Genomic DNA, 114,595 nt, shown 5'->3' with positions numbered 1-114,595 from the left:
GCCGCGGCGACCACGACCAGCCGGACGCGGGCTCCGCCGGTGAGCTCACCGGCTCCTCACGTCCCTGGCGGTTCGGCGACGAGCAGCCGATCGACGTGGTCCGCACGGTGGTCAACGGCGTGCGGCGCGGCGGGGGCGGGAGAACCGGAGGAGACGGGAAGGCCGGGAAGGTGCGCCTGTCGGTCGACGACTTCGAGGTGGCCGAGACCGAACGCCGCACGGCCGCCGCGGTCTGCCTGCTGGTCGACCTGTCCTACTCGATGGCGCTGCGCGGCACGTGGGCCGCCGCCAAGCAGACGGCGCTGGCCCTTCAGGCCCTCGTCTCCTCGAAGTTCCCGCAGGACGCGGTGCAGATCATCGGCTTTTCCAACTACGCCCGAGTGCTCCGGCCCGACGAGCTGGCCGGTCTGGAGTGGGACATGGTCCAGGGGACGAACCTGCACCACGCCCTGCTGATCGCCGGACGCCACCTCGACCGGCACCCCGACTTCGAGCCGGTCGTGCTCGTGGTCACCGACGGCGAGCCCACCGCCCACCTGCGACGCAACGGCTCGGCGGCCTTCGAGTGGCCGCCCACCCAGGAGACTCTGGAGCTGACGCTCGCCGAGGTCGACAAGATGACCCGGCGGCGGGCGACACTCAACGTGTTCATGCTCGCCGACGACGAGCGGCTGAAGGAGTTCGTCGACGAAGTCGCCCGGCGCAACGGCGGCCGTGTCTTCTCACCCGGCGCCGACCGCCTGGGCGAGTACGTGGTCAGCGACTTCCTGCGTGCCCGGCGCACCCGCTGACCCGGGCGGGGCTCCGTACGACCCGGGCGGCCCCGGCCGGAGTTCCCGCATGACGCGAGGCCCCGGGCGGAGCTCCGTACGACCCGGGCGCCTCCGGGCGAGAGCCCCGTACGGCGCGCGGGGGCCTCGGGCGGCGGTGGAGCGTGCCGCGTGGCGGGACGGCCCGGATCACACGTCGGCGTAGGCGGCGTAGGCGTTGAGCGCGATGTCGAAGCCGTCGCTGTAGTGGCGGTAGGAGCGATAGCAGGGTCGCCAGGCCGTGCTGTTGCCGACCCCCGCGCGGGCGTCGGCGACCGCGGCGGGAAGCCGCTCGGGGGCGAGCAGGAGGCCACCGCCGAGGTAGCGGGCGTCGGCCAGCACCGTGGGGGTGTCGCGGTCGCCGCCGCGGAAGCGGCCCCGGCGCCAGCCGCTCTCCTCGTCCCAGACCAGCGCGTCGTCGCCGGTCAGGCGGACGGTGACGGTGCGCGGGTCGCAGGGGCCCTGCCACCAGTCTTCGACCTCATCCCCCAGCGCCTCCACGACGCGGCGGGCGTAGAGGGCGGGCTGGTGCCGCCATTCATCGGTGTACGGCTCGACATGTTTGACACCCACGACGGGCACTCCCTCGTGCCATTGTGCTTCTCCTGGTGGAACGCCCGCCCGGCACGATCACGGCATCACCGCCGCCGACCTCTCACCCGGGAACGGGCTCGTCAGCGATCCTACTCATCCCTCCACTGTGCTCAGGGCGAAATGCGAAGATCGGCGGCCCGCAGCGACCGATATCCTTCCTTGACGCAACCGTGACCTCTCCGCAACAACCTCTTCCTCCGAAGCGCCGTCTCTCTTGTAAACAAAGCACGACGTACTAAAAGGGGGAAAAAGTGAGTCCGATGGTCGCGGGAGTTCTCGTGGCGCTGATGCTCATCTGCTGCGTCGGTTACGAACTGTGCCTGGTGCCGGGCCGCGACCGGCACGACATCATCGAAGGCGACTGAGCTCCACCCCCTCTGACCTGTGACGACGCCACCCGGGAGACCGACGCGCACCCGGCCCCGGTGACCGTCCGCCCGCTCCGCGGGAATATCGACCAAAAGATCATTCAGGAAGACGCAGCGGGCCGAAAAGGCTCACGCGCGCCGTATCCGGAGGAGATCGCCGGAGACTAATGTCTGGCGCATGACAAACCTGCTGCTCTGGCTGCACATCGGTTTTTCGATCTTCGCTCTCGGCCCGGTGACCGCCGCCACGATGTCCACCCCCAGGTTCATCCGCGCCAAGGACGTCAACGTCCTCCGCTACCTGCACAAGACCACGCGCGTCTACGGCATCGCGTCCGTCGGGGTCTTCCTGTTCGGCCTGATCCTGGGCCGCGAGTTCCTGGCCAGGCCGTACCTGTCGGTCTCCATGACGCTCTTCGTGGTCGCGGCGCTGCTGCTGGTCATGGTGGCCCGCGACCAGGGCAGCGCCATCCGGGTCCTCTCCAGCGAGAGCCCGGATGACGACGCGAAGGTGCAGACCGGCCGGATCGCCGCCTTCTCCGGCGTGATCGCCCTGATCTGGATCGTCATCCTGATCCTGATGATCTGGGGCGACCCGAGCTGACCGCCCGGGACGCCGCCGGACGGCCACGCAGGGGCCGCGCGGAGGCACACCGGCCCCGGACCACCACACGGGGGCCGCGCGGAGGCAGGCCGGCCCGGAATCGGCCCGGGGTCAGCTCTGTGCCGGCCCGGCGCCGATCCGGCGGCGGCCCGGCGTCAGCCCAGTGCCCGGCTGAGGTCGGCGAGCAGGTCGTCGACCGACTCGATGCCCACCGACAGGCGGACCAGGTCGGCGGGGACCTCCAGCGGCGAACCCGCCGCCGAGGCGTGGGTCATCCGGCCCGGGTGCTCGATCAGCGACTCCACCCCGCCGAGCGACTCGCCGAGGGTGAACAGGCTGGTCCGGTTGCACACCTCGACCGCCTCGGCCTCTCCCCCGGCGACCCGGAAGGAGACCATGCCGCCGAAGCGCCTCATCTGCTTGGCGGCCACCTCGTGGCCGGGGTGCTCGGGCAGGCCCGGATAGAGGACCGAGACCACGCGCGGATGGGCCAGCAGCAGGTCCACCACCCGCTCGGCGTTGTCGCAGTGCCGTTCCATCCGGACCCCGAGCGTCTTGAGCCCGCGCAGCGTCAGCCAGGCGTCGAACGGCCCGGCCACCGCACCCATCGCGTTCTGGTGGTAGGCGAGCTCCTCGCCCAGGCCCTCGTCGCGCACCACGAGCGCGCCGCCGACCACGTCCGAGTGGCCCCCGACGTACTTGGTGGTGGAGTGCACCACCACATCGGCGCCCAGAGCCAACGGCTGCTGGAGGTACGGGGAGGCGAAGGTGTTGTCCACCACGAGCAGCGCGCCGTTGTCGTGGGCGAGCTCGGCCAGGGCGGCGATGTCGGCGACGCCGAGCAGCGGGTTGGTGGGGGTCTCCACCCAGATGATCCTCGTCTTCTGGGTGATGGCCGCCGCCACCGCCGCCATGTCGCCCAGCGGGGCCGGGTCGTAGTGCAGCCCCCAGCGCTCGTGGACCTTCGCGAACAGCCGGTAGGTGCCGCCGTACGCGTCGTTCGGGATGATGACGTGGTCGCCGGGCTTGCAGACCGTACGCAGCAGCGTGTCCTCGGCCGCCAGGCCCGACGCGAACGCCAGACCCCGGGTGCCGCTCTCGACCGCGGCCATCGCCTGCTCCAGAGCAGTCCTGGTCGGGTTGGCCGACCGGCTGTACTCATATCCGGCGCGCAGGCCGCCCACGCCGTCCTGCTTGTAGGTGGACACCGCGTAGATGGGCGGAACGACGGCCCCGGTGTGAGGGTCGGGCTCCTGACCTGCGTGGATGGCGAGCGTTTCGAATCCTTGGTTCATACGGGCAACGCTACTCGCAAAAATCGCGTCCACCGCGACGCATCCGGCCGGTGTTCCGGGCGGCGGTCCCGCAACCGCCGTGCGTCCCGGAACCTGCCCGGTGGGTCCTTTCCCCGGTAGGTCCTTACGCGGCCTGCGGCGTCCGGTCCGCGGAACGGCGCGCCTGCGGCGGCACGACCGCGCCGCCCGCGGTCCGGCTCGGCGCCGTGCCCACCGCGGCACCCGCCACGCCGCCTGCCACGTGACCCGGCGCACCGCCCGGCACCGCGGCGCTCACGGCGCCGGGCCGGGCCGGAAGCGGCGGGGCCTGGATGTGCCGGCCGCTGCCGCCTTCGGCGTCCTCGCCGTTGATCCGCGACAGCAGGACCGGGTCGGCGAGTGTCAGCGCGACGGCGACCACGAGCCCCAGGGCCAGCACTGTGATTCCGATGACGGTCATTTCCCTCTCCCCTTCGACACGTCAAGCATCGGTCACGGCCCGCCCCCTCCACCTCCGCTGAAGGGTCGGTTCGGCGCGGAGGTCTCGACCGAACGGCTGATATGACATGTCCACCGTCCGGCCTAGGCTCGGTGCCCGTGGTGGAAATGAACCGGATCGTCTACTGGATCAAGAGGCTGAGCGAGATCGCTCTGGTCGGCTGGCTCATGCTCCTGCTGCTGATCGACCTGGCGGTGGCGCTGTCCTCCGGCGGGCCGGCGGTCAGCTGGCTGGTCCCCGGCTGCGGTGTGGTGGGAGTGCTGGCCGTGCTGTGGCGCCACAGCAGGCGGACCGGCGGGTTCGTCTCCCTGCTGACGGTGTCGTTCGCGTCCACCATGGTCATCGGATTCGCGGGCGGCGACTGCATGCCGGGCCTGGCCGAGACCGGAGCCCTGCTGATCCTCACGATCGGCGTGCTGCGCACGATCGAGCCGGTCCGGCGGGCCGCGGTGTTCTCGCTCCTGGCGATGGGCGTGCTGGAGGCGTCGGCCGCGCGCGTGATCGAACCGGATCCGTCGCTGGCCGCCGGCTTCCTGCTCTTCGTCGGCTGGTCGTTCGCCGCCGGAGTCGGCGCCTACCTCCGTTTCCAACTGGAGCGCCGCAAGGAGGCCGTCAGCGCGGTGCGGCGCTCCGAGCGACTGGAGCTGGCCAGGGAACTGCACGACCTGGTCGCCCACCACATCACCGGAATCGTCGTGCAGGCCCAGGCCGCCAAGGTCGTCGCCGAGCACAAGCCGGAGGCGGTGCTGCCCGCCCTGGACGCGATCGCCGGGGCCGGGGCGGACGCGCTCACCTCGATGCGCCGCCTGGTCAGCGTGCTGCGCGCGGAGGACGAGGCCGCCCGCTCCCCCGGCAGCACGCTCATGGACATGCGCACCATGGTCGAACGCTTCTCGGCGGGCGGCCCCCAGGTCGCCTTCGACATCGGGCAGGGGATCACCGAGGAGACCCTGGCCCCGGAGGCGATGACCACCCTTCACCGGGTGCTGCAGGAGTCGCTGACGAACGTGCGCCGGCACGCCCCGGACGCCGGCTGGGTCGAGGCGGACCTCAGGCTGACCGACGGCTCCGACCTGCGCCTGTGGGCCGAGGCCGGACGCGCGCAGGCCGGGAGGCAGCCGCAGAACGGACGTGACGGGTCGGACGCCCGGCAGACCGTGCGGCTGCGCGTGCGCAACTACGGCGCCAGGACGGAAACCAAGATCTCCCGCCTCGGGGGCGGCTTCGGCCTGGTCGGCATGGCCGAGCGCGTCGAGGCGCTCGGCGGCCGTCTCGTGGCCGGCCCCACCCCCTCGGGTGCCTGGGAGGTCATGGCCGAGGTGCCCGTGTGAGCCCCGGAGCGGACCGTCAGCGGTTGGCCAGGAAGGCCAGCAGGTCCTGACGGGTGAGCAGGCCGACCGGCTTGCCGTCGTCGAGGACGACGGCGGCGTCGGCCTTCTCCAGCGCCTCGACCGCGATGGAGACCGGCTCCCCCGCGCCGAGCATCGGCAGCGGCTGCGACATGTGCTCGGCCAGCGGGTCGGTGGGCCGGACCCGGCCCCGGTAGAGGGCGTCGAGCAGGTCGCGCTCCAGGATCGAGCCGACCACCTCGGCGGCCATGACCGGCGGCTCCTCCTTCATCACCGGCAGCTGCGAGACCCCGTACTCACGCATGATCGAGATGGCCGTCTCGACCGACTCGTGCGGGTGGGTGTGCACGAACTCCGGAAGACCGGATCCCTTGCCGCGGAGCACGTCCTTGACCAGGCCCTCGTCCGTGGAGGTGGTCAGGAAGCCGTAGTCGGCCATCCACTCGTCGTTGAAGATCTTCGACAGGTAGCCCCGGCCGCCGTCCGGCAGCAGCACCACGACCACGTCGTCCGGACCGGCCTGGCCGGCCACCCGGAGCGCCGCGACCGTGGCCATCCCGCAGGAGCCGCCCACCAGCAGCCCCTCCTCGCGGGCCAGGCGCCGGGTCATGCCGAAGGAGTCCTTGTCGGAGACCGCGATGATCTGGTCGCAGATCGTCGTGTCGTAGGTGGCCGGCCAGATGTCCTCGCCCACGCCCTCCACCAGGTACGGCCTGCCGGTGCCGCCGGAGTAGACCGAGCCCTCGGGGTCGGCGCCGATGACCTTGACCCGGCCGCCGGACACCTCCTTGAGGTAGCGCCCGGCGCCGCTGATCGTGCCGCCGGTGCCGACCCCCGCCACGAAGTGGGTGATCCGCCCCTCGGTCTGCTCCCAGAGCTCCGGGCCCGTCGAGTGGTAGTGGCTGTCGGGGTTGTTGGGGTTGGAGTACTGGTCGGGCTTCCAGGCGTTCGGGGTCTCCCTGGCCAGCCGGTCGGAGACCGAGTAGTAGGAGTCGGGGTGGTCGGGCGAGACGGCCGTGGGGCAGACCACGACCTCGGCCCCGTAGGCCCGCAACACCGCGATCTTGTCCTGGGCCACCTTGTCGGGCACCACGAACAGGCACCGGTAACCGCGCTGCTGGGCCACGATCGCCAGGCCGACACCCGTGTTGCCCGAGGTGGGCTCCACGATCGTCCCCCCGGGACGCAGCTCCCCGGACCGCTCGGCGGCCTCGATCATCCGCACCGCGATGCGGTCCTTGACCGAGCCACCGGGGTTGAAGTATTCCACCTTTGCGAGCACCTGGGCCGGCAGGCCCTCCGTCACGGTCTTCAACCGGACGAGAGGGGTGTTGCCCATCAGCTCGACGAGCGAGTCGTATACGCGCACCGGGATGATCACCTCGAAATACCGAAGCTTTGTCAGCTTGTTGTGTTGATCGCCGTGATCCCATGGGGGTGGCGGGGACTCGGCTGGCTTTCAAGGCAACGCTACCGCCCCTTACGGAGGGAGCAACGCCACGTGAGCGGGACACCCGGGGCGGCCCGCACCGCCCGGCGCATCGCGGCCGCCGCGGCGATGGGCGGAGGAGGGCTCACCGCCCTTGGCGCTGCGGCCTACGGCCTGCTGCTGGCCGAGGCGTTGGTGGCCCGCCGCATCGTGGGCCGGCCGCACGGCACCGACGGACCGCCCTCGGACGGGGTCTACGGCGCCTTCGGAGGTGAGCCGATCCGGATGGTCATGCTCGGCGACTCGACGTCCGTCGGCCTGGGCACCACCGATCCGGGTGAGACGCCCGGCGTGCTGATCGCCTGCGGCCTCGCGGTGATCGCCGAGCGGCCGGTGCGGCTGACCGTGGCCGGGAGGTCCGGGGCGACCTCCGCCGACCTGGGCGACCAGGTGGACGAGGCGCTCAGGGCACGGCCGGAGGTCGCGGTCGTCTTCGTCGGCGCCAACGACATCACCTCCCAGACGCCGCCCGCGCAGGCCGTACGGCACTTACAGAAGGCCGTGCGCAGGCTGCGGGAGGCGGGGGCGGAGGTGATCGTCGGCACCTGCCCGGACCTGGGCACGGTCCGGCCGATCGCACAGCCGCTGCGCTGGGTGACGCGGCGCTGGAGCCGGCAGCTCGCCGCCGCCCAGACGGTCGCCGTGGTCGAGGCCGGCGGGCGGACGGTGGCCTTCGCGGACCTGCTGGGCCCGGAGTTCGACACGAACCCGGCCGAGATGTTCAGTCTTGATCGTTACCACCCATCTGCTCAAGGTTATCTACAGGTTGCTTACGCGGTGCTACCTTCTGTGTGCAACGCGTTGGGACTGTGGCCCGAGCCGCGGGTCCGGCGCAGCGAGTCGATCTACCTCGCGGCGGTCAAGGCCGCGGAGGAGCCCGGCGCCGAGGTCTCCGCGACCCGCGTCGCCGGCCGAGCGACCGGCACCTACGGACGATGGGTGACCCTGCTCCGCCGACGGCCCGGGGCGCGGCCCGACGACGCCTGAACGCGGTCACCCTCCGCGGCGAAGCCGTCACGCCTCGCCCCCATTGGAGTGAATGCCCGTGATCCGGCCCATCGCGAACCCGGCCCTGGTGCTCGCCGGAGCTGTGGCCCTGGCCGGCTGCTCCGGCAGCGAAGCGGCCGCCCCGGACCATCCCACCTGGCACAACGCCGGGGTGAACGCGGTCAGCCGCACCGACGCCGCCGGCGGCGTCGCCACCGCCACCTCCCTGAGACCGGACGGCACGCTGGAGACGGTCGCCCTCGACCTCGCCACCGGCCGGCGGCTGTGGGCTCATCCGGCGACCATGGCGGGCCGCCTGCCGGGAATGGGCGTGCCCGCCCCGGCGATCGTCGAGACCGCCCCGGGACGGTCCGTCGCCGTGGCGGTCGACCCCGTCCGGCAGGGTCGCTGGAAGGCCGCGCTCGTCGGCCGCGACGCCAGGACCGGCGAGCGCCGGTGGAGCCGCCCGGTTCACTCCACCTTCGGCCCGCAACGGTGCGGAAGGCTCGTGTGCGTCTCCGAGCACACCGCCCTCGCCGGCGCCCGCCTCGTCGTGCTCGACCCGGCCACCGGCCGGACCAGGTGGAAGCTCCCCGGCATCGCCGAGGTCGAGTGGTCCGACGACTCCCGCGCGGTGTTCCTCCGGCTGGCCCGCCATCCCGTCCTGGAGGCACGCGACCTGAGGACCGGCAAGGTCGCCTGGCAGCTCCCCGTCGAGCAGGCGCTCGGCTCCGGGGTCGACCTGTCGGGCGGCTGGTCGTTCGGCGCGGCGGCGGGCGACCTGGTCGGCTACGTCGCCCCCTACACCGATCCGAAGAGCGGCAAGGTCTCCGCCTTCGGGTTGTTCTCCGTGAAGCTCGCCGACGGCACGGTCAACTGGATGCGTCCGTCGGTGGTGCGCGTCTACCCAAGCGGCAGCCCGGGGTTCGCACCGGTGGTCCGCCCGGTCGACCAGCAGGGCCAGTACGGCGGGTTCGCCCGGCTGGACGCCGCAAGCGGCCGGGTCCTCGGGCAGATCCCGGCCACGCAGGTCCCGGAGCCGGGCTGGTGGCTGGCCTTCCCGCCGCGGATGGAGAAGATCGGCTTCCTCCGGCACGGCAAACCGGGCCACGCCTTCGACCTGGCCACCGGCCGCGGTGCCGAGGTGAAGACCGAACGCGGCTGGTCCTTCTGCGTCACCGACCCCAAGCCGCTCCCCCTCAAGGGGCAGAGCCCGGGTTTCTACTCGGTGGCCGCGTTGTGCGAGTTCCGGCTGTCCGACGGCGGCCGGGTGGCGGGCTCGCCCGCGCCGCCCGCCTGGTTCACCGGCAGCCACGACGGTTGGCGGATGTGGCGTGACGAGAAGGGCGGCCTGCACGGCGTCAAGGACGGCGCCGGCACCCTGCCGGGCATGTACGGCTGAGTTCGGCGCACCCCCTTGTGCGTCCCGTACAAAGTTCTGTTTCACCGGCCCCCGGTCGTGGATTCCGGCATACCGCGCGGTACGCTCCGCAGGAGGACTGAAAACGAACCCAGGAGAGCCACATGCCCGAGGCAGTCATCGTCGCGACCGCGCGCTCGCCCATCGGACGCGCCTTCAAGGGGTCCCTCAAGGACATCCGTCCCGACGACCTGACCGTACAGATCATCCAGGCCGCGTTGGCCAAGGTCCCCCAGCTCGACCCGGCCACCATCGACGACCTGATGCTGGGCTGCGGCCTGCCGGGCGGCGAACAGGGCTTCAACATCGGCCGGGTGGTGACCACCCTGCTCGGCCTGGACGGCGTGCCGGGCACCACCGTGACCCGTTACTGCGCCTCCTCCCTCCAGACCACCCGGATGGCGCTGCACGCGATCAAGGCGGGCGAGGGCGACGTGTTCGTGTCGGCGGGTGTGGAGTGCGTCTCCCGCTTCGTCAAGGGCAACTCCGACTCGCTGCCCGAGACGCAGAACCCGCTCTTCGCCGACGCGTGCACCCGCTCGGCCAAGGCGGCCGAGGGCGGCGGCGGGGTCTGGCGCGACCCCCGCGAGGACAACCGGCTGCCCGACGTCTACATCGCCATGGGCCAGACGGCGGAGAACGTGGCCGGGCTGAAGGGCGTCTCCCGTCAGGAGCAGGACGAGTTCGGCGTCCGCTCGCAGAACCTGGCGGAGAAGGCCATCGCCAACGGCTTCTGGGAGAAGGACATCACCCCGGTGACCCTGCCGGACGGCACCGTCGTCACCAAGGACGACGGCCCGCGCGCCGGCACCACCTACGAGGCGGTCTCCCAGCTCAAGCCGGCCTTCCGCCCTGACGGGACCGTCACCGCGGGCAACTGCTGCCCGCTGAACGACGGCGCCGCGGCGGTGGTCGTGATGAGCGACACCAGGGCCGCCGAGCTCGGCATCACCCCGCTGGCCCGGATCGTCTCCACCGGCGTGACCGGCCTGTCCCCCGAGATCATGGGCCTGGGCCCCGTCGAGGCGTCCAGGCAGGCACTGGCCAGGGCGGGCATGTCCATCGGCGACGTCGACCTCGTCGAGATCAACGAGGCGTTCGCCGCCCAGGTCATCCCGTCCTACCGGGAGCTCGGCATCGACCTCGACCGGCTCAACGTCAACGGCGGCGCCATCGCGCTGGGCCACCCCTTCGGCATGACCGGCGCCCGCATCACCTCCACGCTGATCAACAGCCTGGCCTTCCACGACAAGTCGATCGGTCTGGAGACCATGTGCGTCGGCGGCGGGCAGGGCATGGCCATGGTCCTGGAGCGCCTCAGCTGAGCTTCCCCCGGCCGGCGGTCAGCCGTGGACGTCGGGACCGGCACGGGTGATCTCGATCCTCACGATCACCCGCCGGTCCCGTTCCATGGCGGCCCGGTAGTCGTCCCAGTCGGGATGCTCGCCGGAGATGTCGCGGTAGTAGTCGACCAGGGGCTCCATCGCCTCGGGCAGCGAGACGACCTCCGCGACGCCCTCGATCTGGACCCACGGCCCGAAGAAGGCGTCGGTCGTCACGCAGAGCGTCACCTTCGGGTCCCGGCGCAGGTTGCGAACCTTCACCGCGGTCTCCCGGGTGCTGACGACCGCCTTCCCCGAGGCGTCCACCCCCACGGTGACGGGTGAGAGCTGCGGACGCCCGTCGGCGTGCCGGGTCAGCATGACCGCCCGATGGTTGTCACGGAGGAAAGCCCTCGCCTGGTCAAGATCCATGCTTCCATCATGCCCACGCACGACGAAGCCCGCACCACCGGAGCGGCGCGGGCTTGTGACTGGACGGCTTACAGGTGACGGGTACGACGGTGCCGCTCGTGCTCGTGCACGATCGCGGCGGCGTAGCCGTGGGACAGCCCGTGCTCGTCGGCGAGCCAGTTGGCGCGCTCTTCACAACGAAGGAAAGCCGGGCCGTTGTCGATGGCTTGGAACCACTCTGGGAGTGCGCGTCCCGTGATGTCCGGGACTCTGGCGATCAGCTTGTTCTGCGTCTCCAGCGAGTGGTTCAACGACATGAGCACCTCCACGGATAGGCTCCTTTGCTCGACAGTGCATCACGAATGCGCAGATAGCAAGCCCTCGGGAGCTCTCTTCCGGCGCGGTTCGCCGACAGCCTGTCGCCTTGTGTTCACCGGCGTGCCCGCTCTCGGACATGAGAAACCCCGCCCGGACAGGCTCCGGGCGGGGTTCGTCGTATGTCCTAGTCGTTGCTTGTGAAGTAGCTCAGGAAGCGCAGGATCTCCAGGTAGATCCAGACCAGGGTGACGGTCAGGCCGAAGGCCATCAGCCACGAGTACTTCTCCGGAGCACCGGCCCGGACCCCGCGCTCGACCTCGTCGAAGTCGAGGAGCAGGAAGAAGCACCCGACCAGGATGGCGGCGACGCTGAAGACGTAGGCCAGCGGGCCACCCGAGCGGATGCCGATGCCGTCCTCGATGAAGAAGCCGGCGAGCAGGTTGACCAGCGCCAGGCCCATCAGGGCCAGGGCCGCGGCCACGACGAACTTGGTGAACTTCGGCGTGACCCGGACGATGCGCAGGGCGTACACCGTCAGCATCGCGCCGAAGGCCAGCGCGGTGCCGACCACCGCCTGGAAGACGATGCCGTTGTACAGATCGTTGTACACGTGGCTGATCACACCGACGGCCACACCGTAGGCGACCGAGTAGCCGAGGATCAGCACCGGGTTGGTGCTCTGCTTGAACGAGACGATCAGGCCCAGCACCAGGCCGACGAGCACACCGGCGATCATCGCGGCCATGCCCAGGTTGAGCACCCAGGCCACCGCTGCGGACACGACCAGCGTGCCCAGGGTGATGAAGCCGCGCACGACCACGTCGTCGATCGTCATCGTCCGCTGCGCGGGCGGCGCGTAGGACGGCGCGTCGTACATGCCCTGAAGATCACTGGGCGTCGGAGCCGGCCCCCAGGCCTGGTGGCCCTTGGCTTGCCGGCTGAATACGGGGTTCTTACTCTCCATCGCTGCCTCCACGCTGCGACCTATGCGATCAGCGTATTCGATAGGTTGTCACACGGCCGTATCGTGCTGATATCTAAGTTGTCCAAGCGGTCGCACGGCTACCGCCGCTGTCGTCAACGAACGGCCCGCACATCTGGTTCCCGGTTTCCGTGCCCTGTGCGCCGACCTCCCGGCGGAGCGGCACCGGGACGTCCGGCCCTCGCCTGAGCGGCACCGGGACCGGTCATGGACACCGTCACGGCGACATCGGCGACCACGGTGGCGGACACCGTCACGGCGACGCCGGCGATCACAGTGACGGTGATCACAGCGACGGCGGCGGATGGGGCAGGCCGGTCAAGGAGAGCATCCGCCGCCCGCCGGAAAACGCCGCCAAGGCGGGGGACCTGTCCGTATTCGTCCCACTCCTCATGGTTACTGTTTTATACCAGGCACTCCCACAATCGACACCGTGCCGAAACCCGGCTGTTCCCATATTTCCACTGGTCACAGGCCGGGCCGTTAAATAGGCAATCCTGTGCCCCCGGAGGGACTCGAACCCTCACTCGAACCCTTTTAAGGGGTTTGCCTCTGCCATTGGGCTACGGGGGCGCCGCAATCATACGTAACGAATCACTCATACGTAACTGTTCAAGCCCTCCATCCCATGACTCTCTTCGCCAATCCGCGGACCGTCCGCACTCCGGCGACCCGGTCAAGGAATAGCACACCACCGAGATGGTCAAGTTGACGCCGGAGACGGCGGGCCCCCGAAAGCGTGGGCTCGGGTGGTGAGAGGATCACCGGTGCCGGAGCGTTCACCGTGGACGGCACCGGGAACGCCGTCCCGGAAACCATCCGGAACGCGACATGTGAGCCGACGGCGCATCATCTGCGGCGTCCGGCGATCACCCCGGCCCCCGCGACGTCGGCGGCGCCCGCGAGCGGATTCCGGCGGAAGACGGGGACGGGGCGGAAAGCGACCGTGACGCCCCCTCCGGCGTGCGGACGGACCGGGGCGGGAAAAGGTACCGGCGAAGAACCGCCGCCGGTCCACGCCGCCTACGGGGCCGCCGAACGCGCGCCACGGCGGCGGGCGAACCGGTCACGGAGGCGGGCGAACCGGTCACGGAGGCGGCCACGCGCGGCCCCGGGTTCGCGCGCACGTCCCGGGGAGGCCGGGTGCGCCTCGGCGACCGCGCCGGCCGGCTCGCCACCGGCACCGTCAGCGCGGGTGGAAACCGCCACGGCCCCGCCCCCGGTGGACCGGGAACGGGGCCGTGGACACGGGGATCGGCGGCGGGGCCGGACGAGACTCCGGCCACCGCTCACCCCGAGACCGGGGACTCAGGTCGTCGCCGCGGCCTTGAACTCCGCCCGCGGCGCTTCGATCTCCCCGAGCGAGACGGTCTCCCGCTTGAAGAAAAGCGCCAGCGTCCAGTCCGCCATCACGCGAACCTTGCGATTCAACGTAGGCACCCGCGACAAATGGTAGGTGCGGTGCATGAACCACGCGGGAATTCCCCGCAGCTTGATCCCGTAGACGTTGGCCACCCCCTTGTGGAGGCCCAGTCCCGCCACCGACCCGACATACTTGTGGCGGTAGTCGACCAGCTCCTTACCGTGAAGCCGGCGGGTGATGTTGTCGGCGAGCACCTTCGCCTGCCGGACGGCGTGCTGGGCGTTGGGTGCGCAGTACTGGCCCGGGTTGGTCACGTCGGGCACCCCGGCCACGTCGCCGGCCGAGAAGGCGTCCTCGACCCCGGCCACGGTGAGACGGGTCGTCGTCTTGATCCGGCCGCGCTCGTCCAAGGGCAGGTCACCCGCGTTGACGACCTGGCTGGCCTTGACGCCGGCGGTCCACACGATGGTGGCCGACTCGAACTCCTCACCGTCGGAGAGCTTGACCAGGCCGCCCTCGCAGGACTCCAGCCGGGTGTTCATCTTGACCTCGATGCCGCGCTCGCGCAGCTGCTCGGCGGTCCACTTGCCCATCTCGGGGCCGACCTCGGGGAGGATGCGGTCGGTGGCTTCGACGAGGACCCAGCGCAAGTCCTCACGCTTGACGTTGTGGTAGTAGCGGACGGCGTCGGTCGCCATGTCCTCCAGCTCGGCCAGCGCCTCGATGCCCGCGAAGCCACCACCGACCACCACGAAGGTCAGGGCTCGCCTGCGCAGGGCCTCGTCCTCGTCGCTCTCGGCGCGGTCGAGCAGTCCCAGCACCCGGTTGCGCAGCGCGATCGCCTCACCGACCGTCTTGAAGCCGATGGCGGCGTCGGCCAGCCCGGGGATGGGGAGGGTACGCGAGACCGAACCCGCGGCCATGACCACGATGTCGTACTCGATCTCGTGCGGGGTGCCCACGTTGGGTGCGAAGTCGAGGGTCTTGGCGGCGTGGTTCACCTTGGTGACCTTGCCGTTGAGGATGGTCGCCTTCTTCAGGACCCGGCGGAGCGGGACCACCACGTGCCGGGGCGACAGGTTGCCCGCCGCGGCCTCGGGGAGGAAGGGCTGGTAGGTCATGTGGGATTCGGGGGTCAGGACGGTGATTCGCACGGTTCCGTCACGCAGCTCCTTACGGAGCGTGTGCTGGAGGCGCAGCACGGTGTAGAGGCCGACGTAGCCTCCGCCGACGACCACGATGTGCTTGGAGTTGCGATCCACGACGACGTCATCCTTCGGTAGGTTCGAGGCTTGTGAAACCTTTCACAAGCATACGTCCGAGCCTCCGCTCACACCAGGGGGCGAACCAGCAAATCGCTCGGAACTTCCGCTACCAGCTAGAAACACCTTCGTTTACTGCGAGAATTCCTGCCGATCTTCTCTTTGTGATCGAGTTCACAAGCTCCGAAGCGCGTTTGCCCTGCTGAAGAGGGTGTCGAGCATCTCGGCCGTCACCCGACCGGTGAAGGTGTTCTGCTGGCTGGGGTGGTAACAACCGAGCAGATGCACTCTCCGCCCGTCCTGCCAGGTCAGCGGCACTTCGACGCCGTGTCCGAAGGCCGGGCGGGGCCGCGGCGGCGCACACCCGGCCTCCTGCAACGCCGGCCAGAGCGCCTGCCAGGCGAAGCCGCCCAGCGCGACCACCACGCGCAGGCTCCCCGCGACGAGCGCGATCTCCCGGGACAGCCACGGGGAGCAGGCGGCCCGCTCCGCGGGGTCGGGCTTGTTGGCGGGCGGGGCACACCTGACGGCGGCCACCATCCGCGCGCCGATGAGACGCTGGCCGTCGTCGGCCCGGACGCTGGTCTCCCGCGCGGCCAGGCCCGTGCGGTACAGGGAGGCGAACAGCCAGTCGCCGCTCCTGTCCCCGGTGAAGATGCGACCGGTCCGGTTGCCGCCGTGCGCCGCCGGAGCCAGGCCCACGATGAGGACCTCCGGCTCCTCCTCGCCCCATCCGGGGATGGGCCGCCCCCAGTAGGTCTCCGTGGCGAACGCCCGCCGCTTGACCGTCGCGACCTCCTCCCGCCACTCCACCAGCCGTGGACAGGCCCGGCAGACCGACTGCGCGGCGGTGAGCTCGGCGAGCGAGCGGCTCGCCTCCGCCAGCTCCCGCACCCCGGCGGGATCACGGGCGACGGGCGTGCCGGATGAGGCCGGGTCCCCGGGCCATCCGGATCCGGGTGGGACGCAGGTCATCGACTACCTCCAGCGTGGGGGCCCGGGTCCGGGCCGGGGAGGGAAAGCGGCACGATACCGTACGGCGACGCGGCGGGGTCCCGACGCCGGAGGGGCAGGGCGGGCGTCCGGCTCCGGGCGGCGGCGGGGACGTCCGCGAGTTGACCGTGCTGTCCGGCGCGTCCGGCTCCGGGCGGCACATCCGGCGCGTCCGGCTCCGGGCGGCACATCCGGCGCGTCCGGCTCCGGGCGGCACGTCCGGCACGTCCGGCATGTCGGACTCCGGACCGCGGCGGGGACGTCCGGCCCGGCTCCGGGCGGCGGCGGGGCCCGGTCGCCGCCGGAAAAGCCGCAGGCGGCGCCCGCCGGATGCGGACGCCGCCTGTCCTTCAGCTGTGACGACCCCGGGCGCCGGACGCCCGGGGCGGGATCCCGGTTCCTAGGCCGCCGTCTCGGTGTCGGCCGGGGCCGGCGCCGGAGCGGGCGCCGGGGTCTTGCAGGTCACCTCGGCCTTGACGGCTCCGGTGGTGGAGCCGTCGTACAGCTCGATCGCCCGCGAGGCGTTCCCGGACGCCGAGGCGGTCCAGGAGTCGCTCACGATCTGGCGCTGCGGGCCGTGGCCGGTGAAGTAGACGCTCTCCCAGCTGCCCGGGACACCGTCACGGATCCAGCGGTACTTCACCCGGGTGTCGCCGTGCGAGACGCCGATCGTGCCGGTGAAGGTCCGCGTGACCGGGCAGGTGCCCTCGTAGGCGGAGGGGGCGTCGACCGAGGCCGAGACCTTCGGCGTGGTGTCCTTGCACCAGATCTTGAAGTAGGCCCGGTTGGAGGAGTTCTCGACGGGGTCGACGATCTGCAGGGCGGCCCAGCCCCGGAAGTCGTCGCGGGGCTTGAACACGTGGACGACCTTGCGCGAGCCGTTGACGCGGACGGCGTCGCTGTCGACGACGTGGCCGTTGACGACCCACTGGTAGCGCACCCAGCGGGAGCTGGAGGCGGTGATGCGGCCGATCAGCGCAGCCTCGCAGTTGCCCTCGTCGACCCAGACCGTGGCGCCGATGCCGGGCTGGACGACCTCGTGCCCGCCGTCGTTCCCGCCGTCGTGCCCGCCGCCGTCGCAGGAGACCGCGAAGCGGCCCTTGCCGGAGGTGGCGCCGCGCGGGGCCAGGACCTGGACGGCCTGCCAACCCTTGACGTCACCCTTGAAGGTGCCCTTGTCCTTGACGGTGAAGCTCTTGACACCCTTGCCGCGGAAGGTGAAGGTCTTGACCTTGCCCTTCGACCCGTCCCCGTACAGCCAGCGGTAGGCGACCGTGGTCTTGCCCGCGACGGCCTTCACCTTGATCTTCGAGGAGAAGGTCACATTGACGGGGCAGTCACCCTTGTACTTCGAGGGGGACGCCTTGGGGGTGCCGACCGACACCGCGGGCTTCGGCTTGGCGGCGGAGGCCGCCGACCCGGTCGCCGCGGCCGCGGGCGTGGCCAGTAGCCCCGTCGCCATCGTGGCCAGCATGGCCGCGCCGGCTCCCGCCGCGGCTAGCTTTCTCGCTAGTCCGGATTTCATGAGGGGTTGCTCCGTTCGAGTGGGAGACATAAGAGCGCCCCAGGAGACGGTTGCCGCCCCGACCTCAGCCGTGCCGGGCTACGGCAAAGCCTCACTAAAGCGCCTTTACCTAACCATAGAACGCAAGCGCCGCTCAATACCGCTTAATCGGGCGATTGTCCAGATTCAGTTAACGCTTCGCGACGGACCAGGCGATACCGTCGAGAATGTCACGCTCGCTGGCGACCACCTCTCCAAATCCGTAACGCGTCATGACACGGTCCAGAATGAGAGCCCCCGCCCCGATGACGTCGGCCCTGCCGGGATGCATGACGGGAATCGCGGTTCGCTGCCCGACGGTCATTCCCAGCAGACGCTCGGTGACATCGTGCACGTCATGCGCCGCGATTCGCGCGTGGTGGATTTTCTTCGGGTCGTATTCCGGCAGGTTGAGCGCCATTCCCACCACGGTCGTGACGGAGCCGGCGAGTCCGACCAGGGTCAACGCCCGCTCCACCGGAACTTCGGCGGCGACGCGGTCCAGCGCGTCGTCGATGTCGGCGATCACCGCCTCGACCGCCTCGGCCGCCGGCGGGTCACCCGCGTCACGCAGGTGCCGCTCGGTCAGCCGGACGCACCCGATGTCGACCGACAGCGCGGCCTCGACATGCGTCGAGCCGAGCACGAACTCGGTCGAGCCGCCACCGATGTCGACCACCAGGTACGGCGGGCGGGTGCCGTCGGGGGTGGGGAGGCCGGTCTCGAACGAGAACCGGACCAGATCGTGGGTGGCGCCGACGAACGACAGCTCGGCCTCCTCGGCACCCGTGATCACCTCGGGCTCCACCCCGAAGATCTCGCGGACGCCGTCCGTGAACTCCTGCCGGTTGGCGGCGTCGCGTGTCGCGCTGGTGGCCACCACACGGACCGCGCCGGCGCCGTGGCGGTCGATGAGCTCGGCGTAGCCGCGCATCGCGGCGAACGTCCGCTCCAGCGCCTCGGGAGCCAGCCTGCCGGTCTTGTCGACCCCCTGCCCCAGGCGGACGATCTCCATCCGCCGCTCGACGTCGGTCAGCCTGTCGTGGCCGATGTCGGCGATGAGCAGGCGGACGGAATTGGTGCCACAGTCGATCGCGGCGACACGGGTCACGTGGTCTCCTTCGAGGGTTCGGCGCTCGTGGTCTGGGTGGGGTCGTCCGGCTCCCCGGCCCGGCAGCAGGGGCCCGTGGCCCACCACTCGCCGATCGCGTCGAGCGCCTCGCGGCCGAAGGGGTTGACGCCGGGCACCGCGAGCTCGTGACCGACCAGGGCGTGCAGGCACTTGACCCGGGTGGGCATGCCGCCCGCGCTCTGCATGTCACGCGGCAGCGGCTCCAGGCCCTCCTCCGCGGCGGCCTTGTCGCGGCGCGCGACGTAGTCGTCGTGGGCGGCCCGGTACGCCTCGGCCAGCTCCGGATCGTCGGCGAGCCTGGCCTGCATGTCGCGCATCATCCCCGACGTCTCCAGCCTGCCGATGGCCGATGCGGCCTTCGGGCAGGTCAGGTAGAAGGTCGTGGGGAAGGGTGACCCGTCGGACAGCCGCGGAGAGGTCTCCACGACGTCAGGCAGCCCGCACGGGCAGCGGTGCGCCACCGCGCGCAGTCCTCGCGGCGTCCGGCCGAGCTGCCGCCCCACCGCCGCCACGTCGCGATCATCCACCATTCGTGACACCCCCTGAAAGACGACATCCAGGGTATCGGCGTCACCCGGCGGCCTTGGCCGCCTTCTGCCCCGTACCGCTGTCGGCGGCCCTGACCGAGTCCCACAGCGTCGCGTACCACGGCGGTCTGACCGCGGCCTTCTTCGGGGCACCCGCGGTGCCCTTGCCCGGCGCGGGCGGCCTGCCCATGACGACGTAGCACTTCTGGCCGGGATCGCAGTAGAACAACCGCTCCCGGGCCTGGCGCTTGATGTAGCCGGGATCCTGGAGCTGCTTGTGGCGGTCGTCCAGGACCTTGATCGCCGCCTGTTCCCTGGCCTTCTCCTGCTCCAGCTGCGCGATCTGGCGGCGCTGGGCGATGTACTCCCGGATCGGATAGGCCAGGCTCATCGCGATCGCGCACACCACGACCGCGAGGACCGCGGCCCGTCCCGTCAGCTGCGGCCGTTTCGCCACGCACCCTCCCCGTCCACGTTCCGGCGGTGCCGTCTCCCGTGCCCGCTACGGCGGCCCCGACACCGGAGGACGGCGGATCGTCCGCGGACTCCGGCGGCACCCGACCGCGTTCGCCCGCGACGCGGCTTACGCCCGGAATCGGACGCAAGCCGCGAGACGAAACTACCGCCGCGAGCGTGGGAAGAGCGCGCGACCCGCGTGACGGGCCGGACGACGACCCGTGTGACGGGCCGTGTGGCGGTCCGTGTGGCGGTCCGTGTGACGGGTCACGTGACGACCCGGCCGACGGGCCACGTGACGACCCGGGTGACCCTCTAGCGCCGGAAGCGCGGGAAGGCGGCGCGTCCCGCGTAACGGGCCGCGTCGTCGAGCTCCTCCTCGATGCGGAGCAGTTGGTTGTACTTGGCCACGCGGTCGGAGCGGGCCGGAGCACCGGTCTTGATCTGGCCGCAGTTGGTGGCCACCGCGAGGTCGGCGATCGTGGTGTCCTCGGTCTCGCCGGAACGGTGGCTCATCATGCAGCGGTAGCCGCTGCGGTGCGCCAGGTCGACGGCGTCGAGGGTCTCGGTGAGGGTGCCGATCTGGTTGACCTTGACCAGCAACGCGTTGGCGGTGCCCTCGGCGATGCCGCGGCCCAGCCGCGCGGGGTTGGTCACGAACAGGTCGTCGCCGACGAGCTGGACCTTGTCGCCGAGGGCCGTGGTGATGGCCTTCCAGCCCTCCCAGTCCTCCTCGTTCAGCGGGTCCTCGATGGAGACGAGCGGGTAGTTCGCGACCAGGTCCTCGTAGAAGGCGATCAGCTCGGTGGCGGACAGGCCCTTGCCGTCGATGGTGTAGACGCCGTCGGAGTGGAACTCCGAGGCGGCCACGTCGAGCGCCAGGGCGACGTCGTCGCCGGGCACGTAACCGGCCTTCTCGATCGCGACCAGGATGAGGTCCAGCGCGTCGCGGTTGGACGGCAGGTTCGGCGCGAAGCCGCCCTCGTCGCCGAGACCCGTGGCGTAGCCCTTCTCCTTCAGCACCGACTTCAGGGCGTGGTAGACCTCGGTGCCCATCCGCACGGCCTCGCGGAACGACTCCGCCCCGATCGGGGCGATCATGAACTCCTGGATGTCGACGTTGGTGTCGGCGTGCGCGCCACCGTTCAGGATGTTCATCATCGGCACCGGGAGCACGTGCGCGTTGGGCCCGCCGACGTAGCGGAACAGCGGCAGCTCCGCGCTCTGCGCGGCGGCCCTGGCCACGGCCAGCGAGACGCCCAGGATGGCGTTGGCGCCCAGGCGCTCCTTGTTGGGCGTGCCGTCCAGGTCGATCATGACCTGGTCGATGCTGCGCTGCTCGGCGGCGTCGAACCCGATGATCTCCTCGGCGATCTCGTCGGTGACCCCGAGGACGGCCTTCTCCACGCCCTTGCCGCCGTAACGTCCGTCACCGTCGCGCAGCTCGACGGCCTCGAACTGGCCGGTGGACGCGCCGCTGGGAACCGCGGCGCGGCCCTGGCTGCCGTCGTCCAGGAGGATCTCGACCTCGACGGTCGGGTTGCCCCGGGAGTCAAGGATCTCGCGGGCGGTGACACCCTCGATGGAAGCCACGAAGCGCTCCTAAGGTCGCAGGACGGTATGCCTCAGCAGCCTATCGAGACCTACTTACCGGTACTGCGAGGGGCACCTCCCGCGGCGGCCGGCCGGGCCGGTGACCGGGCCACCGGCCCGCCGGGCGGCGTCGGCCCGCCAAACGGCCGTCAGCTCACCGGACGGCTGTCAGGCCCACCGGGCGGCCATCGTCGGCCCACGACCGTCAGGCCGTCAGGCCCGCCGGGCGGCCGTCGTCGGGCCGTCGGAAGACCGTCAGGCATCCCGGACGCGGTCGCGGTAGGCGCGGGCGACGGCGCGCAGCTCGGCCTCCGGGTCGAGGCCGGCTTCGTGCGCCTGGCGGACGAGCTCGAAGAGCCGGGCGCCGAGACCGTCGGCGGGGATGCCCTCGGGCAGGCCGGTGGACGCCCCGGCACGCTCGGCGCGGCGCAGGAGCTGGGCGGCGAGGGACAGCGCGGGCTGCCCCATCGGGACGCCGTCGACGGCGGAACCCGGGTCGCCGCCGTTCTTGGCGGCGCGCTCGGCCGCCTTGATGGTCTCCCAGTTGGCGCTGACCTCGCCCGCGTCCTCGACCTCGGTGTCGGCGAAGACGTGCGGGTGGCGGCGGACGAGCTTGGCGACGATCCCGTCCGCCACGTCGTCGACGTCGAACCCGTCGGGCCGGTCGCGGGCGACCCGCGCGTGGAAGGCGACCTGCAGCAACAGGTCGCCCAGTTCCTCGCGGAGCGCCGCGTGGTCGCCCTCCTCGATGGTCTCCAGCACCTCGTACGCCTCTTCGATGAGGTACGGGGCCAGCGACTCGTGGGTCTGCCGGGCGTCCCACGGGCAGTTGACCCGCAGCCGGTCCATCACCGCCACCAGGTCGAGCAGCCGTGCCCCGGGTAGGTCGTAGGAGCCCGGCACGACCTCGATCACCGGCGGGTCGTCGAGCGCCACCGCGGCGTGGCCGATGGAACGCATCAGCGCCTCGTCGGCCTCCAGCCACACGACGGTCGCCTCGCGGGCCTCACGGGCCAGCGCGGCGGGGTCGGGGGTGACCACCTCGACCTCGACGCCGGCCTCGGCGAGGTAGGGCAGCAGCGGATGGCCTGCGGAGCCGGTGCGGACCGGCCCCTCCTCCAGGACCTGCCAGGCGCGGCGGCTGAGCAGCCCCGGGGCGACCCGGGGCGAGGTGGTGACGACGATCAGCGGCATGGCGCCGAGGCTACTGCGGCTGCGCAGCGGCCCCGGCGGCGGGGAGCTTGCCGAACCGGTCGTTGTCCAGGAAGAGCTGCGGCTGCTGCTCGCTCCGCTGCTCGTTGAACGTGCCGTAGCGGGGGTTCCAGACGACCTTCACCGCCTGCAGGTCCTGGGCCGCCTGCACCTGGCCGCGCTGGACCGCGGCGTCGTCGGCACCGCCGCCGTACTTGGCGATGAGCTTGTTGAACATCAGGTTGGACCTGACGACCTCGCGGATCCGCGAGGGTGCGATGGCCTGCTGGACCATCCGCTGCTCGAACGCCGCCTGCCCCCCGGCGGCGGCGATCACCTGATCGACCTCCCCCTCGGTGGCCGTCATGCCCTTGCTCTCCGCGGCCTTGGCGGTCCGCTTCATGGTGACGAGCTGGAAGAGCACCGCCTGCGGGACGCTGCCGGGGAAGTTCAGCTGCGAGGCGGAGATGTTGGCCTTGGCCAGCGCCGCCTCGTACTCCTGCACGTTCCGGTCCAGCTCGCTGGAGGTGATCCGCTCCCCGGCCACGATGGCCGCGGAACCCGCCTGGTTCGGAGAGCAGGCGGTCAGCGCGACTCCCGCGGCGGCGACCGCCAGGATGACGCGCACTCGAGTCGACTTCACATGCGTTCCCTTCACGACAAACGCCGCTTACTTTACCTGCACGCCTTCGAGGAACATGGCCTCGACGAGGTCGCCGCACCACTTGAGCAGATCCAGGTCCCGCAGCGGCTGGCCGCCGAGGGGCCGGGTCTTGGGCACCGGCACCAGCAACGTACCGGCCGCCTGCTTCAGCAGCGCCTTCGGGTACAGCCGCTGGAGCCTGACCTGCTGGGAGTCCTTCAGCTCCACCGGCGCGAACCGGATGTTCTGCCCCTGGAGCGTGACGTCGCTCAGCCCTGCCTTCCGAGCCCGGATGCGGAAGCGGGCCACCTCCAGGAGGTTCTCGACCTCCTGCGGCGGACGGCCGTAGCGGTCGGCGAGCTCGTCGCGCACCGCGCCGATGTCGGAGTCGGAGCCGATCGCGGCGATCCGCTTGTACGCCTCCAGGCGCAACCGCTCGGAGGTGACGTAGTCGTGCGGGATGTGCGCGTTGATCGGCAGCTCGACTCTGACCTCGGGCCGCTCCTCCTCCTGCTGGTCGCCCGAGAGCCTGGCCTTCTGCTCCTGCACGGCCTCGGCCATCATGCGCACGTACAGGTCGAAGCCGACACCCGCGATGAAGCCCGACTGCTCGGCGCCGAGGATGTTGCCCGCGCCGCGGATCTCCAGGTCCTTCATCGCCACGTACATGCCCGCACCCATCTCGGTGTGCTGGGAGATGGTGGCCAGACGCTCGTGGGCGGTCTCGGTGAGCGGCTTCTCCGGCGGGTAGAGGAAGTAGGCGTAGCCGCGCTCCCGGCCCCGGCCGACCCGCCCGCGCAGCTGGTGCAGCTGGGACAGGCCGTAGTTGTCGGCCCGGTCGACGATCAGGGTGTTGGCGTTGGGGACGTCCAGGCCCGACTCGACGATCGTGGTGGAGACGAGCACGTCGTACTCACGTTCCCAGAAGCCCACCATGATCTTCTCCAGCTGGTGCTCCTGCATCTGGCCGTGCGCGACGGCAACCCTGGCCTCGGGGACGAGCCCGCGGAGCGTCGCGGCGACCTTGTTGATGCTGGCGACCCGGTTGTGGACGAAGAAGACCTGCCCGTCACGCATCAGCTCGCGGCGGATCGCGGCGCCGATCTGCTTCTCGTCGTACGGGCCGACGAAGGTGAGGATCGGGTGCCGCTCCTCCGGCGGGGTCAGGATCGTCGACATCTCTCGGATGCCGGTGAGGCCCATCTCCAGGGTGCGCGGGATGGGGGTGGCGGACATGGCCAGCACGTCGACCTGCGTCCGCAGGTGCTTCATGGCCTCCTTGTGCTCGACGCCGAACCGCTGCTCCTCGTCGATGATGATCAGGCCCAGGTCCTTGAACCTGATCTCGGGCGAGAACAGCCGGTGCGTGCCGATCACCACGTCGACCGAGCCCTCGCGCAGCCCCTCCACGGTCGCCTTGACCTCGGCGTCGGTCTGGAAGCGCGACAACGGCCTGACGTTCAGCGGGAACCCGGAGAAACGCTCGGCGAAGGTCGACAGGTGCTGCTGGACCAGCAAGGTGGTCGGCACCAGGACGGCGACCTGCTTGCCGTCCTGCACGGCTTTGAAGGCCGCCCGCACCGCGATCTCGGTCTTGCCGTAGCCGACGTCGCCGCAGATCAGCCGGTCCATCGGGACCGGGCGCTCCATGTCGCGCTTGACCTCGTCGATGGCCTCCAGCTGGTCGGCCGTCTCGGCGTACGGGAAGGCGTCCTCCATCTCCCGCTGCCAGGGGGAGTCGGGCGCGAACGCGTGCCCGGGGGAGGCCATGCGCGCGGAGTAGAGGCGGATGAGCTCGCCGGCGATCTCCTTGACGGCCTTGCGCGCCTTGCTCTTGGCCTTGGCCCAGTCGGCGCCGCCCATCCGGTTCAGCGTGGGCGCCTCGCCGCCGACGTAACGGGTGACCTCGTCGAGCTGGTCGGTGGGCACGTAGAGCCGGTCGCCCTTGGCGTACTCGATGACCAGGTACTCGCGGGTGGCGCCTTGGACGGTCCGCTGGACCATCTCGACGTAGCGGCCCACGCCGTGCTGCTCGTGCACCACGTGGTCGCCGACCTTGAGCTGGAGCGGGTCGACCATGTTGCGGCGCCGGGACGGCAGGCGCCGCATGTCCTTGGTGGACGCCTTCTGGCCGACCAGGTCGAGGTGGGTCAGGACGGCCAGGGTGGGGGTGACGAAGCCGTGCTCGATCAGGCCGGTGGTGACGTGGACGACCTTCGGGTCGGGCACGCGGTCCAGGCCCGGCTCCAGCCGCGCCGGCAGGTCGACGCCCCTGAGCAGCTCGACCATGCGCTCGGCGGGCCCGTGGCCCTCGCTGAGCAGGACGACGACCTTGTCCTCGTCGAGCCAGCCCTTGATGTCGGACAGTGCCCGCTGGGTGTCACCGCGGTACGCCTCCGCCTCACGTGCCCCCAGGACGATCGGGCCGCCGGGTCCGCCGTCCGCGTCTCCGCCGTCACCCGCGGCGCCCGGAAGGCCCACGCCCGCGACCCCGCCGGGGCCGTCGCCCGCGGCATCCGGAAGGCCCGCGTCCGGATCCGCGCCGGAGGCGCCCGCGGCGAACGGCGCGATCGACCACCAGGGCCGGCCGAGCTCGCGCGCGTGGTCGCGGACCTCCTCCAGGGTCCGGAACGCCGCCGCCCCCAGGTCGATCGGCGCCTCCCCGCCGGACGCCGCGTTGATCCAGGACGCCTCGAGGAACTCCTGGCTGGTCCGCACCAGCTCGTCGGCTCGCCCGCGGATGCGCTCCGGGTCGCACACGAAGACCGCCGAGCGCTCCGGCAGGTGGTCGATCAGCAGGTCCATCTCCCCGGCGAGCACCGGGGCGAACGCCTCCATGCCCTCCACCGGGATGCCGTCGGCCAGCTGCTGGAGGATCTCCGCCAGCGACGGATGGCGCTCGGCCAGCTCACTCGCCCTGCGCCTGACGTCGTCGGTCAGCAGCAGTTCCCGGCAGGGGGCGGCGAACAGGCCGCCCTCGGCCACCTCCAGCGAGCGCTGGTCGGCGACCTTGAACCAGCGGATCTCCTCCACGGTGTCGCCCCAGAACTCCAGCCGCAGCGGGTGCTCCTCGGTGGGCGGGAAGACGTCGAGCAGGCCGCCCCTGACCGCGACCTCGCCGCGCTTCTCCACCATGTCGACCCGGTGGTAGCCGTTCTCCACAAGGCTGTGGACGACCCCGTCGAGGTCGGCGTCGTCCCCGGCGCGCAGCCGCACCGGCCGCAGGTCGCCCAGACCCCGCACGATCGGCTGGAGCAACGCCCTGATCGGCGCGACGATCACATTCAGCGGGCCCGCGGCGGCGTCTCCCGGCACCGGGTGGGACAGCCTGCGCAGCACGGCCAGCCGCTGGCCGACGGTGTCGCTGCGCGGCGACAGGCGCTCGTGCGGCAGCGTCTCCCAGGCGGGGAAGACGGCCACCGTGCTGTCGTCCAGCAGGCTCGTGAGCGCCGCGGCCAGGTCTTCCGCCTCACGCCCGGTGGCGGTCACCGCGAGCACCGTCCCGCCCGTCCCTCGGGCGCCCCGCCCGGCCAGTGCGGCCACCGCGAAGGGCCGCAACGCGGGCGGCGCCACCAACGCCACGTCGGACAGGTCGCCTCCGCGTGCGTCCCGCAGCACGGAAGCCAGCCTCGGCTCGGCAACGACAAGGTCAAGAAGACCGGAAAGGCTCATCAGAATCGCCCACAGCCCCACGACGGCAACACGACAGGCCCCCGGCCGCGACGACACGGGGGGTATTCCCCCAAGGCTACTTGGCCGCGACCTCTCCCTTGTCAGGAGTGACGAATCGTGCATAGTTTACTACCCTCTGTGACATGACAGAGGTGAGGTCGGTCGTCGACCGAGACGACCTGTTAAGTCGGCGGATCCGGGAGCACTGGACCGGCCTGCTCGGCCGGCGGCTCGACGTCCTGATCGCGGGGTGCGGCCGTCCCGATCCGCTGGACCTGTCGCAGACACAGGCCCGGGTCGTCGGGATCGACGAGGACCACCCGGCGCTACGGGCGTGCACGTCCGCCCGCGCCGACCTGAGCTCGTGGGCACTGGGCGACCTGCGCTCCGTGCCCGTGCCGCCGCGCGCGTTCGACGTCGTCTACGTGCCGTTCCTGCTGGAGCGGATCGAGCACCCCGAGCTGGTGCTCGACCGGTTGCTCACCGGCCTGCGTCCCGGCGGGCTGCTGCTGGTGCGGATGCGCGACCGCGCCTCGGCGTACGCGACATGCGAGCGGCTGATGCCCGCGAAGCTGCGGCGGGCACTGTGGCACCGGTTCGCCCCGCCCGGCGCCGTGGGGCCGCTGCCCGCGGTGTACGAGCAGGTCGCCTCGCGCGAGGGCATGCACTCCTTCTGCCTGACCCGTGGGCTGATGGTGACCGAGGACGTCCTGGCCGTCAGCGGGCCCGCGCTCCGGGGACCTCTCGGTAAGCTTGCCCGCGCCGCCTGCTCGGTGGTGGAGACCCTGTCCAGGGGACGACGGCCCGCCTCTCACGACGAGATAACCATGGTGATCCGCAAGCCCCAGAGCCATTTCGCCCGGTTGATCTGAGAGTCTCCCGGGCGAGGGGCGTCCACCGGGAGCGGGCGCGGCCAGGAAGTCCGACAATCAGGATTGTGGAGCAGATGACGGCGCCTTTGGAGTGGACCCCCGACGCCCGCGAGCTGGCCGACCTGGAGCTTCTGCTGTCCGGTGCCTTCCGGCCGCTGACGGGCTTCATGAGTTCGGCCGACGCGCACTCCGTCGACCGGAGCGGTGTGCTCGCCGACGGCACGCGCTGGCCCGCGCCGGTCACCCTCACCCTGCCGGACGACCACCCGGCCGCCCCCGGCGACCGGGTCACCCTGCGCGACCCGGAGGGCGCCGCGCTGGCCGTGCTGACCGTCACCGGGCGATCGGACGGCTTCGTCTCCGGTCCGGTCGAGGGTCTCGACGCCCCCGAGCACGGACCGTTCGCGCGGCTGCGCCGCACTCCGGCGGAGGTGCGCAAGGAACTGGGCGACGGGCGGGAGGTCCTGGCGGTCACCATGCGCGGGCCGCTGGACGACCTCGACGAGATCACGGCGACCGCCGAGGAGCTGGGGGCGACGATCCTGCTGCTCCCCCTCGCGTTCGGCGAGGGCGGCCCCGCGGTGGTCCGCGCCGCGCTCAAGGCCCGCGACCGGCTGCCGCAGGGCACGCTCCTGACGGTGGTACCGCTCGCACCCAGGGAACAGGCCGTCGACCTGGAGCTGCGCGAGCGCGTGGCCGAGGCGTACGGCGCGACCGAGCACCTGGCCGGGCCCGAACCCGTCTCCCTGCCCGGCCCCCCGCACCGGCGGGGGCTGGTGGTCTTCCTCACCGGCCTGTCCGGGTCCGGCAAGTCCACGATCGCCCGCGGACTGCGTGACGCGCTGCTGGAGCGCGGCAGCCGTACGGTGACCTACCTCGACGGCGACGTGGTCCGGCGACTGCTGTCGGCCGGGCTGACCTTCTCCAAGGAGGACCGCGACCTCAACGTCCGCCGGATCGGGTTCGTCGCCGCCGAGGCGGCCAGGCACGGCGGGCTGGCGATCTGCGCACCCATCGCGCCGTACGCCGCCACCCGCGAGGAGGTCCGCGCGATGGTCGAGGCCGTCGGCGCCGACTTCCTGCTGGTGCACGTCTCGACCCCGCTTCAGGAGTGCGAGCGCCGCGACCGCAAGGGGCTGTACGCCAAGGCCCGGGCCGGGCTGATCCCCGCCTTCACCGGCGTCTCCGACCCGTACGAGGAGCCGGAGGACGCCGACCTGGAGATCGACACCACCGGCGTCAGCGTGGAGCGCGCGGTGCGCCGGATCCTCGACCCGCTGATCCAGGGCGGCTGGGTCCGCTGACGGCACGGCGCCGCCGGGTTCCTCCACCGGCGGCGCGGCGGCCGGGCCACCCGGGCCGAGGAGGCCCGGACCCGATGCCGGGACGAGGCCCGAACCGCCGATTCTCACTTTGTCGAGAAATGCATCTATAGAGGCATTTGCCGGGTGCAACGGTTCCCCCTCCGTGCCGTACGCGGCCATTCCGCCGCGCCAGCGCGAGGCACCCCCCATCTCCCCGACGTGCCATGTCACGGAATCGGCGGTTCCGCGACGGGCAGCGGAGTCGGGTGACATGAAATATCGGATAACGCCATAGTTATCATTTCGTGATAGACGCAATCGACATGGAGAGAATCTTTCGTACCGGCTTGGGGAACCGGAAATCCGACCTATAGTTCCAGGGACCCGCGGCCGGTTCCCCGAGCCCCGCAGCGCCCGCCTCCGCCGGAGAGAGACCGCCGAAGCATGAGCACGCCACCGGGCGACCGCCCCGTCCACCGCGCGGACGGCGACCTGGCGGACTACGTGTCGCTGCTGCGCCGCCGGTGGCGGGCCGTCCTGTCGCTCCTCGTCGCCGGGGTCGCCTGCGCGACGGCCCTGCTGCTGGTCACCCCTCGCTCCTACACCGCCTCCGCCCAGGTCCTGGTGACTGCGACGGGCCTCGGAGAGCAGGGCAACCCGGTCACTCCCCGGCAACGTGAGGCCCTCAACCTCGACACCGAGGCGCAGGTCGCCCGGTCCGCCGTGGTCGCCGCCAGAGCCGGACGGACGCTCGGAGGCGTCCCCGGCGCCGTCGAGGTCTCCGTGCCGCCCAACAGCTCGGTCCTGGAGATCTCCTACGCCGCCGCCGACCCCAAGGCGGCCGCCGCCGGGGCGAGCGCCTACGCGCACGCTTACCTGGCCCACCGCGGCGAGACCGCCACCGCCGTGTTGCAGGCGCAACTCAAAGCGGTGCTCGGCAAGCTCAGGCAGGTCAACGCCGGGCTGGCCAAGACCGCGGCCACCCTGCCGGATCTGCGGCGGGGCACGCCGGAACGCTCCCTCGCCCTCCAGCGTCAGGGCGTGCTCGGGCGCCAGGCCTCCGCCCTCACGCTCAAGTACGACGCGCTCAAGACCGTGGCGGTCACCCCGGGGTCCGTGATCGGCGAGGCGGTGCCACCCGCCGGGCCCGACGCCCCCAGCCCACCGCTCTACCTCGGCAGCGGGCTCATGGCCGGGTTGCTCTCCGGCGTGGGGGCCGCCTGGCTGCGCGACCGCCTCGACACGAACCTGCGCACCGGTGCCGACGTCAGACGGCTGACCGGTCTCGACACCGTCAGCGGCGAGGAGATGCGCGGCCTGGCCGGAGCCGTTCTCGTGGTCGCCGTGCCCGGCACCTCCTCGCGCGAGGTGACGCGCACCGCCGACCGGCTCGCCGCGCGCGGGGTGCCGATCATCGGTGCCCTCCTCGCCGACCCCGGCGAACCGGTGCCACCCGCACCCCGCGGCGGCCTCCCGCGGGTGCGGCGCGCCGAGACCGGACGAGGGACGCACCGGGCGTGAAGGGTCTGCATCCGGCGGCCTGGCCGATAGCCGCGCTCCTGGTGGGGTACCCGCTGTGGTGGGCACTGGGCTTCGGCGGCCTCGCGGTGATCGCGGTGGCCCCGGCGATGGCGCTGGTGCTGTGGCGCAGACGCCCGGTCAGGACGCCGCGCGGGTTCGGGCTCTGGCTGCTGCTGCTGGCCGGCTACCTGGTCAGCGGGCTCATGCTGGGCGAGATGCCACCGGGCACCTACGGTGAGCTCACCTCCGGGCGGCTGATCGGCTACGCCCTGCGCCTGTCCCTGTACATCTCCATGACGATCATGATGCTGTACCTGGGCAACCTGACGGACAAGGAGCTGCCGCAGCTCACGCTGGTGCGGATGCTCGGTGCGCTGTTCCTGACGACCGTCGCGGGCGGCCTGCTGGGGGTGCTCGTCCCCCACGCGCAGTTCACCTCCCCGGTCGAGCTGATCCTCCCGGGGTGGATCAGCGGCAACCCCTTCGTCCACAACCTGATCCACCCGACGGCGGCCCAGGTGCAGTGGGTCCTCGGCCACCCCTCGCCCCGCCCGGAGGCCCCGTTCGAGTGGGCCAACGCGTGGGGCGGCAACATCTCGGTGCTGCTGGTCTGGTTCGTCGTCGGATGGTGGACGCACGGCGGGCCCGGCAGGCGCCTGGTCGTGGTCCCGCTGCTGGCCCTGGCCGCCGTCCCGATCGTCTACTCGCTCAACCGCGGCCTGTGGATCTGCCTGGTCATCGCCGTGGCGTACCTCCTGCTGCGCCTGAGCGGAAGGGCTCGTGCCGTGGTGTGCGCGGCGGTCGTCGCGGGAGTCCTGGCGCTCTCCCTGAGCCCCCTGCGGGTGATGGTCGCCCAGCGGCTGGAGAACCCGCACAGCAACGGCATCCGGGCCTTCACCGTGTCGGCGACCGTCGCCGCGGCGGGCACCTCCCCGTTCATCGGCTACGGCAACACGCGCAGCGCCAGGGGCAACCACCGGACGATCACCACCGGGAAGACCGACTGGTGTCCCACCTGCGGGCACCCCCCGCTCGGCGGCGACGGCCACCTCTGGCACCTCCTGATCACCCAGGGATTCACCGGGGCCGCGCTCTACACGGCCTTCTTCGCCGGAGCGGTCCGCCGCCACTGGCGCGACCGGAGCCCGATCGGCATGGCGGGAGTCCTGGTGATGATCCTCACCCTGTGCTACATGTTCGTCTACGACGGGTTCGTCACGCCGCTCAGCCTGTACCTCGTCTCGTTCGCGCTCCTGTGGCGCAACTCGACGACGGGCACCCCCGCATGAACGACGCCCGCGCCAGACTGCGCTACCTCGACCGGACGATCGGCCTGCTGTTCCCCGGCCCCGGCGAACCACTGCCCTACACTCTGCTCCCCCACCGGCTGGTGCCGCGGAGGCTGGTGCCGCGCGCGTGGTGGCATCCGGGCGGGAAGGTCGTCGTTCCCTCGGGCCGCGACACCATCCAGACCCACCTGAGCGAGGTGCTCGGCACCCCCGTCCGCGTCACACTGCATGTCCGCCCGGCCCGGCGGGCCAACCGCAAACCGATCCTCCGGGCACACGGGCCCGAGGGGACCGTCGCCTTCGTGAAGATCGGCGACACCGACCGTACCCGCGAGCTCGTCGCACACGAGGCACGCACGCTCGGCCTGCTCGCGGGAGTGCCGTTGAAGCACGTCACGGCACCGGTGGCGCTGCACCACGGATCCTGGCGCGGCCTGTCGGTGCTCGCGCTGACGCCGCTGCCCGTCCGGCGCGGCCGGATCTCCCACGACCTGCTCCGCGACGCGATCGGGGAGATCGCCCGTATCCCGGACCTCGTGCCCGGTGCCGGGAGGGGCGGGGCCGGGGATGTCCCCCGGGTCGGCACGATCGGGGCCGGGACGGGCGGGACCGGGACGGGCGGGACCGGGACGGGCGGGACCGGAAGAGGCGGGGATGTCCCCTGGGCCGGGACGGGCGGGGCCGGGAGGGGCGAGGATGTCCCCTGGGCCGAGAGGCGACCCGCCGGAGGATCGCGTCCCCGGGAGCACCCGTGCTCCAGGGAGCGGTTCGCCTGGCACGGCGACCTCGCACCGTGGAACATCTCCCGCGGCCCCGACGACCGGCTGCTCGTCTGGGACTGGGAACGGTTCGGCACCGGGGTCCCCCTGGGCTTCGACGCCGTCCACCATTTCTTCCACCGCACCCTGCGCCGGAACGGCCCGCTCACCACCGCCGAGGCGTGCCTGGCGCAGGCCCTGCCAGTTCTCGGCCCGTTCGGGTTGTCGGCCGCCGAGGCCCGGCTGACCGCGCTGCGCTACCTGATCACGCTGGCCGACCGGTACGCGGCCGACGGCCACAGCCCTCTCGGCTCCCCGGACCTCTGGCTGAGCCCCGTCGTCGACCGTCAGGAGGTCCTGCTTTGACCCCCTCCCTCCCCCGGGGAGACCTGGGAGACTCGGGCCCCGTCCGGCGCGGGACCGTCGCGGGCCTCCCGTCCCGTCCGGGCGGGCGGAACGGCCGGGCGGCAGGTGCCCGATGACGCCCGCGCTGAAGCGATCCGCGCACGCCGTGTCACGAGCCGCGGGGCGCCTCACGTCCGGGATCCGGATGCTGCCCACGTTCCTGATCATCGGGGCACAGCGTTGCGGGACGACCTCCCTGTACCGGGTGCTGGCCCGACATCCGCTGGTTCTCAAACCCGTCCTACGCAAGGGCGTGCACTACTTCGACATGGCGTACGACCGGGGCATGCCGTGGTATCGAGCACATTTCCCGGTGCGGGCACGCGCCTCCCGGCTGGAACACGAGTACGGCTGTCGCGTCCAGGCGTTCGAGTCGTCGCCCTACTACCTCTTCCACCCGCTTGCCGGCCCCCGCATCGCCCGTGACCTGCCTGGCGTGAAACTCGTCGTGCTGGTCCGTGACCCGGTCGAACGGGCCTTCTCCGCCCACGCGCACGAGCTGGCCAGGGGTTTCGAGACCGAGTCCTGCTTCGTCCGGGCCGTGGGGCTGGAGGAGGAGCGCCTGGCCGGCGCCGCGGAGTCCCTGTCCGCCTCGCCGTACTCGGCGAGCACCGCCCACCGCCACCATGCCTACCTGGCCAGGGGTCGTTACGCCGAGCAGCTCGCCCGGCTGGAACCGCTGTTCGGCCGGGAACGGATCCTCGTCGTCGACAGCGGGCGGTTCTTCACCGAGCCGGAGACCGTCTACGACCGGGTCCTGGCCTTCCTCGGCCTGCCGCACTTCGGCACCCCGGTCTTCGAACGGCACAACGCCCGGCCCAGGCCCGCCCCGATGCCCGGCGCGTTCCGTGGCGAGCTGGCACGCCGTTTCGAGCCGCACGACGCCCTGCTCGTTCCGTGGCTCGGCGCGGAGCCGTCGTGGCGGCGCTGACCCGGCTGGCGGACCTGGCGCGAAGGAGCGGCCCGGCCGGGCGGGACGGAGCGGCCGGGCTGGTAGGGACCGGGGTGGGGGCCGTGGCACAGTTCCTGCTGGTCGTGGTCGTCACCAGGGGCACCCCACCGGAGTCCGCCGGAGCCTTCTTCGCTGCGACCTCGCTCGGCCTGACGGTGGCCGCCATCCTGCGGCTGGACACCGGAAACGGCCTGGTCCACTTCATCGCCCGTTCCCGGCCTCCCCGCGCATTCGGCGCACCCGGCGCGGCCGGTGTGACCGATGTGGCCGATGTGGCCGATATGGCCGCCACGTCCAGCTGTTCCGATGTGGTCGGCGTACCCGAAACGGCCGACACGCCCGGCCGTCCTGGCGTATCCGGTGTGCCCGATGTATCCGGTGTGCACGGTGTGACCGACACGCCCGGCCCGTATCGGGGCGGCCACCGCTGCCCGGCCGGGTACGTCCGCGCGACGCTGCCGCCGGTCATGGTGCTCTCCCTGGTCGCCGCCGCGACGGCGTTGTTCACCGTCTCCGATCCCGCACTGCGGGTACTGGCGGCAGCCCTGCCCGTCCTGGTGTGCTCGGACGTCGTCGTGAGCGCGACCCGCGGGTTCGGCACGATGCTCCCCACAGTGCTGCTGGACGGTGTCCTCCAGCCGACGGCCCGGCTCGTCCTGGTCGGCGGCGCGGTGCTGACGGGCGTGACCTCGGTGCCCGTGCTCGCCGCCGCCTGGGTGCTTCCGTCCCTGCCGGTGCTGTCGCTGGCCTGGCTCTGGCTGCGTCGCAGACTGACCCGCTGCCCGCCGGGCGTCTCATGCACGCCGGACGTCTCATGCACGCCGGGCGCCGCACGCGAACTGTGGCACCACACCTGGCCCCGGTCGCTGGCGGCCGGAATCCAGGCGGTGTTCCAGCGGATGGACGTGGTGCTCGTGGCGGCACTCGCCGGACCCGCCGAAGCCGCCGTGTACACCGCCGCCACCCGGTTCAGGGTCGTGGGGCAACTGGTCGGCCAGGGTCTGGCGCGGGCCGCACAGCCCCAGCTGGTACGGGCCATGGCCGAGGGCGACCTGCCGCGCGTCCACGCGCTGTACCGGTCCTCCACCCGCTGGCTCGTACTGCTGACCTGGCCGGTCTGGCTGGGCTACGCCGCCCTGGCACCGTGGCTGCTCGAAGCCGTCTTCGGCGGCGGTTACACCTCCGGGGCACCGGTGGCGCTCGTGCTGGCCACCACGATGATGCTCGCCACCGGCTGTGGGATGGCCGACGTGGTGCTGACCTCCGCCGGGCACACCCGCTCCAGCCTGGCCGGCCTGTCCTCCGCCGTGACGACCTCGGTGGCGCTGGACATGCTGCTGGTCCCCGAGCTTGGCGCGCTCGGTGCCGCCCTCGGCTGGGCAGGGGGTACGGCGGTCAAGAACCTGCTGCCGCTGTGGCGCATCCATCGTCGCTACGGGCTGAGCCCCTTCGGCTCCGTGAGACGGACCGTCCCGGCCTCCCGCGGAACACCGTGACGCCCGTCCTGGTGACCGGGCTGCCGCGCAGCGGGACGAGCTGGGCGGGCAGGATGTTCACCGCGAGCGGTGAGCTGGTCTACGTCAACGAGCCGCTCAACCCCGAACGTCCGCCGGGCCGCTCCCCCGGTGTCCTCGACGCCTCGGTCACCCACCGCTTCCAGTACATCTGCCGGGAGAACGAGGAAGACTGGCTGCCCGCCTTCCGGCGTACCGTCGCGCTGCGCTACGGGTTCCTGGCCGAGCTGCGGCGGAACCGCTCGCCGTACGACCTGGCGCGAATGGTCCGCTACGGCACCGCGTTCACACTGGGCCGGCTGGGCGGGCGGCGGGCGCTGCTGGACGACCCGTTCGCCCTGTTCTCCGCCGGGTGGTTCACTGAACGGCTGGGCTGCCGAGTGGTGATCATGCTGCGTGATCCGGTGTCGTTCGTGGGCAGCTGGCGACGGCTCGGCTGGACGGTCCGCTGCCGGGAGCTGCTCGGGCAGCCGTTGCTGGTCCGCGACCACCCCCACCTGGAGGAGTTACGACCGCTGCTGGACTCACGAGACCACATCGCCACAACCGCGGTCCTGTGGCGAGTGGCGCGGACGACGGCCGCCGAACTGGCCGCCCGGCATCCAGGGATCCTGCTGGTCCGCTACGAGGACCTGGCCACCGATCCCGTGGCGAGCTTCCGGCGTCTGTACGGGTGGGCCGGCCTGAGATGGTCTCCCCGTGCCGAGAGTCGCGTCGTGCGAGCGTGCTCCACGACACGGGGATCCGGCCGGGAGGGGAACGGCTTCGCCTGGAGCGGTCTGTCGCGTACCGCGTACCGGCCGATGGACTCACGCCGTGCCCTCGCCTCGGCCGCGACCCGGCTGAGCCCTGACGCCGCCCGCCGCGTCAGGGAACTGACCGCCACGCCTCCCCCCGGTCACGCGGGCCCGGCCGGTCCTGCGAACCCCGCCGGGGCCGCGGAAACCGGGGAGCTCTGACGAGAGCCGGGGAGCTCTGACGGGCGGCGGGCCCTCGGGAACCCCACCGCCCGTCAGAAGAGCCGCCCGTCAGGAGAACAGCCCGCGCACCAGAAGAGCCACCCGTCAGAAGAGCCGCCCGTCAGGAGAACAGCCCGCGCACCAACGAGACGGTCAGCAGCCGGACGGCGTACGGCAGATCGTCGACCAGGTAGCGGCGGGCGAGCCTGCCGGGCTCCCCGAACAGCCGGAAGAGCCACTCCAGTCCGGCGCGGCGCATCCACACCGGCGCACGGTGCACGGCACCGGCGGCGAAGGCGATCGCCGAGCCGCAGCCGACGAACCAGGTGCCGGGCAGGGCCTCGCGAAGTGAGGCGATGAGCAGTTCCTGCTTGGGGAAACCGAGCCCGACGAAGACCACCCGGGGGGCCGCCGCGATCACCGCGTCACGGACCCGGGCATAGCTCTCGGGGACGTCCTCGAACCCGTGAGGTGGGGAGTCGACCCCGGCGATCACGAGGTTCGGATGGCGCAGGACCAGCTCGCAGGCGGCCTGTGCGGCCACGCCCGGCGGCCCGCCCAGCAGATAGACGGGGTAACGGTAGAAGGCCGCGGCCTCCGACAGGGACCAGATCAGGTCAGCCCCGGTGACCCTGCCGGGCAACGGCGTGCCCAGCAACCGCGCCGCCCACACCAGCGGCATGCCGTCGGCCACCACGAGGTCGGCACCCTCGACGAGCCCACGGGCCCGCGGGTCGCGGGCGGCGGTCCGGCAGATGTCGACGTTCGGGGTGACGAGATGCCCGCCCTCGCCGCGTTTCAACGCGGCAACCACATGATCGACGGCTTCGCTCTCGGTCATCGGGTCGATCGCGACGCCCGCGACCTGCACGCGCCTGCGCAACCGCCTGCGAGTGGCCTTGTCGGGCCGGCCGCGCCGGGCGGGCCGGACCCGCTGCCGGGGAACTGCGGGCGGGGACGCCGTTCCGTGACGGGCGTCCGCGGACCCGTGCACGGTGCCGGGCTTTCGGTCGGCCACGGCCGCGCGGCCCGTGCCGGGCCGCAGGTCCGCCGCGGACCTCCAGTTCGCCGCGGATTTCCAGTCGGCTGTGGGCACACGAGCTGTGGACACATGAGCTGTGGACACACGACCGGTCACGGGCCGATGCTCGGCGCCGGACCGATGCTCGGCTCCGGGCCGATATTCGATCACAAGCCGGTGCTCGTTCACGAACCGGTACTCGACGGCGGGCCTGCGATCGATGACGGATCGGTACTCGACGGCGGGCCTGCGATCGGTGGCGGATCGGTACTCGACGGCGGGCCGGCGGCCGGTGGCGGATCGGTACTCGGCGGCGGGCCGGCGATCGGTGGTGGGAGACATCAGATACCGTGCCCCCGGTGCTGGAGTACGCCGAGCAGGGTCTCCGGGCTGATCAGGCCCGCCGCCACCGCGAGGGCGAGCGGCGCCCTGGGCTCGCATCGCCGGGTGGAGAACGCCCGCCAGGCCCAGCGGCCCGCCTCCCGCCGCCGGCCGAGGGCGGCGTGATGGAAGGCGAGCTGGCCGTAGACCCGCGCCGCGCCGCGCGGATCCACGGCCAGATCAGGGTGCCGGGCGAGCATCCACTCCAGCCCGGCGATGCGATCGGCCCAGCGGGTCGCGTACGACGAGCCGCCCCAACGCACACGTACCAGCGGACGGTCGACGTGCACGATCGGACGATGAGCGGCGGCGCGCAGGGCCAGATCCCAGTCTTCGTTCTGGCCGTGCGGGGCACTCTCGTCCACCCAGAGGCCGCCGCGGCGGAACAGGAACGTCGAGGAGTGCACCATGACCATGCGTGAACGCACCAGATGCTCTCGGGTGACGTGGCAGGTGCCGGCCAGACGAGGAGTGCGGCGCGAGCCGTGCTGGACCTCGATGGAACAGCTGGAGAACCGCGCGTCCGGCTCGGCCGCCAGTGCGGCCACCTGAGCACGGACCTTGCCGGGCAGCCACTGGTCGTCGTCGTCGCAGAAGGCGACCAGATCGGTGCCGAGCGCGGCGATGCCGGTGTTGCGGGCCCCGGGCAGCCCGGGGGTGAGCCGGTTGGTCGTGACCCGTACACCGCGCGGGAGGACCGGGCCGGTCCCCGGGACGGGGTACGGGGAGGCGATCAGGTCGGCGAGCAGGCCGGCGACCGGCACCGGGTCACCGCCGTCGACGACCACGACCACCTCGATCAGGCCCGGGTGGTCCTGACCGAGCACGGCGAGCGTGGCGGCGCGCAACCGGTCGGGACGCTGCCCCCGGGTGGGCACGACCACGCCCACGGACGCGTCGGCGCTCAGGGGCACCGTCACTTTCACCGACGGCACCGGCTTCATCGACGACCGCGCACCTGCCGGTTCCGTGGACGGCTGCGCGGCCGGGGACGTCGTCATGCTCACGGATGCGCTCACGCGAGCCTCCTTCGGTAACCATATTTGATCATGAGCGGCCAGGTCAGTGCGGTGACCAGTCGCCGCCTGCGGGGCGAGAGAGCGGTGCGCCAGCCGTCGTCCCCGGCCAGCTCGGTGGGGCCGAGCGCGAAACGCAGGGGATTGCCCGACGCGGTGTGCGCCGTCGAGAGCCGTGCGACGCGTCCGGACAGGAAGTCGAGGCGGGGGCGGAGGCCGATTCCCGCGACGAGACGCCTGAGGGTGTCGGCGGGGGTGTCGAGCAGGTCCTCGTAACGGACCCGGGTGACCGGGACTCCCCTGCGGGCCAGGAGTTCCAGGCCGAGGTTCTCCACCACCCAGTGGAGCGAGGTGCGGGCCGGTGACCAGCGGGTCATCGCACGCCCGTCCTCGGGGCGGGGGACGTGCCGGTGCCAGGAGTGGGCGACGGCGCGGGAGTCGCGGACCACATGGATCACGTGGACGTCGGCACCGGCCGCCGCGAGGCAGAAGGCCAGCGAGGCGTGTTTGCTGGAGTCGACCACCACCGAGCAGTCGGCGACCTCGCCGGCCGCGTCGTACAGGCGGCGGTACACCCCGACGTACTCACTCAGCTCGGCGGTGCCGGGGGCGGGCCAGCGGCCGGTGCCCGCCTGCTCCTCCGCCAGGAGCCGCGCCAGCACCGGGATGTGCCGGGTGCGGTCGACGCGGGATCGGAGGGCGAGCATCCGATGAGCGATCTCGCCGGACCAGCCTCCGAAGGCCCGGGCGCCGACCTTGTCCCAGAAGGGGCACGTTCCGAAGCGCTCGCCGCACCCGCAGGATTCGTTCGCCAGCACACTCCTGGACCAGAGGTGGACGACCTCACCGAGCGGCGCGACACCGGGGACCTCGCCGAGCAGACGCTCCAGCAGCGTGGTCCCGCTGCGGCCCAGACCGCCCAGGAAGACCACGCGGGCAGGGGACGGACTATCGGTCACCGGACATCCGGGGCCGACGCCCCGTCCTTCGGCCGGGGGAGGACGCCTTCCGTGTCACGCCGGTCCGGCCCGGAGAGGGCGGGGTGTTCCGCGACAGCCAAGCGGAGCATGCTGGATCTGCTTTCTGTGTGTGACGCGGCAGAGCGTGCCGCGTCCGCGGGGAGGCTTCGGGGGTCACCCGGCCGGTGAACCGTGAACCGGTGGGTTCGGCCGGGATACGGGACTCGGAATCCCGGTTTCGGGCCGGGGGAGGATGCCGAAGGCGCGGCCCCTTGCCCGTCGGACACGAGATGTACCGAGATTATCGCGGAGAGTAATCAAGCGGTCAGTGAACGGACAAAGGATCTACCGAGCGACGCGACGAAACGGGCTACCGGCCCCCGGCGGAACGAGCACGGCGAAAACGGACACGCGGGACCGGACACGGCCGACCGGGCACGGCGAAAACGGACACGCGGGACCGGGCACAGCCGACCGGGCACGACAGACCGGGCAACCGGACCCCGGAAGAACAGGAACGACAGAAACGGAAGCGGCAGGAACGGAAGCGGCGGAGCGGACGGGCGGTCAGGTGTGACACGCGAACGGCCACCCGCCGCGCCCGCGGAGAGCGGGGACGCGGTGGGTGGCCGAAGGACGGGAGACCCGAGGCCCGGGGCCCCGGTGGAGGGCGGACTACCTGGCCTCGACGACCATGCCGGCGCCGACGGTGTTGTTGGTGGCCTCGTCGACGAGGATGAAGCCGCCGGTGAGGCGGTTGCGGGCGTAGTCGTCGACGAACAGCGGCTGGGTGACGCGGAGCGAGACGCGTCCGATCTCGTTGAGGCCGAGCGACTGGGCCGTCTCGTCCCGGTGGAGGGTGTTGATATCCAGCCGGTAGTGCAGATCCCTGACCAGAGCGCGGGCGGTGCGGGTGGTGTGCTTGATGGCCAGCTTGGTCCGCGGGGCGAGCTTGCTCGCGTCGGTCATCCAGCAGACCATCGCGTCCAGCTCCTGGGCGACGTGCGGCTGGTTGTTGGGACGGCAGATCATGTCGCCGCGCGAGATGTCGATGTCGTCCTCCAGCCGGAGGGTCACCGACATGGGCGGGAACGCCTCGGCGACCGGCCCGTCGAAGGTGTCGATCGAGGCGATGCGCGTGGCCAGGCCCGAGGGCAGGTGCACGACCTCGTCACCCGGCTTCAGCACGCCGCCGGCGACCTGACCGGCGTAACCGCGGTAGTCGTGGAAGGCCGGATCCGTGGCCCGCTGCGGACGGATGACGTACTGCACGGGGAAGCGCACGTCGACCAGGTTGCGGTCGGAGGCGATGTGCACGTTCTCCAGGTGGTGCAGGAGGGAGGAGCCGTTGTACCAGGGCATGTTCTCCGAGCGCGACACCACGTTGTCGCCGTGCAGCGCCGAGATCGGGATGAACGTCAGGTCGGGTGCGTTCAGCTTGGAGGCGAAGGCGGTGAACTCCTCGCGGATCTCCTCGAACCGCTCCTGGGAGTAGTCGACCAGGTCCATCTTGTTGACGGCCAGCACCAGGTGCGGCACCCGCAGCAGCGTGGTCAGGAACGCGTGCCGCCGCGACTGCTCCAGCACGCCCTTGCGGGCGTCGATCAGCACGATCGCCAGGTCGGCGGTGGAGGCGCCGGTGACCATGTTGCGGGTGTACTGGATGTGCCCGGGAGTGTCGGCGATGATGAACTTCCGCCTGGGCGTGGCGAAGTAGCGGTAGGCCACGTCGATCGTGATGCCCTGCTCCCGCTCGGCCCGCAGGCCGTCGGTGAGCAGCGACAGGTCGGTGTACTCGGTGCCGCGGTCGCGGGAGGTGCGCTCGACGGCCTCCAGCTGGTCTTCGAAGATCGCCTTGGAGTCGAAGAGCAGCCGCCCGATGAGGGTCGACTTCCCGTCGTCGACGCTTCCCGCCGTGGCGAAACGAAGGATGTCCATCAGAGCTGCTCTCCAGAGATCGTACGGCTCTCGCTGCGGGGCCGCGCCGGGCGGGGTCGGGAAACGCCCGGCGCCGGGTGGCGCCGGGAACCGGTCGGGGAGGCGGGCATCAGAAGTAGCCCTCCCGCTTGCGGTCTTCCATGGCCGCCTCGGAGGCCCGGTCGTCGGCGCGGGTGGCGCCGCGCTCGGTGACGCGGGTCGCGGCGATCTCCTCGATGATCTCCTCGATCGTCGCGGCGGTCGACTGGACGGCGCCGGTGCAGGTCACGTCGCCGACCGTGCGATAGCGCACCGTCAGCTCCGTGAGCGGCTCGTCCTCGTCGCGGGCGACGAACTCGCTGTCGGCCAGCAGCATGCCGTCACGCTCGAACACCTTGCGGGTGTGCGCGTAGTAGATCGAGGGGATCTCGATGCCCTCGCGGCGGATGTAGTCCCAGATGTCGAGCTCGGTCCAGTTGGACAGCGGGAAGACCCTGATGTGCTCGCCCTTGCGGATCTTGGCGTTGTACAGGTTCCACAGCTCGGGACGCTGGTTCTTCGGGTCCCACTGGCCGAAGTCGTCGCGGAAGGAGAAGACGCGCTCCTTGGCACGGGCCTTCTCCTCGTCGCGGCGGGCGCCGCCGAACACGGCGTCGTACTCGTTCTCCTCGATCGCGTCGAGGAGCGTGGTGGTCTGCAGGCGGTTGCGCGAGGCCCGGCGGCCGGTCTCCTCGACGACGCGGCCGGCGTCGATGGAGTCCTGGACACTGGCGACGACGAGGCGGGCGCCCAGTTCGGCGGCGCGGCGGTCGCGGAACTCGATGACCTCGGGGAAGTTGTGGCCGGTGTCGACGTGCATCAGAGGGAAGGGGATCGGCGCGGGCCAGAACGCCTTCTCCGCGATGCGGAGCATGACGATGGAATCTTTGCCACCGGAGAAGAGCAGACAGGGGCGCTCGAACTCCGCCGCGACCTCGCGCATGATGTGAACGGCCTCTGCCTCGAGGACGTCGAGCTGCGACGTTGTGTAGTCGCGCTGAAGCATCGGACTCTCCTAGCGGGGATTAGCGGTGCAGATCCCGGATTCCAGCGAGCAACGTTGGTGCCAGTCCAGGTAGGGAAACCAGGATATCCGGCAGTGAGGGGTCACCTTGGTTATAGATCAGTGACGCGCCGTCGATACGGCTGGCGTGGGCTCCGGCGGCGAGAGCCACCGCGACGGGCGCGGCGGAGTCCCATTCGTACTGGCCACCGGCGTGGACGTACGCCTCCACCTCACCGGTGAGCACCGCGGAGATCTTGGCACCCGCGGAGCCGATCGGCACCAGGTCGGCGCCGACCAGAGCCGCCAGATCGCGGACGAACTCCGGCGGGCGGGTACGGCTGACCGCTATCCGCGGCCGGGCACCGGACCTCGGGGCGGGCGGGGCCGGGGGCTCGGCGGTGGAGAGAGTGCGGCCCTGGGCGGGCAGCGCCACGGCTCCGGCCACCAGTGCGCCACGCTCCCAGAGCGCCACGTGGACCGCCCAGTCGGCGCGGCCCTCCTCCGCGAACTCCCGGGTGCCGTCCAGCGGGTCGACGATCCAGACCCGCTCGGCCCGCAACCGGCGGGAGTCGAGACGCTCCTGGCTGGTCGCCTCCTCCGACAGCACGCTGTCGTCCGGACGCAGCCGCGCCAGCGCCTCCATCAGGAACAGGTGGGAGGTGAGATCGCCCTCCTTGCGCAACGCGGACGGTTCGGCGAAACCCCGCTCCGCGCGCAGGGCCGCCAGTTTCTCACCGGCTGTCGTCGCCAACTCCGCGGCGAGTGCGTGATCGTCGCGAACGGTCATCAATATGCTCCTGCTCCTCGCGCGACGGCCGACCAGGTTTTCCATAGAATTTGCAGGTCCAGGGTGAGAGACCAGCTCTCCACGTAACGCAGGTCCAACCGTACCGATTCCTCCCATGACAGATCCGACCGGCCGCTCACCTGCCACAGGCCGGTCATCCCGGGCCTGACCAGCAGCCGGCGGCGGACGTCGTCGCCGTAGCGGGCGACCTCCTCGGGCAGCGGCGGGCGGGGACCCACCAGTGACATGTGCCCGAGCAGCACATTGATGAGCTGGGGCAGCTCGTCCAGGGAGTGGCGGCGCAACCGGGCGCCGATCGGGGTCACCCTGGGGTCGTTGCGGATCTTGAACAGCACGCCCTCGCCGTCACCGGTCAGGCCGATCCGCCACCGCTCGGCGTCGGCGCGCATCGTCCGGAACTTGTAGATCGTGAACTCGGCGCCGTCGCGGCCCACCCGGGTCTGCCGGAAGAACACGGGCCCCGGGCCGGAGAAGCGCACGGCCACGGCCACCCCGGCCAGCAGCGGCGACAAGACCACCAGCAGTATCCCGGCCCCGAACCGGTCGAACAGGTTCTTGATCGCCTGGCGCAGACCGGAGATCTCCGGATGGTCGACGTGGAGCAGCGGCAGCCCCGCCGCCGGGCGGATGGTGATGCGCGGCCCCGCCACCTCCATCAGCGCGGGAGCCACGATCAGGTCGGTGTCGGTCTTCTCCAGTCGCCAGGCCAGCCGCCGCAGTGCCACACCGTCCAGCTCCGGACAGGCCAGGACGGCCACGGTGTCCGCGGCGGCCTGCCCGACCACGAGCGGGACGTCGGAGAAGTCACCCAGCACCGGGACCCCCTCCACCTCGCCCGTACCGCCGTGCGGCGCGCAGACGCCCACGACTTCCATGCCGTGGTAGCGCTCGCGGCGGAAGCGGCGGACCAGTTCGGCGACGGCCGCCCGATGCCCCACCGCCACCACCCGCCGCATGCATCCGCCCTGTGCCCGCCTGCGGTGCAGGGAACGGCGCAGGAGGCAACGCGCCAGGATGGTGAGCGACGTCGTCAGCGGGATCGCCAGCACCACGTAGCCGCGGGCCACCTCCGTCCTGGTGAGGTAGGCGCCGACCGCGAGCGCCGCGGTGAGCATGAAGCCGCAGTGCAGGACCCGCTGAAACTCCTCCGAGCCCAGGCCGATGAGGCGCGGCTCGTAGGCGCGGTTCAGCGCCACCGTGCAGACCCAGACGACGGGCAGAAACGCGCTTGCCACGACGTACGGGGTGACATAGGGAGTAACCTCACCGAATCGAACGATCAACGCCGTCGCCCCCGCCAGGGCGGCGCAGCCCGCGTCGGCGGCGACGGCCAGCACCCTGTGCTCCCGAACCCAGCCGGGCATGCGTCGGCGGCCGGCCGGGGTGGCTCCCGGAACCGCGTGGACGGCGGCCACGTCACGCACACACTCCCCCCTGAGTGACTACTTGACTACGAGCAGTCACCGAATGGTAGCGACACATGGAAGGGCAGGAAAGTTGAAGGCCGAAACGTACATCTCTGTAGATATTGAGGCCGATGGCCCCATTCCCGGGCCGTATTCGATGGTGAGCTTCGGAATGGCCGTCGCGGGACGCATGACCGGGAAGGTGTTCGAGCCGGTCGACCCGGAGTCCCAGACCTTCTACGCCGAACTACGGCCGATCAGCGACGACCACGTGCCCGAGGCGCTGGCCGTCAGCGGGCTGGACCGGGAGACGCTGATCCGCGAGGGACGCGACCCGGCCGACGCGATGCGCGAGGCCGCGGCGTGGATCCGGGGGGTACGCGGTGGCGGCATGGCGGTGCTGGCGGCCTACCCGCTCTCGTACGACTGGATGTGGATCTACTGGTACTTCATGCGCTTCACGGGCGCCTCACCGTTCGGGCACTCGCGGTGCATCGATCTCAAGACGCTGTACGCCGCGAAGGCGGGCGTGCCGATCGGGTGGGCCACCAAGCGGCAGATGCCACGGCACCTGCTCTCCGACAGGCCGCACACCCACAACGCGCTCGACGACGCGATCGAGCAGGCGGAACTGCTGCAGAACCTGATGGCCTTCGACGGCTGACCGGCCGCCTACCGGGGAGGCCCGGAGATCTTCAGGTCGCCGGCGTGGAAGGTGTTCTGGGTCTGCTCCAGACCCACCTTGATCAAGGACTCCACCACGTCGGCGGCGCGGTCGACCAGGAAGGCGAGATCCTTGCGCTCGGCGGTGGCGAAGTCGCGCAGCACGTAGGCCGCGGCGTCCATCCGGCCGGGCGGGCGGCCGATGCCGAACCGCACCCGCAGGTAGTCCTTGGTCGCCAGCGACCTGGTGATCGACTTCAGCCCGTTGTGGCCGTTGTCGCCGCCGCCCAGCTTGGCGCGGAGCGCGCCGTAGGGGATGTCGAGCTCGTCGTGGACCACGACCACCCGGGCCGGGTCGACCTTGTAGAAGTCGGCCAGCGCCTTGACCGGACCACCCGAGAGGTTCATGAACGACAGCGGCTTGGCCAGCACCGCGGGGACGCCCGCCAGACGGCCCTCCAGCACCTCGGCCCGCGACCGGTGCGCCTTGAACCGTCCGCCGGCCCTGGCGGCGAGCTCGTCGAGGACCATGAAGCCGGCGTTGTGACGGTTCCCGGCGTACTCCGGCCCGGGGTTTCCCAGGCCCACGACCAACCAGCGGTCCACGGGCGGCATCCCTTCGTGTGCGTCAGGGTCACATGCGCGTCAGGGCGGCCCGGTGATGGACCGCCCTGACGAACCTCGCGGAGAACTACTCGGCGGCCTCGGCGGCCTCGGCCGACTCGGCGGCGGCCTCACCCTCGGCGGCCTCGCCCTCGGCGGCCTCGGCGGCGGCCGGAGCCGAGACGATCAGCACCATCGTCTCCGGGTCGGCGACCAGGGTGGTGCCCTGGGGCAGCTTCAGGTCGCCGGCGGTGACGTGGGCGCCGACCTCCAGGCCCTCGACGTTCACCTCGACGCCCTCGGGGATGTGGGTGGCCTCGGCCTCGACCGAGACCGAGACGAGCTGCTGGTCGAGGATGCCGTCGGCGATCTCGCCCGTCACGGTGACGGGGATGTCGACGGTGACCTTCTCGCCACGCTTGACCAGCAGCAGGTCGACGTGCTCGAGGAAGCCCTTGATCGGGTCACGCTGGACGCCCTTGGGCAGCGCCAGCTCGGTGACCGCACCCTGGAGACGGATCAGCACGTTCGGCGTACGCAGGGCGAGCAGGAGCTCGTGGCCCGGCAGCGTCAGGTGCTGGGGGTCCGTGCCGTGCCCGTAGAGGACGGCGGGCACCTTGTGCTCGCGACGGATCTTGCGGGCGGCGCCCTTGCCGAACACGTCCCGCTGCTCGGCGTTGATTACCACTTCGGACACGACGGATCTCCTAGGGATCTTTGAGAATCGGAAGGGTGCGCTCCCCCTCACCCGCCCTAGCGGAAGGCGTTACGAGCGCACGCAACCTCACCACTCTACCGTGCTTATGGCGACGCTGGCGCGTCGCGGCTCTGTGCTTATGGCGACGCTGGCGCGTCGCGGCTCAGGTGCTCTTACCCGGCTCCTTCCCTCGTCGCTCATCCGCTCCGCTCCTTCGCTCCTCAGTCCAGTCGCCGGCGCACCTTCGCAAGAGCATGGCGACGCTGGCGCGTCGCGGCTCAGGTGCTCTTACCCGGCTCCTTCGCAGGAGCATGGCGACGCAGGCGCGTCGCGGTTGGGAAGAGGGGCGCTCCCCGGCCGGGGCCGGGGAGCGCGGGGTCGGGAGTCGCCTTCGCAGAGGGTCAGGAGTCGCCTTCGAAGAGGCTGGTCACCGAGCCGTCGTTGAAGACCTCCGTGATCGCGCGGGCGATCAGCGGGGCGATCGACAGCACGGTCAGCTTGTCGAACCTCTTGTCCTCGGCGAGCGGCAGCGTGTTGGTGACGATGACCTCGGAGATCCCGGAGTTCTTCAGCCGGTCGACCGCGGGGTCGGAGAACACGGCGTGCGTGGCGGCCACGATCACGTCGGTGGCGCCCTGCTCGTACAGCGCGTCGGCCGCCTTGCAGATCGTGCCCGCGGTGTCGATCATGTCGTCGATCAGCACGCAGGTGCGGCCGCGCACCTTGCCGACGACCTCGTTGACCTTCACCTGGTTGGCCACGTCGAGGTCACGGCGCTTGTGGATGAAGGCCAGCGGAGTGCCCAGGGTCTCCGACCAGCGCTCGGAGAGCCTGACCCGCCCGGTGTCCGGGGAGACCACGGTGGTCGTCCTCAGGTCGAGCTTGTCCTTGAGGTAGTTGACCAGGACGGGCATGGCGAACAGGTGGTCCACCGGGCCGTCGAAGAAGCCCTGGATCTGCGAGGTGTGCAGGTCGATCGACATGAGCCGGTCGGCGCCCGCGGTCTTGAACAGGTCCGCCATCAGGCGGGCGGTGATGGGCTCGCGACCGCGGCTCTTCTTGTCCTGGCGGGCGTAACCGAAGAACGGCATGATCACGGTGATCCGCTTGGCGGAGGCGCGCTTGAGCGCGTCCACCATGATCAGCTGCTCCATGATCCATTTGTTGATCGGCCAGGTGTGGCTCTGCATGATGAACGCGTCGCATCCCCGGACGGACTCCAGGTAACGGGCGTAGATCTCTCCGTTGGCGAAGTCACGCAACGTGGTCGGGGTCGCCTCCACGCCGAGATGACTGGCCACCTCGTCCGCGAGCTCGGGATAGGCCCGGCCGGAGAAGAACATCAGGTTCTTCTCACCGGTCTGCCTGATGCTGCTCATGCCGTCCCCCTCATCAGACGGCCCACCGGCGCCTTCGCGACGTCGATGCGCCCGCTGGCCCGTGCGTGCCCGATGGCTCGTCGGCTTCGCTGACTCACGTCCTGCTCCCCTGTTGTTTCCCGGCCTCGGCGGCCCGCAGCGCCGCCTCCGCCGATCTGGTGCCCGCGCGCCTGCGCACGACCCACCCTTCAATGTTGCGCTGCCGCCCGCGGGCCACTCCGATGGCCCCTGCCGGGACGTCACCGTCGATGACCGAGCCCGCGGCGGTGTATGCGCCGTCGCCGATGTTCACCGGCGCGACGAGCATGGTGTCGCACCCGACGAAGGCGTGCTCGCCCACCGTCGTGTGGTTCTTGTTGACGCCGTCGTAGTTCACGAAGACCGTCGAGGCGCCGATGTTGGCTCCGGCGCCGATGGTGGCGTCGCCGACGTAGGAGAGGTGGGGCACCTTCGCTCCCTCGCCCACCTTGGCGTTCTTCATCTCGACGTACGTCCCCGCCTTGGCCTTGCGGGCGAGCACGGTGCCCGGCCGCAGGTAGGCGTACGGGCCGACGAGAGCGCCGGGGCCGATCTCGGCCTCGACGCAGACCGCGTTGCGCACCACGGCCTCCGCGCCGACGACCGTGTCGGTGAGCGTGGTGGCCGGGCCGATCTCGGCGCCCTCCGCGACGGTCGTGCGGCCGTGCAGCTGGGTGCCGGGGTGGACGACCACGTCGGGTTCCATGGTCACGTCCGCGTCGACCCAGGTGCTGGCCGGGTCGATCACCGTGACGCCCGCCCGCATGTGCGCCTCCAGGATGCGGGAGTTGAGCACCCTGCGGGCGGAGGCGAGCTGGACGCGGTCGTTGACCCCCTCCACCTCCACGTGGTCGGCCGCGACGTGCGCGCCGACCCGGTGGCCTTCCTTGCGGAGGATGGCCAGGACGTCGGTGAGGTACTCCTCGCCCTGGGCGTTGGCGGTGGAGACCCGCTTGACGGCGTCGGCCAGCAGGAGCCCGTCGAAGGCGTAGACGCCGGAGTTCATCTCCCTGATGGCCCGCTGCTCGGGCGTGGCGTCCTTCTCCTCGACGATCTTCAGGACCGCCCCCGTGTCGTCGCGGACGATCCGGCCGTAACCGTAGGGGTCGGGCACCTCCGCGGTCAGGACGGTGACGGCGTTGCCGTCGTCGTCGTGCCGGCGGAGCAGCCCGGCGAGGGTCTCGGTGCGCAGCAGCGGCGTGTCGCCGTAGGTCACCAGGACGGTGCCACCGATGGCGCCGAACACGTCCAGGACGGTGCGGACGGCGTGGCCGGTGCCCCTGCGCTCGGTCTGGATGACGGTCTGCGCGTCGGGGCTGGTCACGGCCAGATGGGCGCCGACCCGCTCCCTCTCGTGACCGATGACGACGACGAGCCGCTCGGGTTCGAGCCCGCGGGCGGCGGTGAGCATGTGGTCGACCAGGGCACGGCCGCACAACTCATGCAGGATCTTCGGTGTTCTCGACTTCATCCGGGTGCCCTCGCCTGCGGCGAGGACGATGACGGCGGCCGGGCGCGGCACACTCACGGACGAGGCTCCCTCGGCGTCGCGGCTGAGACATGGCGAACAGCGACGACGAACGGCTACCGCTGGGGCACCGCACCGTCATCGCCTCGACAACGTGAGGATACCTTCCCGTCCGGGAACCCACCCAGCCGACTAGCCGAGCCAAGAAAGATGCATATAAGGGATAGCTCCGGCACCAGGACTCGAACCTGGACAACAAGAACCAAAATCTTGCGGGCTGCCAATTACCCAATGCCGGACCGACCGCGCGATCACATCAGTTCCACACGCCCGGGATCCCTACGATACCGAGCCCCCGATGCCGAACGCGCCTCGATTCAGGGTGCCACCCACCTCCCCGGGCGATCAAGTGTGCCCGCGGCCCGGCGCAGGAAGGCTCGTCCTCTCGTTTAGCGCACGAGCAGGGGGCAGAGCAAGGAGGAGGACGTGAAGCCACCCGGGAACCCGTGGCCGGGAGTCATCTTCTGCCTGTTCGGAGTGCGGGGATTCCTTACTTACGATGGCGTAGGTTACGGTGGCGTAGCCGCACAGAGTGTCCGTCTCCCTTTCTACGCTCGCGAGGTAGCGCATGACCGTTATCGCAGAACGATCCGGCCCGGGTCCCAAACCCGATGTGGATCCGGAGCCGAAGACCCGCCCCGAGATCATCACGTTCATGGTGGTCGTGGCCCTGCCGCTGATCGCACTGGCCGCGGCCGTCCCGTTCGCGTGGGGATGGGGGCTGAGCTGGTCCGACATCGCGATCACGGTCGTCCTCTATGTGATCACCGGGCTGGGTGTCACCGTCGGCCTGCACCGCCACTTCACGCACGGCTCGTTCAAGGCCAAGCGCCCGTTGAAGATCGCCCTCGGCATCGCCGGCAGCCTGTCGCTGGAGATGTCGGTGCTCGACTGGGTGGCCACCCACCGCAAGCACCACAAGTTCTCCGACAAGGAGGGCGACCCGCACTCGCCGTGGCGTTTCGGCACCGGCTTCGTGGCGGTGAGCAAGGGCCTGCTCTGGGCACACATGGGCTGGCTGTTCGAGGCCGACCGGGCCAACCGTGAGAAGTACGCCCCCGACCTGGTCAAGGATCCGGACATCATCAAGCTGCACAAGTTCTTCCCGGTGCTGGCGATCACCTCGCTGATCCTGCCGGCGGTCCTGGGCGGCCTGCTGACCTGGTCGTGGTGGGGTGCGGCGACCGGCTTCTTCTGGGGCACCCTGGTCCGGATCGGCCTGCTGCACCACGTGACGTGGTCGATCAACTCCATCTGCCACGTCTTCGGCGAGGAGGTCTTCGAGTCGCGGGACAAGTCGCGCAACGTGTGGTGGCTGGCCATCCCGTCCTTCGGCGAGTCCTGGCACAACCTGCACCACTCCGACCCCACCTGTGCCCGCCACGGCGCGCTGAAGGGGCAGATCGACCTCAGCGCCGGCGTGATCCGCATGTTCGAGAAGGCTGGCTGGGCCTACGACGTCCGCTGGCCCACTCCCGAACGGCTGGCCGCCAAGCGCATCTCCGCCTGACCGGCACCGGCTCGGGACGGGCCGCCCGAGGGCGGCCCGCGACCCCCGCGGCCCCGTGCCGCCGCGCCGCGACGGCGTGGCACGCTCCGACATCCCCCACAGAAACCGGCGGTACGACGATGCCCACCGAGCACGCGACGACGGCCGGAACGGCTGTGACGATTCGGCCGACCACGGGTGCGGGTCCTTCCCCCCGATCCGGGGGCGCCATCATTAAGACTGTGAGCGAACCCCGGCGACGAATGTCAGGCAAGGAACGCCGCGAGCAGCTGATCCAGATCAGCCGGACCCTGTTCGCGGAGAAAGGGTTCGACGGCACGTCGGTCGAAGAGATAGCGGCGACCGCCAACGTCTCGAAACCCGTGGTCTACGAGCACTTCGGTGGCAAGGAGGGCGTCTACGCGGTCGTCGTCGACCGTGAGATGCAGAAGCTCCTGAGCATGGTCACCGAGGCGCTGTCGGCGTCACACGCGTTGATCAAGCTGGAACGCGCCGCCCTGGCCCTGCTGGCGTACGTGGAGGAGAACAGCGAGGGTTTCCGGATCCTCGTCCGCGACTCGCACGCCGCCTCGGGCACCGGCACGTTCGCCAGCCTGATCAACGACATAGCGAGCCAGGTCGAGGACGTCATGGTCGCCGAGTTCGCCGAGCGCGACTACGACCCGAAACTGGCTCCGATGTACGCGCAGATGCTGGTCGGCATGGTCGCCCTGACCGGCCAGTGGTGGCTGGACGTGCGCAGACCCCCGCGCGAGGAGGTTGCCGCGCACCTGGTCAACCTCGCCTGGAACGGCCTGACGGGTCTCGATCCCCGGCCCCGGCTGTCGTCCTCCCTGCGCGGCCTGGAGCACCGCCGGTCCGCCGTGTCCGCGCGTCCGGCCGAGCTGCGGCCCGCGCCTCCCCGGCCGACCGACAAGGAGCTCCGGGAGCTGGAGAAGACGCGTGAGCGCGAGCTCAAGGAGCAGGAGAAGGCCCGTGAGCGCGAGCAGCGCGAGGCCGACAAACTCGCCCGAGAGCTGGAGAAACAGCGGCAGCGCGAGCTCAAGGAGTTAGAGAAGGCTCGCGAACGCGAGCTCAAGGAGCAGCAGAGGGCCCGTGAGCGCGAGCAGCGCGAGGCCGACAAACTCGCCCGAGAGCTGGAGAAGCAACGGCAGCGCGAGCTCAAGGAGCAGGAGAGGATCCGGCTCCGGGAGGCCAGGGCCGCCGAGCGCGAGGCGGCCAGACAGGCCAAGCTCACCGCCTCAGGCAGGCAAAATCTTGAAGCGACGCAGTAAGCAACAGCGCCCGTTGAGCCGAAGTTAACGTTCCGTTCAATCAAAGCGGGCATTCTGGTCATATGTCCGCTGAAGTCGCCGGTTTCGCTCCCGATGGTCTCCCCCTCCCCCAAGAACGCTTCCTCAACCGCGAGGAGAGCTGGCTCCAGTTCAACCAACGGGTGCTGGAGCTGGCGGAGGACCCCGCCCTCCCCCTGCTGGAACGGGTGCGATTCCTGGCGATCTTCGCCAGCAACCTGGACGAGTTCTTCCGGGTGCGGGTGGCCGGTCTGAAGCGGCGGATGGCCACCGGCCTGCTGCTGCGCACCAAGAGCGGGCTCAAGCCCCGCGAGGAGCTGGCCAGGATCGCCTCCATCGCCAACGAGCTGGCCCAGCGGCACTCGGCCTGCTTCCAGGGGCGGATCTGCCCGCAGCTGGCCGCGGAGGGCATCGAGATCGTCCGCTGGGACGACCTCGGCCGCGACGAGCGCACCGAGATGCGCAAGCTGTTCCGCGAACGGGTCCGGCCGGTGCTGACGCCGCTGGCCGTCGATCCCGCCCACCCCTTCCCCTACATCTCCGGCCTCTCCCTCAACCTCGCCGTCACCGTGCGGAACCCGTCGACGGGCAACACGGTCTTCGCCCGGGTGAAGGTGCCCAGCCAGCTCCCCCGCTTCGTCGCCGCCTCGGCCAACCGGTTCGTCCCCCTGGAGGACGTGATCGCCGCCCACCTCGGGCAGCTGTTCAAGGGCATGGAGATCGTCGAGCACCACGTCTTCCGGGTGACCCGCAACGAGGACCTGGAGGTCGACGAGGACGTCACCGAGAACCTCATGCAGGCCCTGGAACGCGAGCTGCTCAAGCGCCGCTTCGGGCCGCCGGTCCGGCTGGAGGTCGAGGACACCATCACGCCCGAGGTGCTCGACCTGCTCGTCGACGAGCTGGGCGTGGCCGACCACGAGATCTACCGGCTCCCCGGCCCGCTGGACCTGACCGGCCTGCACGCCATCGCCGACCTCGACCGGGGCGAGCTGAGCTTCCGCCCGTTCGTGCCCGCCGAGGTCGTCCACGTGGAGGACGACATCTTCGCGGTGCTGCGCGAGCGGGACGTGCTGCTGCACCACCCGTACGACTCCTTCGCCACCAGCGTGCAGCGGTTCATCGAGCAGGCCGCCGCCGACCCGCACGTGCTGGCCATCAAGCAGACCCTCTACCGGACCAGCGGCGACTCGCCGATCGTGGACGCGCTGATCGACGCCGCCGAGGCGGGCAAGCAGGTCGTCGTGGTGGTGGAGATCAAGGCCAGGTTCGACGAGCACGCCAACATCAGCTGGGCCCGCAAACTGGAACGGGCCGGCTGCCACGTGGTCTACGGCGTGGTCGGGCTGAAGACCCACTGCAAGCTGGCACTGGTCGTACGCCAGGAGCCCTCGGGCGAGCTGCGCAGCTACTGCCACATCGGCACGGGCAACTACAACCCCAAGACCGCCAGGCTGTACGAGGACCTGGGTCTGCTCACCGCCGACCGGCTGGTCGGCGAGGACGTCACCGACCTGTTCATTCACCTGACCGGCTACTCCAACCACTCCGCCTACCGCCGGCTGCTGGTCGCCCCGCACTCTCTGCGCGGCGGGCTGCTGGCCAGGATCGAGCGGGAGATCGCCCATCAGGAGGCGGGCCGCCCGGCCAGGATCAGGATGAAGACGAACTCCCTGGTCGACGAGCCGATCATCGACGCCCTCTATCGGGCCTCGCGGGCGGGCGTCCAGGTGGACCTGTGGGTACGTGGCGTCTGCACGCTGCGTCCCGGCATCCCCGGGCTCTCGGAGAACATCCGGGTCAGGAGCGTGCTGGGCCGGTTCCTGGAGCACTCCCGGATCTACGAGTTCGGGTACGGCCGCCGCCCGGAGGTCTGGTTCGGCAGCGGCGACCTGATGCGCCGTAACCTGGATCGCAGGGTGGAGGCGCTGGTCAAGGTCTCCAGCCAGCAGCACCGCGTCTACCTGAGCGACCTGCTCGACCGGGCGATGTCCGACGACACCACCACCTGGTGGCTCAACTCGGACGGGACCTGGACCCGGCACACCGGTGACGACCTGCAGACCCACCTGATCGGCACGCGGCGGTGGAGGACCATCGATGACTGAGCCGGACGCCTTCCCCGCCGGCCTGATCCGGGCGGCAGGGGCCGTGGTGTGGCGCGGTCCGGAGACCGCGCCGGAGGTCGTCCTCGTCCACCGGCCCAAGTACGACGACTGGTCGTTCCCGAAGGGGAAGCTGAAGCCCGGCGAGCACGTCGTCGCCGCCGCGCTGCGCGAGGTGGCCGAGGAGACGGGGGTGACCGTGGAACTCGGCCGCCCCCTGCCGACGAGCCGCTACACGAAGGGCGGGCGGCCCAAGCGCGTCGACTACTGGCTGGCCCGGATGGTCGCGGACGAACACCTGGCCGACGGGAACGAGGTCGACCGGGTCGCCTGGCTGCCGGTGGCGGAGGCGAGGCGGCGGCTGACGTACGAGGCGGACCGCGGGCTGCTCAGCGCGTTCGACGAGGCGCCGCCGGCCACCACCCCGCTCGTCCTCGTCCGGCACGGACTGGCCGGCGACCGGCACGAGTGGGACGGCCCCGACGACGAGCGGCCGCTCGACGAGACCGGCCGCCGGCAGGCCGGCGTCCTGGCGGACGTGCTGGACGCCTTCCGCCCCGCCGAGCTGGTCAGCTCCCCCAGCAGGCGGTGCGTGCAGACGCTGGAGCCGTACGCCGGGCGGGCCGGGCTCGGCGTCCGCCTGGAACCCCCGCTGTCGGAGACGCGCTACGACCCGCGGGCCTGCCTGCGCCTGGTCTCCGAGGCGCTGGCCTCGGACCGTTCCACGGTGCTCTGCAGCCACGGCAAGGTGCTGCCCGACCTGATCTCCAGGATCGACGACCGGCCGGGCGACACGCACCTGGGCAAGGGCGCCTTCATGGTGATGCACCACCGCGACGGTCGCGTCGTCGGCGTGGAGCGCCACCTCACCTGACGCACCTCACCTGACGGAGGACCGGCCCGCCGCCGGAGGGGACGGCGGGCCGCGAGATCAGAGCAGGTCGGCGACCGCGGCGACGGTCTCGTCCCAGATCCGGGGGAACTCGTCGTGGGCGTGCTGGGCGGCGGCCCGTTCCAGGCCGGTCAGCACGCCGCAGGTGAAGGTGTCCTCCCCCGCCAGCCGGGCGGCGGCGGCCTCGGCGGCCAACCGCTCCTGGGCGACCACGCCGTCCTGGTGGGTGCCGAGCACCTCCTGCACGTCCTCGGCCCGCTTGGCCAGCTTCTTGTTACCGAGAGCCTCGGCGGTGTAACGGGCCCGCTTGGCCGCCTTGCGCACCTCGTGCATGGCGATCTCGCGCTCGGCGAGGTCGTCGATGGCCTGGGCCGCCTCGTACGCCCTGGTGACCCGCCGCCAGGTCTTGGCCGCGACGGAGTCCAGGGTGCCGGCGGGCTTCCCGGCCGCCTTGGTGAGCACGGGGGTGGCGACCAGGTCGTCCAAGGCGTCGAGCAGGGCGAAGTAGCGCTCACCGCCGAGCGCCTCCCTGATCCGGTCGTAGGCCTCGTGCTCGCGGTCCAGCAGGTCGGAGCTGAGGCGGCTCCTGACCGGGCCCACGACGAGCGGGTCGTCCAGGGTGTCGAGCCGGTGGGCGAACCGCTCCCTGATGACCTCCAGGTCGCGGGCCTCGCCCAGGACCTCACCGAGCCACTTGAGCTCCTCCTGGAGGCTCCCGGTGCTCTCGACGACCGTCTTGAACGACTTCAGCGCGCTGCGCAGCCGCCGGGCGGCGACCCGCATCTGGTGCACGGCCTCCTCCTCCGACCGCCGGACCCGGGGATCCTGGGAGAGCAGCGCCTGGACCTGGGAGGTGAGGTAGCCGACGACGACCTCGCCGGCCGACCCCGGCCCGGTCTCCGCCCGCCGCGGCGCGGAGACCGATCCGGCTGCCTCCAGCAGGCGCGCGAGCTTGCTGGCCGAGGCGGCGGGAGCGGCCCCGGCCTTGCCGAGCCGCTTGCCGACCTTGCCCAGCAGCTTCTCGTCCCCGTTCAGCAGCTCCGCCTCCACCTCGCGCCAGCGCTCGACGTGCGAAGCGTCGCCGAACACCGTGCCCTTGACCCGGTCGTCGGCGACCTCGACCAGCCGCACGCCCGCGCCGTTGACCAGCGTGGTGACCGAGCGGCGGGTGTCCAGCTCGGCGACGGGCACCAGCGGGGCGCCCCTGGTGTAGGCGAGGACGAGATCCGCCAGCTCGACTGGGACGATCTTGGTACTCCGGGTCAGCGGATGGGTGATCTCCTGGCGGACGCCCCTGGCCTTGGGGAGTTTGAGGTGCCAGCCCGGGTCGGTGCCGCCCCTACGCCGCCGCAGGGTGATCCCGCGCGCGGCGAGCCGCAGATCCGGGGTGTCGAAGTAGAGAGCGACCAACTGGTGGCTCTTCGGCCCGACGGCCTCCGTGACCCCCGGCAGACCGGTCAGCTTGGGCAGCTCGTAGTCCGCCGGTACGTCGAACTTGTCTTCTATCTCCATCGCCACAGGTCATCCCCTGGTTTGCCTGAGTATCCACCGCTTCCTCGCAGTCTTCATCACTGCTCTGCCAGCCGTCCAGGAAACCTGGCGCGGTGCGTGGAACCGGCGGCACCCACGGTCAGCGGCGGGCGACGACGAAGATCCGGCGGAAGGGGAAGACCGTGCCGTACGGCCTACGGGGATACGCCTCCCGCAGCAGAGCGGCGCAGTCGGCGAGGAACTCGGCCGCCTCGCCGGGGTCCAGCCGGTCGAGCATGGGACGCAGGGTGGTGCCGCTGATCCACGACAGCACCGCGTCATCACCGGTGAGCACGTGCAGATAGGTGGTCTCCCAGGCGTCGACGCGGCAGCCGAGCCCGGTGAGCAGGTCGAGGTAGCCGCCCGGGTCGTCGACCGGGGCGGGCCGCACCAGGTCGCCCAGCCGGTCACGCCACGGGCCCAGGCACAGCTCGCGGACCAGGGCGTGGCTGGGGGCGTCGAAGTTGCCCGGGACCTGGAAGGCGAGCCAGCCGCCGGGGGCGAGCGCCTCCGTCCAGCGCGCCAGCACCTCCCGGTGTCCGGGCACCCAGTGCAGGACGGCGTTGCAGACGATCACGTCCACCGGCCGGTCGGGCCGCCACCGAGTGACGTCGTCGACGGAGAAGGTCAGCCGGTCGCCGGCCGGGGCCTCGGCGATCATCGCGGGCGAGGAGTCGAAGCCGTGGACGTGGGCCCCGGGCCAGCGCCGGGCGAGCCACCCGGTGAGCTCGCCGGTGCCGCATCCGGCGTCGACCACGTAGCCGGGCCGCTCCGCGGCTATCCTGGCGACGAGGTCGAAGAACGGCCGCGAGCGCTCGTCGGCGTGGCGTCTGTAACTCTGCGGATCCCACATATCTCTTGACATCAAGACATGTGATACCCGGCAAGATATCTCGATGTCAAGACAGATACACTCGCGTCATGACCCCGCACCACCCGGACCACGACTCCGGGCGTCCCCCCGGCTCGCAGGACGAGGTCGACCGCCTGGTCGCCGCCTGGCGCCAGGAACGGCCCGACCTCGACGTGGAGCCGCTCCAGGTGCTCAGCCGGGTCTCCCGGCTCGCGCGTCACCTCGACCGCGCCCGCCGCGCCGCCTTCGCCGAGCACGACCTGGAGACCTGGGAGTTCGACGTGCTCACCGCTCTGCGCCGGGCCGGCGAGCCGTACGAGATGAGCCCGGGTGCGCTGCTGCGCGCGACGCTCGTGACGTCCGGGACGATGACCAACCGGATCGACCGCCTCGCCGCGGCCGGTCTGGTCAGGCGCCGTCCCGACCCGGAGGACCGGCGCGGGGTCCTGGTCTCGCTGACCGACGCGGGACGGACCCGCGTGGACGGCGCCTTCGCCGACCTGCTGCGCCGCGAGCGCGACCTGCTGGCCGGCCTCGGAAAACGCGAACAGCAGGTCCTTTCGGACCTGCTGCGCACGCTACTCGTCCCTTTCGACGCCACGGACCCCGGAGCGCACTGACCTCTCTGCCCCGCGGGCACGGACCAAACCACCCGCGGGCCATGATCTTCCGGTGAGCCCGGCGACCGGCTCAGCCGCCGAGGCGGTCGGCCAGCTCCAGCCACTCGGACTCGATCGTGTCCTTCTCCGCGAGGATCTCCTTCAGCTCCGCGTCGAGGGAGGCCAGACGGCCGTAGTCGGAGGCGGCGTCGGCCATGGCGGCGTGCAGCTTGGCCTCACGGCCGCTCAGCCGGTCGAGCTGGCGCTCCAGCCGGGAGAGCTCCTTGCGGAGCTCCCGCTCCTCCTTCGTCGACAGACCGGACGCGACGGCGCCGTCTCCGGCGGCCGGGGCCGCGCTCTCGTCAGGCACCGGCGCCGAGCCGGACGCCGCCCTCGCCGACAGCGCTCTGCCGGAGGAACGGCGGGCGAGATACTCGTCCACCCCGCCGGGGAGCATCGACAGCCTGCCGTCGCCCAGCAGGGCCACGACCCGGTCGGCGACCCGCTCCAGGAAGTAGCGGTCGTGGCTGACCAGGATGAGCGTGCCGGGCCAGCCGTCGAGCAGGTCCTCCAGCTCGTTGAGCGTCTCGATGTCGAGATCGTTGGTCGGCTCGTCGAGCAGCAGCACGTTGGGGTCGTCCATGAGGAGACGCAGGAGCTGCAGACGGCGCCGCTCGCCGCCGGACAGGTCGCCGACGACCTTCCACTGGGCCTCACCCTTGAAGCCGAGGCGCTCCAGCAGCTGGGAGGCGGTCCACTCCTTCTTCCCGACCTGGACGTACTTGCGCACCTCCTCGACGCTCTCCAGCACCCGGCGTGCGGGGTCGAGCTCGCCGAGCTCCTGCGACAGGTGCGCCAGACGGACCGTCCGGCCGCGCACGACCCTGCCCGAGTCGGGCTGGACAGTGCCCGCGAGCAGGCGGAGCAGCGAGGACTTGCCCGACCCGTTCACCCCGATCAGGCCGATCCGGTCGCCGGGACCGAACTGCCAGGTGGCCCGGTCGAGGACCTGCGGGCCTCGGCCCGGCCCTCCGGCGTGCAGGGTGACGTCCTCGAGGTCGTAGACCGTCCGGCCCAGCCGGGCGGCGGCGAACTTGACCAGCTCGACGCTCTCCCGGGCGGGGGGCTCGTCGGCGATCAGCTCCTGCGCCGCCTCGATGCGGAACTTGGGCTTGGAGGTGCGCGCGGGCGGGCCGCGGCGCAGCCAGGCGATCTCCTTGCGCATCAGGTTCTGCCGGCGGGCCTCGGCGGCCGCGGCCACCCGGGCACGCTCGGCCTTGGCCAGCACGTACGCGGCGTAGCCGCCCTCATAGCGCTCGACGGAGCCGTCGACGACCTCCCAGGTCCTGGTGGAGACCGCGTCGAGGAACCACCGGTCGTGCGTGACGACCAGCAGCGCGCTACGGCGTCCCGACAGGTGACCGGCCAGCCAGTCGATGGCCTCGATGTCGAGGTGGTTGGTGGGCTCGTCCAGGATGATCAGGTCGTGCTCGCCGATGAGCAGCCTGGCCAGGGCCGTACGGCGTCGCTCACCACCCGACAGGCTTCCGGCGGGGGCGTTCAGGTCGACGTCGCCGAGCAGGTTGGCGAGGATCTCACGGATGCCCGCGTCGCCCGCCCACTCGTGCTCCTGCCTGCCCCCCAGGACGAGGTCGCGCACCGCGCTCTCCGGGTCGAGGTCGTCGCCCTGCGAGAGCGTGGCGACCTGGAGCCCCCGGTTGTGCGTGACCCGGCCGCTGTCGGGCTTGAGGTCGCCGGCTATCACCGAGATGAGGGTGGTCTTGCCGCCGCCGTTGCGGCCGACCACGCCGATGCGGTCGCCCGCCTCGATGCCGAGGGAGACGTCGCTGAGCAGAGGCTTGGGACCGTAGGAGTGGGAGACCGACTCAAGATTGACCAGATTCATCGCTTCACAAGGGTATCCGCTCCCGGCTCGTCCGGCCTCCGGCCGGGGACCGCCGGCCGGGCCCGGGGTGGGGTCTGCCCGGCCGGCCGGGCTCAGGGCCAGGCTCAGGGGGCGAACCCGGGACCAGGCTCAGGGGGCGGGCCCGATCGGCGGCCGGGCCCGGGTCGGGCCCGGCCGACGGGTGAGGGCCCGGGGTCAGGTCCGGTCGGCGCGCTGGACGACCGTCGGGCCGGGGACGGGACCATGGGCGGTGATGACCTCGCGCGCGACCCCGGCGCCGCGCAGGGCGGCGGCCAGCTCGCCCGCGTGCGACTCGGACTCGGCGAGGAACGCGCAGGTGGGCCCGGAACCGGAGACGAGCGAACCGAGTGCGCCGTGCTCACGCCCGGCGTCCAGGGTCCGGGCCAGCGAGCGGCGGAGCATCACGGCGGCGGGCTGCAGGTCGTTGGCCAGCTCGGCACCGAGGGCCTTGGCGTCGCCGGCGCGGAGCGCGGCCAGCAGGGCCTCGCTGGCCCTGGGCCACGCGGCCCGTTCACCGGTCGCCTCGCGCAGGCGGTCGCACTCGGCGTAGACCGAGGCCGTGGACAACCCGCCGTCGGCGAGCGCGAACACCCAGTGGAACGTGCCCGAGACCTCCAGCGAGGTCAGCCGCTCGCCCCTGCCGGTGCCGACGGCCGTGCCACCGAGCAGCGCGAAGGGGACGTCGCTGCCGATGTCGGCGGCGATCTCCAGCAGATCCTCCTGCGGCAGGCCGAGCCCCCACAGCTCGTTACAGGCCACCAGCGCGGCGGCCGCGTCGGCGCTGCCGCCGGCCATGCCGCCCGCCACCGGGATCGCCTTGTGGATGACCAGGCTCACCCCGTAGGAACGCCCCGCGTGGCGGGCCAGGGCGAGCGCGGCCCGGATGGCGAGGTTGTCACCGTCCTCCGGCACCTGGTCCGCAGAGTCGCCCTCCACCCTGACGCTCATCCCCGTCTCGGCGGTGGCGGTCACCTCGTCGAAGATCGAGACGGCGTGGAAGACGTTCACCAGGTCGTGGTAGCCGTCATCACGCAGCGGCCCCACAGCAAGCTGCAGGTTGACCTTCGCGGGCACACGGACGGTCACACGGTTCATTTGTCCCTCTTGGGCTTGGGCGCTCGCTCATCGGTCACGACGTCAGATCGTAACGGGCACCCCTTCCCGCCCATGTAAACGCACTGACAAATCCCACTATGCAGGGCTTTCAGCGACCCGATGCTCCACCTATGCAGGGTTTTCAGCGGCTCGATGCTCCGCGATCCGGGTGAAGTCCTCCACGGTGAGCTGCTCACCGCGTGCCGACGGGTCGACCCCCGCGGCGCGCAGCACCCGCTCGGCCTCGGCGGCCGAACCGGCCCAGGAGGCCAGGGCGGCGCGCAGGGTCTTGCGGCGCTGGGCGAAGGCGGCGTCCACCACGGCGAAGACCTCCTCCCGGGTCGCCCGGGTGGCCGGAGGATCCCGGCGAACCATCGAGACCAGCCCGGAGTCGACGTTGGGGACCGGCCAGAAGACCGAGCGGCCGACCGAACCCGCCCGGCGGACGTCCGCGTACCAGGCGGCCTTCACCGAGGGCACCCCGTAGACCTTGGAGCCGGGAACGGCCGCCAGCCGGTCGGCGACCTCCGCCTGGACCATGACCAGCACGTTGCGCAGCGACGGCAGCGCCTGGAGCAGGTGCAGCACCACCGGGACGGACACGTTGTACGGCAGGTTGGCCACCAGCGCGGTCGGTTTCTCCTCCGGCAGGTCCTCGGGAAGGAGCCGCAGGGCGTCGGCGTGCACCACGGTCAGCCGGCCGGCGGCCTCCGGGGCGTGCTCGGCGACGGTGCGCGGCAACTGCTCCGCCAGGACGGGATCGATCTCCACCGCGACCACCCCGCGGACCTCGGGGAGCAGCGCGAGGGTGAGCGACCCAAGCCCGGGGCCCACCTCGATCACCACGTCGTCGGGGCTCAGACCGGCCACGCGCACGATCCTGCGGACCGTGCCCCCGTCGATCACGAAGTTCTGGCCCAGCTTCTTCGTGGGCCGGATATTGAGCTTGTCCGCCAGAATACGTATTTCAGCGGGGCCGAGAAGGCTCATGCTTGATTCCTCGCGCGACGGCTCGACCCGGCCCACGCCGGTCGACCGTGTCCGGTGCTGACTCGTCTACCACTTTCACCCAATGGTGCGCTCCGATGCCATCCGACAAGTCTCCCGCATCGGGGGCCGTGCGCGGGCACGCGGAGAAGACGGAGGGTTCCGTTGTGGATAACGTTGCCGTACGGGGGATCGCCAGTGAGAGAGGGGACCTTCCCGGTGAAGAGGTCGTGAACCAGCCCGGCGCCGAGCGGCTCCGGCCCACCGACCCCGAGCAGGTGGGCGACTACCGCCTGCTCGGACGCCTCGGCGAGGGCGGGATGGGAACCGTCTACCTCGCGCTGGCGCCGACCGGCCGGCCGGTGGCCCTCAAGGTGGTCAAGGCCGAGTTCGCGATCGAGGAGGGGTTCGCCGCGCGGTTCCACGCGGAGGTGGCGAACGCCCGGCGGGTGGCCTCGTTCTGCACCGCCCAGGTGCTCGACAACGGCGACGACGACGGCCGGCCGTACATGGTCACCGAGTACATCCCCGGCACGCCGCTGTCACGGCAGATCGCCGAGCACGGTGCCCTGGAGCCCGGCACCCTGCACGGGGTGGCCCTCGGGGTGGCCGCGGCGCTGGCCGCGATCCACGTGGCGGGGCTGGTCCACCGCGATCTCAAGCCCGCCAACGTGATCCTGTCCATGTCCGGGCCCCGCGTGATCGACTTCGGCATCGCCCGCGCTCTCGACGCCACGCACAGCTTCACCCGCTCCGGCGAGGTGATGGGCACCCCCGGCTGGTGGGCCCCCGAGCAGGTCCGCGGGCTGGGCGTCACCCCGGCGGCGGACATCTTCGCCTGGGGCTGCCTGGTCGCGTACGCCGGCAACGGCCGCCACCCCTACGGACGCGGCGACATGATGACCATGGCCACCCGGGTGCTCACCAGGCCGCCCGACCTGGGGGCGCTGCCCGCCCCGCTCAACGACCTGGTCCGCCGCGCCACCGCGATGGACCCGCTCCAGCGGCCCAGCGCGCAGGACCTGCTGATCGCCCTGGTCGGCGGCGGGATCACCACCGCGGCCCCGGTGCGGGCGGAGCCGCCCGCACTGGCCGCCACCGGGCTGCTGAACGAGTCGTGGCAGCCGCCGGCCAACGTGGAGCCCGACTCCACCCAGACCCTCAGCGTGCTGAACGCGCAGGTGGGACGGCTCACCGGCGCACCTCCGGAACCCGTTCGGGCCCCGCTCCACGAGCCCGCCTCGGAGGCCGCGACGTCGCCGTCCCGCCCGTTCGCCGTCCCGGCACCCCCCGGACCGCACCACCCGCCGGACCGGACGCCGACCCTGCCTCCGTCCGGCTCCCCGGCCCCGGCCGAGCCCGGCCCGGCGGAGGGTGCGATGGACGGGCCGGTGGACGGCCCGGCGGAGGGTGCGGTTGACGGCGCGCGGACGGCGACGCGCAGGCGCCCGCTGCTCGCCGCGTTGGCCGTGCTCGCCGCGCTCGCCGTCACGGCCGTCGTGCTGGTCTCCACCGGCGGCGGGCAGGAGACGCGGACCGGCGGTACCGGCGTCGGCGACGTGGGCCGCAGGATCATGGTCGGCCCCTTCGCCGCGGGCCCCCAGATGATCATTCCGAGTGCTCCGGTCTGCGGGCTGGCCGACTACCGGGGGGCCGCCCCGGAACGGGGCCGCTTCTGCGTGATCCCCTGGACCCTGGTCAACACCGGTGGTGAGCAGGTGCCGCTCAGCCGCACCCCGCTCAGCCTGGTGGACGACCGCGGCGGCACGCACGCCCCGGCACGGGTCTCCACGGGCCCGCCGGTCGCCCTGCCCCCAGGGGCCAAGGTCGACGGCGTCCTGGTCTACGACATACCCCCGGGCCGCGGGCCCGCCGCGCTGACCGGCACCGTGGTCGAGGGCGGGCAGCGGATCGAGGTGAAGTTGTCATGAGGTTCCTGCTCCCGCTGCTGGTCGCGGTCGCGATAGGGCTTCCGGCGGGCACGGCGCCCGGCGGAACCGGCACGGGCACGACGCCCGGCGGAGCGGAAACCGGGATCACGGCACCCGGCAGAGCGGAAACCGGGATCACGGCGCGGACGGCGCCCGGCGGCGAGGTCCGGACCGCGATCAGCGCGGCGGCGTGGACGGAAGCCGGTGCCGGGCATGCCGCCGACTGCGCCGGCGCGGGCACCGCCGACTTCGACGGCGACGGCGCGGACGACTTCGCGGCCGGTGACCCGTTCGCCTCCTCCGGAGGTCTGGCCGGCGCGGGCGCCGCGTACGTGCTGCTCGGCCGGGGGGACAGCGGCAGGGCCGTGACCGCCGACGGGGTGCGGGCGGGCGACGGGTTCGGCTGGTCGGTGCGCATGGCGAAGGTCGACGCCGACGGTTGTGCCGACCTGCTCGTCGGCGCCCCGTACACCGATGTGGCGGGCCGCGAGGACGCGGGGGCGGTCTACGTGGTGTACGGGGGACCGCGGCCCAGAACGGTCCGGCTGGTGGCCCCCCAGCCCGAGGCCGGCGCCCACTTCGGATGGTCCCTGGCCTCCGGCGGAGCCCTGGTGGCGGTCGGCGCGCCGCACGAGGACGCCGACGGCACGGGTGACTCCGGCGCCGTCTACCTGTTCGACACCGGCTCGCCCGGCCCCGGCCGGCGTGTCACCCAGGAGACGGAGGGAGTCCCCGGCAACGGCGAGGCCGGTGACATGTTCGGCTGGTCGCTGGCGGTCGGCCGGATGGGCGGCGTCGCGGGCGAGCCGGACCTGGCGGTCGGGGCGCCGTACGAGAACGACGACGGGGCGGGACGCCAGGACGGCGGCGGCAACGCCGACTCGGGGTCGATCGCGGTGATCTTCGATGTGCGCGCACCCCGCGACGCGTACACGAGCAGGAAGTGGGACCTCCGCCGGGTCGTCGCGGCCCAGGCCGGCGACCGGTTCGGTTACGCGATGGCCTACGCCGAGGACGGCGGCATCGGCTACCTCGCGGTGAGCGCGCCTCTCGGCGACGGCGGCGGGGTGAAGGACTCCGGCCTCGTCCGGCTCTTCCGGGCGACCGGAACCGAGGAGCTCACCGCCACGGCCACGTTCCACCAGGGCGGCGGAGGCGCGACCGGCGAGGGGTACGGCCTCTCGCTGGCGCTCACCGCCGAGGGCGGCGCCAGGCTCGCCGTCGGCGTTCCCCTGGACGGCCCGGACCGGCGGGGCGGCGTGCACCTGGTGCCCCTGGCCGACCCCGGCCGGGCCCGGCTGATCGCTCCGGGCCGGGCTGGCGACCTGTTCGGCTGGTCGGTGGGGTTCGGCGGCAACCGCCTGCTCGTCGGGGCACCCGACCGCGACGGCTCGGGCGCGGTGACCGTGCTGGGCCGCAACGACACCGAGGGCACCACGCTCTCCCCGGGCGCCGGCGGGGTGCCCACGCCCACTGGCGGCACCGTGACCGACTTCGGCGCCTCGGTCGGCTGAGAGCCTCGATCGGCTGAGACCGGGGGCGTCCCGGCCGAATGGAGACCGGGGCGTCCCGGGATGGGCGTGCGGGCGTGGTGCGCCTCGCGCGACCCGGTCACCGGGTCGCGCGAGGCGCCGCGGAGCGTCACCAGGCGCCGAAGACGGTCTCCCCGTTGGCGCTGACGGCCGCGGCGAGGCCGGCCAGGTCCGTCTCCTTGACGTCGGCGAGGCAATGCAGCGTCAGCGGGATGAGGTAAGGCGCGTTGGGCTTGCCCCGGTGCGGCGCCGGAGGCAGGTAGGGTGCGTCGGTCTCGACGAGGATCAGCTCCACTGGCGCGATCCGCGCGGCCTCGCGGAGGTATCCGGCGTTCTTGTAGGTGACCGGGCCGGAAAAAGACATGAAATATCCGGCTTCGGCGCACTTTTTGGCCAGTTCGGCGTCACCGGAGAAGCTGTGGAAGACGACGACGTCCGGGGCGCCCTCCCCGGCCAGCACGCGCAACACGTCGTCGTGGGCGTCGCGGTCGTGGATGACCAGGGCCTTGCCGGTCCGCTTGGCGATCTCGATGTGCGCCCGGAAGCTCGCGTGCTGGTCGTCCTTGGACGCCCAGTCGCGGTAGTAGTCGAGGCCGGTCTCCCCCACCGCCCTGACGTGCGGCAGGCGGGCGAGCGCCTCGATCTCGGCGAGCGTCTCCGGCGTCGAGGCGTGCGCCTCGTTGGGGTGGATGGCCACCCCCGCGTAGACGTCGGCGTGGAGCGCGGCCGTCTCGGCGTTCCACCGCGAGGACGGCAGGTCGTAGCCGATCGTGACGAGCCGGGTCACGCCGACGGCCCGGGCGTCGTCGAGGATCCCCTCGACGCTCGCCCGGGCCGCCTGGGCGGCCTGTGCGACCGGATCACCCGAGGACGCCTGGCGGTTGCCCACCATGATGTCCAGGTGACAGTGGCTGTCGAACACCTCTGCGGGGAGGGGCTCGGGGGCGGCGGGAGTCGTCGTGCTCACGTCCTCCAACCTACCGAGGTCCCGCCCCCGGGCTCGTCCCCTCCAGACGGCTCACCTCTCCGGCGGCTCACCCCGCCGGGCTGCTCACCCCTCCTGCCGGCTCCCCCTCCAGGCCGTTCACCACCCGGTGGCTCACCCGCCGGGCCGTTCACCACCCGGTGGCTCACCCCTCCAGACGGGCGAGCTCCTCGTCGACGACCTTCGGGTCGAGCTTGGCGAACAACCGGGCCGGCGGAGCCAGCGGGAGACCCGCCTTGAGCGGCGAGTGCTCCCAGCGGGCGGCGCCCTCGTAGGAGCCGGTGATGATCGGGTAGGTCCGGTTCTCCTCGTCGACCTCCCGGACCTCGGGCATCCCCGACCAGACGCCGGTGCCGCCGAGCATCGCGTAGATCTTGTTGGAGGAGGTCGGCAGGAACGGCGTGAGTAGCGTCTTGACGTCGTCGACGACCTGCAGGGCGACGTGCAGGATGGACTTGACCCGCTCGGGGTCGTCCTTGATCTTCCACGGCTCCTGCTCGGCCAGGTACCGGTTGGCCTCACGGACGACGTCGAACGCCTCGGTGGCGGCGTTCTTGAACCGGGAGCGCGCGAGCTCGGCACCGACCTTGGGGAAGGCGGCCCTGCTCCGCGCCAGCAGTGCGCGGTCGGCGTCGGTGAGGTCGCCCGCCTCGGGGATGACCCCGAAGTTCTTGGCCGCCATCGAGATCGACCGGTTGACCAGGTTGCCCCAGGCCGCCACCAGCTCACCGTTGTTGCGGTTGACGAACTCCGACCAGGTGAAGTCGGTGTCCTGGTTCTCCGGACCGGCCACCGCGATGTAGTAGCGCAGCGCGTCGGCGTCGTAGCGCGCCAGGAAGTCGCGCACGTAGATGACGACCTGACGGGAGGAGGAGAACTTGCGTCCCTCCATGGTCAGGAACTCGCTGGAGACGACCTCGGAGGGCAGGTTGAGCGCGCCGAGCGAGCCCGGTGAGCCGCCCCGGGAGCCCTGACCGTTGTAGCCGAGCAGCATCGCCGGCCAGATCTCCGCGTGGAAGACGATGTTGTCCTTGCCCATGAAGTAGTAACCGCGCGCCTCGGGGTTCTGCCACCACTGGCGCCAGGCGTCGGGGTCGCCGGAGCGGCGGGCCCACTCGATGGAGGCGCTCAGGTAGCCGATGACGGCGTCGAACCAGACGTAGAGCCGCTTGTTGGCCTGGTCGTTCCAGCCTTCCAGCGGAATCGGCACGCCCCAGTCGAGGTCACGGCTGATCGCGCGGGGCTGCAGGTCTCCCAGGAGGTTGAGGGAGAACTTCAGCACGTTGGGCCGCCAGTCGCCCTGCTTGGACTGGAGCCAGGAGCCCAGCACCTCGGCGAAGGCGGGCAGGTCGAGCATGAAGTGCTCGGTCTCCACGAAGATCGGGGTCTCACCGTTGATCCTGCTGACCGGGTTGATCAGCTGGATCGGGTCGAGCTGGTTGCCGCAGTTGTCGCACTGGTCGCCCCGTGCGCCGTCGTAGCCGCAGATCGGGCAGGTGCCCTCGATGTAGCGGTCCGGCAGGGTGCGGCCGGTGGAGGGCGAGATGGCGCCCATCGTGGTCTTGGGGAAGATGTAGCCGTTGGCGTGGAGCCCCTTGAAGATCTCCTGCGCCACCGCGTAGTGGTTGGCCGTCGTGGTGCGGGTGAACAGGTCGTAGGAGAGCCCCAGCGCCTGGAGGTCTTCGACGATCACCCTGTTGTAGCGGTCGGCGAGCTCGCGGGCGGTCACGCCCTCCTTGTCGGCCTGCACCTGGATGGGGGTGCCGTGCTCGTCGGTCCCGCTCACCATCAGGACCTTGTTGCCCGCCATCCGCTGGTAACGGCTGAAGACGTCGGACGGCACGCCGAACCCGGAGACGTGCCCGATGTGGCGGGGGCCGTTGGCGTAGGGCCAGGCGACCGCGGTCAAGATGTGCTGGGACATGGCCCCCAGCCTAAAGGACGCGGGCTCGGCCCTTGGTGCGCTCCCGGCTCCCGCTACGCCTTGGTGCCCTCGAGGTTCCCGGTGCCGCTGTCGGTCACACCGCCGGTCATGGTGTCGGTCATGGTGCCGGCCGCGCTGTCACGGCTGACCGCCTCGGCGGCCTCCTCCGCGGCGGAGGCGGCCACGTCGATGGGCGTCTCCTTGCTGCGACGGATGCCGAGGATACTGATGAACAGCGCCGCGAAGATCGTCTGGAAGCTCATGATCAGCGCGGTGGCCGAGGGCACCACGATGCGCAGCGACTCCGACGGGATCAGCGGGCCGAAGCTGCGCGTCTGCCAGTGGACCAGCGAGGCGACCAGGCCGGCCAGACCCGCCAGGGCCAGCACGCCGCCGGCGACGAGCCCCTTCTCCAGGGTCACGATGTCGACGAGCTTGCGCACCCGCCGGTCTTCGGGCAGGAAGCCCTCCTCGGCGGCGTACACCTTGGTGAACAGGGCGAACAGCGACGCCTGGAAGCCGATCACCATCGCGGCCGAGGCGCCGACGAGGGTGTCGACGTCGAAGGCGAGGTTGCCGATGTAGACCGGGCCGAAGGTCAGCGCCGTGCCGGCGATCAGGCCGACGGTCATCAGGATCAGGCCGGGGATGAAGAACAGCCAGCGGGGGCTGTAGAGCAGCAGGAAGCGCAGGTGGCGCCAGCCGTCGCGCCAGGAGCGCAGGTGCGGCGGGCGGGAGCGGCCGTCGGGCGACAGGGTGGTGGGCACCTCCCGGACGTCCAGCCCGGACAGGGTGGAGCGGACGACCATCTCACTGGCGAACTCCATGCCGCCGGTCTGCAGGCCGAGCTTGAGGATCGAGTCGCGCCGGAAGCCGCGCAGGCCGCAGTGGAAGTCGCCGATCGCGCTGGGGAAGAACAGGCGGCCGATGAAGGAGAGCACCGGGTTGCCCAGGTAACGGTGGAGCGGGGGCATGGCACCGGGTGCGATCCCGCCCTTGAACCGGTTGCCCATCACCAGGTCGGCGCCGTCGCGCAACTGCTCCACGAAGGGCAGCAACGCCGTGAAGTCGTAGGAGTCGTCGGCGTCGCCCATGATCACGTATCGGCCGCGGGCCGCGCGGATGCCGCCCATCAGCGCGTTGCCGTATCCCTTGGCGTCGACGTGCACCACCCGGGCTCCGGCCTCGCGTGCGAGCTGCTGCGAGCCGTCCGTGCTGCCGTTGTCGGCGATCAGGACCTCTCCGTCGATGCCGTGCTCCCGCATGCAGGCCAGCGCCTTGCGCACGCAGGTCTCCACGGTTTCAGCCTCGTTCAAACAAGGCATGACCACGGTCAGTTCCACGTCTCAACCCTTCAGTCACGGCGGGGGCCAATCCAACCATCATGCCCTCCCCGCCCTCCTGTCCGGGTCAACTCGGCCAAACGGCTGGCATCCTGTAATGCATGGTGACCGTCGCCGAACGCCCTCGCCTGGACGCTCCGACAGCCGACTGGGCCTCACGCCTGCGGGCGTTCCTGCACAGGCATCGCCTGTTCGCGGCCGCCCTCGCGCTGGGGTTCCTGCTGCGCGTGATCACCATGCTCGGGTACGGCCCGGCCCTGTGGTTCAACGACTCCTACGAGTACGTCTCCGGCGCGGTCAACCCGGAACGGCCGAGCGCACTGCGTCCGAACGGTTACTCCTTCCTGTTGCTGCTGCTGCGGCCGCTGCACAGCTTCGCCGCGGTGACCTTCGTCCAGCACCTGATGGGCCTGGGCATCGCCGTGCTGGTCTACGCCCTGCTGCGGCGCAGGTTCGGGCTGCCCGGCTGGGGGGCGACGCTGGCCGCCGCGCCGGTGCTGTTCGACGCCTACCAGATCCAGCTCGAACACCTGATCATGTCCGACACGATGTTCATCCTGCTGGTGGTGGGCGTGGTCACGCTGGTGCTGTGGCACCGGCGGGTGTCCTGGCGGCTCGGCGCGGTGATCGGCCTGCTGCTCGCGCTGACCGCGCTCACCCGGTCGATCGGGCTGCCGATCCTGGCGCTGGTGGTGGTCTACCTGCTGGTCAAGCGGACCGGCTGGAAACCGATCACGGCGATGGTGACCGCGTGCGCCGTCCCGGTGGTCGGCTACATGGCCTGGTTCTCCTCCGCGCACGGCAACTTCGCGATGACCAACAGCGACGGCGCGATCCTCTACATGCGCACCTCGCTGTTCGCCGACTGCAAGAAGATGGGGATCGACCCCCGTAAGGAGCTGGAGCTGGCGCTGCTGTGCATCAGCGCTCCGCCGAGCGAGCGCCACTTCTCCGGCCAGAAGTATCTGTGGTGGGCACAGAACGGCCAGCGCTTCCACGCCTTCGGCGTGGGCAGCACGTTCACCCCGGCGATGAACAAGACCGCCGGCCAGTTCGCCCAGCGGGCGATCGTCTCGCAGCCGCTCGACTACCTGGCCATCGTGGCCGGCGACTTCTTCCGCGCCTTCCACTGGGGCCGACCGCGTTTCCCCGACGCCAACACCTACCGGCAGTACGAGTTCCTGCCGGAGGACAAGATCCTGCCGGGCTGGGCCTCCTACCGGGGCAACGCCGACACCGACGCGCAGAAGTACGACCCGGGTCTGCGGACCGCGCAGATCCGCGGCAAGCTGAGCGTGGTCGGCACCGAGGTCCACGATCCGTGGGCCGGGTTCATGCAGGGTTACCAGCGCGTCGTCCGGCTGCCCGGCATCGTGCTGGGCGTCCTGCTGCTGGTCGGCCTGGCCGGGGTGGTGGCGCGCTGGCGTCTGCTCGGCGGCCCGGTGCTGCTGCCGTGGCTGGCGGCCTTCGGCCTCATCCTGGCCCCGGCCGCGACGGCCGAGTTCGACTACCGGTACCTGCTCCCGGCGGTGCCGCTGGCCTGCATGGCCGCGGCGATCTCGCTGCGGCGCGGGCTCCCCGGCCGGGGGGTCGTCACCCGCCTGTTCTCCCGCCGGGCCGTCAGACCCAGTTCCGCAGGAGCATCCGCGCCCACCACTGCGCGTGCGGAATGAGCTCGCCCGACAGTACCGGGTGCAGCCACCAGAAGTTGACCAGCGCCAGCAGGGTGAAGGCGCCCACGACGGCCGCTCCGACCGCCCTGCGGTTGGGCGGGGCATTCGCCGGTCCGATGACGAGTCCGGCGGTGAGGGTGATGGCCAGGATCATGAACGGGACCATGGGGATGGCGTAGAACAGGAACATCGTCCGGTTGTCGGTGATCGCGTAGTAGAACCAGGGCAGCCAGCCCGCGGCGTAGGCGAGCAGGACGGCTCCGGCCCGCCAGTCGCGGGTGGCGACGTACCAGGCGATCATGGCGATGAGCGCGGCCAGGGCCCCGTACCAGATGACCGGGGTGCCGACGCCGAGCACCGCCTGCGAGCACGTCCCGGCCCCGCACCCCTTGCCCTCCCCCTCGTAGAAGAACGCCACCGGTCGCAGCAGCAGTGGCCACGTCCACGGTTCCGACTGGTAGTCGTGTCTCTCGCTCAGCCCGGTGTGGAAGCTGAGGACCTGGAAGTGGTAGCTCAGCCAGGAGCGGATGGAGTCGAAGACGAAGTAGTAGGGGCCCTGGGAGGTGGCCTGTGCCCAGTTGCGGCCCCAGCCCAGGGGGGAGGCGAACCAGCCGGCCCAGGAGGCGGTGTAGACGGTCGCGGGCAGCAGGCTCAGGGTGGCCAGGGCGGCGGGCAGGTCGTGGTTGGCGGTGCCCAGGTAGGGGCGGCGCAGGCCGAGTGCGCGGCGGGCGCCGGCGTCCCAGGCCAGGGAGAGCACGGCGAAGGCGAGCAGGTAGAAGATCCCGGACCATTTGACCGCGCAGGCGGCGCCGAGGCACAGGCCGGCGGCGATCCGCCAGGGGCGGGCGCCCAGGGTGGGGCCCAGGTCGGTCAGGGGGGAGGTTGCGTAGTGGTGGGCCAGGCGGGCGCGGGTGTGGTCGCGGTCGGCGACCAGGCAGGCGAAGGCGGCCAGGACCCAGAACATCAGGAAGATGTCGAGCAGTGCGGTGCGGGAGAGGACGTAGTGCAGGCCGTCCAGGGACAGCAGCAGGCCGGCCAGGCAGCCGAGCAGGGTGGAGCGGGTCATCCGGCGGGCGACTCGGGCCAGGATGAGGATGGACAGGGTGCCGGCCAGGGCGGCGGTGAACCGCCACCCGAAGGGGGTCATCTGGAACAGGTGCTCCCCGGCGGCGATCATCCACTTGCCCAACGGCGGATGGGCGACGTAGAGCGGGCAGGGGTCGGCCTCGGCGGGGGTGCACGTGACGAAGATGTCGGTGTTCCCGGCGACGAGCATCCGGTCGGCGATCGGGTCCTTCACGTCCCCCAGCGCGTCCCGCTCCACGCCGAAGGTGAGCAGCGAGAAGGCGTCCTTGGCGTAGTAGGTCTCATCGAAGACGACCGCGTGCGGCCGGCCGAGGTTGACAAAGCGCAGGACGCCCCCGAAGACCGCGACCAGCAGCGGGCCCAGCCACCCCCACAGGACGCTGCCCGGCATCGGCGGCACGAGGCGATCCCGAGTTGATCCCATTCAGGAAAGTATGCTGATAAATCAGCTCCGATGGACCGCGTCGTAGAGATCCCGTTTGGGAATTCCCGCCGACTTCGCGACGTCCACGATGGCCTGCTTGCGGGGGACTCCGGTCTCCTCGCGCCGCGCGACCTCGGCCACCAGATCCTCGATCGCCGGGGGCCGGTCCTCGTGGGCACGCCCGGCGACCACGACGGTGATCTCTCCCTTGACCCCTCCGGCCGCCCACTCGGCCAGCTCCCCGAGGCCGCCCCGGCGCACCTCCTCGTAGGTCTTGGTGAGCTCCCGGCAGACCGCGGCCCTGCGGTCGGCGCCGAACGCCTCGGCCATCGCCGCCAGCGCGGCCTGGAGCCGGTGCGGCGCCTCGAAGAAGACCATCGTCCGCTCCTCCGCGGCGAGGGCGGCCAGCCTGCGGCCGCGCTCGCCGGGCTTGCGCGGCGGGAAGCCCTCGAAGCAGAAGCGGTCACTGGGCAGGCCGGACACCGCCAGCGCGGTGGTCACCGCGGACGGCCCCGGCAGCGAGGTGACCGTGATCCCCGCCTCGACCGCCAGGCTGGTCAGCCGGTAGCCGGGGTCGGAGACGCCGGGCATCCCGGCGTCGGTGACGACGAGGACGGTGCCGCCCTCCCGGAGCACCTGGAGGAGTTCCGCCGCCCTGCCCGCCTCGTTGCCGTCGTAGTAGGAGACGACCCGTCCGCCGATCTCCGCACCCAGCTCACCGGCCAGGCGGCGCAGCCTCCGGGTGTCCTCCGCCGCGATCACGTCGGCGCTCTCCAGGGCTTGGCGCAGCCGGGGGGAGGCGTCGTCCACCCGCCCGATCGGAGCCCCCGCCAGCACAAGCCTGCCGTTGTCCGTCACCGTTCCATCCTCCCGCATCCGGAACGGAGCCCCACCGACGGAGCCCCATCATGGGAGGAAGTTCGCAATCAGTCATGTAGGAGATGTTTCCTAGGGTCCCCGGCATGAGGGGCCCGTACGATGTCCGGGTGGCCGTGACCGATTACACCAACGAGGCGTTCAAGCAGCCGGGGCCCGAGCCGGGCGGCGGACCGGGTGACACCGTCCGCGACCGGCTGGTGCCGCCGATGCCGGGCAGCGTCCTGTGGGGGTGGCTGGGCCCGCTGCTGGTCGCGGTCTTCGGGGGCGTCCTGCGCTTTGTCAACCTCGGCCGGCCGCACGCGGTCATGTTCGACGAGACCTACTACGCCAAGGACGCCTTCTCACTGCTCACCTTCGGCACCGAGCGCACCGTCGTCAAGGACGCCGACAAGCTTCTGATGCGGGGCAGCACCGACATCTGGCAGCAGTGCGCTCCCACCGACCCCGGGGGTTGCGCGTCGTACGTGGTCCATCCGCCGTTGGGCAAGTGGATGATCGCCGCCGGGGAGCACCTGTTCCAGATGACCCCCTTCGGGTGGCGGTTCACCGCCGCCCTGGCCGGCACCCTGTCCATCCTCATCCTGGCCCGAGTCGCCCGCCGGATGACCCGCTCCACCCTGCTCGGCTGCCTGGCCGGCCTGCTGCTGTCCCTGGACGGCCTGCACTACGTCCTCTCCCGCACCGCACTGCTCGACATCTTCCTGATGTTCTGGGTCCTGGCCGCCTTCGCCTGCCTGGTCGCCGACCGCGACCACACCCGCGCCCGCCTGGCCCACCACTACGCAACCTCCCCCCTGACCGACCTGGGCCCCACCCTGGGCGCCCGCCCCTGGCGGATCGCCGCCGGCCTGTGCCTCGGCGCCGCCTGCGCGGTCAAATGGTCCGGGATCTTCTACCTGCTCGCCTTCGCCGTGCTCTCCCTGGCCTGGGACGCCGGCGCCCGCCGCGCACTCGGCCTGCGCCGCCCCTACCTGGGCACCGCCAACCACGACCTGCCCGCCGCCCTGGCCACCCTGAGCCTGCTGCCCGCGACCGTCTACACCGCCTCCTGGGCCGGCTGGTTCGCCTCCCCCCTGGGCTGGGGCCGCAACTGGGCACAGGCCACCTCCCAGGGCCCCTACTACTTCGTCTTCGACTCCATCCGCTCCTGGCTGAGCTACCACTTCCAGGTCCTCAGCTTCCACACCGACCTGTCCACCCCGCACAGCTACCAATCCGACCCCTGGACGTGGCCGCTGCTGCTACGCCCCGTCGCCTTCTTCTACGAAAGCCCCACCGGCTGCGGCGCCGCGACCTGCTCGCAGGCGGTGCTCGGCGTCGGCACCCCGGTCATCTGGTACGGGGCCCTGGCCGCGCTCATCGCCATGATCGCCTGGTACGTCGCCACCCGCGACTGGCGGGCCGGAGCCGTCCTGCTCGCCTACGCCGCGGGCTGGCTGCCCTGGTTCTACTACGCGATCACCGACAACCGGACGATGTTCCTGTTCTACGCCATCCCCATGGTCCCGTTCATGATCCTGGCCATCACCCTCACCGCCGGACTCATCATCGGATCGGCGAATGCCCCGCAGACCCGGCGGATGATCGGTGCCGGGGTCGTGGGCGCCTTCACGCTGCTGGCGCTGGTCAACTTCTGGTGGCTGCACCCGGTGCTGACCGGAGAGGTCCTCACCTACGCCGAATGGAACGCCAGGATGCTCTTCAAAAAGGGCTGGATCTAACGGCCGACCATATGGGCCACTTACAGGACATTTTCTAGGGTAGGCACCGTGCGCGATCCACTACGTCACGTTCATCGTCAGGGCAGGCCCGCATACGGCAGACTGCGAAGCATGCCTGCACCGGACGTGGCCGCACTCCTCTCCGAGTTGGAGCGCTCCGAGCCCGTCGCCGCCGAGCACGCGCGAACCGCGGTCGACTGGCTGACCGGAGGCGAGCCACTGGAGACGATCACCGAGCTGACCGTGTGCGAGTTCCTCTGGTACACCCTGCCCACCAAGATCTCCGGTGACCGCCCCGCGATCGCCCGGGCCCTGGGCCGCCTGCTCATGCTGGGCGGTCTGCACCGTTACGCCGCCCGATGCTCCTCGTCCACGACCTCGCACATCCTGCGCGCCTACGCCCGCCACGGCGAGGACGCCGGGATGGCCGCCTACCAGAGCGCTCTGGACACCACCGGGGTGCTCCCGCCCGACGTCCCCGAACTGCGGTGGAGCTCGATCATGGGCCCCGAGGAGCTGGGTGCGCACGGCGCCTGCTCCGCGGCGTTGGAGCTGGCCATCGTCTCCGGGGAGCTGACCCCCCGCTCACCCGCGAGGCAGGACCTCACCCGCCGGTGGCTGACCGAGCCCCGCGCCGAGCTCGGCGGTGACAACTGGTTGCAGCGGGTCCAGGGCGAGCGGCTCAACCGCTGGGTGCTCGGCCGGGGCACTCCCTGGCGTGAGCTGGCCCAGCCCTTCGAGGTACGCCTGCACGCCCCCGTCCCCGCCCCCGGGGGGACGCACCTGGAGGTGCTGCGCTGGCTGCTGGAGGCCGGCTGCCGGACCGGCGGCGTCCCGCTCACCCAGCGGCACAACTTCGCCCGTTCCGTGCTCGCCGAGAGCCCCTGGAGCGCTGAGGAGCTCACCGCCGTCCGCGAGGTGGCCGAGGGGCAGATGGACGCGCTGCGCCGGGCCGGACGCCGCCTGGTGACCACCCCGGCCGGGCAGCGCCTGCTGGGCGATCCCGACCTGCTCTGGGAGGCCATGTCCACCGCACTGCTCGCCCCCGCGCCGGGCGAGAGCGGCTTGCGGGCCTCCGCCAGGGAGGTGGCGCTCATGCTGCTGGCCGACGGCGCCGCCGCCGACCGCGACCGCATCACCGCGGTGATCGACTGTGCCGAGTGGCAGACCTTCGAGATCGACGCCTCCCTCGCCGAACTCGGCCGGCGCCTGGACGCCTTCGGCCTCCGCGCCGGCGGACGGCTCACCCCCGCCGGCCGCTCCGCCGTGCTGGCCGCCCTGCGCAGCCACGCCCTGCGTCCCCGCCAGTACGTCAACCCGACCTGACCTCATGGGCCCCGCGGGCCGGCCGCGGCAAGTGACCTGGCTCACCTGCCGCTCTCCCGTGCTCGGCCGACTACTTCCCTCCGTACCGGGCAGTGAGCGGAGGTGTCCGAGCACCCTTCCACCGACCACGCGCCGGCGACGCCCCCGCCCGCCGGCGGCGGGCCGGCGACGGCCGGAAGCAGCACCGGGGAACCGGTCCCGGCCGCCGGCGGCCTGGTGAAACCGGCCCCGGCCGGAAGCGGGCCGATGAAACCGCCCCCGCCGGGGAGCGGCGCCGCAGAACCGCCCCGGCCCGCCGGTGACACCCCGCGACCAGCCACGAGCGGGAGCGGTGCCGTGGAGCCGGCCCCGGCCGGGAGCAGTCCGGCGCGACCGGCCGCGATCAACGCCGAGGCGGCGTTCGGACGCCCCGGACGCTCGATGAGCAACAACCCGTTCGTGTTCGGCTTCACCGCCGCACTGGGAGTGCTCACCGCCTGGCTCCTGGTGCAGGCCGTGGCGAGCGCGGGCTCGATGCTGATCCTCATCGTCGTCTCGCTGTTCCTGGCGATCGGCCTGAACCCGGCCGTCGAAGCGCTGCAACGGCGTAACGTCCCCCGCACGGTGGCGATCGTCATCGTCTTCCTGGGCGTCATCTCGGTCTTCGTCGCCTTCGGCCTGGCCGTGGTGCCCCCGCTGACCGCCCAGTTCACCCAGTTCGTCGACCAGCTCCCGCAGTACGTGGCGGAGTTGCAGCACAACCCGCTGGTCCGCGACCTGGACCAGCGTTTCCAGATCCTGGACAAGCTCCAGCAGTACGTGACGAGCGGCACCTTCGGCACCCAGATGTTCGGCGGCGTGCTCGGCCTCGGCACGGTCCTCATCGGGGCCGTCTTCAACGCGCTGACCGTGCTGGTCCTGACGCTCTACTTCCTGGGCTCGCTCAGCTCGCTCAAGAAGATGGCCTACCTCCTCTTCCCCCGGTCGCGCAGGAAGCGCGCCGGCCTGCTCGGCGACAAGATCATCGAAAGCATCGGCGGGTACGTCGCCGGCAACCTGATCATCTCTCTGATCGCCGGAGTGACGACCTTCTTCTTCCTGAGCATCATGGAGGTCCCCTACGCCCTCGCCCTCTCGCTGATCGTGGCGCTGACCGACCTCATCCCGCTGGTCGGCGCCTTCATCGGCGCGGCCGTCGCCTCCCTGGTCGGCTTCTTCGTCTCTCCCACCGTGGGCATCGTCTGCGTCGTCTTCTTCACGGTCTACCAGCAGATCGAGAACTACTGGATCGCCCCGGCCGTGATGAAGAGCTCCGTCGACGTCCCTCCGCTCGCCACCATCCTGGGTGCCCTGCTCGGCGGGGCACTGCTCGGCGTGGTGGGTGCGCTGCTGGGCATCCCGCTGGTCGCGGCGATCCTGCTGATCGTGCGCGAGGTCGTCCTGCCCCGCCAGGAACGGGCCTGACCCTCCGGCGCTCCGTGCCTCCCTGAGCGCCGGGAGCGGTTCGCACGGGTTCTCACAGCAGGGCCCGGACCAGGCAGGCGAACGCGGCGGCCGAGGTCACCGCGCGGACGAGGTTCCACCGCACCCACCCGGCCTCGAAATCCCGCCGCACAGCCGGGAGGTCCGCGATGCGGCCGGGCTCCCCCGCCGCGTCGAGCACGTTGTTCATCGGCACGCTGACCGCGGCGGTGACGGCGATCGTCGCGGCGTACAGCACGAACGCGGCGGCGATCCAGGGCAGCGCCGCCCGCCCCTCCCGGTGGAGGTGGAGCCCCGCCGCCACGCCCGTCGTCACCGGCGCACCCAGGAAGCAGACGGCGAACCAGCCGTTGAGGATGGCCACGTTGATCGACTGCATCGTCCCGACGAAGGTGCGGTCGTCGGTGCGGCTCAGACCGGGCATGACGGAACACGCGTACGCGTAGAAGAGACCCGCCACGAGCCCCGTGGTGATCGTGGCGGCGAACAGGGCGGCGACCCGGAGCAGTTCCACCATCGTTTCCTTTCTCCCACCGACCAGTGAATCGGCCCCCAGTGAGACTCTCCATAGCCCAGAGGCGCTTTTCCATGTTTCAGCGTCTACGTTGAGGCGCATGGACGTACTCGCAAGCCTTCTCGATGGACCGAGAGCCCGGGGAGCCTTCCTGCTCCGCTCGGTCATGGACCCGCCCTGGTCTCTGCGGATCCAGGACCGGGCGCCGCTCACCCTGGTGGCCATGCTTCGGGGCGGAGCGTGGATCGTCCCTGATGACGGCGACACCGTGCGGCTCGCCCCGGGGGATGTCGCGATCATCCGGGGCCCCGGCGCCTACACGGTCGCCGACGATCCGGCCACCCCGCCGCAGGTGGTGATCCACCCTGGCCAGCGCTGCACGACCCCGGACGGCGAACCGCTGGCCCAGGCCATGGACCTGGGCGTTCGCACCTGGGGCAACAGCCCGGACGGCGCCACGACGCTGTTGACCGGCACCTACCAGATGCGCGGAGAGATCAGCGAGCGGCTGCTGCGCGCGCTCCCCACCCTGCTGACGCTCCCGGCCGGGAGCTGGGACAGCCCGCTCATCCCGCTGCTCGCCGGCGAGATCGGCAGGGACGAGCCGGGACAGGAGGCGGTTCTCGACCGGATGCTCGACCTGCTGCTCATCGCCGCCCTGCGCGCCTGGTTCTCCCGGCCGGAGGCGCGGCCGCCGGCGTGGTACCGGGCACACGGCGACCCCGTGGTGGGCCGAGCCCTGCGCATGCTCCACAACAACCCGGCGCACCCCTGGACGGTCGCCACGCTGGCCGCCGAGACCGGCGTCTCCCGGGCGGCGCTGGCCCGCCGCTTCACCGAGCTGGTGGGCGAGCCGCCCATGACCTACCTGACCGGCTGGCGGCTGGCGCTGGCCGCCGACCTGCTGCGCGAGACCGACGCCACCGTCGGCGCGGTGGCACGCCAGACCGGTTACGGCAGCTCCTTCGCCCTGAGCACCGCCTTCAAGCGCGTCCGCGGTGTCAGCCCGCACGAGCACCGCGGTGCCCGCTCCCGGAGGACGATCGCCGACTGACAGGCATCACATTCCCTAAAATTCCCTATCGCTCCTCAATTGAGGGAGCGATAGGGTATATTCGGCAAGCAAGCGGAATCCGTTCGGGGAAGGATCGCGGTGTCCCAACAGCCGTACACGGTCGAGCAGGTGGCGAACCTGCTGAACCTTCACGTCAAGACGGTGCGCAACTACGTGCGCGACGGGCGGCTGAGGGCGGTCCGCATCGGCAAGCAGTACCGGATCACCCGCGAGGACCTGGAGGCGTTCACCGGCCACCCGGTGGCACCGCCCGCCACCGAGACGGCCAGGCGCCGGCGTCACATCGAGGCGTCCAGCGTCGTGCAGATCGACGCGATCAGCCCCGGGGCGATGAGCAGCCTGAGCAACACGCTCATGGCCGCCGTCTCCGGCCGCACCCCCGGCGGCGAGCGCCTGCGCGTCGAGACGATCTACGACGAGGAACGAGCCAGCCTGAAGATCATCATCATCGGGGGCCTGGATGACGGCGCGGAACTTTTCAAGATCATTAATACGCTGGTGAAGGAGAACCCGTGAACGGCATCTACGTCTCCCCCGAGGGTGCCCGCACCGTCGAGCAGCGCTACCGCGAGTATCTGGAGCGCTGGCCGGTGCCCAGCGAGCACCTGCGCGTCCCGACCCGTCAGGGCGAGACCTTCGTCGTGGCCTGCGGCCCGAAGGACGCGCCGCCCCTGATGCTCCTGCACGGTTCGATGGCCAACACGTCGATGTGGATGGCCGACGTGGCCGCCTGGTCACGCGACTTCCGGGTGTACGCCGTCGACATGATCGGCGAGCCGGGCCTGAGTGCGCCGTCCCGGCCACCGCTGGCGTCCGACGCCTACGCGCTCTGGCTGGACGACGTACTGCAGGGGCTGGGCGTCCGGCGCGTCTCGATCGTGGGCGTCTCGCTCGGCGGCTGGCTGGCGACGGACTACGCGACCCGGAATCCCGAGCGGGTCGACCGCCTCGCGCTGTTGTGCCCCGGCGGCATCGGCAGGCAGAAGACGGGCTGGCTGCTCCTGGCGCTGCTGCTGCTGTCGTTCGGGAAATGGGGCAGGCGGAAGGCACTGGGGGTGATACTGGGCCCCACCGCCCCCGCGACGACGCCGGAGGCTCAGGCCTTCGGCGAGTACATGATGCTCATCAACAAGCACTTCCGCCCCCGCCGGGAGAAGATCCCGGTGTTCGACGACGACGCCCTGCGGCGGCTGACCATGCCCATGCTGGTGATCGTCGGCGGCCTCGACACCGTCCTCGACTCCCACGACACCCGCAGGCGACTGGAGCAGGCCGTGCCGCACGCGACGGTCAACCTCCTGCCCGACGCCGGCCACCTCCTGGAAGGGCAGACCATGCCGATCCTCGACTTCCTCCGCGCTCCGGAAGGAGCACGCCCCCATGTCTGACACCCTCCGGCACATGTACGGCACGACGGTCTTCGTGTGCGCTTCGGAAGGCGCGACACTACGCGGCGAGCGCGACGCCCTGGACATCATCGGTGAGGCCTCGTACCTCGGCGCCGACTGGGTCGTCGTCCCGGCCGGCCGGTTCGACGACGACTTCTTCCGGCTGCGCACCCGCGTCGCCGGCGAGATCGTCCAGAAGTTCGTCAACTACCGGATGGGCATCGCCGTCCTCGGTGACATATCCCGGCACACCGCCGCCAGCTCCGCCCTGCGGGACTTCGTCCGCGAGGCCAACCGGGGTACGCAGGTCTGGTTCACCCCCGACATCGACGACTTCCAGCACCGGCTGGAGGAGGCCGCCGTTGCCCGCCGGTGACCCGGGCGACCGGCACGTCCGAGTGGCCGGTGATCCCGGATAGCCGGTGCTCCCGGGTGGCCGATGATCCCGGGTGGCCGATGATCCCGAGGGCCGGTATCCCTGAGGGCCGGTACCCCTGGTTGGCCGATGATCCTGGGGGCCGCCACGCTCAGACGACCGGCACTCCCGGGTGGCCGGCGCGTTCAGACTCAGGCGGCCGGCGCGGAAACGGTGAACGGGTGAGGCCGCCGTCTCCCCCACCGGGCGGCGAACCTCCGGCCGGTTCCGGTCGTCAACACTGTGACCCGCCTTCCGGACGGAGGCCGCGTTCAAGGAGACGACATGATCGGTTTTGACCGTCGGGAAGTGCTCACACTCGGCGTACTCGCCCTTCTCACCGCGTGCACACCTGCGGAGTCGTCCTCGTCGCGCCAGAAGAAGGCTCCGGAGGAAGCCCCGGTCCGCACGGACACCGCCCCGCTGGAACGCCGCTTCCCGGTTCTCGGCACGCTCTCCGACGCGCACTGGTCGGCGGTGCGGCTGGGGTCCGACTCGCGCCTGTCACCTCCCGGCCCTTCGGACATCCGGGTGGTGGGGCTCGCCCGGCTCGAAGAGGGCCGGAGCGCCGCCCTCGTGAAGGAGCGGAAGACGGGGTTCCGCCCCCAGGCTCCGGACCAGGTTCCGGACTCGCTGGCCGGCTTCCTGCCGGACGGCGCCAAGTGGGTGTCGAGTGAGGCTTTCGACCGTGAGATCACGGGTGACGTGTATCCCGGCGGGTTCTTCCTCGACCCGGTGTCGGACAGCGTCTACTTCGACACGCTGAACCCGTTCCCCGCGGCTGGGAGCACCGATTAGGCGTGTCCCCCACCTGTTCCCGGCAGCGGGACGAGGCCGTCCCCCGCTGAGGTGCGGCAGTGGCCGCCCCGGCCCCGGTCCTGGCACCGACACCGGTGCGGCGCTTGAAGTGCCCGGATGATCGGCTTACCGCAGACGTTCGCGCGGAGCACCGTCGAGCGTGAAGGAGAGCCGGGAGCGGCCTCGGTCTCGCGGGGTCGCCGGAAACGGCCCCGGTCTTTCTGAGGTCGCCCGAAAGCGGCCACGCGAGGTCGTGATCCTGTCTCCCTCGGAGACCGTCACCCCGGCAGATCCTCCCGCCGAGGTGACGATCCCGAGCGCTTCGCGAGAGCACGGCTCACGACCGCGACGCCGAACGCGACGACGATCAGCATCGCCGCGACGGCGAACGTGATCCGCATGCCGACGGCGACGGCCTCCGGACGCGCCGTCGTGACATCGGCCGTCGCCGATGCGAGCGCGAACACGGCACCCATGACGGACGCACCGGTGACGAGCCCGAGATTGCGCGACAGGTTGAGCATGCCGGACGTGACACCCCGGCGGTCCGGTCGGACATCCGCCATGACGGCGGTGTTGTTGGCCGTCTGAAACAGTGCGTAACCGGTGGTGACGACCACGATGGGGGCGATGTAGCCGGAGATGCCGAACGTCACCGGCGTCATGGACAGGATGAGAGAACCGGCCGCCACTCCGGTGAGCCCGACAAGGGTCACACGGTGTGCGCCGAAACGGTCCGCGATGCGACCGGCCGGCACGCCGGCCAGCGCGGCGACAAGCGGGCCGACCGACAGGACGAGGCCGACGAGAGCCTCATCGAGCCCGAGCGCACGAGAGAGATAGAACGGCCCGACCACCAGCGTCGCCATCATCACCGTCGAGACGAGCGCGCTCATGGCGAGGCCCGCGCTCAGCACCGGATCGCGGAACATCGCCGGCCGGATCAACGGTGATGCCGTTCTCACCTCGACGCGCGCGAAGAGGCCGGCTCCGAAGACGGCAGCCGACAGCAGAGCCACGTTGAGCGGACCGAAAGCGCCACGCCCGACCGTCATGGCGAGCGTGTAAGCCGCGAGCGTCAGAGCAAGCAGCAGCGTGCCCACATGGTCGAACCGGGCCCGGTCTGCCTTCGGCTCCCGCCGGTCGACGGGCAGGAAGCGATGCGCGAGAAGAAAAGTCAGGACACCCAGCGGTACGTTGACGAGGAAGATCGTCCGCCAACCGAGCCCGGAGATCAGAACACCGCCCAACGACGGACCGAGAGCGGTGCCGATCGCGGACATCGTCCCGAGCAGCCCCATCGCCCTGCCGGTCTTCGCCTTCGAAACCGTCTCACCGACGAACGCCATGGTGAGGGCCATCATGACGGCCGCTCCGAGCCCTTGCGCCGTCCGGGCGGCGATCAGCGTCCAGAGGGTCGGCGCGACGCCGCACAGGGCCGAGGCCACTGTGAACAGGAGGATTCCGGCCAGTAGCAACCGCCGGCGGCCGATGATGTCACCGAGCCGTCCGACGCTGACGATCAGAGTGGTGATGGCGAGGAGATAGGCGAGGACGATCCACTGGACTTCCTGGAAAGAGGCGGTGAACGTCTGTGCCAACGTCGGCAGGCCGACATTGGCGATGCTGGTGCCGAGCGAGGACAGCAACATGGACAGCGAAAGGCCGGCGAGCGCCCACCGAACCGACGGCGTCCGCCTCGTGTTTCCGGCTGCCGCCTCGTCCCGCTCTGCGCTGACCGGCTTCTCCCGCTCTGCGCTGACCGGCTTCTCCCGCTCTGCGCTGACTGGCTTCACCATGAATTCCGTTCTCTGGTGGCTCCCGAAGGCGCTCCGGTTCCTCCCGGAGCCCTGTCGGCGGGTGACGGCGGGCAGGGGCGTCGGGTGACGGCGGGCAGGCCGGTTCCGGCCCGCACGCCGTCGGCCCTCATGGACGGCATGGTCACCGAGCCCGGCGCACGCCCGTGAAGACCGTGGTGGCGGAGAGGAGGAAGGCGTCGGGCCGCCGCAGGATGCCCTCCGGCGCCCCGGGATCGAGCAGCACATCGAGCGTTTCGAGGTCCTCCGCGTCCAGGAGCTCGCTCGCCGCCCCCCGCAGCCGGGTCAGATGGGCGTGCAGGAAGGCGCGGGCCGTCTCGCCCAGGGGTGCGGGCAGGTCGAGGAGGGGGGTGAAGCTGCCGACGCCGGTGAGCCCGGCACGACCGAGCATCGCGGGCCAGTCCTCGACCACGGTGACGCTGCCGGGCAGTTCGGCTCGCATGATCTCGAACCAGTGCTCCTGGGCTGCGTCGAGCCGTGCCTGCAGGCCCGGTCTGCCGACGCCGATGTCACGCGGGAGGAAGCGCATCGGCAGGCCGCCCTCCGCCACGGCGAGCAGCCCCCCGGGCCTCAGCAAGCCGGCGAGATCGTTCAGCGCCTCCTGCTGATCGCCGAGGTGGTGCACGGTCTTGCTGCTCCAGATCAGGTCCGCCGGGCCGAGTCCGCCTTCCCCGTGCCAGTCACCACCGTCCAGGTCCTCTGGCAGATTCGCGTGCCGGACGGCCACCCTGCCACCGAGGCCGAGCCGCTCGGCGCGGGCCAGGGTGCGGTCCAGCAGGCCCGGTGTGCCGTCCACGGCGACCACCTCGGCATCCACGAAGGTCTCGGCGAGCACACAGGTCATCACGCCCGGCCCGCTGCCGATGTCGAGGATGCGCCGAACCTCCTTCCCCGGCTTCTCCGGGCCGAGCAGTTCCCTCAGGCGGGCCGCCGTCCGGCGGAGGACCGGAAGCTGCAGTTCGCCGCTGTCCTCCAGCTGGGCGGCCATGGCCTCCCAGTCGACGTCGGTGCTGTCGTGCCCATGCCCATGCCCATGCCCATGTCCGTGACCGTGACCGTGTCCGGATGCGTTTCCGTGGCCGGTTCCGTGACCGTGGCCGGTTTCGTTTCCGTGTCCGGTTTCGTTTCCGTGTCCGGTTCCGTGTCCGTGTCCGCGTGCGGAGTCGTGGTGTGAGTTCATGCCGAAGAGCGTGCACTCGCCGGGCAGAGACGGCAATTTCTGTTGCCGATTCCGGGAAATCGGGGTGGAATGCCCGCGTGGACAGAACTCCGCCCTACCAAGCGGTCCTCGACGAGGTCGCCCCCCGGCTCAGACGGCTACGAGCCAGACGCGGCCTCACCCTGGCCGCGCTCTCCGAGATGACCGGCATCTCCAAGAGCACCCTTTCCCGGCTGGAATCCGGACAGCGCCGCCCCAGCCTGGAACTGCTGCTACCGCTCGCCGGTGCGTACCGCGTGCCCCTGGACGACCTGGTCGGCGCCCCCGAGGTCGGGGATCCTCGGATCCGGCTGAAGCCCCGCCCCATGGCGAGCGGCGGTACGTTCGTCCCCCTGACCCGGGCCCCGGGCCCTCTGCAGGCGTACAAGATGATCATCTCCGACCGGGGTGCCGAGCCGGACCACCGCACGCACGAGGGCTACGAGTGGCTGTACGTGCTGGACGGCCGGCTACGGCTCGTCCTCGCCGAGCACGATCTGGTCCTCGGCCCCGGCGAGGCCGCCGAGTTCGACACCCGTCTGCCCCACTGGTTCAGCAGCGCGGATGGGCGGCCCGTCGAGATCCTCAGTCTCTTCGGGAGACAGGGGGAACGTATGCACGTCCGCGCGAAGCCCCGCGCATGACGGCCTGACACCTCGCAGGAGGCGACGAGCGGAAGCCTCGTCCGGCCAGGCCCGTACGACCGTCGGCCCAGGCCCGCACGACCGTCCGGCCGGGCCTGCACGACCGTCCGGCCAGGCCCGCACGACCGTCGGGCCGGGCCTGCACGACCGTCGGGCCGGGAACCGGGCGTCTCGGCTGTCTGCTTCGTCTACTTCATCCGCTCAAGCGGGCCGGCTTGAGCGGCCTGCCGCCCGGCGGCGTGCCCGGGAAGCGGTTGACGTCCCGCGGGGTGCCGACGAGGTTCCTGGCCGCCCGCCCCCGCGGGGTGCCGACGAGGTTCCCTGCCGCCCGCCCCGGGTCCCGCGGGGTGCCGACGAGGTTTCCTGCCACCCCCGGGAGGGATCCGCCTGCGTTGCCTGAGGTCGTGCTCATGGCGCTCGCGGGCCGAGCCCGATCGCGGGCAGGATCGCCTGATCGACGATCGCCGCGAGTTCCTCGTCGGTGGGCGGTACTCCGGTATCGATCAGACGCTTGGTGACGAGGGCCTCGCCGATGTCGGCCACGACCGGGGTGAGCAGTTCGGCCGGGAAGCGGCCCCGGTCGGCGTAGTGCCGCAGCACGGTGCGGGTGAACGTGCCGCCCCGGTCGGCGAAGACCCGCTCGAACAGCGCCTCGGACATCAGGGCGGCACTCTTCGGGTCGGTGAGGATGGCCGCGACAGCGCGGCCCGCCGGGCTGAAGGCCCACTCGGCCATGAGGCGGAGCGCGCGGATGAGGTCGCCGCGCAGGTCGTCGGCCCCCGGGGTCGGCTCCTCGACCGGGTGCTGGTGGTAGAGCGCGTCGAGGAGCACCTCGATCGGGTCCGACCAGCGGCGGTACAGGGTGGTGCGGGGTGTCGCCGCGCGCCGGCCGATGCCGTCCATGGTCAGCCGCCCCACGCCGACCTCCACCACCTCTTCCAGTACGGCGTCGTGGATCGCCCTGATCAGCTCTTCACCGCGCCGGCGTGTCCGGGCGTTGTGGTCGCCCATCACCACCCCCTTGCTCAGCTACACGGGTGTAGCTTACCTTGAGGATTAGCTACATTCCTGTATCTAAAACTGAGGGGACAGTCATGCCCATCGCCCCACCGGCTCCCGTTCACGGGGCCACTCCCATCGCCCGGCGCGCGCTCGCACCCGATCTCGCGCGCGGGCTGATGCTGCTGCTCATCGCCCTGGCGCACGCGCACATGTATCTGTCGGGCCACGAGGCGGGCTTCCGCGGCTACGCTCGCGACGGCGGCGTCCTGGACCGGCTGGTCGCCGGTGTGCAGATCCTGCTGGTGGACGGACGGGCGCTGCCCATGTTCGCCGCCCTGTTCGGCTACGGCCTGGTGCAGCTCGCCAACCGGCAGCTCGCCACGGGCGGGAGCTGGCCGCAGGTGCGCAAGGTGCTGCGCCGCCGGAGCCTGTGGTTGCTCGCGTTCGGGTTCTGCCACGCGCTGCTGCTGTTCTTCGGTGACATCCTCGGAGCGTACGGGCTGGTCGGGCTCGTGCTCGTCGGGTTCATCCGGCGCGAGGACAGGGCCGTGTTGCGGGCCGCCGTCGTCGGGCTGGTGCTGCACGTCGTGGTGCTGGCCGGCTTCGGGCTGCTCACCCTCTCCGCGCCGAAGGGCGACACACCCGCCGCCATGGCGGACCCGGTCGAGGCCACCGTGATGCGGCTCATCGGATGGTCCGGGATGACGCCCACCTACTTCGCCGCCGGCGTGGTGCCGGCTTTCCTGTTCGGGATCTGGGCGGCCCGGCGTCACGTGCTGGAGGACCCGGTGTCACACCGGGACCTGCTTTTCCGGGTCGCCGTCATGGGCACCGGGCTGGCCGTCGCCGGCGGGACGCCGTTGACGCTGATCGACACCCGGATCTGGATGCCGTCGGACATCGTCGCCGTGTCGGCGTACGCGCTGCACAGCGTGACCGGCATCGCCGGTGGGCTCTCGTACGCGGCGATCATCGGGCTCGTCGCCGGCCGGATACCGCGCGGTTGTCCCGGCCCTATCGTCAGGGCCCTCACCGCGTGCGGTCAGTGGTCGCTGACCTGCTATCTCCTCCAGTCGGTGATCTTCGTGGCGGTGTTCGCGCCGTACACCGGAGGGCTCGGCACGCGTGTCGGCGACGCCGCGGCGTCCGGCATCGCCGTGCTGACCTGGCTGGCCACCGTGATACTCGCCGCGCTGTCGGCGCCCGGCGGGCGAAGGGGACCGGCTGAGGCCGCGCTACGGCGCCTCACCTACCGGCGCCGAGGACTCACCCATACGTCGAGCCCCGCGACCTGACCGGCCGCGGCCGGCCGGGGTGACACCCCGGCGATGTGAAAGGCCGCTTCCGGTGTGCGGAGTCCAGTGTGCTGAGTCCCCGCCGGTAGTCCACGTCCTTCGCCGAACCGCTCGCCGGGTGGAGCGGGTGTGTTCCCGCGCGGCGGTCAGCCGAGCCAGCGGCCGTCGCGCATGAGGTCGCGTCCCCGCAGCTCGTTCGCCTCACGCCAGGCCTGGATGCGCCGGGGCCGGACCAGGAAGTACTGGTAGGGCTCGTCGAGCTCGCGCGGGTCGAAACCGGTCTTGGCCGCGAACGCGTCGCCCGTCCCAGGGGCGAGGCCGGCGAGGTCCACCGGCTCGGCGGTGCCGTCGACGATGACGACGTCGCGGGTCGGCCCGAGGCTGAGCCGCACCCGGCCGTCCGCCAGCAGGTTGCGGCCGGTGACCGAGGCGCGCGGCGTCGAGATGAGGAACGCGGTCCCGTCCCAGAGGTACGAGAGCGGGATGAGGTGGACACCGCCCGGGGAGCCCGACGTGGCGACCCAGAGATCGACGTCGCTCTCCAGTCTCGCGCGAGTGTCCCGCAGCCTCTCCTCACGTCCACGCGGCGGCGCGTCCGTCATGCTTCCTCCAGTCATTTCGTGGGAAGCCCTTCCTTCCGGGGACGGGCTCCGTCGATCATCGGCCGGTCCACCGGGGCGGGGGCTTCACCGGTGCACTCGGTCCGGGTACGGATGCCATGGCCATCACACCAGGTGCGGCTCGGCGACCGGCGCCTTTCGATTCCTGATCGGTCTGGTCACCTGTTTCGCCACGCACGACGGCATCCCCGCCGCCGCGCGCGCCGCCCGGCGCCGGTAGGCGCTGGGCGACATGCCGACCAGCTCGGTGAAGCGGGTGCTGAAGGTGCCCAGCGACGAGCAGCCGACCGCGAAGCAGACCTCGGTGACGCTGAGGTCGCCGCGGCGCAGCAGCGCCATCGCGCGCTCGATGCGCCGCGTCATCAGATAGGCGTACGGCGACTCGCCGTAGGCCAGCCGGAACCGGCGGCTGAGGTGCCCGGCCGACATGTGCGCGCCGCGGGCGAGCGCCTCGACGTCCAGCGGCTGCGCGTACTCCCGGTCGATCCGGTCACGGACACGGCGCAGCCGCGCGAGGTCATTCAAGCGCTGCGCCGCGATGCGTGCGCGTGCCCACGAGGGGTGACACATGAGGGGACTCCTTTTCATCGATGTCCGCGAGCACCCGGGTCGCCTGCCGAGGGACGAGCACCCGGGTCGCCTGCCGAGGGAGGCGGCGAGGTGCCCGCCGGCGACGACCGGCTTGCCGGAGCCGACGAGCCGGTCGAGCAGCCGCCTGACCGGTTCGGAAGCGCCGGCCGCCGTGTTCTTCGCCGGGGATCGCGACACCGGCCATCAAGTCCGGATCGACGACCCGACGGCTCAGCGAAGTTCCTGGATGCGGATCAGGTTGCCCGCGGGATCGCGGAAGGCGCAGTCACGGACGCCGTACGGCTGCTCGATCGGCTCCTGGACGACCTCGGCGTCACCGGCCTGCAGCTTCTCGAAGGTGCCGTCGAGGTCGGGGGTGGCCAGCACGATCCAGCCGTAGGTGCCCTTGGCCATCATCTCGGCGATGGTGCGGCGCTCGTCGTCGGTGAGGCCGGGGTCGGCGGCCGGTGGCGCCAGGAGGATGGAGGTGCCGGGCTGGCCGGCGGGGCCGACCGTGATCCAGCGCATCTTGCCGGTTCCGACGTCGTTGCGGATCTCGAAGCCGAGGACGTCGCGGTAGAAGGCCAGGGAGGCGTCCGGGTCGTCGTGCGGGAGGAAGGTCGTGTGAATGGTGAGGTCCATGGCCATCAGGCTAGGTGTGACTCCGTGACCGGCGCTTCTCGATTCCTGACCGGTCTGGTCACCTGCTTCGCCACCCGCGGCCGCATCCCCGCCGCGCGCACCGCCCGGCGAGCGATGTCACGTGCGATGCCGTGATCCCGGGCCCGGCCACCCCGAAGTTGAACCCCTGCCCGGCGAGAGTGTCCATCCCGCCGGACGACTCCTTTCAAGGCACGGGAAACGCGCTGCCGGCGGAGGTCGTACGGCCTGAACGTCCTCCTATGACGCCCGCTGCCCAGAGCGCCACGCCGATGTAGAGGACCTGCTCGGGGATGCGCTGCCACAGCGGCGTCGCCGCCTCTCCCCCGAGGGTCACTCCGGCCAGCGCGGCGTGGATGTTGGCCGGAAGCATGAGCACGAACAGCAGCGCCAGACAGATCCCGGCTGCCCGCCGAGTGTCCGGGAGCACGAGGCCCACCGCCCCGGCCAGTTCCAGGACGCCGGTCAGGTAGACCACGAGGGCAGGGAACGGGACGAACGGCGGGACCATGGCCACCATGTCGGCGTGGTTCGGCATGAACGTCACATCTGGTGGGACGAAGTGGGCACTGGCCGTCATCACGAGCATGACGGCCAAGCCGTACGCGGTGCTCACCCGCCAGGTGGCGAAGCGGGCCGGACCGAGCACCGCACCCGACAGGCGGAAGCACAGCGTGGCCACCACGAGGACGATCACAGTCACGGAGCTCACCTTCCTTTAGATAGTCTCACTACCCAATATAGGATAGTAGAGCTATCCAATGAAAGCCGCATGTCCGGGATGAGATCTTCAGCGGCGGGCGGCGAGCCGGGAGATTCCCGCTCGCGGCACAGCGCACACTGGCCGGCCCCGCCGGGCGTGCCGTGCTCGCAGGCGGCACGGACGGCGGCCCACCAGTCCGTGATGTGCGGCGCCCCGGACGTTGTGGCGCGCCGACCGCGGGAACCTTGGCCGGCCCGAGTTCGCCCAGTGCCGCACACTGCGCCTGCTCGCTCTGCCGTACGCCGACCACCTCGACCACCGGCAGGAGTGCATGAGCAACCGAATAACGGCTGACGAGCGGGCGTGGGCCCGTCTCGACCTGAACGCGGCGCCGGCCCTGAGCACTACGCCGCCACCCTCGATGGTGGCGTCGTCATCGAGCTCTACCCCGCGACCAGCCACCGCCCTGCCACCGGGAGTCTGCGGCTCGGTCTCACCGCTCCTGTCAACGCTGTCACGCCGCCGCTGGCGCCTGGCCGGCATATCCTCGTCGACCCTGACGGCCGTAACGTAGACCTGTGCGTCACCCAGGAGGTCGCAGACCAGAGGTGAAGCCATCGCGGAACTGACCACGCTCACCGTGGTCGACGAGGAACACGCCGACACCTGCTGACCGGCATGCGTGTCCCGAAGGGCCCACAATCCTGCCCCTGGCCGTCGAGCCGGGCCGGGGCAGGCCATCCCCTCGCCAGGCAAAACGGGAGATATGCGTCCGGATGAGGACATCTCGCCAACCCGTCCCCATCGGCAGCCGTCCCATCAGCGTCCTACACCTACGCCCTTTGGGAGGGCTCGTGTTCAGACGCTTCCTCGTGTCCGCCGCTCTGCTCGGTTGCGCGCTCATCGCCCCGGCCGCCGTCGCCCTGCCCGCTTCGGCGGCCACCGGGTCGTGGACCGTGAGCAAGACGCACTACACGATCTACTTCGACGGCGGCTACGCCACCATGCTCTTCAACAAGCCGGTGACCTCGCTGCCGAACAACGGGCAGATCACGAGCACGACCGTACAGGTCGCCCCCTACACCAACGGCAGGACGACCGAGACGATCACGATCTGCTACCAGAAGCTGTACACCGCCACCGACTACCTGTGCACGACTCCGGTCTCCATCACCGGTAACACGACGTTTTCGGTGTCGGCTTTCAACGGCTTGGACCCGAAAGGCACCGTCACCGTCAGGCACACGCTGTCCGGAGGCACCTATCCGGCAACCGGCGTCGGAGTCCAGGACACCGTCACGGTGAACTACCAGTACTGATCCCAGACACGACGGACGATGCCCCGCCTGCCCTCCACCGGGGAGGACGAGCGGGGCGTCAGCGTCTCACGCGATGGCGCCGCGACCGTGCACGTCGACCGGCGGCGGCAACACCCTCACTCGCTCCCGAAGATCCCGCACCGCCACGGCGTCCACGTCCCCCAGCGCCGTCACCAAGCCCCGCAACCGGTCCCGTGACGTTGAGCGCAACCGTTCCGCGGGGATCCGCTCCAGCACATCCAGTGCCCGCGCCGCGGCATCCCCCGGCTGGCCCAGCGTCTCAGCCTGGGCAAGGGCAAGCGTTGCCGCTGCCCACCCCGGGGTGTGCGGCACGCAGGCCGCAACGGACGCCTCGGCGCGTGTGACAGCCCGGTCCGTGCGACCGAGCGCCAGCCACGCCTCCGCCGCGTGCAGGCCCAACTCCGAGACGTCGAAGCCGAACCGGCCCGGCTCCTCCTCGGTCACGGCAAGAGTCTCCATCGAAACCGGAGCGGTTTAGATGTCGGCCATGTCCCTTCCGACCACACTGGCGTTGGCAATCGCAAATATGCGAGCACCACTCATAAAGATGACCCGTGCCTCAACGGGGTTCCGGGTGATCGCCAGGTCTTTGCACAACAAGATGTCACCGCGGATGGTCGCCTCCTCGATCCACTGGACGTCTTCGATCCGCTGGGAGTCGTCCTTGCCGTAACGCTCGTCCATCGTTTCCAGAAGCCAACCAGCCTCGCGCAGAGCATTGGGAACGATCTTCGAGCCCAGTCCTCGGTCAAGGAAGAAAGTAAGTCCGGACTCCCGCGCCTCGCCCGCCACCGGCCCTCTTCCCTACGCCGCCTGCGAGAGGAGCGCCTCAACTTCGTTCAGTTGGAGGTCGTAGTCGTCAGCGATATCACGCCAGTCCTCACCGGCTCTCGCCCGGCTGAGCACGTCGGCCACACGTATCCCGCGACGAGCAACGGTCGGCTGACCACCGTTGATCCACGGATCGACGGTCACCTCCACACGCTCATATCCCGGCAGATGGATCATCCTCATCCATCCATCCTGATAAGTGACTCGCTGGAGGTAGTCCCGGACGACCGGACGAAAGACCTGTTGACCACTACGCACGACGACCAGTCCATCGATCGCCTCCCGCTCAGCGGGATCGTCCGTGTACTCCTTGAAGTCCCACAGCACCTCAGCACCATCGGTCATCAGCCGCTCACTGGCCAGCGCCTGGCCGAGCCCGATGTGCTCCTCCAGCCAGCGGACGGCAGGCCGGATCCGCTGCATGGGAACCTTCGCACTGCGGAACGCGGCAAGCATGTAAGCCTCAGCGAAGCCGACGAAGGGAACGGTCGGACCGTGCGAACCCGCCGTGGTCACCAAGGGCTCAGCCGCGACGATCACCCCGTCCATCCGCTTGTACGCATACCCCACGGCCCAGTTACGGAAGGACTGACGAGGTACACCGATCAGATCGGCGGCCTGACCCTTGGTATACAGGGGGGTGACATAGCGGAAGTCGCCGATCAAGCCTTCTGCGCTGCCTGTATGTGTCCCCATCGTTGTCACCTCCCTCCGGGACAGCCTAGAGAAAACGGCCTTCAGCCGCACATGATCTCTACCTCTCGCCCCATTCGATCATGTACCTAGAGGAGTTCCTCCGCCAGTGCCACACACCGGTCATCGAAAAAGGCCACCTCTGCGAACCAGAGACAGCCTTCCACCTGAGTGGAGATGAGGGGATTCGAACCCTGGTCCCTTCGATGCGAACCCCGGTGGGGCGTGCCGGGCCTGATCACCGAATGTCATCCGGTGCGGTCGGGTGCCGTGACGGTGATGCCTGATGATCTCGAATTCGCTCCCGTGCCGACGGGTTCGCTGACTCCGCTCAGCCGCCCGACGTCCGGTATGACCATGACAGCCGGAGAACGCCGTCCCCTCGTGGACCGACTGGGGCCACGGCCCGAATCTGTCGGCCTCGTACGCCATGATCGGCGCACGTGTATCCCGTACATCCCCCGAGGAGTGTCATGGCCGTCGACAACGGAGCCGGATGGTCCGTCGGCTGGAACGACTGGACAAACCTCGGCCTGATCCGCGCCCGGCTCGACGCGAGGGCGGATCCCGACTCGGGCGGATACTTCTACGGACCGCCATTGCACACCTCGGCCGAGTGCGGCTCGCCCGAGGTGGTCGCGGAGCTGGCCCGGCGCGTCGCCGACGTCGACGCGGAACACGAGGGCCGTGCCGCCCTCTGGCAAGCAATCTTCGCCAACCGCCCCGGCAACGCCCGCGCCCTCGTCGCCGCCGGAGCGGACCCGTGGCGGCCGATGATGAACGGCTGGTCCCCCGGACGGCTCAGCCTGGCCACCCCCGCCCCCGACTTGTTCTCCCTCCCGGACGGCAAGACCGGCCTGTCCGCCACCGAGACCGCCGCCGTGGCGGAGGCCAGGCGCCTGATCACCGCACTGGGGCGCCTCGACTGCGACGGCTTCAGCCTCGCCTGCGTGGCCGGCATCACCGCGGCCGAGGCGGTACGGCGCCTGGAGGCCGTACCGGCCGATGACGCCGACGTCGAAGAGCTCATGGAGGATCCCTGGGAAGATGAGGACGACAGCCTGGCCGTCATCGGCGTCACGGACATGCCCGGCGGATGCGTCGTCTTCCAGCCGTGGGCATACAACGCATCCACCCCCGGCGTCATGAAGCGCCTGTCGACCGGCACCGTCTGCCACGGGATGTATGCCAACCCCAAGAGCGGCAATCAGGGAGCCGTCGCCCGCAACGGCGTCATCGAGGAATGGGACACGCACCCCGGCGGCGGCAGCGTCTCCGCCGGCGAGCCCGCCGAGGAGATCCTCGCCACTTACCTCTACCACTACCAAGCCGTGGCCTACTGCTTCGCCGGTGCGACCCTGCGGCCGACCGACGCCCGATCGATCACCGACCGGCCTGACATGTGGCTCAGGTTGCCCGAGCGGGACTGGTGGACCTGACCGGTGACATAGCAAAAAGGCCCGGCTCCATGTTCTGGAACCGGGCCTTTCGAGCTGGTGGAGATGAGGGGATTCGAACCCCTGACCCCTTCGATGCGAACGAAGTGCGCTACCGGACTGCGCTACATCCCCAAGACGTGGACTACATTAGCAAACTTCCGGGAGCACTCGCGCCACTCGGCGCACCGTCAGTCGCCGACGGCGCGGGGCGGGCTTTCGGCGTACTGGTCGAAGAGTTCGTCGCGGTGGGCGGCCAGGTCGATGACCTCCGCCTCCTGGCGTCGCGCCTCCAGCAGGGCGGCGCGGCGGCGTGCGCGCCTGGCGCGTTCCGCGCGGGCCTTGGCGGCGGCCCTGCGCTGCTCGGCGTCCACCCGTACCGTGACCCGCAGGATGCACAGATACACCCCCAGGAGAACCACGGAGGGCGTCACGCCCCACCAGGGGATCACCTGGACGGCGGCCGTCACCACGGAGGCGAGCAGCAGCAACACGCACCAGAACGTCAGGCGCCTGCGCTTGGCCACCTGCCTCGCCCGGCGACGGCGGCGTTCGATCCGGCGGCGTTGAGCCGCCGACCTCGCCGCCTCGGCGCGCGCGGACGGGGACGGCGCCTCCGTGCCGTCCCCGGCCCCCGGTGCCGAGGTGCCCGCCGGGCCCGAACCCGGAGACGGCGAGGCGTCGGCGGGGGATCCGGCACCGCTCAGCGGGTCGGGCAGGATCTGGGTCGACTCGTCGTCGGGCGACTGCTCGTCGTTGGCATACGGTTCGGTGTTCTCGTGGACCTCGACGAAGACGTTCCGGTCGCGGCGCAGCCACATGGGTACGAGAACGCACAACCACATGACCACGATGGCCAGGTAGAGGAGAACGCTGCCGCTGCTCACAACGGCCTCCGGGCAGCATGAAGACGCACGTGGTCTCCCGGCGTCCTCGATCTGCTCACGTCACGCACCGTAAGACCGCGTGTCACTATTTGACGAGTATTCGATGCGGTGTGTCGCCAGATCTTCAAACCTCTTCGTGGGGAGTTCCGCCATGGGCGGCCGCCTCACGAGCACGTCGCCACCGCGCGAGCAGGCCCCGGGGGGCGTCCTCGACCGTGAGCGCGTAACAGATGTGGTCACGCCAGGCTCCGTCGATGTGCAGATGCCTGCGCCTGATCCCTTCCTCCCTGAAGCCGAGCTTCTCGACCACCCGCCGGCTCGCGTGGTTCTCCGGCCGGATGTTCGCCTCGACCCGGTGCAGCCCGGTGGTGAAGAAGCAGTGGTCGACCGCCATCGCCACCGCGGTGGGGATGATGCCCCGGCCGGCCAGGGCGCCGTCCACCCAGTAACCGATCTGGGCGGACCTGGCGGAGCCCCAGACGATGGCTCCCACGGTGAGCTGCCCGGCGAAGGCCCCCTCGTAGGTGACGACCCACGGCAGTGCGAGGCCCTGCCTGGCCTCCCTGCGGAGCGTGCCGGCCATCGAGATGTAGGGACCGAGGCCGGTCTTGAACAGCGGGGTCTCCGGGTTGCTGGGCTCCCAGGGGCGGAGCCAGTTGGCGTTGCGCAGCCGCGAGTCTCGCCAGACGCGCACGTCGCGCAGCCGCAGCGGCCGAAGTCCTACCGGGCCTTCCGCGAGGGTCACCGGCCAGCCACGAAGTCGATCCACGACCCCATCATCTCCCGAAGAAGGCTCGGTGTGCCACGGAAGCCGTCGCCCCAGGTCAGCGGGGGTGGTCTCCGCCCCGGATCTGGTCGACGGCGTGCCCGAGGACCGGCGCCAGGACCGCCATGCCGTCACGGACCCCGCCGGAGGACCCGGGCAGGTTGACGATCAGCGTACCGCCCGCCTGACCGGCGATCCCCCGCGACAGGATCGAGGTGGGCACCTTGTCGCGGTTCACGTGACGGATGGCCTCGGCGATGCCGGGAACCTCCCTGTCGATCACCCGCCGGGTCATCTCGGGGGTGAGGTCGGCCGGGGTGAGCCCTGTGCCGCCGGTGGTGACGATCACGTCGTACCCCTCGGTCACCCCGGACCGCAACGCCGCCTCGACCGGCTCCCCGTCGGGGACCACCCGCGGGCCGTCCACGTCACACCCGGCCGCCGCGAGGAGCTCCGCCAGAAGCCTGCCCGACCTGTCGTCGTATATCCCCGCCGCGGCCCGGGTGGACGCGGTGATCACCAGAGCTCTCATGCGGCCATCCTGCCAGCTCCAACCACCGGCCCCGCCGAGCCACCCGGCCGACCACACGCCGATTCACCCGGCGGTCGGCCGCACGCCGATCCCCCCCGCCCGCCCGACCACACGTCGAGCCACCCGGCGGGCCGCACCGAGCCACCCGCCCGGTTCCGCCGATCCCCCGGCGGCCGGCCGTACGCCGATCAGCTCCGGGACGTCCGGTCCCGGGAGCCGCTACGGGCGGGTCCAGATCCCCGTCTTGCCGCCGGTCTTCTCCTCCACCCGGACGTCGGTGATCACAGCTGCCGGGTCGACCGCCTTGACCATGTCGATCAACGCGAGCGCGGCGACCGAGACCGAGGTCAGCGCCTCCATCTCGACCCCGGTCCGGTCGGCGGTCTTGACGCGGGCGGTGATCTCCACGCCGTCGTCGAACACGTCCAGCTCCACCTTGACCCCGTGCAGCGCGATCGGGTGGCAGAGGGGGATCAGGTCAGGGGTCCGTTTGGCACCCATGATCCCGGCGATCCGCGCGGTGCCGATCGCGTCGCCCTTGGGGACCTCCCCCGACCGCAGCAGCGCCACGGCCTCCCTGGACAGCAGCACCTTGCCGGTGGCGGTCGCCGTACGGAGCGAGACACCCTTCTCCGAGACGTCGACCATGCGGGCCGCGCCCGTCTCGTCGATATGGGTGAACCCCGGCGCACCGACGGGCGAGGTGCCGTGCGTGCCACCGGACGAGGTGTCGTACGCGCCGCCGGACACGACATCGTGCGGACCACCAGGCGAGGTGCCGGATGCGGCGGCCCCCGGCGTGGTGCCGTGCGTGCCACCGGACGCGGTGCCGTGCGGGGTCGTGCCCGCGCCGGTCTCGGGTGTCTTGCTCACAGCGGGATGACCTCCACGTTCGCACCCTCGGGAAGTTCGGTGACGTCCTCCGGGACCACGATCAGAGCGTTGGCCGAGGCGAGGGCGGCCAGCTGGTGGGAGCCCTGCCTGCGGACCGGCTCGACGGTGCCGTCGGGGGCCAGCACGCCGCGCAGGAAGGAGCGCTTGCCCTGGGGGGAGCGCAGCGGGGCCGCGGTGACGGCGCGCACCGTCGGCGTGGGCCCCGCGGGCAGCCCGCGCATCTTCCGCAGCGCCGGCCGGACGAAGAGCATGAACGACACGAACGACGACACCGGGTTGCCCGGCAGCGCGAAGAGCGGAATGTGGTCCTCGCCCACCACGCCGAAGCCCTGCGGCATGCCCGGCTGCATCGCGACGCGGTCGAAACGAACCGTGCCGAGCGGGCCGAGCGCCTCCTTGACCGGCTCGTAGGCGCCCATCGAGACACCGCCGCTGGTGATCACGAGGTCCGCCCGGACGAGCTGCGCGTCGAGCTGGTCGAGGAAGCCTGCCGCGTCGTCGGACACGATCCCCGCCCGGTAGCCCTCTCCCCCGGCCTCGCGGACGGCGGCGAGCAGCGCGTAGCTGTTGGACTCCCAGATCTGGCCGGGCCCCAGGGGCATGCCCGGCTCCACCAGCTCGGCACCGGTGGATATGATCACGACCCGCGGCCGGGGACGTACGAGCACGCGGCGGCGGCCGACCCCGGCGAGCACCCCGAGCTGCGCGGGCCCGATCGGGGTTCCCGCGGGCAGCACGACGTCACCGGCGCGCACGTCCTCCCCGGCCCTGCGGATGGCGTGGCCCGGCGCCGCCGAGCGTCCGACGACGACCTGCGCGGTGCCCGCGTCGGTCCACTCGACCGGGATGACCGCGTCGGCCCCGGCGGGCAGCGGGGCCCCGGTCATGATCCGCATGACCATGCCGGGCCCGATGGCCTGGAGCCGGTCGTCTCCGGCCGGGACGTCGTCGATCACCGGCAGGGTCACCGGGACGGCGGCGACGTCCTCGGCCCGTACGGCGTAGCCGTCCATGGCGGAGTTGTCGAACGGCGGCAGGGCGACCGGGGAGGTGACCTCCTCGGCCAGTGTCGTGCCCAGCGCCTGCTCCAGCTCGACCTCCAGCGGGGCGAGCGTCCGGACGGTGTTCAGAATGCCGGCGAGGTGGTCGTCCACCGATCTCAGGGAGTTCATCGCGCGGCCAGGAACTCCTTGAGCCACGGCAGGAACTCCGGTGCCAGGTCGGGGCGGTCGGCGGCGAACTGCACCACCGTGCGCAGGTAGTCGAGCTTGTTGCCGGTGTCGTACCGGCGTCCACGGAACAGCACGCCGTGCACCGGGCCGCCCTGGTCGTTGCCGCGTCCGGCGAGGGTGCGCAGGGCGTCGGTGAGCTGGATCTCGTTGCCCCGGCCCGGCGGGGTGTTCTCCAGGACCTCGAACACGGCCGGGTCGATCACGTAACGACCGATGATCGCCCAGTTGGACGGCGCCTCGTCCGCCGGGGGCTTCTCCACCAGGTCGGTCACCCGGACCACGTCGTCCTCGGAGGTGGGCTCGATGGCGGCGCACCCGTACAGGGACGCCTGTTCCTTGGGGACCTCCATCAGCGCGATGACGCTGCCGCCGTACGTGCCGCGCACCTCGATCATGCGCTTGAGCAGCTCGTCTCGGTAGTCGATGAGGTCGTCGCCGAGCAGGCAGGCGAACGGGTGATCCCCCACGTGCTGCTTGGCGCAGAGCACGGCGTGGCCCAGCCCGCGCGGCTCACCCTGGCGTACGTAGTGCAGGGTCGCCAGGTCGGCCGGCTCGCGCACCTGGGAGAGGCGCTCGTCGTCACCCTTGGCCTCAAGTGCGTCCTCAAGCTCGATCGCCCGGTCGAAGTGGTCCTCGATGGAGCGCTTGTTCTTTCCGGTGACCATGAGAACGTCGAGCAGTCCGGCGGAGACCGCCTCTTCGACGACATACTGGATCGCGGGCTTGTCGACGATGGGCAGCATCTCTTTCGGCGTCGCCTTGGTCGCCGGAAGAAAACGGGTGCCCAAACCCGCGGCGGGAACAACAGCTTTCGTCACAGCTTCGAAGTCGGCCATGACCGAAACCATAGTGGAGGGATCCGTGGACAAGCTGAAGCTGCGTGCCTCGATACAGGCGGCACGTGCCGCGATCCCCGACGGAGCAAGGCACGCCGCCTCCACGCAGATCAGGGAATCCCTGCTCGACCAGCCATGGGTGCAGATGGCGGGCCTGGTCGCGTGCTACTGGTCGACCGGCGCCGAACCGGCGACCCACGGTCTCGTCCTCGCCCTGTGGAAGCACGGCGCCACCGTGATCCTCCCGGTGCTCCGCGACGACAACGATCTCGACTGGGCGGTGTACGACGGGCCGGACACCCTCGCCCCCGGCCGCTTCGGGATCATGGAGCCGATCGACACCCGGCGCGGCGTCGACGCCGTCCGGACCGCGGCGCTGGTGATCGTGCCCGCCCTCGCGGTCGACCGGTCCACCGGCGTACGGCTCGGACGCGGCGGCGGCTCCTACGACCGGGCACTGGCGCGGGTCGGCCCGAACGTGCCGACGGTGGCGCTGCTCCACGAGGGCGAACTGCTGGACGGCGTCCCCGCCGAGCCGCACGACCTGCCGGTCCGCTACGCGGCGACGCCCGAGGGCATCTTCAGGACGGGTACCGCCGGACCGGCCTGACAGCCGCCGGTCCGGCAACCGCCGCGGTACCTGATCGGCCCGACAGCCGCCGGGCGGGCCTGACGGTCGTCGTCGTACCTGACCGGCCTGGCAATCGCCACCCCGGCGACCGGCGCCCCGGCAACCGTCGTCCCGGCCGGCGGCGTACGGCGCCGCCGCCCGGATATACGGCGCCGCCGCCCGGTGGGGGACACGCCTTGCCCGGCGGGCGCCGCCGGATGCGACGGCTCACACGTCCGGCCGTGCATGACGACCTTTCCGAATGCGACACAATGGTCCCCGGAGTGGGAGAGGGGGCCAGATGGGATTGAACGTCTGGCTGCTTCTCGGTGCCGGAATCGTCATCGCCGCCGTCGTCGCGGTGCGCGTCGCCCACTGGAGCGGGCTGCCCAGCCTGTTGATCTTCCTGGGTTTCGGGCTGCTCCTGGGGGAGTCCGGGTTCGGGCTGCAGTTCGAGGACCCCGAGATCGCCCAGCGGATGGGCCTGATCGCGTTGGCGATCATCCTCGCCGAAGGCGGTCTGACCACGGCCTGGGGAAACGTCAGGAAGGCGATCCCCACCGCGCTGGTGCTCGCCACCATCGGTGTCGGGGTGAGCATCGTGGCCGTCGCGGTCCCGGTGCACATGCTGCTCGGCATGGACTGGCGGAGCGCGCTGCTGCTGGGAGCGATCCTCGCCTCCACCGACGCCGCCGCCGTCTTCTCCGTCCTGAGACGGCTGCCCCTGCCCTCGCGCCTGGCGGGGGTCCTGGAGGCCGAGTCCGGTTTCAACGACGCACCCACGGTCATCGCCGTGGCGCTGCTGAGCTCCAGCGCCTCGCCCGACCTGGGCGACGCACTGTTCCGGGTGGTCTTCGAACTGGTGGTCGGCGCGGGCGTGGGCCTGGCGGTCGGCCCGCTCGGCGTCTACGCGCTGCGCCGCATCGCGCTGCCCGTCTCCGGCCTGTACCCGATCGCGGTGCTCGCGCTCGCGTTCGTCGCGTACGCGGGGGCGATGCTGCTGCACGCCAGCGGATTCCTGGCGGTCTACCTGGCGGCCCTGGTCATGGGCAACTCGCGCATGCCGCACCGCGCGGCCTCCCGCGGGTTCGCCGAGGGCGTCGCCTGGCTGGCCCAGATCGGGCTGTTCGTCATGCTCGGCCTGCTCGCCAGCCCGTCGGAGATCCCGGCGGCGACGATCCCCGGGCTGCTCGCCGGGCTGATCCTGGTCGTCGTGGCCCGCCCGCTGTCGATCGTGGTCTCCTCACTGCTGGTGCGGCTGACCGGGATCGACCGGCTCGGCTGGCGGGAGCAGGCGTTCCTGTCGTGGGCCGGCCTGCGCGGCGCGGTGCCCATCGTGCTCGCCACCATCCCCTGGGCCGCCACCTCGGTCGACGACGCCACGGCCAAGTTCATGTTCAACGAGGTCTTCGTCATCGTCGTCGTCTACACCTTGGTGCAGGGGCCGACACTGCCGTTCGTGGCCAGGGTCCTGGGGCTCACCACCCCCGGGGAGGCCCGCGACCTGGAGGTGGAGTCGGCCCCGTTGGAGGAGCTCAACGCCGACCTGCTCCAGGTGAAGGTGCCCCCGACGTCGAAGCTGCACGGTGTGGAGATCTTCGAGCTGCGGCTGCCGGCGGACGCCCAGGTGACGCTGATCGTCCGGGAGGGACGCTCGTTCGTGCCGTCGGACTCGACGAGGATCAGGGTCGACGACCAGCTCCTCGTCGTCACCACCGCCGCCTGCCGGGAGACGGTCGAGCGGCGGATGCGCGCGATCAGCCGCAGGGGCAAACTCGCCGGCTGGTTCGGCGAGCGCGGTTCCTGAGCTCCTGACCCGGGATCCCCGGCCTCGGGTCTCCGGCTTCGCGTTCCCGGCCTCGGGCCCCGGCTTCGCGTTCCCGGCCTCGGACCCGGTGGACCGGGCCGTAGCGGACCGGAAGGCTCGGACAGCACGGGAAGCCCGACCGGACAGCCCGACCGGAGGGCCCGGAGCAGCACGGGGAATCCGCCCACAGGATGCCCGGACGACACGGAAACGCCTGCTCGGAGGGTATCGGGACGGATCAGGCGGGTCCGCGTTCCGGAATGCGAGCACTCCGACTCGCGTTTAAGCTTGTCGGCTGCGTACCATTAGCAGTCGCGCCATTAGAGTGCCAATCGGCGCGGACCATACGAGGAGGAGCGCGTGCCCACCTACCAGTACGCCTGCAACGCCTGTGGCAACCAGTTCGAAATCGTCCAGAAGTTCTCCGACGACGCGCTCACCGAGTGCCCGAGCTGCGCGGGTGCCCTGCGCAAGGTGTTCTCCGCGGTCGGCATCGTCTTCAAGGGCTCCGGTTTCTACCGGACCGACAGCCGGTCGTCGTCGTCCAGCACGGTGAGCTCCACCACGAGCAACGGATCGTCGAGCTCCTCCAACGGCTCGTCCGACTCCTCCGGCTCGTCGAGCTCCACGTCGTCCGACTCCACACCGGCGAAGGCCGCGAGCACCGCCGCCGCGGCCTCCTGAGCCGCCACGCCCCCCGAGCCGCCCGGCGGGTCAGCCGCCCGGCGGGCGGTCGGCCGCCGGGCCGAGCATCTGGCGGGGCAGCCTGTCCAGCAGCTCATGGAGCTCTGGACGCCGGTCGGGGCCCAGTCGTCGACCAGCAGCGCGAGCCCGTCGCGCGCCTCGGCGACCAGCCGGTCCGCCGCCTGCTCCCCCTCCGGGGTGAGGCACAGGGTCCCCCTCCGGGGTGAGGCACAGGGTTCGGCCGTCCTCCGAGCGTCGCGGCAGCCCGCGTTCGGCGAGCGCGTCCGCGTACGGCCGGCCCTCGGCGACCGTCACGCCCGCCCGCTCGGCGAGCGCGGCCCCGGTCCGCAGCCCGCGTGCGCCGAGCCGGGCGACGAGCCAGACGGAGCCCGGCGGCAGGCCGACCGTCCGCGCCACCCGTTCCAGGTCGCCGATGAGGCGTGAGGTGAAGGTCGACCCGGCCACGGTGACCCGGAACGAGCCCCCGACGGACCGGAAGAAGGTCACCCCTGAGGTGGCCACGCCCAGGTCGGCGAAGTCCACGGCGTTCTGCGCCGCAATCACCAGCACCTGCGTCACCGGCCCGATGCCGACGCCCAGCATGATCAGGTAGACGCCCAGCTCCACCGTGGAGACGTCCGGGCGGACGCACGACAGCAGGTACAACCCGAGCGTGGCGACCGCGCCGCTCACGACGGGGAACGCCTCGCACCTCCCGGTGCGCGCGATGACCAGTGCGCTCGCGATCGAGGTCGTCAGCATGCCCGCCATCATCGGCAGCAGGTGGAACCCCGACGGGGTGGGTGACACCCCTGGACGACCGACCTACAGGAAGATGACGATCGCGACCTGCAAGAGCCCTTTCCGGCCGTACCGGTCGCCCGGTTCGCCCCACAGTGGGGTCAGGGTCGTCGAGGCCGGCATGTAGGCGGTCACCCCCAGGAGAGCCGCTCCAGCCCGCCCAGGTCACCGGCGATCGTCGGCGGTGCCGTGGAGACGATCGTCTGGTCCAGTGCGCCGAGCGGCATGGAGAGCATGAGCGCGCCGATGACGAGGTGCAGACTTCCCGCCCGCCGCCGAACCCTCGGGACTGCCCGACAGCCATCGCGACCCCGATCTCCACACCCCCATACCTTACTTAAAGTGGTCGAACCATCACTTTAGGGATGCGGTTATCCACAGGCCACGCCTCGGTCTCCTCCGGGGCCGTCCGTGGCGCTAGTGTCGGCGCCATGGTCACTCGCGCGGACATCGGAGTCATCGGCGGATCGGGGCTCTACTCCCTGCTCGACGACGCCACGGAGGTCGAGGTCACCACGCCCTACGGCCCGCCCAGCGACGTCATCACCGTCGGCCGCATCGGGTCGCGTCCGGTCGCCTTCGTGCCCAGGCACGGTCGCGACCATCGCTTCCCGCCCCACCGCATCCCCTACCGGGCCAACCTGTGGGCGCTGCGCTCCCTCGGGGTCCGCCAGGTCCTGGCGCCGAGCGCGGTCGGGTCCCTGCGTCCGGAGATCGGCCCCGGCGCCCTGGTCGTCCCCGACCAGATCATCGACCGCACCTCCGGCCGCACCCAGACCTTCTACGACTCCGACGGCGTCGTGCACGTCTCCTTCGCCGACCCCTACTGCCCCATCGGACGCGCAACCGCCGTCGCAACCGCCCGCTCCGGCGGCTGGCCCCTGGTCGACGGCGGCACCCTGGTGGTGATCGAAGGCCCGCGCTTCTCCAGCCGCGCCGAGTCCCGCTGGTTCAGCGCCAACGGGTGGACGATCGTCGGCATGACCGGCTTCCCGGAATCCGTCCTCGCCCGGGAGTTGGCCATGTGCTACACCTCGCTCTCCCTGGTCACCGACCACGACGCGGGGGTCGAGGCCGGCGAGGGCGTCACCCACGAGGAGGTCCTCGCCTTCTTCGCGACCAACGTCACCCGCATGCGCTCACTCGTCGCCGACGTCGTCACCGCCCTCCCCGACGAACGCACCTGCCCCTGCCCGGGAACTCTGGACGGTCTCAAGATCCCCTTCGATCTGCCCGAGTAGGCGACCGGCTGCCTGAGTAGGGGGCCGACTGCCCGGGTAGGCGTCCGGCCGGAGAACCCGTCCGGGCCGGGCCCGGCCTTCGTGGCCTCCAGATCGGCCCCCGCCCTCCCGGACCGGTTCCCTCAGGTTCGATCCCGGCCCCTGCTCTCCGGCCCTTCCCCGGAGCTGGGGCCGCCTTCACGGTTCTCGCCCCAGGGCCGCCCCCGTGCCCCGGGGCTCGGTCCTCAGGCCGGGGCCGCCCCGTGTGCCTCGATCTGTGACGCAGTCCTCGGGCCGGGACCGACCTCGTGGGCCTCGATCCGGGACGCGGTCCTCAGGCCGGAGCCGACCTCGTGGGCCTCGACCAGTGACGCCGCCCTCGCCCTGGGACGCGGTCTCGACCCGGGACGCGACCCCGTGGTCTTCGGCTTGAGGCCGTCCTGCGGTTCCCGGGCCGACGGCCCCTTCTCCGCCCCGCCGTCCGGCGAGGTTCCGTCACGGGCACTGCGCCGCCCGGCCTCCACCTTCTGGAGTCAGCCATGCGTGCCCTACGCCGCCTTCTCAGCCGCCGTCACCGCCTCATCGCCGCCGCCTTCGCCGCCCTGGCGGCCGGGTGTGCCCTGCTGGCGCTGAGCCCCGACACCGCATCGGTGACCGTCCTGGCCGCCGCACGAGACCTCCCCGGCGGTGTGCTCGACGCCGCCGACCTGGCACCCGTCGACCTGCGGCCCGGCACGGTCCCCGACGGTGCCCTGAAGCCCGGAGCGCAGGTTACCGGGAGGATCCTCGTCGGCCCGATGCGTCGCGGCGAACCCCTGACGGACGTCCGCCTACTGGGCCCGAGCCTGCTGGCCGCCCACAACCCGGGAACGGTGGCCGCACCGGTGCGCGTCGCCGACCCCGAGACCGCACGCCTGATCTCACCGGGCGACATCGTGGACGTACTCGCCGCCCCGACCACGTGGGACGGTTCCGTCCCTGCCCGGATCGTGGCCCAGGACGTCACCGTCCTGGCGACGCCGGAGGGCGAATCCGAACGGGGTGCGCTCGTCGTACTGGCCATGACCTCGGCTCAGGCGACGGAGCTGGCATCGGCCCAGGCCGGCGGACGGCTCTCCATCACGATCGGACCCCGGAGACGATAGCCGATCAGATCAACCGACACCCAGGCAGCGAGACGTTCAGGCATCCAGACGTTCAGGCGTCCAGGCATCCAGACGTCCAGGCGTCCGGATGCGGGTGCCCGAGTGCGGTGCCCGGGTGCCCGCCGGTCACCGCGTCCGGTCCCCCGGTGCGTCCCGGCGGCAGCGTCCCGGTGTTCGGTACATCCTGGTGGGGCGGCATATCCCGGTGGGGCGGCTCGATGTCCCGGTGTCCCTCGGCGCCGGCGTCTCGTCGTCCTGCTATCAGGTGTGCCTTGGTATCGGCGCCTCGGTCTCTCGACACCCCGGTGCGACCTCGCCCCGCCGTCCCAGGGTGCCCCGGCATCTCTACAGCAGTGACCCGAGCTTGGGGTCGTACTCCCAGTGCCACGGCTCGAAGGGGCTGACATATGCCCACTTGGGGTGGAACCAGCCGTACTTCTTGCTGTTGGCCTCCAGCCAGTTGAACTCCGGCGACCGGAAGCGCTCCACGCCTCCACAGAGGTCGACCGCGAGGCCCCAGCCGTGGTTGCTGCGGCCCGGGACGGCGGCGAAGCCGGGACGGCGGTAGTAGACCGACTGCTGCTCGGCCAGGTTCCGGTAGCTGTCGGTCACGCACATAGCCTTGCCGAAGCGCCGCTTGTACGCCTCGTTGAGGCTGATGAACGCGAGCGCGGCGTCGCCCCTGAGCTCGTTGCCCGGCTGCTGGAGCGGGCAGAGGTACGCCTGGGGGATGAGCCCGTTGGGGAACTCGTTCGACGACGACGCCCTGGTCGGGTCACAGCCGCCCGCCGGGTTCCCCTTCTTGTCGATTTTGACGCCCAGCTTCACCAGCGCCTGCGTCAGCGACTTGACGATCTTCTGCGAACGTTCCCGGAGCGTGTCGATCTCGGCCGACATCTGTGCCTCGGCCAGGAGGTTGGCCGCCCGCAGCTCCTGCGCCTCACCTGCCAGTCGCTCACGCTCCCGCTGCAGGCGCGTGGCCTCGTCGAGAACCTGCTGCCGCTCGGAGACGAGCTGGGTGATACCGGACATGGCTCGCAGGGTGTCCTCGCTGGAGTCACCGGAGAGGAAGGCGGCCACATCGGTACCCAGGGGCTGCTGGTAGAGCTGCCCGACCAGGTCGGCCAGCGGCTGCCGTAGCTGGGCGAAGGCCCGTTCCGCCGTCTGCAACTCGCGGAGCTTGGCGGACAGTTCCCGCTCCGAGGTCCTGATCTGGGCTCTGCGCTGCTCCAGCGCCTTCGTCGCCTCCTCCAGTTCTTTGGCCGCCTTCTCCGCCTCACGCCGCAGCTCGGTGAGATTCACCGGATCGGCGGCGACGACGCTCCGTTCCTTTACCGCAACCCGCTGTGCCGCAGCGGGGACCGGCAACAGGGAAGTCATCGTCACGACGACGGCGATCAGACCCGCTGATCGACGAGGTGGCACTTCGACCCTCCGTTTGCGAACTCGTGACCTGGGTCAGGGACGCACGCTACTACAGCCAGCTGAGTGTCCGGGCCAGAGTCCCCATAGCCGTTATGTACCGAACACCCCTTTTGGGGCTGGACAACTCAGGCTTCTTGCCGCGCGTGCTCCGTGCAGACCTCCCAGAGCCACGTCTCCCGCCACTCCCCCGGACACCCCCGCCTGGGCAGCTGCGGCACAGGCCGGGGCACCCGCCACGGCCCGGGCACCGGAGCGGTCACCGACGGCCGCGGCACCGTCTCGCGCACCCGGGAAGAGCCGCCCCGACTACGCTCCCCGTCCGTCGCCGTTCGATCCCCGGTTCCCTCCCGGCGCCCCGCACCTGCCTCCCGCGACCCCGTGTCCGCCTCCCGGGGCGTCGCACCCACTTCCCGGGGTTCCGCACCCGCCTCCCCGTCCGGCGCCCGCCCCGAAGTCGCACCGTCCGCCGAACGCCCCGCGTCCGACTCCCTCACCGCGGGCATCCACCCCTCGTAGACCCGGTCGGGCCGAAATGGCGGCGGCACCCGCCTCGGTTCGAAAGACCTCACCCAGGCGGGCCCGACCACCACCGGTACCACCGCCACGGGCATCCCCGCCCCCGGCGCTCCGCCCGACCCGGGAGTGAATCCGTTCGCCTCCGAACCGGAACCGCCCACCCCTGCCGTGAATCCGCCCGACCCCGAACCGGAGCCGCGACCGGAGGCGGACCCGGAGCCGGACCTGGAACCGGAGTTGGAGGCGGAACCGGAGCCGAAACCGGACCCGGAGCTGGACCCGGAGCTGGACCCGGAACCGGAAGTGGAACCGGAACCGGAACCGCCCGAGCCTTTCCCGAAGCCGCCCGCCCCTGCTGCGAACCCACCGACCGGTGCGGACTGAGAGCGTGCTCCCGGCCCGCCGCCCGGCCATGCCCCCGGACGCACCCCTGTCCCACTGACGGACTCCGTCCCGAGCCGTGTCGCCCACGCTCCGAAGTTCGCCCCCGCTGCTCCAGGGGGTGTTCCCGGCGCACCGGCCGGCCCCGCGCCAGGACGCGTCCCCGGCTCGCCCGGATAGCCCGCATCACCCCACATCTGAAAGGAGCCTCGCCCCTCCGGCAGGACCGGATCTCCCGTCCCGCTCTCGCCCCGGTTCCCGGCACCGAGGCTCCCGTCGGCACCGAAGCCGCCCTCGCCCTGGGCCTCGAAGGCGCCTTCGGCAGCGGAGCCCTCCTCGGTCCGGGAACCACCTCCGGCGCCACCCATCCCGCCGTCCCCTGAGCCGGCTCCCGAGCCCCGCCACGCCACCGGCCCGTTTCCGGAACCCACACCACCTGGGCCCTCAGCGCCCCCGTGAGCCGCGGTCCCCTCGGAAACCCGGCCGCTTCCGCGGGTCCTCGCCTCCTCCGCGGCCCGGCGGGCAGCCGCCGTACGGACGTCAGCTCCATAACCCGTGAGCTCGGCCACCAGAAGCCCTCCGGCGAGAAGCGCAGGCGCCAGCATCGCCCCACACAGCACCACCGGCCGCAGGGCGCGCCGCCCCCGAACGCGCTTCCGTCGCCTTTTGATCACGAAACGTGACCGTAGCCGCGTCCCCCCTGAGCCCATCGGCCCACTTGCCGCCCTTTTACCGCAGGTCAGCGAACCGATAACCCGGCACCCACCCCAGTCCTCCGCCCGAGCGCGCATTCGCTCCACACTTTCGCTACCCTTACTAGGAGTCCCTGCCTCCGTAGCTCAGGGGATAGAGCACCGCTCTCCTAAAGCGGGTGTCGCATGTTCGAATCATGCCGGGGGCACTCTCTTGACCAGCGATCACGCCCTTGACCTGGGCATGTCTTTCCGATCGCCATCCAGCTCTGTGCAGTCGTGTGCCAGCGTAGGCAGCCGTATGTCAGCGGCTGTGGGATATGCGTGGGATGGATCTAGGGGCGTTTCCGCAGGTCACCTCTCCTCTGAGTGGGCCGCAGTCACCGATCCCACAGCACCGGCCGGCGGCCGGAGCACGAGCCTGCAGGGCGAAGTCGGCCCCGCCTAAGATCGGGCACCGTGCAGCGATTGGCGCTCTTCGACCTGGACAACACACTCATCGACCTGGACGCCGCCTTCCTACTGTGGGCTCATGAGTTCGCCGAAGAGCATCGACTCAGCCGGAAGGCCGTCGACTACCTGGTCAAGCTAGACTGCAACGGCCTGCCCCACCGTGAGCTGTTCTTCACCAAGGTGCGCGAGCGGTTCAAGCTGTCCGCTCCGGCAACGGAGCTGTGGATCGCCTATCGCCGACGGATGCCCCATCTCGTCGAGTGCCGTCCCGAGGTCATGGCCGCGCTGACCGAGCTACGCGCGTCCGGATGGCGGGTGGGGATCGTCACCAACGGTACGGCGGATAACCAGCTCGGCAAGCTCCAGCGGACAGGCCTGGCTGATGTCGTCAACGGCTACGCGCTCTCAGGCGTCGAGGGCATTCGCAAGCCCGACGTCGGCCTGTTCGAGATCGCCGCCAGGCGATGCGGGATGAGCCTTACTGATGGGGGTTGGATGGTGGGAGACCACCCCGTCGCAGATATCGACGGAGGACGGGCAGCCGGCCTGCGTACGGTCTGGCTCGACCGCGGGACGCGCGTCGGCCATGAATGCTCCCCGGACCATGTGGTCAGCGATGTCATCCAAGCGGCGGACATCTTGCGCGACATCAACGGACGACTTCCCAAGAAGCATCGGTAGCCGCGGACACACCAGTAGAGTCCTGACCATGGGCCGCCGGATCGACTTCTACGATGACCCCGCCGCGCTCAGACCCAACAGCCTGGTTCCCTCGGTGAACGTTGTGGTCACCAACGAGGCAGGCGACATCCTGATGATCCGCCGCAGTGACAATGACAACTGGGCCGTTCCCGGCGGTGCGATCGACCTCGGCGAGTCCCTGCCCGACGCGGCGGTCCGCGAGATGTTGGAGGAGACCGGGATCAAGTGTGAGGTCACCGGCCTCGTCGGGACGTATACCGACCCCAAGCACGTGATCCTCTACACCAGCGACGGCGAGGCCCGGCAGGAGTTCTCCATCGTGCTCACTGGCCGAGCCGTCGACGGTGAGCCGACGCCGAGCGACGAGTCCCGCGAGGTGCGTTGGATACCGCGGGACGAGGTGTTTTCCCTGTCGATGGACCGGTCAATGCGCCTGCGGATCGGTCACTTCCTCGAAGGCGCAAGTAATCCATATATAGGCTGAGGCCACCGGTTTGCGCCAGACCCAAGGGAACACCTTGGCAATCAGGTGGACGAACATCAAGTGTTGAAAAACCCTCAACAAATCCACTATTTGGCCATGACTTTATAGGCGGACCTAACTCGTTTAACAACCATCAAAAGCGTCAAAATTAGATGAGTGAATAGCGTAGAAAATAATCCTGCCATCCCTGAACTTAACCCATCCTCTAAGTCTTCAGGCTTCATGAAAGCCACTGGAAAAATAAGAAGGACTGTAATAAGAAGTCCCACTCCACATGAATACGACACATTTGCGCGGAGCTCATCAATCAGGATTGGCAACCTGTCTCCTGATCCATAGCGAGGGTCGTCAGCCACCTTTACCCCGACACTAAATACATGCACCAGTAACCCGAATAGAAACCCCGTAAGAACGGCGATGCCACTCAGGAGCACATCACTTACATACAGCTGCGCATCTTTAATCCAGAAGAATATCCCAACACCTACCGGCAAGACATAAAACAAGGCGATGTCTGGCCAGCTGGCATGAATCTTATTGTTGGGACCAAACTCATATAGGGTATTGAGGTGATCTCTAATAAGATCACGGATGCCGAGCCGCCCGAAGTAACGATGCATGCGGGAACTCACTGGGCAGACACCTCCAGCCGGCCGCTCATCGAGCAGCCAAGGCGGCTTCCTGATCTTGTCTACCCAAGAGTACTCCCTAGGTCCGACAAAATCTTATCGGCGTGATCCTGGAAATGCTCCCACAAGGCGTCATCGGCCAGATCCTTCTCAAGCTCGTATATGAACTGAGGCAACCGTTCTCTCTCTATGACAATTGTCCGCTTAGCACCATCGTTGCCTACCTGCATCTCGATCCGCTCATGGTCAAAGTGTTCCTCGTCGCGGGGCCTCAGCTCTGCAGGGCGAGGAAACTCCTGAATCACTACGCCGCTATGATCATCCTCCACCTCTTCATGCTTCTCCGCCATCTGCGACAGAATCGAGCGGAAGCTCTTCCCCACTCGTCGGGCGACACCGCCACTGACCGTCATGCGAAGATCTCCTGCACTGCGCCTTTCAGGTGCTAGATCCTCTAGTCTAGTAGAGCGATATACGTAAGAGATCTCATACGTCTGGGCAGAGTCAAGGAACTTCTTCCACGCCTTCGGATCGACAAATGGAAGGACATCGAAGCGAACGCTATGTCGATTGCCGATTACTTTCAGAACATGTCTCTCGATTATGTTCTTGAGGTGACGCGCACCCCTACGCTCACAGAAGAGCAATCCCATTCGCTCCCCCGCGGGGATGATCAGCATTGCTCTAAGATCAACCATTGTTGCATCGCGGTTGCCATAACGACGCCTATTGCCTGAATCGACATTGGTCAGATTCCCAGTGGCACCATACGGACCTGCCGATCCCCAGATCTTAAGCGTCCTTCCGGAACGATGAAAATCCTGGATATCGAACGCCTGCTCATAGCGATCATCGGCTTGAGGACTCGACTCGTCGGCGAGGGTTTTCAAGATCATACCTACACCATGGAGGGTGTCGACACCATTGCCGTTCAGGTCGTCTAGCGGACGAGGCTCATCCTTCCGCCTTAGAACGCGGGCCGTGACCTCATAGACGACATAACCTGCCTTAGCCATGCATCTCCTCCTGGACCGCTACTAACACACTCATCGCTTAGAGGTCTATATCATGCTTCCTGCATGTACGCACCTTGAATCCGTTGTGAGTGGTAGGAAATCTGTTCATAAGATGAGTATGAGAAAATTGTCCGGAATTATCGCTTTCTTACCCTAAGGCGCGGTTGGGGATGGTCGTGAGGTTGGCTTCTGACCCGCAGAACCAACAGATGCGAGATCGCTTCCATCCCCTAGATCCGACCGACACACAGTGGGGGTCGATCAATCTGCCTGCTGCCCGCCATACGCGGAAACAGGTTCCGAGAAAAACACCCCTGTCGTGATCTTGTTGTCGAGCCGACCCCTCATCGGATGGAAAGGTTTAATCATCCAGAGCGCTACTGATCTTCCCATTCATCCGTTCCTGCTGGCCCTCCATGCACTTGGCGTAGACCCGGTGGAGGACCTCCACGCTGTGCCCGGCGCGCTTGGCCACCTCGGTCGCCGGCACTCCTGCGTTAAGCCAGAGGGACAGGGCTGCATGTCGCAGGTCATAGGGGCGGGCGGCGAGCGGCGACCTCACCTGCTCCTCGGTGAGGACGAGCGATCGAGCTTTCTGCCAGACGTAGGAGTATGCCGAGCTGGAGTAGGAGCCACCGTTGGCTGTCCGGAACAGCCGGCCGTCGCTTTCGATGCCATAGGCGTCGATGTGCTCTCCAAGGATGACGACTAAAGCCGGCGGGATGGGGATCTCCCTGGTCTCCTTCTTCGCTCGGTGCTTGAGGCTGCGCGACTCGTGGGTCTCCCCCGAGTTGGTCCATCGCTTGTTCGCCTGCGGTCGCGCCCTCTCCAGGATGATCTGGCCCCATCCTGATTCGGGCAGAGTGCAGTTCTTCAGGCGAAGGTCCGCCGCCTCCTCCGGCCGCAGACCCGCGTAGTAGATGCAGGCGAACAGGGCCTTGAGCCGGACGCCCCGAGTACGGCCGACCTTGGGCACGGCGGCCAGGAGCTGCT

Annotated in this window: 103 protein-coding genes, 4 tRNA genes and 1 pseudogene (2 of these 108 running past the window's edge); 43 read left to right on the top strand and 65 right to left on the bottom strand. The window is 70.8% G+C overall.

Translation table 11 applies throughout. The features are described 5' to 3' along the window. A protein-coding gene (locus tag F4562_RS20530) for a vWA domain-containing protein (protein WP_184544808.1) crosses the window boundary here: on the top strand, positions 1 to 791 show its 3' portion. 1,180 nt of this gene lie to the left of the window's left edge; 791 of the gene's 1,971 nt are visible here — the last part of the coding sequence; the start codon falls outside the window, past its left edge; it ends in the stop codon at positions 789 to 791. Positions 792 to 959: 168 nt separating this feature from the next. Here the strand turns inward: F4562_RS20530 and F4562_RS20525 are convergent, their stop codons facing one another. Beyond that, the gene (locus tag F4562_RS20525; RefSeq protein WP_184544806.1) at positions 960 to 1,382 is read right to left on the bottom strand and encodes a DUF6292 family protein; all 423 of its coding nucleotides are present in this window, start codon (positions 1,380 to 1,382) and stop codon (positions 960 to 962) included. A 567-nt stretch (positions 1,383 to 1,949) separates the two neighbouring features. Here F4562_RS20525 and F4562_RS20520 point away from each other — a divergent pair. After that, on the top strand, positions 1,950 to 2,375 hold the full coding sequence (locus F4562_RS20520; protein WP_184544803.1) for a hypothetical protein: 426 nt from the start codon (positions 1,950 to 1,952) through the stop codon (positions 2,373 to 2,375). A 155-nt stretch (positions 2,376 to 2,530) separates the two neighbouring features. On the opposite strand, the gene F4562_RS20515 is transcribed toward F4562_RS20520, so the two are convergent. Together F4562_RS20515 and F4562_RS20510 are read right to left on the bottom strand one after the other, a co-directional pair. Beyond that, complete coding sequence (locus tag F4562_RS20515; RefSeq protein WP_184544801.1) at positions 2,531 to 3,670, bottom strand: cystathionine gamma-synthase; 1,140 nt, start codon at positions 3,668 to 3,670, stop codon at positions 2,531 to 2,533. 124 nt (positions 3,671 to 3,794) lie between these two features. Further along, a complete protein-coding gene (locus tag F4562_RS20510; RefSeq protein WP_184544799.1) occupies positions 3,795 to 4,109 on the bottom strand; it encodes a hypothetical protein in 315 nt (104 codons plus the stop codon). A 146-nt stretch (positions 4,110 to 4,255) separates the two neighbouring features. Between F4562_RS20510 and F4562_RS20505 the strand changes: the two genes are divergently transcribed. Continuing rightward, complete coding sequence (locus F4562_RS20505) at positions 4,256 to 5,479, top strand: sensor histidine kinase (protein ID WP_246474215.1); 1,224 nt, start codon at positions 4,256 to 4,258, stop codon at positions 5,477 to 5,479. Positions 5,480 to 5,495: 16 nt separating this feature from the next. On the opposite strand, the gene F4562_RS20500 is transcribed toward F4562_RS20505, so the two are convergent. After that, positions 5,496 to 6,866 (bottom strand): cystathionine beta-synthase, encoded by a 1,371-nt coding sequence (locus F4562_RS20500; RefSeq protein ID WP_184544795.1) that lies wholly within the window; start codon positions 6,864 to 6,866, stop codon positions 5,496 to 5,498. A gap of 132 nt (positions 6,867 to 6,998) precedes the next feature. On the opposite strand from F4562_RS20500, the gene F4562_RS20495 reads away from it, so the two are divergent. From F4562_RS20495 to F4562_RS20485, 3 genes are all read left to right on the top strand, one after another. Further along, on the top strand, positions 6,999 to 7,973 hold the full coding sequence (locus F4562_RS20495; protein ID WP_311734152.1) for an SGNH/GDSL hydrolase family protein: 975 nt from the start codon (positions 6,999 to 7,001) through the stop codon (positions 7,971 to 7,973). A 52-nt stretch (positions 7,974 to 8,025) separates the two neighbouring features. Next, positions 8,026 to 9,375, top strand: a complete 1,350-nt coding sequence (locus F4562_RS20490) for an outer membrane protein assembly factor BamB family protein (RefSeq protein WP_184544793.1) — start codon at positions 8,026 to 8,028, stop codon at positions 9,373 to 9,375. A 122-nt stretch (positions 9,376 to 9,497) separates the two neighbouring features. After that, positions 9,498 to 10,718 carry an acetyl-CoA C-acetyltransferase gene (locus F4562_RS20485; RefSeq protein WP_184544791.1) on the top strand — a complete coding sequence of 407 codons (1,221 nt, stop codon included), beginning with the start codon at positions 9,498 to 9,500 and terminating at the stop codon, positions 10,716 to 10,718. 18 nt (positions 10,719 to 10,736) lie between these two features. On the opposite strand, the gene F4562_RS20480 is transcribed toward F4562_RS20485, so the two are convergent. The 14 genes from F4562_RS20480 to mfd form a co-directional block, all read right to left on the bottom strand. Then, positions 10,737 to 11,147 carry a PPOX class F420-dependent oxidoreductase gene (locus F4562_RS20480; protein ID WP_184544789.1) on the bottom strand — a complete coding sequence of 137 codons (411 nt, stop codon included), beginning with the start codon at positions 11,145 to 11,147 and terminating at the stop codon, positions 10,737 to 10,739. A gap of 68 nt (positions 11,148 to 11,215) precedes the next feature. Further along, positions 11,216 to 11,443, bottom strand: a complete 228-nt coding sequence (locus tag F4562_RS20475; protein WP_184545132.1) for a DUF4287 domain-containing protein — start codon at positions 11,441 to 11,443, stop codon at positions 11,216 to 11,218. A 185-nt stretch (positions 11,444 to 11,628) separates the two neighbouring features. Then, the gene (locus tag F4562_RS20470) at positions 11,629 to 12,408 is read right to left on the bottom strand and encodes a Bax inhibitor-1/YccA family protein (protein WP_184544787.1); all 780 of its coding nucleotides are present in this window, start codon (positions 12,406 to 12,408) and stop codon (positions 11,629 to 11,631) included. Between the two features lie 518 nt (positions 12,409 to 12,926). Then, positions 12,927 to 12,999: transfer RNA gene (locus F4562_RS20465), tRNA-Leu, on the bottom strand. A gap of 735 nt (positions 13,000 to 13,734) precedes the next feature. Then, entirely contained in the window at positions 13,735 to 15,051 is a 1,317-nt protein-coding gene (locus tag F4562_RS20460) for an NAD(P)/FAD-dependent oxidoreductase (protein ID WP_184544785.1), read from the bottom strand. A gap of 174 nt (positions 15,052 to 15,225) precedes the next feature. Continuing rightward, a complete protein-coding gene (locus F4562_RS20455) occupies positions 15,226 to 16,026 on the bottom strand; it encodes a uracil-DNA glycosylase (RefSeq protein WP_184544782.1) in 801 nt (266 codons plus the stop codon). Between the two features lie 418 nt (positions 16,027 to 16,444). Next, positions 16,445 to 17,506, bottom strand: a complete 1,062-nt coding sequence (locus F4562_RS20450) for a hypothetical protein (RefSeq protein ID WP_184854785.1) — start codon at positions 17,504 to 17,506, stop codon at positions 16,445 to 16,447. Positions 17,507 to 17,738: 232 nt separating this feature from the next. Continuing rightward, positions 17,739 to 18,698 (bottom strand): Ppx/GppA phosphatase family protein, encoded by a 960-nt coding sequence (locus F4562_RS20445; protein WP_184544778.1) that lies wholly within the window; start codon positions 18,696 to 18,698, stop codon positions 17,739 to 17,741. Further along, positions 18,695 to 19,249 carry a DUF501 domain-containing protein gene (locus F4562_RS20440; RefSeq protein WP_184544776.1) on the bottom strand — a complete coding sequence of 185 codons (555 nt, stop codon included), beginning with the start codon at positions 19,247 to 19,249 and terminating at the stop codon, positions 18,695 to 18,697. Before F4562_RS20440 ends, F4562_RS20445 begins: the two co-directional genes overlap by 4 nt. Before the next feature lie 40 nt (positions 19,250 to 19,289). Then, entirely contained in the window at positions 19,290 to 19,703 is a 414-nt protein-coding gene (locus F4562_RS20435) for an FtsB family cell division protein (protein ID WP_184544774.1), read from the bottom strand. Between the two features lie 314 nt (positions 19,704 to 20,017). Then, complete coding sequence (gene eno / locus F4562_RS20430) at positions 20,018 to 21,295, bottom strand: phosphopyruvate hydratase (protein WP_184544772.1); 1,278 nt, start codon at positions 21,293 to 21,295, stop codon at positions 20,018 to 20,020. Between the two features lie 255 nt (positions 21,296 to 21,550). Further along, positions 21,551 to 22,489: a nucleoside triphosphate pyrophosphohydrolase gene (locus F4562_RS20425; protein ID WP_184544770.1), complete on the bottom strand. Its 939-nt coding sequence runs from the start codon at positions 22,487 to 22,489 to the stop codon at positions 21,551 to 21,553. A 10-nt stretch (positions 22,490 to 22,499) separates the two neighbouring features. Then, on the bottom strand, positions 22,500 to 23,129 hold the full coding sequence (locus tag F4562_RS20420; RefSeq protein ID WP_184544768.1) for a SurA N-terminal domain-containing protein: 630 nt from the start codon (positions 23,127 to 23,129) through the stop codon (positions 22,500 to 22,502). A 27-nt stretch (positions 23,130 to 23,156) separates the two neighbouring features. Beyond that, positions 23,157 to 26,801 (bottom strand): transcription-repair coupling factor, encoded by a 3,645-nt coding sequence (gene mfd, locus F4562_RS20415; protein WP_184544766.1) that lies wholly within the window; start codon positions 26,799 to 26,801, stop codon positions 23,157 to 23,159. Positions 26,802 to 26,944: 143 nt separating this feature from the next. On the opposite strand from mfd, the gene F4562_RS20410 reads away from it, so the two are divergent. From F4562_RS20410 to F4562_RS20375, 8 genes are all read left to right on the top strand, one after another. Further along, the gene (locus F4562_RS20410; protein WP_184544764.1) at positions 26,945 to 27,673 is read left to right on the top strand and encodes a class I SAM-dependent methyltransferase; all 729 of its coding nucleotides are present in this window, start codon (positions 26,945 to 26,947) and stop codon (positions 27,671 to 27,673) included. Between the two features lie 74 nt (positions 27,674 to 27,747). Next, positions 27,748 to 28,977: an adenylyl-sulfate kinase gene (gene cysC / locus F4562_RS20405; protein ID WP_184544763.1), complete on the top strand. Its 1,230-nt coding sequence runs from the start codon at positions 27,748 to 27,750 to the stop codon at positions 28,975 to 28,977. 444 nt (positions 28,978 to 29,421) lie between these two features. Beyond that, entirely contained in the window at positions 29,422 to 30,498 is a 1,077-nt protein-coding gene (locus F4562_RS20400; protein ID WP_184544761.1) for a Wzz/FepE/Etk N-terminal domain-containing protein, read from the top strand. Further along, on the top strand, positions 30,495 to 31,787 hold the full coding sequence (locus F4562_RS20395; protein ID WP_184544759.1) for a hypothetical protein: 1,293 nt from the start codon (positions 30,495 to 30,497) through the stop codon (positions 31,785 to 31,787). Before F4562_RS20400 ends, F4562_RS20395 begins: the two co-directional genes overlap by 4 nt. Then, the gene (locus tag F4562_RS20390; protein ID WP_184544757.1) at positions 31,754 to 32,911 is read left to right on the top strand and encodes a hypothetical protein; all 1,158 of its coding nucleotides are present in this window, start codon (positions 31,754 to 31,756) and stop codon (positions 32,909 to 32,911) included. Before F4562_RS20395 ends, F4562_RS20390 begins: the two co-directional genes overlap by 34 nt. Before the next feature lie 112 nt (positions 32,912 to 33,023). Beyond that, positions 33,024 to 33,881: a sulfotransferase gene (locus F4562_RS20385; RefSeq protein WP_184544755.1), complete on the top strand. Its 858-nt coding sequence runs from the start codon at positions 33,024 to 33,026 to the stop codon at positions 33,879 to 33,881. After that, entirely contained in the window at positions 33,869 to 35,398 is a 1,530-nt protein-coding gene (locus F4562_RS20380; protein ID WP_311734150.1) for a lipopolysaccharide biosynthesis protein, read from the top strand. The genes F4562_RS20385 and F4562_RS20380 overlap by 13 nt, the downstream gene beginning before the upstream one ends. Then, on the top strand, positions 35,395 to 36,375 hold the full coding sequence (locus F4562_RS20375; protein WP_184544753.1) for a sulfotransferase: 981 nt from the start codon (positions 35,395 to 35,397) through the stop codon (positions 36,373 to 36,375). Before F4562_RS20380 ends, F4562_RS20375 begins: the two co-directional genes overlap by 4 nt. A gap of 121 nt (positions 36,376 to 36,496) precedes the next feature. Here the strand turns inward: F4562_RS20375 and F4562_RS20370 are convergent, their stop codons facing one another. The 7 genes from F4562_RS20370 to F4562_RS20340 form a co-directional block, all read right to left on the bottom strand. Beyond that, a complete protein-coding gene (locus F4562_RS20370; RefSeq protein ID WP_246473492.1) occupies positions 36,497 to 37,258 on the bottom strand; it encodes a WecB/TagA/CpsF family glycosyltransferase in 762 nt (253 codons plus the stop codon). 479 nt (positions 37,259 to 37,737) lie between these two features. Next, positions 37,738 to 38,796 carry a glycosyltransferase family 2 protein gene (locus F4562_RS20365; RefSeq protein WP_311734149.1) on the bottom strand — a complete coding sequence of 353 codons (1,059 nt, stop codon included), beginning with the start codon at positions 38,794 to 38,796 and terminating at the stop codon, positions 37,738 to 37,740. After that, complete coding sequence (locus tag F4562_RS20360; protein WP_184544751.1) at positions 38,793 to 39,752, bottom strand: sulfotransferase family protein; 960 nt, start codon at positions 39,750 to 39,752, stop codon at positions 38,793 to 38,795. The genes F4562_RS20365 and F4562_RS20360 overlap by 4 nt, the downstream gene beginning before the upstream one ends. A gap of 675 nt (positions 39,753 to 40,427) precedes the next feature. Further along, a complete protein-coding gene (gene cysN / locus F4562_RS20355) occupies positions 40,428 to 41,690 on the bottom strand; it encodes a sulfate adenylyltransferase subunit CysN (RefSeq protein ID WP_184544749.1) in 1,263 nt (420 codons plus the stop codon). 109 nt (positions 41,691 to 41,799) lie between these two features. Further along, complete coding sequence (cysD, locus tag F4562_RS20350) at positions 41,800 to 42,714, bottom strand: sulfate adenylyltransferase subunit CysD (protein ID WP_184544747.1); 915 nt, start codon at positions 42,712 to 42,714, stop codon at positions 41,800 to 41,802. 19 nt (positions 42,715 to 42,733) lie between these two features. Continuing rightward, positions 42,734 to 43,501 carry a 3'(2'),5'-bisphosphate nucleotidase CysQ gene (locus F4562_RS20345; protein WP_184544746.1) on the bottom strand — a complete coding sequence of 256 codons (768 nt, stop codon included), beginning with the start codon at positions 43,499 to 43,501 and terminating at the stop codon, positions 42,734 to 42,736. Then, positions 43,501 to 44,886, bottom strand: a complete 1,386-nt coding sequence (locus F4562_RS20340) for a sugar transferase (RefSeq protein ID WP_184545124.1) — start codon at positions 44,884 to 44,886, stop codon at positions 43,501 to 43,503. Before F4562_RS20340 ends, F4562_RS20345 begins: the two co-directional genes overlap by 1 nt. Before the next feature lie 199 nt (positions 44,887 to 45,085). Between F4562_RS20340 and F4562_RS20335 the strand changes: the two genes are divergently transcribed. Further along, positions 45,086 to 45,592, top strand: coding sequence for a 3'-5' exonuclease family protein (locus F4562_RS20335; RefSeq protein WP_221207502.1), 507 nt, complete (start codon positions 45,086 to 45,088; stop codon positions 45,590 to 45,592). A gap of 8 nt (positions 45,593 to 45,600) precedes the next feature. On the opposite strand, the gene pth is transcribed toward F4562_RS20335, so the two are convergent. The 5 genes from pth to F4562_RS20310 all read right to left on the bottom strand — a co-directional run bounded on the left by pth (position 45,601) and on the right by F4562_RS20310 (position 50,055). Beyond that, complete coding sequence (pth, locus tag F4562_RS20330; RefSeq protein ID WP_184544742.1) at positions 45,601 to 46,206, bottom strand: aminoacyl-tRNA hydrolase; 606 nt, start codon at positions 46,204 to 46,206, stop codon at positions 45,601 to 45,603. A 76-nt stretch (positions 46,207 to 46,282) separates the two neighbouring features. Continuing rightward, the gene (locus F4562_RS20325; protein WP_184544740.1) at positions 46,283 to 46,891 is read right to left on the bottom strand and encodes a 50S ribosomal protein L25/general stress protein Ctc; all 609 of its coding nucleotides are present in this window, start codon (positions 46,889 to 46,891) and stop codon (positions 46,283 to 46,285) included. A gap of 401 nt (positions 46,892 to 47,292) precedes the next feature. Continuing rightward, entirely contained in the window at positions 47,293 to 48,270 is a 978-nt protein-coding gene (locus F4562_RS20320) for a ribose-phosphate diphosphokinase (RefSeq protein ID WP_184544738.1), read from the bottom strand. A gap of 94 nt (positions 48,271 to 48,364) precedes the next feature. Continuing rightward, on the bottom strand, positions 48,365 to 49,816 hold the full coding sequence (glmU, locus tag F4562_RS20315; protein WP_184544736.1) for a bifunctional UDP-N-acetylglucosamine diphosphorylase/glucosamine-1-phosphate N-acetyltransferase GlmU: 1,452 nt from the start codon (positions 49,814 to 49,816) through the stop codon (positions 48,365 to 48,367). A gap of 167 nt (positions 49,817 to 49,983) precedes the next feature. Beyond that, a tRNA-Gln gene (locus tag F4562_RS20310) sits at positions 49,984 to 50,055 on the bottom strand. A 329-nt stretch (positions 50,056 to 50,384) separates the two neighbouring features. On the opposite strand from F4562_RS20310, the gene F4562_RS20305 reads away from it, so the two are divergent. From F4562_RS20305 to F4562_RS20290, 4 genes are all read left to right on the top strand, one after another. Then, the gene (locus F4562_RS20305) at positions 50,385 to 51,326 is read left to right on the top strand and encodes an acyl-CoA desaturase (protein WP_184544734.1); all 942 of its coding nucleotides are present in this window, start codon (positions 50,385 to 50,387) and stop codon (positions 51,324 to 51,326) included. Between the two features lie 221 nt (positions 51,327 to 51,547). Beyond that, the gene (locus tag F4562_RS20300) at positions 51,548 to 52,600 is read left to right on the top strand and encodes a TetR family transcriptional regulator (protein ID WP_311734148.1); all 1,053 of its coding nucleotides are present in this window, start codon (positions 51,548 to 51,550) and stop codon (positions 52,598 to 52,600) included. Positions 52,601 to 52,662: 62 nt separating this feature from the next. Beyond that, on the top strand, positions 52,663 to 54,726 hold the full coding sequence (locus F4562_RS20295; RefSeq protein ID WP_184544732.1) for an RNA degradosome polyphosphate kinase: 2,064 nt from the start codon (positions 52,663 to 52,665) through the stop codon (positions 54,724 to 54,726). Beyond that, the gene (locus tag F4562_RS20290) at positions 54,719 to 55,597 is read left to right on the top strand and encodes an NUDIX hydrolase (protein WP_184544730.1); all 879 of its coding nucleotides are present in this window, start codon (positions 54,719 to 54,721) and stop codon (positions 55,595 to 55,597) included. Before F4562_RS20295 ends, F4562_RS20290 begins: the two co-directional genes overlap by 8 nt. Before the next feature lie 57 nt (positions 55,598 to 55,654). On the opposite strand, the gene F4562_RS20285 is transcribed toward F4562_RS20290, so the two are convergent. Continuing rightward, entirely contained in the window at positions 55,655 to 57,127 is a 1,473-nt protein-coding gene (locus tag F4562_RS20285; RefSeq protein ID WP_221207501.1) for a CYTH and CHAD domain-containing protein, read from the bottom strand. A gap of 118 nt (positions 57,128 to 57,245) precedes the next feature. Beyond that, positions 57,246 to 58,010 (bottom strand): trans-aconitate 2-methyltransferase, encoded by a 765-nt coding sequence (locus F4562_RS20280; RefSeq protein WP_246473491.1) that lies wholly within the window; start codon positions 58,008 to 58,010, stop codon positions 57,246 to 57,248. A gap of 56 nt (positions 58,011 to 58,066) precedes the next feature. On the opposite strand from F4562_RS20280, the gene F4562_RS20275 reads away from it, so the two are divergent. Continuing rightward, a complete protein-coding gene (locus tag F4562_RS20275) occupies positions 58,067 to 58,618 on the top strand; it encodes a MarR family winged helix-turn-helix transcriptional regulator (protein WP_184544726.1) in 552 nt (183 codons plus the stop codon). Positions 58,619 to 58,688: 70 nt separating this feature from the next. On the opposite strand, the gene F4562_RS20270 is transcribed toward F4562_RS20275, so the two are convergent. The 3 genes from F4562_RS20270 to rsmA all read right to left on the bottom strand — a co-directional run bounded on the left by F4562_RS20270 (position 58,689) and on the right by rsmA (position 62,609). Beyond that, entirely contained in the window at positions 58,689 to 60,503 is a 1,815-nt protein-coding gene (locus F4562_RS20270) for an ABC-F family ATP-binding cassette domain-containing protein (RefSeq protein ID WP_184544724.1), read from the bottom strand. A gap of 195 nt (positions 60,504 to 60,698) precedes the next feature. Next, positions 60,699 to 61,619 (bottom strand): 4-(cytidine 5'-diphospho)-2-C-methyl-D-erythritol kinase, encoded by a 921-nt coding sequence (locus tag F4562_RS20265; RefSeq protein WP_184544722.1) that lies wholly within the window; start codon positions 61,617 to 61,619, stop codon positions 60,699 to 60,701. Positions 61,620 to 61,748: 129 nt separating this feature from the next. After that, on the bottom strand, positions 61,749 to 62,609 hold the full coding sequence (gene rsmA / locus F4562_RS20260) for a 16S rRNA (adenine(1518)-N(6)/adenine(1519)-N(6))-dimethyltransferase RsmA (protein ID WP_184544720.1): 861 nt from the start codon (positions 62,607 to 62,609) through the stop codon (positions 61,749 to 61,751). 227 nt (positions 62,610 to 62,836) lie between these two features. Here rsmA and F4562_RS35085 point away from each other — a divergent pair, with 227 nt between their 5' ends. Together F4562_RS35085 and F4562_RS20250 are read left to right on the top strand one after the other, a co-directional pair. Continuing rightward, complete coding sequence (locus F4562_RS35085; protein WP_311734147.1) at positions 62,837 to 64,537, top strand: serine/threonine-protein kinase; 1,701 nt, start codon at positions 62,837 to 62,839, stop codon at positions 64,535 to 64,537. Then, positions 64,534 to 66,051 carry an FG-GAP repeat protein gene (locus F4562_RS20250; RefSeq protein WP_184544718.1) on the top strand — a complete coding sequence of 506 codons (1,518 nt, stop codon included), beginning with the start codon at positions 64,534 to 64,536 and terminating at the stop codon, positions 66,049 to 66,051. Before F4562_RS35085 ends, F4562_RS20250 begins: the two co-directional genes overlap by 4 nt. A gap of 127 nt (positions 66,052 to 66,178) precedes the next feature. Here the strand turns inward: F4562_RS20250 and F4562_RS20245 are convergent, their stop codons facing one another. From F4562_RS20245 to F4562_RS20235, 3 genes are all read right to left on the bottom strand, one after another. Continuing rightward, positions 66,179 to 67,036 (bottom strand): TatD family hydrolase, encoded by an 858-nt coding sequence (locus F4562_RS20245; protein ID WP_184544716.1) that lies wholly within the window; start codon positions 67,034 to 67,036, stop codon positions 66,179 to 66,181. 163 nt (positions 67,037 to 67,199) lie between these two features. Continuing rightward, positions 67,200 to 68,978, bottom strand: coding sequence for a methionine--tRNA ligase (gene metG / locus F4562_RS20240; protein WP_184544714.1), 1,779 nt, complete (start codon positions 68,976 to 68,978; stop codon positions 67,200 to 67,202). Positions 68,979 to 69,031: 53 nt separating this feature from the next. Continuing rightward, entirely contained in the window at positions 69,032 to 70,321 is a 1,290-nt protein-coding gene (locus tag F4562_RS20235; protein ID WP_311734146.1) for a glycosyltransferase family 2 protein, read from the bottom strand. A 101-nt stretch (positions 70,322 to 70,422) separates the two neighbouring features. On the opposite strand from F4562_RS20235, the gene F4562_RS20230 reads away from it, so the two are divergent. Further along, positions 70,423 to 71,994 (top strand): hypothetical protein, encoded by a 1,572-nt coding sequence (locus F4562_RS20230; RefSeq protein WP_184544712.1) that lies wholly within the window; start codon positions 70,423 to 70,425, stop codon positions 71,992 to 71,994. Here F4562_RS20230 and F4562_RS20225 read toward each other — a convergent pair. Then, positions 71,942 to 73,504, bottom strand: coding sequence for a dolichyl-phosphate-mannose--protein mannosyltransferase (locus F4562_RS20225; protein ID WP_184854784.1), 1,563 nt, complete (start codon positions 73,502 to 73,504; stop codon positions 71,942 to 71,944). The two genes, F4562_RS20230 and F4562_RS20225, sit on opposite strands and share 53 nt — an antisense overlap. Positions 73,505 to 73,525: 21 nt before the next feature. Further along, positions 73,526 to 74,380, bottom strand: a complete 855-nt coding sequence (rsmI, locus tag F4562_RS20220) for a 16S rRNA (cytidine(1402)-2'-O)-methyltransferase (RefSeq protein ID WP_184549028.1) — start codon at positions 74,378 to 74,380, stop codon at positions 73,526 to 73,528. Between the two features lie 65 nt (positions 74,381 to 74,445). Between rsmI and F4562_RS20215 the strand changes: the two genes are divergently transcribed. The 3 genes from F4562_RS20215 (at position 74,446) to F4562_RS20205 (ending at position 78,873) form a co-directional block, all read left to right on the top strand. After that, entirely contained in the window at positions 74,446 to 76,104 is a 1,659-nt protein-coding gene (locus F4562_RS20215; protein WP_184854783.1) for a dolichyl-phosphate-mannose--protein mannosyltransferase, read from the top strand. A 111-nt stretch (positions 76,105 to 76,215) separates the two neighbouring features. Further along, complete coding sequence (locus F4562_RS20210; RefSeq protein WP_184548784.1) at positions 76,216 to 77,430, top strand: hypothetical protein; 1,215 nt, start codon at positions 76,216 to 76,218, stop codon at positions 77,428 to 77,430. 336 nt (positions 77,431 to 77,766) lie between these two features. Further along, the gene (locus tag F4562_RS20205; RefSeq protein WP_311734303.1) at positions 77,767 to 78,873 is read left to right on the top strand and encodes an AI-2E family transporter; all 1,107 of its coding nucleotides are present in this window, start codon (positions 77,767 to 77,769) and stop codon (positions 78,871 to 78,873) included. Positions 78,874 to 78,925: 52 nt separating this feature from the next. Here F4562_RS20205 and F4562_RS20200 read toward each other — a convergent pair whose 3' ends face one another. Beyond that, complete coding sequence (locus F4562_RS20200) at positions 78,926 to 79,408, bottom strand: anthrone oxygenase family protein (RefSeq protein WP_184548782.1); 483 nt, start codon at positions 79,406 to 79,408, stop codon at positions 78,926 to 78,928. A 97-nt stretch (positions 79,409 to 79,505) separates the two neighbouring features. On the opposite strand from F4562_RS20200, the gene F4562_RS20195 reads away from it, so the two are divergent. From F4562_RS20195 to F4562_RS20175, 5 genes are all read left to right on the top strand, one after another. Then, the gene (locus tag F4562_RS20195) at positions 79,506 to 80,459 is read left to right on the top strand and encodes an AraC family transcriptional regulator (protein WP_184548780.1); all 954 of its coding nucleotides are present in this window, start codon (positions 79,506 to 79,508) and stop codon (positions 80,457 to 80,459) included. A 99-nt stretch (positions 80,460 to 80,558) separates the two neighbouring features. Then, the gene (locus F4562_RS20190) at positions 80,559 to 80,996 is read left to right on the top strand and encodes a helix-turn-helix domain-containing protein (RefSeq protein ID WP_184548778.1); all 438 of its coding nucleotides are present in this window, start codon (positions 80,559 to 80,561) and stop codon (positions 80,994 to 80,996) included. Continuing rightward, the gene (locus F4562_RS20185; RefSeq protein WP_184548776.1) at positions 80,993 to 81,868 is read left to right on the top strand and encodes an alpha/beta fold hydrolase; all 876 of its coding nucleotides are present in this window, start codon (positions 80,993 to 80,995) and stop codon (positions 81,866 to 81,868) included. The genes F4562_RS20190 and F4562_RS20185 overlap by 4 nt, the downstream gene beginning before the upstream one ends. Then, positions 81,861 to 82,244: a DUF4180 domain-containing protein gene (locus F4562_RS20180; protein WP_184548774.1), complete on the top strand. Its 384-nt coding sequence runs from the start codon at positions 81,861 to 81,863 to the stop codon at positions 82,242 to 82,244. The genes F4562_RS20185 and F4562_RS20180 overlap by 8 nt, the downstream gene beginning before the upstream one ends. Positions 82,245 to 82,568: 324 nt before the next feature. Further along, positions 82,569 to 83,081 (top strand): hypothetical protein, encoded by a 513-nt coding sequence (locus F4562_RS20175; RefSeq protein ID WP_184548772.1) that lies wholly within the window; start codon positions 82,569 to 82,571, stop codon positions 83,079 to 83,081. A gap of 278 nt (positions 83,082 to 83,359) precedes the next feature. Here the strand turns inward: F4562_RS20175 and F4562_RS20170 are convergent, their stop codons facing one another. Together F4562_RS20170 and F4562_RS20165 are read right to left on the bottom strand one after the other, a co-directional pair. Then, on the bottom strand, positions 83,360 to 84,880 hold the full coding sequence (locus F4562_RS20170) for an MFS transporter (RefSeq protein WP_184548770.1): 1,521 nt from the start codon (positions 84,878 to 84,880) through the stop codon (positions 83,360 to 83,362). 142 nt (positions 84,881 to 85,022) lie between these two features. Continuing rightward, positions 85,023 to 85,886, bottom strand: a complete 864-nt coding sequence (locus F4562_RS20165) for a class I SAM-dependent methyltransferase (RefSeq protein WP_246473490.1) — start codon at positions 85,884 to 85,886, stop codon at positions 85,023 to 85,025. Between the two features lie 269 nt (positions 85,887 to 86,155). On the opposite strand from F4562_RS20165, the gene F4562_RS35080 reads away from it, so the two are divergent. Next, entirely contained in the window at positions 86,156 to 86,740 is a 585-nt protein-coding gene (locus F4562_RS35080) for a helix-turn-helix domain-containing protein (protein ID WP_184548766.1), read from the top strand. Positions 86,741 to 86,933: 193 nt separating this feature from the next. Here the strand turns inward: F4562_RS35080 and F4562_RS20155 are convergent, their stop codons facing one another. Both F4562_RS20155 and F4562_RS20150 read right to left on the bottom strand, forming a co-directional pair. Beyond that, positions 86,934 to 87,110 (bottom strand): hypothetical protein, encoded by a 177-nt coding sequence (locus F4562_RS20155; protein WP_184548765.1) that lies wholly within the window; start codon positions 87,108 to 87,110, stop codon positions 86,934 to 86,936. Between the two features lie 38 nt (positions 87,111 to 87,148). After that, positions 87,149 to 87,751, bottom strand: a complete 603-nt coding sequence (locus tag F4562_RS20150; protein ID WP_184548763.1) for a TetR-like C-terminal domain-containing protein — start codon at positions 87,749 to 87,751, stop codon at positions 87,149 to 87,151. 83 nt (positions 87,752 to 87,834) lie between these two features. Here F4562_RS20150 and F4562_RS20145 point away from each other — a divergent pair, with 83 nt between their 5' ends. Beyond that, on the top strand, positions 87,835 to 89,037 hold the full coding sequence (locus F4562_RS20145; RefSeq protein ID WP_184548761.1) for a DUF418 domain-containing protein: 1,203 nt from the start codon (positions 87,835 to 87,837) through the stop codon (positions 89,035 to 89,037). A 146-nt stretch (positions 89,038 to 89,183) separates the two neighbouring features. Here the strand turns inward: F4562_RS20145 and F4562_RS20140 are convergent, their stop codons facing one another. The 4 genes from F4562_RS20140 to F4562_RS20125 form a co-directional block, all read right to left on the bottom strand. Then, a complete protein-coding gene (locus tag F4562_RS20140; RefSeq protein WP_184548759.1) occupies positions 89,184 to 89,639 on the bottom strand; it encodes a pyridoxamine 5'-phosphate oxidase family protein in 456 nt (151 codons plus the stop codon). A gap of 123 nt (positions 89,640 to 89,762) precedes the next feature. Then, positions 89,763 to 90,227, bottom strand: coding sequence for a helix-turn-helix transcriptional regulator (locus F4562_RS20135; RefSeq protein ID WP_184548757.1), 465 nt, complete (start codon positions 90,225 to 90,227; stop codon positions 89,763 to 89,765). 231 nt (positions 90,228 to 90,458) lie between these two features. Further along, positions 90,459 to 90,869, bottom strand: coding sequence for a VOC family protein (locus F4562_RS20130; RefSeq protein WP_184548755.1), 411 nt, complete (start codon positions 90,867 to 90,869; stop codon positions 90,459 to 90,461). A 205-nt stretch (positions 90,870 to 91,074) separates the two neighbouring features. Continuing rightward, positions 91,075 to 91,590, bottom strand: a complete 516-nt coding sequence (locus F4562_RS20125) for a DoxX family protein (RefSeq protein WP_311734302.1) — start codon at positions 91,588 to 91,590, stop codon at positions 91,075 to 91,077. An 854-nt stretch (positions 91,591 to 92,444) separates the two neighbouring features. Here F4562_RS20125 and F4562_RS20120 point away from each other — a divergent pair. After that, complete coding sequence (locus F4562_RS20120) at positions 92,445 to 92,909, top strand: hypothetical protein (RefSeq protein WP_184548753.1); 465 nt, start codon at positions 92,445 to 92,447, stop codon at positions 92,907 to 92,909. Positions 92,910 to 92,975: 66 nt separating this feature from the next. Here F4562_RS20120 and F4562_RS20115 read toward each other — a convergent pair whose 3' ends face one another. From F4562_RS20115 to F4562_RS20105, 3 genes are read right to left on the bottom strand one after another with little or no spacing between them, the layout of a single operon-like run. Further along, a complete protein-coding gene (locus tag F4562_RS20115) occupies positions 92,976 to 93,374 on the bottom strand; it encodes a hypothetical protein (protein WP_184548751.1) in 399 nt (132 codons plus the stop codon). A gap of 30 nt (positions 93,375 to 93,404) precedes the next feature. After that, positions 93,405 to 93,722: a PIN-like domain-containing protein gene (locus F4562_RS20110; RefSeq protein ID WP_184548749.1), complete on the bottom strand. Its 318-nt coding sequence runs from the start codon at positions 93,720 to 93,722 to the stop codon at positions 93,405 to 93,407. A gap of 12 nt (positions 93,723 to 93,734) precedes the next feature. Beyond that, the gene (locus F4562_RS20105) at positions 93,735 to 94,427 is read right to left on the bottom strand and encodes a DUF433 domain-containing protein (protein ID WP_184548747.1); all 693 of its coding nucleotides are present in this window, start codon (positions 94,425 to 94,427) and stop codon (positions 93,735 to 93,737) included. 500 nt (positions 94,428 to 94,927) lie between these two features. On the opposite strand from F4562_RS20105, the gene F4562_RS20100 reads away from it, so the two are divergent. Further along, positions 94,928 to 95,893 carry a DUF6461 domain-containing protein gene (locus F4562_RS20100; RefSeq protein WP_184548745.1) on the top strand — a complete coding sequence of 322 codons (966 nt, stop codon included), beginning with the start codon at positions 94,928 to 94,930 and terminating at the stop codon, positions 95,891 to 95,893. A gap of 55 nt (positions 95,894 to 95,948) precedes the next feature. Here the strand turns inward: F4562_RS20100 and F4562_RS20095 are convergent. From F4562_RS20095 to galU, 7 genes are all read right to left on the bottom strand, one after another. Next, positions 95,949 to 96,025 (bottom strand) — tRNA-Ala (locus tag F4562_RS20095). Between the two features lie 56 nt (positions 96,026 to 96,081). Next, positions 96,082 to 96,777, bottom strand: coding sequence for a divisome protein SepX/GlpR (sepX, locus tag F4562_RS20090; protein WP_184548743.1), 696 nt, complete (start codon positions 96,775 to 96,777; stop codon positions 96,082 to 96,084). A gap of 124 nt (positions 96,778 to 96,901) precedes the next feature. Then, positions 96,902 to 97,546 (bottom strand): GNAT family N-acetyltransferase, encoded by a 645-nt coding sequence (locus F4562_RS20085; RefSeq protein WP_184548741.1) that lies wholly within the window; start codon positions 97,544 to 97,546, stop codon positions 96,902 to 96,904. A 55-nt stretch (positions 97,547 to 97,601) separates the two neighbouring features. Next, positions 97,602 to 98,075, bottom strand: coding sequence for a MogA/MoaB family molybdenum cofactor biosynthesis protein (locus tag F4562_RS20080; protein WP_184548739.1), 474 nt, complete (start codon positions 98,073 to 98,075; stop codon positions 97,602 to 97,604). Positions 98,076 to 98,294: 219 nt separating this feature from the next. Then, positions 98,295 to 98,747 (bottom strand): cyclic pyranopterin monophosphate synthase MoaC, encoded by a 453-nt coding sequence (gene moaC / locus F4562_RS20075; protein WP_184548790.1) that lies wholly within the window; start codon positions 98,745 to 98,747, stop codon positions 98,295 to 98,297. Positions 98,748 to 98,944: 197 nt separating this feature from the next. Continuing rightward, positions 98,945 to 100,132: a molybdotransferase-like divisome protein Glp gene (gene glp / locus F4562_RS20070; RefSeq protein ID WP_184548788.1), complete on the bottom strand. Its 1,188-nt coding sequence runs from the start codon at positions 100,130 to 100,132 to the stop codon at positions 98,945 to 98,947. A gap of 5 nt (positions 100,133 to 100,137) precedes the next feature. Beyond that, positions 100,138 to 101,037, bottom strand: coding sequence for a UTP--glucose-1-phosphate uridylyltransferase GalU (gene galU / locus F4562_RS20065; RefSeq protein WP_184548737.1), 900 nt, complete (start codon positions 101,035 to 101,037; stop codon positions 100,138 to 100,140). 25 nt (positions 101,038 to 101,062) lie between these two features. Here galU and F4562_RS20060 point away from each other — a divergent pair, with 25 nt between their 5' ends. The 3 genes and pseudogenes from F4562_RS20060 to F4562_RS36810 all read left to right on the top strand — a co-directional run. Beyond that, complete coding sequence (locus F4562_RS20060; RefSeq protein WP_184548735.1) at positions 101,063 to 101,647, top strand: 5-formyltetrahydrofolate cyclo-ligase; 585 nt, start codon at positions 101,063 to 101,065, stop codon at positions 101,645 to 101,647. 301 nt (positions 101,648 to 101,948) lie between these two features. Then, a complete protein-coding gene (locus F4562_RS20055; protein WP_184548733.1) occupies positions 101,949 to 103,454 on the top strand; it encodes a potassium/proton antiporter in 1,506 nt (501 codons plus the stop codon). A 360-nt stretch (positions 103,455 to 103,814) separates the two neighbouring features. Beyond that, positions 103,815 to 103,907, top strand: a pseudogene (locus F4562_RS36810) (FmdB family zinc ribbon protein); the annotation flags it as partial. A gap of 62 nt (positions 103,908 to 103,969) precedes the next feature. Here the strand turns inward: F4562_RS36810 and F4562_RS36805 are convergent. Then, positions 103,970 to 104,146 (bottom strand): hypothetical protein, encoded by a 177-nt coding sequence (locus tag F4562_RS36805; protein WP_311734304.1) that lies wholly within the window; start codon positions 104,144 to 104,146, stop codon positions 103,970 to 103,972. 22 nt (positions 104,147 to 104,168) lie between these two features. Beyond that, complete coding sequence (locus F4562_RS20045; RefSeq protein WP_246473489.1) at positions 104,169 to 104,948, bottom strand: MFS transporter; 780 nt, start codon at positions 104,946 to 104,948, stop codon at positions 104,169 to 104,171. Between the two features lie 422 nt (positions 104,949 to 105,370). Here F4562_RS20045 and F4562_RS20040 point away from each other — a divergent pair, with 422 nt between their 5' ends. Both F4562_RS20040 and cpaB read left to right on the top strand, forming a co-directional pair. Continuing rightward, positions 105,371 to 106,180, top strand: coding sequence for an S-methyl-5'-thioadenosine phosphorylase (locus F4562_RS20040; protein ID WP_184548729.1), 810 nt, complete (start codon positions 105,371 to 105,373; stop codon positions 106,178 to 106,180). A gap of 518 nt (positions 106,181 to 106,698) precedes the next feature. Next, positions 106,699 to 107,304, top strand: coding sequence for a Flp pilus assembly protein CpaB (gene cpaB / locus F4562_RS20035; protein WP_184548727.1), 606 nt, complete (start codon positions 106,699 to 106,701; stop codon positions 107,302 to 107,304). Positions 107,305 to 107,649: 345 nt separating this feature from the next. On the opposite strand, the gene F4562_RS20030 is transcribed toward cpaB, so the two are convergent. Beyond that, complete coding sequence (locus tag F4562_RS20030) at positions 107,650 to 108,684, bottom strand: D-alanyl-D-alanine carboxypeptidase family protein (RefSeq protein ID WP_184548725.1); 1,035 nt, start codon at positions 108,682 to 108,684, stop codon at positions 107,650 to 107,652. Positions 108,685 to 110,454: 1,770 nt separating this feature from the next. Between F4562_RS20030 and F4562_RS20025 the strand changes: the two genes are divergently transcribed. From F4562_RS20025 to F4562_RS20015, 3 genes are all read left to right on the top strand, one after another. Further along, positions 110,455 to 110,527, top strand: a tRNA-Arg gene (locus tag F4562_RS20025). A 250-nt stretch (positions 110,528 to 110,777) separates the two neighbouring features. Next, a complete protein-coding gene (locus F4562_RS20020) occupies positions 110,778 to 111,452 on the top strand; it encodes an HAD family hydrolase (RefSeq protein ID WP_184548723.1) in 675 nt (224 codons plus the stop codon). 28 nt (positions 111,453 to 111,480) lie between these two features. Next, positions 111,481 to 111,957, top strand: a complete 477-nt coding sequence (locus F4562_RS20015) for an NUDIX hydrolase (RefSeq protein ID WP_184548721.1) — start codon at positions 111,481 to 111,483, stop codon at positions 111,955 to 111,957. An 86-nt stretch (positions 111,958 to 112,043) separates the two neighbouring features. On the opposite strand, the gene F4562_RS20010 is transcribed toward F4562_RS20015, so the two are convergent. The 3 genes from F4562_RS20010 to F4562_RS20000 all read right to left on the bottom strand — a co-directional run. Beyond that, entirely contained in the window at positions 112,044 to 112,589 is a 546-nt protein-coding gene (locus F4562_RS20010) for a hypothetical protein (protein WP_184548719.1), read from the bottom strand. A gap of 59 nt (positions 112,590 to 112,648) precedes the next feature. Beyond that, positions 112,649 to 113,602 (bottom strand): hypothetical protein, encoded by a 954-nt coding sequence (locus tag F4562_RS20005; RefSeq protein ID WP_184548717.1) that lies wholly within the window; start codon positions 113,600 to 113,602, stop codon positions 112,649 to 112,651. Between the two features lie 361 nt (positions 113,603 to 113,963). Beyond that, a protein-coding gene (locus F4562_RS20000) for a tyrosine-type recombinase/integrase (RefSeq protein ID WP_311734301.1) crosses the window boundary here: on the bottom strand, positions 113,964 to 114,595 show its 3' portion. Its footprint extends 343 nt past the window's final position; the window shows 632 of its 975 coding nt (coding positions 344-975); its start codon lies beyond the right edge, outside the window; the stop codon is at positions 113,964 to 113,966.

Origin of the sequence: Streptosporangium becharense, from assembly GCF_014204985.1 — a bacterium.
GTDB lineage: Bacteria > Actinomycetota > Actinomycetes > Streptosporangiales > Streptosporangiaceae > Streptosporangium > Streptosporangium becharense.
The sequence above is the reverse complement of the archived record's forward strand: the minus strand, read 5'-3'. Positions and strand labels throughout refer to the sequence as shown.

Excerpts from the sequence above, each read along its gene's own strand:
- F4562_RS20520 (WP_184544803.1), top strand. The coding sequence starts at position 1,950 with ATGACAAACCTGCTGCTCTGGCTGCACATCGGTTTTTCGATCTTCGCT.
- F4562_RS20515 (WP_184544801.1), bottom strand. The coding sequence starts at position 3,670 with ATGAACCAAGGATTCGAAACGCTCGCCATCCACGCAGGTCAGGAGCCC.
- F4562_RS20510 (WP_184544799.1), bottom strand. The coding sequence starts at position 4,109 with ATGACCGTCATCGGAATCACAGTGCTGGCCCTGGGGCTCGTGGTCGCC.
- F4562_RS20505 (WP_246474215.1), top strand. The coding sequence starts at position 4,256 with ATGAACCGGATCGTCTACTGGATCAAGAGGCTGAGCGAGATCGCTCTG.
- F4562_RS20490 (WP_184544793.1), top strand. The coding sequence starts at position 8,026 with ATGCCCGTGATCCGGCCCATCGCGAACCCGGCCCTGGTGCTCGCCGGA.
- F4562_RS20485 (WP_184544791.1), top strand. The coding sequence starts at position 9,498 with ATGCCCGAGGCAGTCATCGTCGCGACCGCGCGCTCGCCCATCGGACGC.
- F4562_RS20480 (WP_184544789.1), bottom strand. The coding sequence starts at position 11,147 with ATGGATCTTGACCAGGCGAGGGCTTTCCTCCGTGACAACCATCGGGCG.
- F4562_RS20475 (WP_184545132.1), bottom strand. The coding sequence starts at position 11,443 with ATGTCGTTGAACCACTCGCTGGAGACGCAGAACAAGCTGATCGCCAGA.
- F4562_RS20470 (WP_184544787.1), bottom strand. The coding sequence starts at position 12,408 with ATGGAGAGTAAGAACCCCGTATTCAGCCGGCAAGCCAAGGGCCACCAG.
- F4562_RS20455 (WP_184544782.1), bottom strand. The coding sequence starts at position 16,026 with ATGACCTGCGTCCCACCCGGATCCGGATGGCCCGGGGACCCGGCCTCA.
- F4562_RS20450 (WP_184854785.1), bottom strand. The coding sequence starts at position 17,506 with ATGGCGACGGGGCTACTGGCCACGCCCGCGGCCGCGGCGACCGGGTCG.
- F4562_RS20440 (WP_184544776.1), bottom strand. The coding sequence starts at position 19,249 with ATGGTGGATGATCGCGACGTGGCGGCGGTGGGGCGGCAGCTCGGCCGG.
- F4562_RS20425 (WP_184544770.1), bottom strand. The coding sequence starts at position 22,489 with ATGCCGCTGATCGTCGTCACCACCTCGCCCCGGGTCGCCCCGGGGCTG.
- mfd (WP_184544766.1), bottom strand. The coding sequence starts at position 26,801 with ATGAGCCTTTCCGGTCTTCTTGACCTTGTCGTTGCCGAGCCGAGGCTG.
- F4562_RS20410 (WP_184544764.1), top strand. The coding sequence starts at position 26,945 with ATGACAGAGGTGAGGTCGGTCGTCGACCGAGACGACCTGTTAAGTCGG.
- cysC (WP_184544763.1), top strand. The coding sequence starts at position 27,748 with ATGACGGCGCCTTTGGAGTGGACCCCCGACGCCCGCGAGCTGGCCGAC.
- F4562_RS20400 (WP_184544761.1), top strand. The coding sequence starts at position 29,422 with ATGAGCACGCCACCGGGCGACCGCCCCGTCCACCGCGCGGACGGCGAC.
- F4562_RS20385 (WP_184544755.1), top strand. The coding sequence starts at position 33,024 with ATGACGCCCGCGCTGAAGCGATCCGCGCACGCCGTGTCACGAGCCGCG.
- cysN (WP_184544749.1), bottom strand. The coding sequence starts at position 41,690 with ATGGACATCCTTCGTTTCGCCACGGCGGGAAGCGTCGACGACGGGAAG.
- cysD (WP_184544747.1), bottom strand. The coding sequence starts at position 42,714 with ATGCTTCAGCGCGACTACACAACGTCGCAGCTCGACGTCCTCGAGGCA.
- F4562_RS20345 (WP_184544746.1), bottom strand. The coding sequence starts at position 43,501 with ATGACCGTTCGCGACGATCACGCACTCGCCGCGGAGTTGGCGACGACA.
- F4562_RS20340 (WP_184545124.1), bottom strand. The coding sequence starts at position 44,886 with ATGCCCGGCTGGGTTCGGGAGCACAGGGTGCTGGCCGTCGCCGCCGAC.
- F4562_RS20335 (WP_221207502.1), top strand. The coding sequence starts at position 45,086 with ATGGTGAGCTTCGGAATGGCCGTCGCGGGACGCATGACCGGGAAGGTG.
- pth (WP_184544742.1), bottom strand. The coding sequence starts at position 46,206 with ATGCCGCCCGTGGACCGCTGGTTGGTCGTGGGCCTGGGAAACCCCGGG.
- F4562_RS20320 (WP_184544738.1), bottom strand. The coding sequence starts at position 48,270 with ATGAGCAGCATCAGGCAGACCGGTGAGAAGAACCTGATGTTCTTCTCC.
- F4562_RS20305 (WP_184544734.1), top strand. The coding sequence starts at position 50,385 with ATGACCGTTATCGCAGAACGATCCGGCCCGGGTCCCAAACCCGATGTG.
- F4562_RS20295 (WP_184544732.1), top strand. The coding sequence starts at position 52,663 with ATGTCCGCTGAAGTCGCCGGTTTCGCTCCCGATGGTCTCCCCCTCCCC.
- F4562_RS20290 (WP_184544730.1), top strand. The coding sequence starts at position 54,719 with ATGACTGAGCCGGACGCCTTCCCCGCCGGCCTGATCCGGGCGGCAGGG.
- F4562_RS20285 (WP_221207501.1), bottom strand. The coding sequence starts at position 57,127 with ATGGAGATAGAAGACAAGTTCGACGTACCGGCGGACTACGAGCTGCCC.
- F4562_RS20280 (WP_246473491.1), bottom strand. The coding sequence starts at position 58,010 with ATGTCAAGAGATATGTGGGATCCGCAGAGTTACAGACGCCACGCCGAC.
- F4562_RS20275 (WP_184544726.1), top strand. The coding sequence starts at position 58,067 with ATGACCCCGCACCACCCGGACCACGACTCCGGGCGTCCCCCCGGCTCG.
- F4562_RS20270 (WP_184544724.1), bottom strand. The coding sequence starts at position 60,503 with ATGAATCTGGTCAATCTTGAGTCGGTCTCCCACTCCTACGGTCCCAAG.
- F4562_RS20265 (WP_184544722.1), bottom strand. The coding sequence starts at position 61,619 with ATGAACCGTGTGACCGTCCGTGTGCCCGCGAAGGTCAACCTGCAGCTT.
- rsmA (WP_184544720.1), bottom strand. The coding sequence starts at position 62,609 with ATGAGCCTTCTCGGCCCCGCTGAAATACGTATTCTGGCGGACAAGCTC.
- F4562_RS20250 (WP_184544718.1), top strand. The coding sequence starts at position 64,534 with ATGAGGTTCCTGCTCCCGCTGCTGGTCGCGGTCGCGATAGGGCTTCCG.
- metG (WP_184544714.1), bottom strand. The coding sequence starts at position 68,978 with ATGTCCCAGCACATCTTGACCGCGGTCGCCTGGCCCTACGCCAACGGC.
- F4562_RS20230 (WP_184544712.1), top strand. The coding sequence starts at position 70,423 with ATGGTGACCGTCGCCGAACGCCCTCGCCTGGACGCTCCGACAGCCGAC.
- F4562_RS20225 (WP_184854784.1), bottom strand. The coding sequence starts at position 73,504 with ATGGGATCAACTCGGGATCGCCTCGTGCCGCCGATGCCGGGCAGCGTC.
- rsmI (WP_184549028.1), bottom strand. The coding sequence starts at position 74,380 with ATGCGGGAGGATGGAACGGTGACGGACAACGGCAGGCTTGTGCTGGCG.
- F4562_RS20215 (WP_184854783.1), top strand. The coding sequence starts at position 74,446 with ATGTTTCCTAGGGTCCCCGGCATGAGGGGCCCGTACGATGTCCGGGTG.
- F4562_RS20210 (WP_184548784.1), top strand. The coding sequence starts at position 76,216 with ATGCCTGCACCGGACGTGGCCGCACTCCTCTCCGAGTTGGAGCGCTCC.
- F4562_RS20200 (WP_184548782.1), bottom strand. The coding sequence starts at position 79,408 with ATGGTGGAACTGCTCCGGGTCGCCGCCCTGTTCGCCGCCACGATCACC.
- F4562_RS20195 (WP_184548780.1), top strand. The coding sequence starts at position 79,506 with ATGGACGTACTCGCAAGCCTTCTCGATGGACCGAGAGCCCGGGGAGCC.
- F4562_RS20180 (WP_184548774.1), top strand. The coding sequence starts at position 81,861 with ATGTCTGACACCCTCCGGCACATGTACGGCACGACGGTCTTCGTGTGC.
- F4562_RS20175 (WP_184548772.1), top strand. The coding sequence starts at position 82,569 with ATGATCGGTTTTGACCGTCGGGAAGTGCTCACACTCGGCGTACTCGCC.
- F4562_RS20170 (WP_184548770.1), bottom strand. The coding sequence starts at position 84,880 with ATGGTGAAGCCAGTCAGCGCAGAGCGGGAGAAGCCGGTCAGCGCAGAG.
- F4562_RS20165 (WP_246473490.1), bottom strand. The coding sequence starts at position 85,886 with ATGGCCGCCCAGCTGGAGGACAGCGGCGAACTGCAGCTTCCGGTCCTC.
- F4562_RS20150 (WP_184548763.1), bottom strand. The coding sequence starts at position 87,751 with ATGGGCGACCACAACGCCCGGACACGCCGGCGCGGTGAAGAGCTGATC.
- F4562_RS20145 (WP_184548761.1), top strand. The coding sequence starts at position 87,835 with ATGCCCATCGCCCCACCGGCTCCCGTTCACGGGGCCACTCCCATCGCC.
- F4562_RS20140 (WP_184548759.1), bottom strand. The coding sequence starts at position 89,639 with ATGACGGACGCGCCGCCGCGTGGACGTGAGGAGAGGCTGCGGGACACT.
- F4562_RS20135 (WP_184548757.1), bottom strand. The coding sequence starts at position 90,227 with ATGTGTCACCCCTCGTGGGCACGCGCACGCATCGCGGCGCAGCGCTTG.
- F4562_RS20130 (WP_184548755.1), bottom strand. The coding sequence starts at position 90,869 with ATGGACCTCACCATTCACACGACCTTCCTCCCGCACGACGACCCGGAC.
- F4562_RS20100 (WP_184548745.1), top strand. The coding sequence starts at position 94,928 with ATGGCCGTCGACAACGGAGCCGGATGGTCCGTCGGCTGGAACGACTGG.
- F4562_RS20080 (WP_184548739.1), bottom strand. The coding sequence starts at position 98,075 with ATGAGAGCTCTGGTGATCACCGCGTCCACCCGGGCCGCGGCGGGGATA.
- galU (WP_184548737.1), bottom strand. The coding sequence starts at position 101,037 with ATGGCCGACTTCGAAGCTGTGACGAAAGCTGTTGTTCCCGCCGCGGGT.
- F4562_RS20055 (WP_184548733.1), top strand. The coding sequence starts at position 101,949 with ATGGGATTGAACGTCTGGCTGCTTCTCGGTGCCGGAATCGTCATCGCC.
- F4562_RS20040 (WP_184548729.1), top strand. The coding sequence starts at position 105,371 with ATGGTCACTCGCGCGGACATCGGAGTCATCGGCGGATCGGGGCTCTAC.
- cpaB (WP_184548727.1), top strand. The coding sequence starts at position 106,699 with ATGCGTGCCCTACGCCGCCTTCTCAGCCGCCGTCACCGCCTCATCGCC.
- F4562_RS20030 (WP_184548725.1), bottom strand. The coding sequence starts at position 108,684 with ATGACTTCCCTGTTGCCGGTCCCCGCTGCGGCACAGCGGGTTGCGGTA.
- F4562_RS20015 (WP_184548721.1), top strand. The coding sequence starts at position 111,481 with ATGGGCCGCCGGATCGACTTCTACGATGACCCCGCCGCGCTCAGACCC.
- F4562_RS20005 (WP_184548717.1), bottom strand. The coding sequence starts at position 113,602 with ATGGCTAAGGCAGGTTATGTCGTCTATGAGGTCACGGCCCGCGTTCTA.